The sequence below is a fragment of the Pseudomonas veronii genome (genome assembly GCF_001439695.1).
GTDB lineage: Bacteria > Pseudomonadota > Gammaproteobacteria > Pseudomonadales > Pseudomonadaceae > Aquipseudomonas > Aquipseudomonas veronii.
The window spans coordinates 1-106,081 of record NZ_JYLL01000019.1 but is presented as its reverse complement, the minus strand read 5'-3'; the positions used below and the strand labels follow the sequence as shown (position 1 = coordinate 106,081).

The 106,081-nt window shown below is 61.8% G+C and carries 101 protein-coding genes and 4 pseudogenes; 60 read left to right on the top strand and 45 right to left on the bottom strand.

Annotated features, from left to right (window positions below):
- The first annotated feature begins 199 nt into the window (after nt 1–199).
- The 6 genes from recC (at nt 200) to yfiB (ending at nt 11,863) form a co-directional block, all read left to right on the top strand.
- Nucleotides 200–3,652, top strand: a complete 3,453-nt coding sequence (gene recC, locus TU80_RS21145) for an exodeoxyribonuclease V subunit gamma (RefSeq protein WP_057005306.1) — start codon at nt 200–202, stop codon at nt 3,650–3,652.
- Complete coding sequence (gene recB / locus TU80_RS21140; RefSeq protein WP_057005305.1) at nt 3,649–7,323, top strand: exodeoxyribonuclease V subunit beta; 3,675 nt, start codon at nt 3,649–3,651, stop codon at nt 7,321–7,323. Before recC ends, recB begins: the two co-directional genes overlap by 4 nt.
- A complete protein-coding gene (recD, locus tag TU80_RS21135) occupies nt 7,320–9,389 on the top strand; it encodes an exodeoxyribonuclease V subunit alpha (RefSeq protein WP_046382062.1) in 2,070 nt (689 codons plus the stop codon). Before recB ends, recD begins: the two co-directional genes overlap by 4 nt.
- 143 nt (nt 9,390–9,532) lie before the next feature.
- Nucleotides 9,533–10,108 (top strand): regulatory sequestration protein YfiR, encoded by a 576-nt coding sequence (gene yfiR, locus TU80_RS21130; RefSeq protein WP_046382063.1) that lies wholly within the window; start codon nt 9,533–9,535, stop codon nt 10,106–10,108.
- Nucleotides 10,105–11,367: a diguanylate cyclase DgcN/YfiN gene (gene dgcN / locus TU80_RS21125; protein WP_057005304.1), complete on the top strand. Its 1,263-nt coding sequence runs from the start codon at nt 10,105–10,107 to the stop codon at nt 11,365–11,367. The genes yfiR and dgcN overlap by 4 nt, the downstream gene beginning before the upstream one ends.
- A 4-nt stretch (nt 11,368–11,371) precedes the next feature.
- Nucleotides 11,372–11,863, top strand: coding sequence for an outer membrane lipoprotein YfiB (yfiB, locus tag TU80_RS21120; RefSeq protein ID WP_046382065.1), 492 nt, complete (start codon nt 11,372–11,374; stop codon nt 11,861–11,863).
- Nucleotides 11,864–12,006: 143 nt separating this feature from the next.
- Here yfiB and TU80_RS21115 read toward each other — a convergent pair whose 3' ends face one another.
- Nucleotides 12,007–12,297, bottom strand: a complete 291-nt coding sequence (locus TU80_RS21115; RefSeq protein ID WP_017849488.1) for a DUF3077 domain-containing protein — start codon at nt 12,295–12,297, stop codon at nt 12,007–12,009.
- A 314-nt stretch (nt 12,298–12,611) separates the two neighbouring features.
- Nucleotides 12,612–13,559, bottom strand: a complete 948-nt coding sequence (locus TU80_RS21110; RefSeq protein WP_046382067.1) for a LysR family transcriptional regulator — start codon at nt 13,557–13,559, stop codon at nt 12,612–12,614.
- Between the two features lie 131 nt (nt 13,560–13,690).
- Here TU80_RS21110 and TU80_RS21105 point away from each other — a divergent pair, with 131 nt between their 5' ends.
- Both TU80_RS21105 and mmsB read left to right on the top strand, forming a co-directional pair.
- Nucleotides 13,691–15,208: a CoA-acylating methylmalonate-semialdehyde dehydrogenase gene (locus TU80_RS21105; protein ID WP_057005303.1), complete on the top strand. Its 1,518-nt coding sequence runs from the start codon at nt 13,691–13,693 to the stop codon at nt 15,206–15,208.
- Nucleotides 15,209–15,223: 15 nt separating this feature from the next.
- Nucleotides 15,224–16,111, top strand: a complete 888-nt coding sequence (gene mmsB, locus TU80_RS21100) for a 3-hydroxyisobutyrate dehydrogenase (protein ID WP_057005302.1) — start codon at nt 15,224–15,226, stop codon at nt 16,109–16,111.
- A 50-nt stretch (nt 16,112–16,161) separates the two neighbouring features.
- Here the strand turns inward: mmsB and TU80_RS21095 are convergent, their stop codons facing one another.
- Nucleotides 16,162–16,506: a cupin domain-containing protein gene (locus tag TU80_RS21095; protein WP_010566207.1), complete on the bottom strand. Its 345-nt coding sequence runs from the start codon at nt 16,504–16,506 to the stop codon at nt 16,162–16,164.
- A 385-nt stretch (nt 16,507–16,891) separates the two neighbouring features.
- Between TU80_RS21095 and kynB the strand changes: the two genes are divergently transcribed.
- Nucleotides 16,892–17,542, top strand: a complete 651-nt coding sequence (gene kynB / locus TU80_RS21090) for an arylformamidase (protein WP_057005301.1) — start codon at nt 16,892–16,894, stop codon at nt 17,540–17,542.
- The gene (gene kynA, locus TU80_RS21085; protein WP_046488227.1) at nt 17,539–18,396 is read left to right on the top strand and encodes a tryptophan 2,3-dioxygenase; all 858 of its coding nucleotides are present in this window, start codon (nt 17,539–17,541) and stop codon (nt 18,394–18,396) included. The genes kynB and kynA overlap by 4 nt, the downstream gene beginning before the upstream one ends.
- 82 nt (nt 18,397–18,478) lie before the next feature.
- On the opposite strand, the gene TU80_RS21080 is transcribed toward kynA, so the two are convergent.
- The 4 genes from TU80_RS21080 to antA form a co-directional block, all read right to left on the bottom strand.
- Nucleotides 18,479–19,882, bottom strand: a complete 1,404-nt coding sequence (locus tag TU80_RS21080) for an amino acid permease (protein WP_057005300.1) — start codon at nt 19,880–19,882, stop codon at nt 18,479–18,481.
- A gap of 73 nt (nt 19,883–19,955) precedes the next feature.
- Complete coding sequence (gene antC / locus TU80_RS21075) at nt 19,956–20,963, bottom strand: anthranilate 1,2-dioxygenase electron transfer component AntC (protein ID WP_046488223.1); 1,008 nt, start codon at nt 20,961–20,963, stop codon at nt 19,956–19,958.
- Nucleotides 20,964–21,113: 150 nt separating this feature from the next.
- Nucleotides 21,114–21,605: an anthranilate 1,2-dioxygenase small subunit gene (gene antB, locus TU80_RS21070; protein ID WP_017849473.1), complete on the bottom strand. Its 492-nt coding sequence runs from the start codon at nt 21,603–21,605 to the stop codon at nt 21,114–21,116.
- A complete protein-coding gene (antA, locus tag TU80_RS21065) occupies nt 21,605–22,996 on the bottom strand; it encodes an anthranilate 1,2-dioxygenase large subunit (RefSeq protein WP_046382073.1) in 1,392 nt (463 codons plus the stop codon). The genes antB and antA overlap by 1 nt, the downstream gene beginning before the upstream one ends.
- A 312-nt stretch (nt 22,997–23,308) precedes the next feature.
- Between antA and TU80_RS21060 the strand changes: the two genes are divergently transcribed.
- Entirely contained in the window at nt 23,309–24,301 is a 993-nt protein-coding gene (locus TU80_RS21060; protein ID WP_046382074.1) for an AraC family transcriptional regulator, read from the top strand.
- Nucleotides 24,302–24,434: 133 nt separating this feature from the next.
- Here the strand turns inward: TU80_RS21060 and TU80_RS21055 are convergent, their stop codons facing one another.
- Complete coding sequence (locus TU80_RS21055) at nt 24,435–25,310, bottom strand: LysR family transcriptional regulator (protein WP_017849470.1); 876 nt, start codon at nt 25,308–25,310, stop codon at nt 24,435–24,437.
- Nucleotides 25,311–25,424: 114 nt separating this feature from the next.
- On the opposite strand from TU80_RS21055, the gene TU80_RS21050 reads away from it, so the two are divergent.
- The 3 genes from TU80_RS21050 to catA are packed head-to-tail and all read left to right on the top strand — an operon-like array spanning nt 25,425 to nt 27,826.
- The gene (locus tag TU80_RS21050) at nt 25,425–26,552 is read left to right on the top strand and encodes a muconate cycloisomerase family protein (RefSeq protein ID WP_057005299.1); all 1,128 of its coding nucleotides are present in this window, start codon (nt 25,425–25,427) and stop codon (nt 26,550–26,552) included.
- Between the two features lie 12 nt (nt 26,553–26,564).
- On the top strand, nt 26,565–26,855 hold the full coding sequence (catC, locus tag TU80_RS21045) for a muconolactone Delta-isomerase (protein ID WP_017849468.1): 291 nt from the start codon (nt 26,565–26,567) through the stop codon (nt 26,853–26,855).
- 41 nt (nt 26,856–26,896) lie between these two features.
- Entirely contained in the window at nt 26,897–27,826 is a 930-nt protein-coding gene (catA, locus tag TU80_RS21040) for a catechol 1,2-dioxygenase (RefSeq protein WP_057005298.1), read from the top strand.
- A 127-nt stretch (nt 27,827–27,953) separates the two neighbouring features.
- On the opposite strand, the gene TU80_RS21035 is transcribed toward catA, so the two are convergent.
- Nucleotides 27,954–28,427, bottom strand: a complete 474-nt coding sequence (locus tag TU80_RS21035; protein WP_017849466.1) for an Lrp/AsnC family transcriptional regulator — start codon at nt 28,425–28,427, stop codon at nt 27,954–27,956.
- Nucleotides 28,428–28,571: 144 nt separating this feature from the next.
- Between TU80_RS21035 and kynU the strand changes: the two genes are divergently transcribed.
- Nucleotides 28,572–29,822: a kynureninase gene (gene kynU / locus TU80_RS21030; RefSeq protein ID WP_057005297.1), complete on the top strand. Its 1,251-nt coding sequence runs from the start codon at nt 28,572–28,574 to the stop codon at nt 29,820–29,822.
- Nucleotides 29,823–30,458: 636 nt separating this feature from the next.
- A complete protein-coding gene (locus TU80_RS21025) occupies nt 30,459–31,865 on the top strand; it encodes an amino acid permease (RefSeq protein WP_057005296.1) in 1,407 nt (468 codons plus the stop codon).
- Here TU80_RS21025 and TU80_RS21020 read toward each other — a convergent pair.
- Nucleotides 31,811–32,707 carry a LysR substrate-binding domain-containing protein gene (locus tag TU80_RS21020; protein ID WP_057005295.1) on the bottom strand — a complete coding sequence of 299 codons (897 nt, stop codon included), beginning with the start codon at nt 32,705–32,707 and terminating at the stop codon, nt 31,811–31,813. The two genes, TU80_RS21025 and TU80_RS21020, sit on opposite strands and share 55 nt — an antisense overlap.
- Before the next feature lie 184 nt (nt 32,708–32,891).
- Between TU80_RS21020 and TU80_RS21015 the strand changes: the two genes are divergently transcribed.
- From TU80_RS21015 to TU80_RS20995, 5 genes are all read left to right on the top strand, one after another.
- Nucleotides 32,892–33,656 (top strand): sulfite exporter TauE/SafE family protein, encoded by a 765-nt coding sequence (locus tag TU80_RS21015; RefSeq protein WP_057005294.1) that lies wholly within the window; start codon nt 32,892–32,894, stop codon nt 33,654–33,656.
- A gap of 124 nt (nt 33,657–33,780) precedes the next feature.
- Complete coding sequence (gene mdaB, locus TU80_RS21010; RefSeq protein WP_046382082.1) at nt 33,781–34,371, top strand: NADPH:quinone oxidoreductase MdaB; 591 nt, start codon at nt 33,781–33,783, stop codon at nt 34,369–34,371.
- Nucleotides 34,372–34,401: 30 nt separating this feature from the next.
- Complete coding sequence (locus tag TU80_RS21005) at nt 34,402–35,298, top strand: LysR family transcriptional regulator (RefSeq protein WP_017847736.1); 897 nt, start codon at nt 34,402–34,404, stop codon at nt 35,296–35,298.
- A 103-nt stretch (nt 35,299–35,401) separates the two neighbouring features.
- Nucleotides 35,402–36,295 carry an NAD-dependent epimerase/dehydratase family protein gene (locus TU80_RS21000; protein WP_057005293.1) on the top strand — a complete coding sequence of 298 codons (894 nt, stop codon included), beginning with the start codon at nt 35,402–35,404 and terminating at the stop codon, nt 36,293–36,295.
- A 215-nt stretch (nt 36,296–36,510) separates the two neighbouring features.
- Nucleotides 36,511–37,956, top strand: coding sequence for a SulP family inorganic anion transporter (locus TU80_RS20995; RefSeq protein ID WP_046382084.1), 1,446 nt, complete (start codon nt 36,511–36,513; stop codon nt 37,954–37,956).
- A 132-nt stretch (nt 37,957–38,088) separates the two neighbouring features.
- Here the strand turns inward: TU80_RS20995 and TU80_RS20990 are convergent, their stop codons facing one another.
- Nucleotides 38,089–38,469: a lysozyme inhibitor LprI family protein gene (locus TU80_RS20990; protein WP_017847739.1), complete on the bottom strand. Its 381-nt coding sequence runs from the start codon at nt 38,467–38,469 to the stop codon at nt 38,089–38,091.
- Nucleotides 38,470–38,717: 248 nt separating this feature from the next.
- Here TU80_RS20990 and TU80_RS20985 point away from each other — a divergent pair, with 248 nt between their 5' ends.
- The 4 genes from TU80_RS20985 to TU80_RS20970 are packed head-to-tail and all read left to right on the top strand — an operon-like array spanning nt 38,718 to nt 42,803.
- Entirely contained in the window at nt 38,718–40,067 is a 1,350-nt protein-coding gene (locus tag TU80_RS20985; protein ID WP_234427189.1) for a GntT/GntP/DsdX family permease, read from the top strand.
- A gap of 12 nt (nt 40,068–40,079) precedes the next feature.
- Nucleotides 40,080–40,940: a MurR/RpiR family transcriptional regulator gene (locus TU80_RS20980; RefSeq protein WP_057005291.1), complete on the top strand. Its 861-nt coding sequence runs from the start codon at nt 40,080–40,082 to the stop codon at nt 40,938–40,940.
- Between the two features lies 1 nt (nt 40,941).
- Nucleotides 40,942–42,405, top strand: coding sequence for an N-acyl-D-amino-acid deacylase family protein (locus TU80_RS20975; RefSeq protein WP_057005290.1), 1,464 nt, complete (start codon nt 40,942–40,944; stop codon nt 42,403–42,405).
- Nucleotides 42,406–42,434: 29 nt separating this feature from the next.
- Nucleotides 42,435–42,803, top strand: coding sequence for a glyoxalase superfamily protein (locus TU80_RS20970; protein ID WP_017847743.1), 369 nt, complete (start codon nt 42,435–42,437; stop codon nt 42,801–42,803).
- Between the two features lie 605 nt (nt 42,804–43,408).
- Here TU80_RS20970 and TU80_RS34045 read toward each other — a convergent pair.
- Both TU80_RS34045 and TU80_RS34040 read right to left on the bottom strand, forming a co-directional pair.
- A pseudogene (locus tag TU80_RS34045) lies at nt 43,409–44,005 on the bottom strand (methyl-accepting chemotaxis protein); the annotation flags it as partial.
- A 258-nt stretch (nt 44,006–44,263) separates the two neighbouring features.
- A pseudogene (locus TU80_RS34040) lies at nt 44,264–45,328 on the bottom strand (methyl-accepting chemotaxis protein); the annotation flags it as partial.
- 279 nt (nt 45,329–45,607) lie between these two features.
- Between TU80_RS34040 and bamJ the strand changes: the two are divergent.
- Complete coding sequence (gene bamJ, locus TU80_RS20960; protein WP_017847745.1) at nt 45,608–46,225, top strand: BamJ family beta-barrel-assembly machinery protein; 618 nt, start codon at nt 45,608–45,610, stop codon at nt 46,223–46,225.
- A gap of 135 nt (nt 46,226–46,360) precedes the next feature.
- Here the strand turns inward: bamJ and TU80_RS20955 are convergent, their stop codons facing one another.
- The 3 genes from TU80_RS20955 to TU80_RS20945 form a co-directional block, all read right to left on the bottom strand.
- Entirely contained in the window at nt 46,361–46,618 is a 258-nt protein-coding gene (locus TU80_RS20955; RefSeq protein ID WP_003194088.1) for a PA4570 family protein, read from the bottom strand.
- Nucleotides 46,619–46,776: 158 nt separating this feature from the next.
- The gene (locus TU80_RS20950; protein ID WP_017847746.1) at nt 46,777–47,118 is read right to left on the bottom strand and encodes a zinc ribbon domain-containing protein YjdM; all 342 of its coding nucleotides are present in this window, start codon (nt 47,116–47,118) and stop codon (nt 46,777–46,779) included.
- A 196-nt stretch (nt 47,119–47,314) separates the two neighbouring features.
- A complete protein-coding gene (locus TU80_RS20945; protein WP_017847747.1) occupies nt 47,315–48,283 on the bottom strand; it encodes a polyprenyl synthetase family protein in 969 nt (322 codons plus the stop codon).
- A 239-nt stretch (nt 48,284–48,522) separates the two neighbouring features.
- On the opposite strand from TU80_RS20945, the gene rplU reads away from it, so the two are divergent.
- The 7 genes from rplU (at nt 48,523) to TU80_RS20910 (ending at nt 54,210) form a co-directional block, all read left to right on the top strand.
- Nucleotides 48,523–48,837 carry a 50S ribosomal protein L21 gene (rplU, locus tag TU80_RS20940; protein WP_017847748.1) on the top strand — a complete coding sequence of 105 codons (315 nt, stop codon included), beginning with the start codon at nt 48,523–48,525 and terminating at the stop codon, nt 48,835–48,837.
- 34 nt (nt 48,838–48,871) lie between these two features.
- Nucleotides 48,872–49,147, top strand: coding sequence for a 50S ribosomal protein L27 (gene rpmA / locus TU80_RS20935; protein ID WP_007901871.1), 276 nt, complete (start codon nt 48,872–48,874; stop codon nt 49,145–49,147).
- Nucleotides 49,148–49,340: 193 nt separating this feature from the next.
- On the top strand, nt 49,341–50,564 hold the full coding sequence (gene cgtA / locus TU80_RS20930) for an Obg family GTPase CgtA (protein ID WP_017847749.1): 1,224 nt from the start codon (nt 49,341–49,343) through the stop codon (nt 50,562–50,564).
- A gap of 139 nt (nt 50,565–50,703) precedes the next feature.
- Complete coding sequence (proB, locus tag TU80_RS20925; protein ID WP_057005288.1) at nt 50,704–51,822, top strand: glutamate 5-kinase; 1,119 nt, start codon at nt 50,704–50,706, stop codon at nt 51,820–51,822.
- A 16-nt stretch (nt 51,823–51,838) separates the two neighbouring features.
- On the top strand, nt 51,839–52,303 hold the full coding sequence (locus tag TU80_RS20920; RefSeq protein ID WP_017847751.1) for a CreA family protein: 465 nt from the start codon (nt 51,839–51,841) through the stop codon (nt 52,301–52,303).
- 101 nt (nt 52,304–52,404) lie between these two features.
- Nucleotides 52,405–52,887 (top strand): glutathione peroxidase, encoded by a 483-nt coding sequence (locus TU80_RS20915; RefSeq protein ID WP_017847752.1) that lies wholly within the window; start codon nt 52,405–52,407, stop codon nt 52,885–52,887.
- Nucleotides 52,888–53,106: 219 nt separating this feature from the next.
- Entirely contained in the window at nt 53,107–54,210 is a 1,104-nt protein-coding gene (locus tag TU80_RS20910) for an NADH:flavin oxidoreductase (RefSeq protein ID WP_057005287.1), read from the top strand.
- 49 nt (nt 54,211–54,259) lie between these two features.
- Here TU80_RS20910 and TU80_RS20905 read toward each other — a convergent pair whose 3' ends face one another.
- From TU80_RS20905 to cysZ, 4 genes are all read right to left on the bottom strand, one after another.
- On the bottom strand, nt 54,260–54,439 hold the full coding sequence (locus tag TU80_RS20905) for a hypothetical protein (protein WP_032804636.1): 180 nt from the start codon (nt 54,437–54,439) through the stop codon (nt 54,260–54,262).
- A gap of 241 nt (nt 54,440–54,680) precedes the next feature.
- A complete protein-coding gene (locus TU80_RS20900) occupies nt 54,681–55,202 on the bottom strand; it encodes a chromosomal replication initiator protein DnaA (protein ID WP_057005286.1) in 522 nt (173 codons plus the stop codon).
- Nucleotides 55,203–55,466: 264 nt separating this feature from the next.
- The gene (locus TU80_RS20895; RefSeq protein ID WP_017847755.1) at nt 55,467–56,645 is read right to left on the bottom strand and encodes a glycosyltransferase family 4 protein; all 1,179 of its coding nucleotides are present in this window, start codon (nt 56,643–56,645) and stop codon (nt 55,467–55,469) included.
- Nucleotides 56,646–57,326: 681 nt separating this feature from the next.
- On the bottom strand, nt 57,327–58,082 hold the full coding sequence (cysZ, locus tag TU80_RS20885) for a sulfate transporter CysZ (protein WP_017847757.1): 756 nt from the start codon (nt 58,080–58,082) through the stop codon (nt 57,327–57,329).
- Between the two features lie 292 nt (nt 58,083–58,374).
- On the opposite strand from cysZ, the gene trxB reads away from it, so the two are divergent.
- Nucleotides 58,375–59,331, top strand: a complete 957-nt coding sequence (trxB, locus tag TU80_RS20880) for a thioredoxin-disulfide reductase (RefSeq protein WP_017847758.1) — start codon at nt 58,375–58,377, stop codon at nt 59,329–59,331.
- Nucleotides 59,332–59,539: 208 nt separating this feature from the next.
- On the opposite strand, the gene TU80_RS20875 is transcribed toward trxB, so the two are convergent.
- The 6 genes from TU80_RS20875 to TU80_RS20850 are packed head-to-tail and all read right to left on the bottom strand — an operon-like array spanning nt 59,540 to nt 62,472.
- Nucleotides 59,540–59,878: a HopJ type III effector protein gene (locus tag TU80_RS20875; protein ID WP_017847759.1), complete on the bottom strand. Its 339-nt coding sequence runs from the start codon at nt 59,876–59,878 to the stop codon at nt 59,540–59,542.
- A complete protein-coding gene (locus TU80_RS20870; protein ID WP_017847760.1) occupies nt 59,871–60,167 on the bottom strand; it encodes a DUF1244 domain-containing protein in 297 nt (98 codons plus the stop codon). The genes TU80_RS20875 and TU80_RS20870 overlap by 8 nt, the downstream gene beginning before the upstream one ends.
- Before the next feature lie 22 nt (nt 60,168–60,189).
- Nucleotides 60,190–60,561: a dihydroneopterin triphosphate 2'-epimerase gene (folX, locus tag TU80_RS20865; protein WP_026140129.1), complete on the bottom strand. Its 372-nt coding sequence runs from the start codon at nt 60,559–60,561 to the stop codon at nt 60,190–60,192.
- A gap of 2 nt (nt 60,562–60,563) precedes the next feature.
- Entirely contained in the window at nt 60,564–61,124 is a 561-nt protein-coding gene (gene folE / locus TU80_RS20860; RefSeq protein WP_017847762.1) for a GTP cyclohydrolase I FolE, read from the bottom strand.
- A 20-nt stretch (nt 61,125–61,144) separates the two neighbouring features.
- Nucleotides 61,145–61,855, bottom strand: a complete 711-nt coding sequence (folM, locus tag TU80_RS20855; protein ID WP_017847763.1) for a dihydromonapterin reductase — start codon at nt 61,853–61,855, stop codon at nt 61,145–61,147.
- Nucleotides 61,856–61,911: 56 nt separating this feature from the next.
- The gene (locus tag TU80_RS20850; RefSeq protein ID WP_046382095.1) at nt 61,912–62,472 is read right to left on the bottom strand and encodes a putative antibiotic biosynthesis monooxygenase; all 561 of its coding nucleotides are present in this window, start codon (nt 62,470–62,472) and stop codon (nt 61,912–61,914) included.
- Nucleotides 62,473–62,689: 217 nt separating this feature from the next.
- Between TU80_RS20850 and TU80_RS20845 the strand changes: the two genes are divergently transcribed.
- Nucleotides 62,690–63,649: a MerR family transcriptional regulator gene (locus TU80_RS20845; RefSeq protein WP_057005284.1), complete on the top strand. Its 960-nt coding sequence runs from the start codon at nt 62,690–62,692 to the stop codon at nt 63,647–63,649.
- A 3-nt stretch (nt 63,650–63,652) separates the two neighbouring features.
- Here the strand turns inward: TU80_RS20845 and TU80_RS20840 are convergent, their stop codons facing one another.
- Both TU80_RS20840 and TU80_RS20835 read right to left on the bottom strand, forming a co-directional pair.
- Nucleotides 63,653–64,258, bottom strand: a complete 606-nt coding sequence (locus TU80_RS20840; RefSeq protein WP_017847766.1) for a hypothetical protein — start codon at nt 64,256–64,258, stop codon at nt 63,653–63,655.
- 60 nt (nt 64,259–64,318) lie between these two features.
- Nucleotides 64,319–64,786, bottom strand: a complete 468-nt coding sequence (locus TU80_RS20835; protein WP_017847767.1) for a PAS domain S-box protein — start codon at nt 64,784–64,786, stop codon at nt 64,319–64,321.
- A 129-nt stretch (nt 64,787–64,915) separates the two neighbouring features.
- On the opposite strand from TU80_RS20835, the gene TU80_RS20830 reads away from it, so the two are divergent.
- The gene (locus tag TU80_RS20830) at nt 64,916–65,371 is read left to right on the top strand and encodes a flavodoxin (protein ID WP_017847768.1); all 456 of its coding nucleotides are present in this window, start codon (nt 64,916–64,918) and stop codon (nt 65,369–65,371) included.
- Here the strand turns inward: TU80_RS20830 and TU80_RS20825 are convergent.
- Nucleotides 65,352–66,248 (bottom strand): LysR family transcriptional regulator, encoded by an 897-nt coding sequence (locus TU80_RS20825; RefSeq protein ID WP_046382098.1) that lies wholly within the window; start codon nt 66,246–66,248, stop codon nt 65,352–65,354. The genes TU80_RS20830 and TU80_RS20825 overlap by 20 nt on opposite strands.
- Before the next feature lie 98 nt (nt 66,249–66,346).
- Here TU80_RS20825 and TU80_RS20820 point away from each other — a divergent pair, with 98 nt between their 5' ends.
- The 8 genes from TU80_RS20820 (at nt 66,347) to TU80_RS20785 (ending at nt 76,606) form a co-directional block, all read left to right on the top strand.
- A complete protein-coding gene (locus tag TU80_RS20820) occupies nt 66,347–66,733 on the top strand; it encodes a CidA/LrgA family protein (protein ID WP_046488242.1) in 387 nt (128 codons plus the stop codon).
- Nucleotides 66,723–67,409, top strand: a complete 687-nt coding sequence (locus TU80_RS20815; protein ID WP_017847771.1) for an LrgB family protein — start codon at nt 66,723–66,725, stop codon at nt 67,407–67,409. The genes TU80_RS20820 and TU80_RS20815 overlap by 11 nt, the downstream gene beginning before the upstream one ends.
- A gap of 149 nt (nt 67,410–67,558) precedes the next feature.
- Nucleotides 67,559–68,341 (top strand): class II aldolase/adducin family protein, encoded by a 783-nt coding sequence (locus TU80_RS20810; protein WP_057005283.1) that lies wholly within the window; start codon nt 67,559–67,561, stop codon nt 68,339–68,341.
- Nucleotides 68,341–69,243 (top strand): alpha/beta fold hydrolase, encoded by a 903-nt coding sequence (locus TU80_RS20805; protein WP_057005282.1) that lies wholly within the window; start codon nt 68,341–68,343, stop codon nt 69,241–69,243. Before TU80_RS20810 ends, TU80_RS20805 begins: the two co-directional genes overlap by 1 nt.
- Nucleotides 69,244–69,361: 118 nt before the next feature.
- On the top strand, nt 69,362–70,273 hold the full coding sequence (locus TU80_RS20800) for an SDR family oxidoreductase (RefSeq protein WP_017847774.1): 912 nt from the start codon (nt 69,362–69,364) through the stop codon (nt 70,271–70,273).
- Between the two features lie 483 nt (nt 70,274–70,756).
- Nucleotides 70,757–72,547 carry a DUF1302 domain-containing protein gene (locus TU80_RS20795; RefSeq protein ID WP_046382100.1) on the top strand — a complete coding sequence of 597 codons (1,791 nt, stop codon included), beginning with the start codon at nt 70,757–70,759 and terminating at the stop codon, nt 72,545–72,547.
- A gap of 26 nt (nt 72,548–72,573) precedes the next feature.
- The gene (locus tag TU80_RS20790) at nt 72,574–73,932 is read left to right on the top strand and encodes a DUF1329 domain-containing protein (RefSeq protein ID WP_046382101.1); all 1,359 of its coding nucleotides are present in this window, start codon (nt 72,574–72,576) and stop codon (nt 73,930–73,932) included.
- Between the two features lie 166 nt (nt 73,933–74,098).
- Complete coding sequence (locus TU80_RS20785) at nt 74,099–76,606, top strand: LuxR C-terminal-related transcriptional regulator (RefSeq protein WP_057005281.1); 2,508 nt, start codon at nt 74,099–74,101, stop codon at nt 76,604–76,606.
- Here TU80_RS20785 and TU80_RS20780 read toward each other — a convergent pair.
- Nucleotides 76,603–77,478: an AraC family transcriptional regulator gene (locus tag TU80_RS20780; RefSeq protein WP_057005280.1), complete on the bottom strand. Its 876-nt coding sequence runs from the start codon at nt 77,476–77,478 to the stop codon at nt 76,603–76,605. The genes TU80_RS20785 and TU80_RS20780 overlap by 4 nt on opposite strands.
- Nucleotides 77,479–77,616: 138 nt before the next feature.
- On the opposite strand from TU80_RS20780, the gene TU80_RS20775 reads away from it, so the two are divergent.
- Entirely contained in the window at nt 77,617–78,528 is a 912-nt protein-coding gene (locus TU80_RS20775; RefSeq protein ID WP_057005279.1) for a DMT family transporter, read from the top strand.
- A gap of 218 nt (nt 78,529–78,746) precedes the next feature.
- Here the strand turns inward: TU80_RS20775 and norR are convergent, their stop codons facing one another.
- On the bottom strand, nt 78,747–80,291 hold the full coding sequence (gene norR, locus TU80_RS20770) for a nitric oxide reductase transcriptional regulator NorR (protein WP_057005278.1): 1,545 nt from the start codon (nt 80,289–80,291) through the stop codon (nt 78,747–78,749).
- A 146-nt stretch (nt 80,292–80,437) separates the two neighbouring features.
- Here norR and hmpA point away from each other — a divergent pair, with 146 nt between their 5' ends.
- The 3 genes from hmpA (at nt 80,438) to TU80_RS20755 (ending at nt 82,556) form a co-directional block, all read left to right on the top strand.
- Nucleotides 80,438–81,619 (top strand): NO-inducible flavohemoprotein, encoded by a 1,182-nt coding sequence (gene hmpA / locus TU80_RS20765; protein ID WP_017846720.1) that lies wholly within the window; start codon nt 80,438–80,440, stop codon nt 81,617–81,619.
- A 42-nt stretch (nt 81,620–81,661) separates the two neighbouring features.
- Nucleotides 81,662–81,976 carry a hypothetical protein gene (locus TU80_RS20760; protein WP_057005277.1) on the top strand — a complete coding sequence of 105 codons (315 nt, stop codon included), beginning with the start codon at nt 81,662–81,664 and terminating at the stop codon, nt 81,974–81,976.
- A 73-nt stretch (nt 81,977–82,049) separates the two neighbouring features.
- Nucleotides 82,050–82,556, top strand: coding sequence for a disulfide bond formation protein B (locus TU80_RS20755; protein ID WP_017846721.1), 507 nt, complete (start codon nt 82,050–82,052; stop codon nt 82,554–82,556).
- Between the two features lie 473 nt (nt 82,557–83,029).
- On the opposite strand, the pseudogene TU80_RS33810 reads toward TU80_RS20755, so the two are convergent.
- Nucleotides 83,030–83,319, bottom strand: a pseudogene (locus TU80_RS33810) (hypothetical protein).
- A gap of 27 nt (nt 83,320–83,346) precedes the next feature.
- Between TU80_RS33810 and cyoA the strand changes: the two are divergent.
- From cyoA to ptaA, 6 genes are all read left to right on the top strand, one after another.
- Nucleotides 83,347–84,288, top strand: coding sequence for a ubiquinol oxidase subunit II (cyoA, locus tag TU80_RS20750; protein ID WP_026139992.1), 942 nt, complete (start codon nt 83,347–83,349; stop codon nt 84,286–84,288).
- Between the two features lie 3 nt (nt 84,289–84,291).
- Complete coding sequence (cyoB, locus tag TU80_RS20745) at nt 84,292–86,310, top strand: cytochrome o ubiquinol oxidase subunit I (protein WP_057005276.1); 2,019 nt, start codon at nt 84,292–84,294, stop codon at nt 86,308–86,310.
- A 3-nt stretch (nt 86,311–86,313) separates the two neighbouring features.
- A complete protein-coding gene (locus TU80_RS20740) occupies nt 86,314–86,940 on the top strand; it encodes a cytochrome o ubiquinol oxidase subunit III (RefSeq protein WP_017846724.1) in 627 nt (208 codons plus the stop codon).
- Nucleotides 86,940–87,275: a cytochrome o ubiquinol oxidase subunit IV gene (gene cyoD / locus TU80_RS20735; RefSeq protein WP_017846725.1), complete on the top strand. Its 336-nt coding sequence runs from the start codon at nt 86,940–86,942 to the stop codon at nt 87,273–87,275. Before TU80_RS20740 ends, cyoD begins: the two co-directional genes overlap by 1 nt.
- Nucleotides 87,276–87,286: 11 nt before the next feature.
- Entirely contained in the window at nt 87,287–88,174 is an 888-nt protein-coding gene (gene cyoE / locus TU80_RS20730) for a heme o synthase (protein ID WP_017846726.1), read from the top strand.
- A 148-nt stretch (nt 88,175–88,322) separates the two neighbouring features.
- Nucleotides 88,323–89,417 (top strand): pyoverdine biosynthesis transaminase PtaA, encoded by a 1,095-nt coding sequence (gene ptaA, locus TU80_RS20725; protein WP_057005275.1) that lies wholly within the window; start codon nt 88,323–88,325, stop codon nt 89,415–89,417.
- Nucleotides 89,418–89,476: 59 nt separating this feature from the next.
- Here ptaA and TU80_RS20720 read toward each other — a convergent pair whose 3' ends face one another.
- The 3 genes from TU80_RS20720 to TU80_RS20715 all read right to left on the bottom strand — a co-directional run bounded on the left by TU80_RS20720 (nt 89,477) and on the right by TU80_RS20715 (nt 90,763).
- Nucleotides 89,477–90,193: a hypothetical protein gene (locus TU80_RS20720; protein ID WP_057005274.1), complete on the bottom strand. Its 717-nt coding sequence runs from the start codon at nt 90,191–90,193 to the stop codon at nt 89,477–89,479.
- Between the two features lie 292 nt (nt 90,194–90,485).
- Nucleotides 90,486–90,563: a type II toxin-antitoxin system YoeB family toxin gene (locus TU80_RS33490; protein ID WP_141123716.1), complete on the bottom strand. Its 78-nt coding sequence runs from the start codon at nt 90,561–90,563 to the stop codon at nt 90,486–90,488.
- Nucleotides 90,530–90,763, bottom strand: a complete 234-nt coding sequence (locus tag TU80_RS20715; RefSeq protein WP_227778728.1) for a type II toxin-antitoxin system Phd/YefM family antitoxin — start codon at nt 90,761–90,763, stop codon at nt 90,530–90,532. Before TU80_RS20715 ends, TU80_RS33490 begins: the two co-directional genes overlap by 34 nt.
- A 229-nt stretch (nt 90,764–90,992) precedes the next feature.
- Between TU80_RS20715 and TU80_RS20710 the strand changes: the two genes are divergently transcribed.
- The gene (locus TU80_RS20710) at nt 90,993–93,017 is read left to right on the top strand and encodes a c-type cytochrome (RefSeq protein WP_057005273.1); all 2,025 of its coding nucleotides are present in this window, start codon (nt 90,993–90,995) and stop codon (nt 93,015–93,017) included.
- Here TU80_RS20710 and TU80_RS20705 read toward each other — a convergent pair.
- The 5 genes from TU80_RS20705 to TU80_RS20685 form a co-directional block, all read right to left on the bottom strand.
- Nucleotides 93,014–94,264, bottom strand: coding sequence for a 2-aminoadipate transaminase (locus TU80_RS20705; protein WP_057005272.1), 1,251 nt, complete (start codon nt 94,262–94,264; stop codon nt 93,014–93,016). The genes TU80_RS20710 and TU80_RS20705 overlap by 4 nt on opposite strands.
- Nucleotides 94,265–94,407: 143 nt before the next feature.
- Nucleotides 94,408–95,409, bottom strand: coding sequence for a sensor domain-containing diguanylate cyclase (locus TU80_RS20700; RefSeq protein WP_046382112.1), 1,002 nt, complete (start codon nt 95,407–95,409; stop codon nt 94,408–94,410).
- A gap of 134 nt (nt 95,410–95,543) precedes the next feature.
- Nucleotides 95,544–97,439, bottom strand: a complete 1,896-nt coding sequence (locus TU80_RS20695) for an alkaline phosphatase D family protein (protein WP_057005271.1) — start codon at nt 97,437–97,439, stop codon at nt 95,544–95,546.
- 123 nt (nt 97,440–97,562) lie between these two features.
- Nucleotides 97,563–97,757, bottom strand: coding sequence for a hypothetical protein (locus TU80_RS20690; protein ID WP_046382114.1), 195 nt, complete (start codon nt 97,755–97,757; stop codon nt 97,563–97,565).
- 204 nt (nt 97,758–97,961) lie between these two features.
- Nucleotides 97,962–98,342 carry a response regulator gene (locus TU80_RS20685; RefSeq protein ID WP_017846735.1) on the bottom strand — a complete coding sequence of 127 codons (381 nt, stop codon included), beginning with the start codon at nt 98,340–98,342 and terminating at the stop codon, nt 97,962–97,964.
- A gap of 245 nt (nt 98,343–98,587) precedes the next feature.
- Here TU80_RS20685 and TU80_RS20680 point away from each other — a divergent pair, with 245 nt between their 5' ends.
- Both TU80_RS20680 and TU80_RS20675 read left to right on the top strand, forming a co-directional pair.
- Nucleotides 98,588–99,082, top strand: coding sequence for a demethoxyubiquinone hydroxylase family protein (locus TU80_RS20680; RefSeq protein ID WP_057005270.1), 495 nt, complete (start codon nt 98,588–98,590; stop codon nt 99,080–99,082).
- Between the two features lie 42 nt (nt 99,083–99,124).
- Nucleotides 99,125–99,502: a c-type cytochrome gene (locus tag TU80_RS20675; protein WP_057005269.1), complete on the top strand. Its 378-nt coding sequence runs from the start codon at nt 99,125–99,127 to the stop codon at nt 99,500–99,502.
- 411 nt (nt 99,503–99,913) lie between these two features.
- Here the strand turns inward: TU80_RS20675 and TU80_RS31895 are convergent.
- Both TU80_RS31895 and TU80_RS20665 read right to left on the bottom strand, forming a co-directional pair.
- Nucleotides 99,914–100,078: pseudogene (locus TU80_RS31895) on the bottom strand (T6SS effector amidase Tae4 family protein); the annotation flags it as partial.
- Between the two features lie 33 nt (nt 100,079–100,111).
- The gene (locus TU80_RS20665) at nt 100,112–100,483 is read right to left on the bottom strand and encodes a PH domain-containing protein (RefSeq protein ID WP_017846739.1); all 372 of its coding nucleotides are present in this window, start codon (nt 100,481–100,483) and stop codon (nt 100,112–100,114) included.
- Between the two features lie 166 nt (nt 100,484–100,649).
- Between TU80_RS20665 and TU80_RS20660 the strand changes: the two genes are divergently transcribed.
- The gene (locus TU80_RS20660) at nt 100,650–101,285 is read left to right on the top strand and encodes a LysE family translocator (RefSeq protein WP_046382117.1); all 636 of its coding nucleotides are present in this window, start codon (nt 100,650–100,652) and stop codon (nt 101,283–101,285) included.
- Nucleotides 101,286–101,329: 44 nt separating this feature from the next.
- On the opposite strand, the gene TU80_RS20655 is transcribed toward TU80_RS20660, so the two are convergent.
- Entirely contained in the window at nt 101,330–101,659 is a 330-nt protein-coding gene (locus TU80_RS20655; RefSeq protein ID WP_017846741.1) for a hypothetical protein, read from the bottom strand.
- 370 nt (nt 101,660–102,029) lie between these two features.
- Entirely contained in the window at nt 102,030–102,539 is a 510-nt protein-coding gene (locus tag TU80_RS20650; protein WP_057005307.1) for a hypothetical protein, read from the bottom strand.
- Between the two features lie 126 nt (nt 102,540–102,665).
- On the opposite strand from TU80_RS20650, the gene TU80_RS20645 reads away from it, so the two are divergent.
- Entirely contained in the window at nt 102,666–103,553 is an 888-nt protein-coding gene (locus tag TU80_RS20645; protein WP_057005268.1) for a LysR substrate-binding domain-containing protein, read from the top strand.
- Between the two features lie 448 nt (nt 103,554–104,001).
- Here TU80_RS20645 and TU80_RS20640 read toward each other — a convergent pair whose 3' ends face one another.
- Nucleotides 104,002–104,655: an NBR1-Ig-like domain-containing protein gene (locus tag TU80_RS20640; protein ID WP_232565975.1), complete on the bottom strand. Its 654-nt coding sequence runs from the start codon at nt 104,653–104,655 to the stop codon at nt 104,002–104,004.
- 545 nt (nt 104,656–105,200) lie between these two features.
- Here TU80_RS20640 and TU80_RS20635 point away from each other — a divergent pair.
- A complete protein-coding gene (locus tag TU80_RS20635; protein ID WP_057005266.1) occupies nt 105,201–105,851 on the top strand; it encodes a LysE/ArgO family amino acid transporter in 651 nt (216 codons plus the stop codon).
- Nucleotides 105,852–106,081: the final 230 nt, after the last annotated feature.

Sequence of the window (106,081 nt, the reverse complement as noted above, 5' to 3'; positions counted from 1 at the left end):
GAAACGATGCATCGCCGATGGTAGTGTGGGGTTTCCCCATGTGAGAGTAGGTCATCGTCAAGATTAAATTCCAGAACCCCTGTTTGCTTACGCAGACAGGGGTTTTGTTTTGGGCGGTCGGAAAGGGTCAAGTGGCTCATTGGACGGCCTTCAGTGCTAAAGTCCATGCCTCGATTTTGCTTTTGCCAAGGAAGCCGTTATGCCGGATGCGATGCCTCTCAGCGCAGGATTCATGGTGGTTCACGGTAACCGCCTGGACGAACTGCGCAGCTTGGTGGTCAGTTGGATGCGCCGTTATCCCCTGGCCCCTCTGGAAAATGAAATCGCCCTGGTCCAGAGCAACGGCATCGCTCAATGGCTCAAGCTGGCCCTGGCCGAAGATCCGGAAGATGACGACATGGGTGGCTGCGGCATTGCTGCGGCGATCGACGTGCAACTGCCCGGCAGCTTCATGTGGCAGCTCTATCGCATGGTCCTGGGGCGCGACGAGATCCCGCCCAAATCCCTGCTCGATAAAGCCCCGCTGACCTGGCGCCTGATGCGCCTGCTCCCCGAGTTGATCAATCAACCGCACTTCGAGCCGCTGCAGCGCTTCCTCACGGACGACTCCGACCTGCGCAAACGCTACCAACTCGCCGAGCGATTGGCCGACCTGTTCGACCAATACCAGGTCTACCGCGCCGACTGGCTGGAAGATTGGGCCGCCGGCCGCCATCAGTTGCGTAACGGCCGCGGCGAATCCAAACCCCTCGACCCCGCCAACTGCTGGCAAGCCGAGTTATGGCGCGCCCTACTGCTGGATGTGGGCGAAGCCGGCATGGCGCAAAGCCGTGCCGGTGTGCATCAGCGCTTTATCGAACGGATCAATAGCCTTGAGCAAGCACCGCCAGGGCTGCCTTCCCGAGTGATTGTTTTCGGCATTTCCTCATTGCCCGCCCAAGCACTCGAAGCGCTCGCCGGCCTGGCGCGCTTCAGTCAGGTCCTGCTCTGCGTCCACAACCCCTGTCGCCACCATTGGTCCGACATCGTGGCCGACAAGGACTTGCTGCGTAACGAATACAAACGCCAGGCACGCAAAGCCGGCATGCCGGTCACCATCGACCCGCAAACCCTGCACCAGCATGCTCACCCGTTGCTCGCCGCCTGGGGCAAGCAAGGTCGCGACTACATCAGCCTGCTCGACAGCTACGACGATCCCAACAGCTACCGCGCAGCCTTCCGCGACGGCCGCATCGACCTGTTCAGCGACGGCGAACCGACCACACTGCTCAACCAGCTCCAGGACGATATCCTCGAACTGCGCCCGCTCAACGAAACCCGCGACCTCTGGCCCGCCGTCGATCTGCAGCGCGATACCTCGATCCGCTTTCACATCGCCCACAGCGCCCAACGCGAAGTGGAAATCCTCCACGACCAATTGCTCCAACGCTTCAGCGCCGATCCTGCGTTGCGTCCCCGCGACATCATCGTCATGGTCCCCGACGTCGACAGTTACGCGCCGCACATTCGCGCGGTGTTCGGCCAGTTGGACCGCAATGATCCGCGCTTCATCCCCTTCACCCTCACCGACCAGGGCCAACGCGGGCGCGACCCGCTGTTGATCGCCGTCGAACACCTGCTCAAGCTCCCCGACAGCCGCTTCCCGGTCAGTGAAATCCTCGACCTGCTCGACGTCCCGGCCCTGCGCGAACGCTTCGCCATCAAGGAGCGCGACCTGCCGACGCTGCATCGCTGGATCGAAGGCGCCGGCATCCGCTGGGGCCTCAATGCCGAACAGCGCGCCGGTCTCGGTCTACCCCACGAGCTGGAGCAAAACAGCTGGCGATTTGGTTTGCGCCGTATGCTGCTCGGTTATGCCGTGGGCACGGGTGTCGCCTGTGACGGCATCGAGCCCTACGACGAAATCGGCGGCCTCGACGCCGCCTTGATCGGCCCGCTGGTCGCGTTGCTCGACGCACTCAGCGACGCCCACCAAGCCTTGTCGCAACCTGCGGCTCCACAAGAATGGGGCGAGCGCCTGCAACGCTTGATGCAGCTGTTTTTCCTGCCCAGCAGCGAACACGACGACTACCTGTTGGGCCAGCTCGAACAGCTCCGCGAAACCTGGCTGGAAACCTGCGAATCCGTCGGCCTGCAGGACGAGTTACCGCTCACTGTAGTCCGCGAGGCGTGGCTAGCCGGTCTGGACCAAGGGCGCCTGTCCCAGCGCTTCCTCGCCGGAGCTGTCAATTTCTGCACCCTGATGCCGATGCGCGCGATCCCGTTCAAGCTGGTCTGCCTGCTCGGCATGAATGACGGCGACTACCCACGCGCCCAACCACCGCTGGATTTCGACCTGATGGGCAGCGACTACCGCCCCGGCGACCGCTCACGCCGCGAAGACGACCGCTACCTGCTGCTCGAAGCCCTGTTGTCAGCCCGCGACCAGCTCTACATCAGCTGGGTCGGCCGCAGCATTCGCGACAACAGCGAGCGCCCGGCATCGGTATTGATCGGTCAACTGCGCGATCATCTCGCCAGCGGCTGGCAGTCAAGCCAAAGCGACGCACCGCTGCTTGACGCGATGACCCAGGAACACCCGCTCCAACCCTTCAGTGCGCGCTATTTCCACGCCGGTGACCCGCTGTTCAGCTACGCCCGCGAATGGCAGTTGCTGCACGAAGTCACGGATGCGCCGCCAGACAACACCGAACTGGCGGCCCATCGACAGGAAGAACCCCTGAGCCTCGGTCAGTTGCAGGACTTCCTGCGCAACCCGGTCAAACACTTCTTCAGCCAGCGTCTGAAAGTATTCTTCGAGGCTGCCGAAGTGCCGCTGGCCGATGAGGAACCCTTTGTCCTCGACGCCCTGCAACGCTACAGCCTGAGCGACAGCCTGCTGAACGCCGCGCTGAGCCAGCCCGATCATGTCGACCAGGCGCTCAGCGCCCAGGCCCGTCGCCTGCAAGGCAGCGGCCTGCTGCCGATGGTTGGTTTCGGCGAGTGCCTGCGCAACGAACTGATCGAGCCCTTGCCCGGGCTGCTGCAACGCTATCAACAACTGCTGGCCCTCTGGCCCACTCCGCACACCGGCGCGGAACCGATCAGTTTCGAGCATCAAGGCATTCAGCTCGAAGGCTGGATCAGCGGCCTGCATCGGCGCAGTGATGGCGGATTGTTGAGCGTCACCACCATCCCCAACAGCATCGGCTCGATCAAGACCCGCAAGTGGCATCGGCTGATTCGCCCGTGGGTCAACCACTTGGTGGCCTGCGCCTGCGGCCTGCCGTTGAGTACCGCGCTGGTGGCCAGCGACGACACCTTGTTGCTGGCCCCGTTGGAACCCTCCAGCGCCCAGGACATCCTCGGCGACCTGCTGCTGGCCTGGCACGTCGGCATGGCCAAACCGCTGCCCGTCGCGGTTAAAACCGCGTTCGCCTGGCTCGGTCAGACCGACCCGGCCAAAGCCGCGGCGGCCGCGAGCAAAGCCTACGAAGGTGATGGCATCAACACCGATGGCGAGCGCCGCGAAACCCCCGCGCTGACCCGGCAATTCCCCGACTATGCGGCCCTGGTGGCCAGCGAAGCATTCGAAGGTTGGTGCGAAACCTTGTACCGGCCCCTGATCAACGCCGCCTGGCGATCACTCACTGGCGAGGAGGCCGGCGCATGAGCAGCAAACCCTTGGCCCTGGCCTTCCCGCTCAAAGGCAGCCAGCTGATTGAAGCCAGCGCCGGCACCGGCAAGACCTTCACCATTTCCGCCCTGTACCTGCGCCTGGTGCTCGGCCACGGTGGCGATGACGCCGGCTTCGGCCGCGAACTGCTGCCGCCGCAGATCCTCGTGGTGACCTTCACCGACGCCGCCACCAAGGAACTGCGCGAACGCATCCGCATCCGCCTGGCCGAAGCCGCGCGGTTCTTTCGCGATGAGATCCAACAGCCCGACGCCCTGATCGCCGAACTGCGCGATCAATACCCGCCCGCGCAATGGCCGGCCTGCGCCAACCGTCTGGACATCGCCGCGCAATGGATGGACGAAGCCGCCGTTTCGACCATCCACAGTTGGTGCCAGCGCATGCTGCGCGAACACGCCTTCGACAGCGGCAGCCTGTTCACCCAGACCCTGGAAACCGACCACAGCGACCTGCTCGGCGAAGTGCTGCGCGACTACTGGCGGCTGTTTTGCTACCCGATGCACGACGATGCGCTCAACTGGGTGCGCAACAACTGGGGGGGGCCGGCCGCGCTGATGCCACGGGTGCGCGCGCTGTTCGGCAGCGAACGGCCCAGCGGCGAAAGTCGTGAGCCGGCCGAGTTGATCACTGCGTGCCTGCAAGAACGCCGCGCCGCCCTGGTCGCCCTCAAGGCGCCGTGGCCGCAATGGGCCGGCGAGTTGCGCGAGATCTGCCTGCAAGCCGTCGCCGCCAAAACCGTCGATGGGCGCAAGATGCAAGCGCGTTACTTCGAACCCTGGTTCGAAAAGATCAGCGCCTGGGCCGCGGACGAATCCCTCGAACAGCTGGACATCGGCACCGGCTTCACTCGCCTGACCCCGGACGGCATGGCCGAAGCCTGGAAGGGCGAGCCGCCGCACCACCCGGGCATCGACGCCATGGCCAGCCTCAAGGCCAGCCTGGATGCGCTGCCCACCCCCGACGCCGCCGTGTTGCAACACGCCGCCGCGTGGGTCGGCAAACGCTTCGAAGATGAAAAACGCCGGCGCGCCGAAATGGGCTTCGACGACATGCTGATCCGCCTCAACGCCGCCCTGCAAAGCGACGGCGGCGAGCGTCTGGCCAGCGTGATCCGCGAACAGTTCCCGGTCGCCCTGATCGACGAGTTCCAGGACACCGACCCGGTGCAATACAGCATCTTCGACAGCATCTACCGCATCGAAGAAAACCACCTCGACAGCGGCCTGTTCCTGATCGGCGACCCCAAGCAGGCGATCTACGCCTTCCGTGGCGCCGACATCTACACCTACCTGCGCGCGCGCCAATCCACCACCGGCCGGCATCACACCCTGGGCACCAACTTCCGCTCCAGCCACGCGATGGTCGAGGCGGTCAACCATGTGTTCCAGCGTGCGGAAACCGGGCGTGGCGCGTTTCTGTTCCGTAAGCCGAGTGGCGAAAACCCGGTGCCGTTCCAGCCGGTGCTGTCCCAAGGCCGCAAGGAGCAACTGCAGGTCGAGGGTCAGACGCTGCCCGCGCTGAACCTCTGGCACCTGCCCACCGATCAGCCGATTTCCAACGCGGTTTATCGCCAGCAACTGGCGGCTGCCTGCGCCACACAGATTGTCGAATTGCTCAACGGCGGGCAGCAAGGCCGCGCTGGTTTCCTACACGCCGACGGTAGCTTCGATGGCGTGTTGCCGTCGGACATCGCCATCCTCGTGCGCGACGGTAAGGAAGCCCAAGCCGTGCGCGGTGAGTTGGCCGCCCGTGGCGTGCGCAGCGTGTACCTGTCGGACAAGGACTCGGTGTTCGCCGCCCAAGAGGCGCACGACCTGCTGGCCTGGCTCAAGGCCTGTGCCGAACCGGACGTCGAACGCCCGCTGCGCGCCGCGCTGGCTTGCGTCACCTTGAACCTGTCACTGCCGGAACTTGAGCGTCTGAACCAGGACGAACTGGCGTGGGAAAGCCGCGTGATGCAGTTCCGTGGCTACCGCGCGATCTGGCGCAGCCAAGGCGTGCTGCCGATGCTGCGTCGCCTGCTTCACGACTTCAAACTGCCGCAAACCCTGATCGCCCGCAGCGATGGCGAGCGCGTGCTGACCAACCTGTTGCACCTCAGCGAACTGCTGCAACAGGCGGCCTCCGAACTGGACGGCGAACAGGCCTTGATCCGCCACCTGGCCGAACACCTCGCGCTGTCGGGGCAGGCCGGTGAAGAACAGATCCTGCGCCTGGAAAGCGACGAGCAACTGGTCAAGGTGGTGACCATCCACAAATCCAAGGGCCTGGAATACGACCTGGTGTTCCTGCCCTTCATCTGCTCGGCCAAACCGGTGGATGGCAGCCGCTTGCCGCTGCATTACCACGATGCCAACGGCAAGTCGCAGGTGAGCCTGCGCCCGACCACCGAGTTGATCGCCCAGGCCGATGACGAGCGCCTGGCGGAAGACCTGCGTCTGTTCTACGTCGCCCTGACCCGCGCCAAACATGCGTGCTGGCTGGGCATTGCCGACCTCAAGCGCGGCAACAACAGCAGCTCGGTGCTGCACCTGTCGGCGCTGGGCTATTTGCTCGGTGCCGGCGCCGCGTTGGCGGAGTCCGCCGGCCTGGCGCGCTGGTTGCTGGACCTGCAGGCAGGCTGTGCCGCCGTGCATTACGCGCCGATGCCCGAAGCCCACACCAGCGTCTTCCACCCGCCGCGTAACGAAGCCACGCTGCTCGCGCCCTTGCTGCCCAAACGCAAGGCCGCGGAAAACTGGTGGATCGCGTCCTACAGCGCCTTGCGCATCGGCGACAGTATGAGCGCCGCCAACCTTGAAGCGCCGGAAAGCCCGCAAGCCCAGAAGCTGTTCGACGACGAACGCCTCGACCCTGACGCACCGCGTGAAGCGGCTGCGTCTGGCAGCGATATTCACCGTTTCCCACGCGGCCCTAACCCCGGCACCTTCCTCCATGGCCTGCTGGAGTGGGCGGGCGAAGAGGGCTTCGACGTGACCCCGCAGGCTATCGAAAAGGCCGTGGGCGCGCGCTGCAACCGCCGCAACTGGGAAGGCTGGATCATCGCCCTCAGCGGTTGGCTCGGCCATCTGCTGCAAACACCGCTGCCGCTGGATAACGATCAGGTCACGCTCAGTGGCCTGCAGCACTACCAGATCGAAATGGAGTTCTGGTTCGCCAGCCATAAAGTCGACGTGCTCGCCCTCGACAAGCTGGTGTGCCAGTACACCCACAACGGCGTCTCCCGCGTCGCAGCGGAACCGGTGTTGCTCAACGGCATGTTCAAGGGCTTCATCGACCTGACCTTCGAGCACGACGGCCGTTATTACGTGGCCGACTACAAATCCAACTGGCTCGGCCCCGATGATTCGGCCTACACCCAGGACGCCATGGAACAGTCGATCCTTGAGCATCGGTACGACCTGCAATACGTGCTTTACCTGCTGGCCCTGCATCGCCAACTCAAGGCGCGCCTGCCGGATTACGACTACGACCGCCATGTCGGCGGCGCGCTCTATCTGTTCCTGCGCGGCACTCGGGCCGCCAGCCAGGGGGCGTACTTCACGCGGCCGCCACGGGCGCTGATCGAGAGCCTGGACCTGATGTTCCAAGGCCAATCGTTACCGCCCAAGGCTGAGCCCGCCTGGGAACAAGGAGTGTTGCTATGAGCCTGTCGCCGTTACCGCTGGAGGCACTGATGCCCCTCAGCCGCGCCGCCGATCTGGTGCAACTGTTCGAACGTTGGGTCGAGCGTGGCTGGCTGCGCGCGCTGGATAAGGCGTTCGTCGGCTTTCTGCACGAACTCGACCCGCAGGCCGACCCCTTGGTGTTGCTGGCCGCGGCCCTGACCAGCCATCAACTGGGCCACGGCCATGTGTGCCTGGACCTGTTCGAGACCCTCAAGGCACCGGATTTCGCCCTGTCCCTGCCGCCGGAAGGCGACCTGCAAACCGGCACCATGCTGCTGCCGTCGCAACTGCTCGCGGGCCTGGACGGCGCGCATTGGTGCCACGCCCTGGCCGCCAGCCCCTTGGTCGCGTTGGCCGTCGACGGCAGCGAGGCCGCGCAAAGTCGCCCGTTGGTGCTGTCCGGCAAACGCTTGTACTTGCGCCGCTATTGGACCTACGAACGACGCATCGACACGGCCTTGCGCCTGCGCCTGGCCACAGCAGAAAGCCTCGCCGCCGATCTGCCCCAGCGCCTGAACGGCCTGTTCGACCAAGCGCCGCCCGATGGCGTGATCGACTGGCAGAAACTCGCCTGCGCCCTGGCCACTCGCGGGGCGTTCAGTATCGTCACCGGCGGCCCCGGCACCGGCAAGACCACCACCGTGGTGCGCTTGCTCGCGCTGTTGCAGGCGCCGGCCGTGGAAGCCGGCAGCCCGTTGCGCATTCGTCTGGCGGCGCCCACCGGTAAAGCCGCCGCACGGCTTACCGAGTCCATCAGCCAGCAAGTGCTGTCGCTGAATGTGCCTGACAACGTGCGGGAAAAAATCCCGACCCAGGTCACCACCGTCCACCGCCTGCTCGGCAGCCGCCCGGGCACCCGCCACTTCCGTCATCACCTGGGCAATCCATTGCCGCTGGATGTGCTGGTGGTGGATGAAGCCTCGATGATCGACCTGGAAATGATGGCCAACCTGCTCGACGCCTTGCCGCCCCACGCACGCTTGGTGCTGCTGGGCGACAAGGACCAACTCGCCTCGGTCGAGGCCGGCGCCGTACTCGGCGACCTGTGCCGCGACGCCGAGGCCGGCTGGTACAGCGCCGACACCCGCCGATGGCTGCAAGCGGTCAGCGGTGAAGACCTGGGCAACAGCGGCCTGCAGGAGGACCTCGATGGCAGCCACCCGCTGGCCCAGCAAGTGGTGATGCTGCGCTACTCGCGGCGCTTCGGCGAAGGCAGCGGCATCGGCCAACTGGCGCGTTGGGTCAACCAGCAGAACGCCGAAGAAGCCCGACGGTTACTGGCCGCGGGCAGCCACCGCGACTTGTTCTGCGTCAGCCTCAAGGGCGAACACGACCACGCATTGGAACGCCTGGTGCTGGACGGGCCGGGCGATGGTGCCGAGGGCTACCGTGCCTACCTGAACCTGCTGCACGCCGCGCGCCCGTCTCTCGACACCCCGCGTGACGACCCCGCCTGGACCCATTGGGCGCAACAACTGCTGCACGCCTTCGACGCCTTCCAACTGCTCTGCGCCGTGCGCAAGGGACCTTGGGGCGTGGAAGGGCTGAACCTGCGCATCACCGCCGCCTTGCGCAAAGCGCGGCTGATCGACGGCGACGAGCAGTGGTACGAAGGCCGCCCGGTGCTGATGACCCGCAACGATTACGGCCTGGGCCTGATGAACGGCGACATCGGCATCGCCCTGAAATTGCCCGAAAGCGCCGGCGGCCCCCACGTGTTGCGCGTGGCCTTCCCGCGTAACGACGGCCAGGGCGGCGTGCGCTTTGTGCTGCCCAGCCGGCTCAACGATGTGGAAACCGTGTACGCCATGACCGTGCACAAATCCCAGGGCTCCGAGTTCACCCACACCGCGTTGATCCTGCCGGACGCGCTGAACCCGGTGCTCACCAAAGAACTGATCTACACCGGCATCACCCGCGCCAAGCGCTGGTTCAGCCTGATCGAGCCACGCGGCGGGGTGTTCGAAGAAGCCGTGCGGCGCAAGGTCAAGCGCTTGAGCGGGTTGATGCTGGAGTTGGGGCATGAGCCCGGGAAACCTGACTGATCGGTCATTTGGTATTTCGGATTTGAGTGTCATATTTTTCTGAAAAAATAGCGGGACCCTTCGAGGCGTAGCCTCGCGGGGCTTTCCGCCGCTGTGCTATCGTTGCGGCATCACCCCTCGTTGACACCTGAGAGAATCGCTGCATGAACGTGGCTGTCTCGTCCACAGAGCATCGCTTGAGCTGGAGACGCATGTTACTGGTGGCCGTGCTGTGCCTGCTCGCGCCGCGTGCTTTTGCCCAGACGGCCAGCCCCGTGGGCATGGCCGACTCCCGTGCCCAGGCGGTGACCCAGGTGGTGCTGGGTATCCTCAGTTATGCGCGCTGGCCGGTGGAACCGGCGCAATTGCGCCTGTGCGTCGTCGGGCCGACCCAATACACCGACGACCTGGTCAAAGGCACCACCCAAGCCACCGGTCGCCCGGTGGTGGTGCAGCGCCTGCTGGCCGACAACCCCGATATCGTCAATGCCTGCGACGCTGTGTACATCGGCGAACTCAATACCGATGAGCGCAGCCGCTTGTTTGCGTCATTGATGGGCCACCCGGTGCTGAGCATCAGCGAAGGCGGCGACCAATGCACCGTCGGCAGTCTGTTCTGCCTGCGGGTGGGCGATGAGCAGGTGTCGTTCGAGGTCAACCTCGACTCCGTGGCCCGCAGCGGCGTGCGTATTCACCCCAGCGTGTTGCAGCTGTCGCGCCGTCGAGCGCCTGCGTCATGAGATGGACGAAAGCGCAACCGACCCTGCGCTCGGTCATCGGCCGCGGGCACTTGATCCTGGCGTTGGTGGCGGTGACGCTGGCCAGTGTGTCCCTGACCTTGCTCGGGGTGCTGGCGCTGCGCGTGTATGCCGAGCACAACCTGCACCTGATCGCACGCTCCATCAATTACACCGTGGAAGCGGCGGTGGTGTTCAACGACCGTGCGGCGGCCACCGAAGCCCTCAGCCTGATCGCCTCCACCGAAGAAGTGGCCCAGGCCCAAGTCTTCGACGCCAACGGCCGGCTGCTGGCGCAGTGGCTGCGGCCGGACACCGGGATGTTGTCCCGGGTCGAGCTGCAACTGGCCCATTCTCTGCTCGAACAGCCGATCAGCCAGCCGATCGTTCACCAGGGGCGCACCATCGGCAGCATTCACCTGACCGGTCACGGCGCCAGCCTGTTGCGCTTTTTGCTCAGCGGCCTGGCCGGGATTCTGATCTGCACCGTCCTCAGCGCCTGGGTCGCCGTGCATTTGGCGCGGCGCCTGTTGCAGGGGATTACCGGGCCGTTGCACAGCCTCGCGGCGGTGGCCCACGCCGCGCGCATCGAGCGCGACTTCGACCGCCGCGTGCCACGGGCACAAATCGCCGAACTCGACAGCCTGGGCAACGACTTCAATGCCCTGCTGGAAGAAATGCAAGCCTGGCAAAACCACCTGCAAAGCGAAAACGAAAGCCTTGCCCACCAGGCCAATCACGACAGCCTGACCGGCCTGCCCAACCGCGCGTTCTTCGAAGGCCGCCTGATCCGTGCCCTGCGCAGCGCCGCCAAGGCCAACGAGCGGGTGGCGGTGCTGTTTCTCGACAGTGACCGCTTCAAAGACATCAACGACAACTTCGGTCACGCCGCCGGCGATGCGGTGCTGGTGGCGGTTGCCACGCGCGTGCGCGCGCAATTGCGCGAAGACGACCTGGTGGCACGCCTGGGCGGCGACGAGTTCGCCATCCTGCTCTCGCCGCTGCACAAGGTGGAAGATGCCCAGCGCATCGCCGACAAGATCATTGCCAGCATGGACATACCGATCCCGGTGCCGGGCGACACCCACGTGTTGACCTCCCTGAGTATCGGCATCGCCATCTACCCCGATCATGGCGTCACCCCCGGCGCCCTGCTCAACGCCGCCGATGCGGCGATGTACCAGGCCAAACGGTTGTCACTGGGCGGCCAGCAAACGGCGGAGGCGGAGCTCCCCGTCGTCAACGTTCACCACAGGAGTTGATCCCTTGTTCTCGACTGCACGCGTTGTGTTTATCACCTTATTCGTGGCCCTGCTGGCCCTGAGCGGCTGCCAGACACCCCCTCCCAAAGGCCTGAGCCCGGCGCAAGTCGCCGTCCTCAAGCAACAAGGCTTCGAACTGACCGACGACGGCTGGGCGTTCGGCCTGTCGGGCAAAGTGCTGTTCGGCAGCGACGTCGAAAGCCTCAACGCCCCCAGCACGGAAATCGTCGAGCGCATCGGCAAGGCGTTGCTGGGCGTGGGCATCGACCGCGTGCGGGTAGACGGCCACACCGACGCCTCGGGCAAAGAGAGCTATAACCAGCAACTGTCCCTGCGCCGCGCCAAAAGCGTGGCCACGGTGCTGACCCGCGTGGGCATGAAGGAGGAAAATATCCAACTGCGCGGCCTGGGCAGCAGCCAGCCGGTGGCCGCCAACGACACCGCCGCAGGGCGCACCGAGAATCGGCGGGTGTCGATTGTGGTAAGTACCGACTAAGCGACTTCGCCCATTCCAATGCGTGAAATGCAATCAAATGTGGGAGGGGGCTTGCCCCCGATAGCGGTCGGTCAGACAGATGCATGCTGACTGACACACCGCTATCGGGGGCAAGCCCCCTCCCACATTTGTACAGTGTTCGCTTAACTGCTCGGCGTCAGCGCCTGCGTCAAGTCATCCACCACCGCCTTGCCCATCTCACACAGATAATGCGCCGCCCAGGCGTATTGCTCGCCGCGCACATCCATGGCGGCTTCCATCGCGAGTTTCTTGGCGTAGTAAAGCAGGGTAGAGGCGTGTTCCAGCGCCTCGCCGAGCGGCATGCCCGCGTTGACGCGGAACAGTGGTTTTTCGTTTTCGCCGTAGTCGCCGAAGGTGACGACGCCGAGGGTGGTGAAGGCAGAAAGCGGTGGGTCGGGGACGATTTTGGTCATGATCTATACCTGGGAGTTTTAGGAACCACCCATTCATGTCGCTAAACATGAAAGGGTGGCAGCTGTACGCAGGTTAGCGAACCGGACCCAGGACCCGGCAGACCCGAAGATCTCCCACGCACAGCCGCCATAACACGAGAACGAAGAGCACAAAGCTCCTGCCGTTGGGGGCTGTGTCCGGGTTCGGGTCGCTAAACCCGTTCGCTGATTTCAGCGAAGTACGGAGGCTAGTGACTCGAACCCTAAGGCGCAATAGGGTGGAGATTCTCTAGGAATCGTCCTGCAATTTAAAGCGAATCCTCGTTGCTGGCCCTTTAATCCGCAAACCGCATCTCCCGCGTCTCCCCCATCAACAACCCCCGATTCTGCTCCGTCACCTCGCGTATGTAGTCCCACAACAACGTAATCCGCTTCAACTTCCGCAAATCCTCCCGGCAATACATCCAAAACTGCCGCGTAACCGCAATCTGCTCCCCGAGCACCGGCAATAGCCGTGGATCCTGCGCTGCCAAAAAGCACGGCAGAATCGCCATCGACCGTCCTTGCTGCGCTGCCACGTACTGCGCGATCACGCTGGTGCTGCGCAGGCTGGCGCTGGCGCCGGGGACTACGTTGGCCAGGTACAACAGCTCCGAGCTGAAGGCCAGGTCGTCGACGTAGCTGATGAACGGATGCTCGGCCAGATCCGTCGGGCGGTGGATGGGTGGGTGTTGGTCGAGGTAGTCCTGGGTCGCGTACAGCTGCAACTTGTAGTCGCACAGTTTGCAGCACACATACGGCCCGTGTTCCGGGCGTTCCAGGGCGATGACGATGTCGGCTTCGCGCTTGGACAGGCTGATGAAGTGGGGCAGGGGCAGGATGTCGACCGAGATCGCCGGGTAGGTGTCGACGAAGTGGCTCAACTGCGGGGTGACGAAGAAGCTGCCGAAGCCTTCGGTGCAGCCCATGCGGACATGCCCGGACAGCGCCACGCCGGAGCCGGAGACTTGTTCGCAGGCCATGTGCAAGGTGCTTTCGATGGATTCGGCGTAGCCGAGCAAGCGCTGGCCTTCGTTGGTGAGGACGAAACCGCTGGTCCGGGATTTTTCGAACAGCAGGGTGCCGAGTGATACTTCCAGTGAACTGATGCGCCGCGACACGGTGGTGTAGTCCACCGCCAGGCGCTTGGCAGCGACGCTGGCCTTGCGGGTGCGGGCCACTTCGAGGAAAAACTTCAGGTCGTCCCAGTTCAGGGAACCCAGTGATGTGATGTTTTTTTGCATATTGGACCGGCTTTTATGTGCGTTCTTATTAGAAGTTTGCACATCTATACTCCAAAAACAGTCCGAACGCCTCATCCTCAAGGCGATTCAACGCCTTGGTTCTCTGCCTATAAATACAAATTGGAGACCACATGAACGCATCTGCCGATATTTCCGTGCAACAGGTCAAGTTGTTGATCAACGGTGAATGGGTCGAGTCCAAGACCACCCACTGGCAAGACATCGTCAACCCGGCGACCCAGCAAGTGCTGGCCAAAGTCCCGTTTGCCACCGCTGAAGAAGTCAACGCTGCCATCGACGCCGCCCATCGTGCCTTCCAGACCTGGAAGCTGACTCCGATCGGCGCACGCATGCGTATCATGCTCAAGCTGCAAGCCTTGATCCGCGAGCACTCCAAGCGCATCGCCGTGGTCCTCAGCGCCGAGCAGGGCAAGACCATTGCCGATGCCGAGGGCGATATTTTCCGTGGCCTGGAAGTGGTGGAGCACGCCTGCTCCATCGGCACCCTGCAAATGGGCGAGTTTGCTGAAAACGTCGCCGGTGGTGTCGATACCTACACCCTGCGCCAACCCATCGGCGTGTGCGCCGGGATTACTCCGTTCAACTTCCCGGCGATGATTCCGCTGTGGATGTTCCCGATGGCGATTGCCTGCGGTAACACCTTCGTCCTCAAGCCTTCCGAGCAAGACCCGCTGTCCACGATGCTGCTGGTGGAGCTGGCGCTGGAAGCCGGTGTGCCGGCCGGCGTGCTCAACGTGGTACACGGCGGCAAGGACGTGGTGGATGCGCTCTGCACGCATAAAGACATCAAGGCAGTGTCGTTCGTCGGTTCGACCGCCGTGGGCACCCATGTGTACGACCTGGCCGGCAAACACGGCAAGCGCGTGCAATCGATGATGGGCGCCAAGAACCATGCGGTGGTGCTGCCGGATGCCAACCGCGAACACACCCTCAACGCCCTGGTCGGTGCCGGTTTCGGCGCGGCGGGCCAGCGTTGCATGGCCACTTCGGTGGTGGTGCTGGTGGGCGCTTCCAAGCAATGGCTGCCCGATCTGAAGGCGCTGGCGCAGAAGCTCAAGGTCAATGCCGGCAGCGAAGCCGGCACGGATGTCGGCCCGGTGATTTCCAAGCGTGCCAAGGCGCGCATTCTGGAACTGATCGAAAGCGGCGTGAAAGAAGGCGCCAAGCTGGAGCTGGACGGGCGTGACATCCAAGTGCCGGGCTTCGAGCAAGGCAACTTCGTCGGCCCAACGCTGTTCTCGGGCGTGACCACCGACATGCAGATCTACACCCAGGAAATCTTCGGCCCGGTGCTGGTGGTGCTGGAAGTCGACACCCTCGATGAAGCCATCGCGCTGGTCAACGCCAACCCATTCGGCAACGGCACCGGCCTGTTCACCCAGAGCGGGGCGGCGGCGCGTAAGTTCCAGAGCGAAATCGACGTCGGCCAGGTCGGCATCAACATCCCGATCCCGGTGCCGGTGCCGTTCTTCAGCTTCACCGGTTCGCGCGGTTCCAAGCTCGGCGACCTCGGCCCGTATGGCAAGCAAGTGGTGCAGTTCTACACTCAGACCAAAACCGTCACCAGCCGCTGGTTCGATGACGACACGGTCAACGATGGCGTCAACACCACCATCAACCTGCGCTGATTCCGGGAGACGAGCATGAAGATTGCATTTATCGGCTTGGGCCACATGGGCGCGCCCATGGCCCGCAACCTGATCAAGGCCGGCCACGCGCTGAACCTGTTCGACCTGAACCAGGCGGTACTCAAGGAACTGGCCGAACTGGGCGGCAGCATCAGCGGTTCACCGCGCGATGCGGCCACCGGCGCCGAGTTGGTGATTACCATGCTGCCGGCCGCTGCCCATGTGCGCAGTGTCTGGCTGGGTGAAGACGGCGTTTTGGCCGGTATCGGCCAAGGCGTGCCGGCGGTGGATTGCAGCACCATCGACCCGCAGACCATCCGCGATGTCGCGGCGGCGGCGGCCAAGCAAGGCGTGGCCGTCGCCGATGCGCCGGTCTCCGGTGGCACTGGCGGCGCGCAAGCCGGGACGCTGACCTTCATGGTCGGCGCCAGCGCGGACTTGTTCGCCACCCTGCAACCGGTGCTGGCGCAGATGGGCCGCAACATTGTGCGTTGCGGCGAGGTCGGCACCGGCCAGATCGCCAAGATCTGCAACAACCTGCTGCTGGGCATCAGCATGGTCGGCGTCAGCGAAGCGATGGCCCTGGGCGATGCGCTGGGCATCGACACTCAGGTGCTGGCTGGCATCATCAACAGCTCCACCGGGCGCTGCTGGAGTTCCGACACGTACAACCCGTGGCCGGGCGTGATCGAAACCGCGCCGTCATCGCGGGGTTATACCGGTGGTTTCGGTGCCGACCTGATGCTCAAGGACCTGGGGCTGGCCACCGAAGCTGCGCGCCAGGCGCACCAGCCGGTGATCCTCGGCGCTGTGGCCCAGCAGTTGTATCAATCGATGAGCCAGCGCGGGGAAGGGGGCAAGGACTTCTCGGCGATCATCAACAGCTACCGCAAGCCCAAATAGATACCGCCTGTGGCGAGGGCGCTTGCTCCCTCGCCACTATTTATTGCGGTTCAGGCAAACACAAAATACTTACGCACCGTCTCGACCACTTCCCACGTCCCCTTCATCCCCGGCTCCACCACAAAGATATCCCCCGCGCGCAAATGGATCGGCTCCAGGCCTTCCGGGGTGATCACGCAGTAGCCTTCCTGGAAATGGCAGTATTCCCACTTCACGTATTCCACGTACCACTTGCCCGGTGTGCAGATCCAGGTGCCCATGATCTTGCTGCCGTCTTCGCTGGTGTAGGCGTTGAGGTTGACGGTGTGCGGGTCGCCTTCGAGCTTTTCCCATTTGCAGGCATCCAGGACCGGCAAGGGGTGGGTGTCGCGCAGTACGGTGATGGGCTTGGACATGATGACTCCGAGGCAGGGAATGGAAAGATGCACCCTAAGGCCTTGGGCGTTGCGCCAGTGGTCTGAACTCGACATCGGGATGCCCAGAAGCGCAGGCGAGTACCACTGCTCAGGCCATGTGCAGTTAATGTGGGAGGGGGCTTGCCCCCGATGGCTGCGGATCAGCTAGCACATGTGTCAACTGACACACTGCCATCGGGGGCAAGCCCCCTCCCACATTGACCCTCGGTGGCAGCGTCACTGTGGCTAGGCGACACTTTTGAGCGTAGATAAGCCGTTTCCTCGCATTAAGTGCGAAAGATTTCCCGCTTGTCGCAGGAATTCGCAAGAAAATTCACGGCTGGCCCTCGTATCATTCACTTCAGTCACGACCGAGAGCCTTGATATGAACCCAATAAAAACGTGGTGGGACATCAGCCCGCCCTTGAGTACGGCGACCCCGACCTGGCCGGGGGATACGCCGTTCCAGGAAGAGCGCGTGTGGCAGTTCGGCCCGGAGTGCCCGGTGAATGTCGGGCGCGTTACCTTGTCGCCGCACACCGGCGCCCATGTCGATGCGCCGCTGCATTACAGCGCGGACGGCGCGCCGATCGGCGAGGTGTCGCTGGACGTGTACATGGGCCCGTGCCGTGTGTTGCATTGCCTGGACAGCGGCGCGCTGGTGCAGCCGCAGCAGTTGCAAGGGCGTGTGGATAACTTGCCGGAACGTGTGTTGCTGCGCACTTATCCACAGGCGCCGCTGACCGAATGGGATGTGAACTTCACCGCCATCGCCCCGCAGACCATCGAGCTGCTCGCCAGCCTGGGCGTGCGCCTGGTCGGTATCGACACGCCGTCCCTGGACCCGCAACAGTCCAAGACCATGGATGCCCACAACGCCGTGGCCCGCCATGGCATGGCGATACTCGAAGGCATCGTGCTCGATGACGTACCGGAGGGCGACTATGAACTGATCGCCCTGCCGCTGCGGTTTGCCCACCTCGACGCCAGCCCTGTCCGCGCAATCCTGCGCCCGCTTGTGGAGCCCGCACGATGAGCCAATGTCCCTTCTCAGAGGATTACCAGCCGCCGGAAGAATGGCATAACGCCGAGCTGAATTTTTCCGAGTCCATGAGCTACGGCGACTACCTGGACCTGGGCAAAGTCCTCAGCGCCCAGCACCCGCTGTCGCCGGACCACAACGAGATGCTCTTTATCATCCAGCACCAGACCTCCGAGCTGTGGATGAAACTGATGCTCCACGAACTCAAGGCCGCCCGCGAACACCTGCGCCTGGGCGAGTTGCCGCCGGCGTTCAAGATGCTGGCGCGGGTCTCGCGGATCTTCGATCAACTGGTACACGCCTGGGCGGTGCTGGCGACCATGACCCCGTCGGAGTACAAGGCGATTCGCCCGTTCCTCGGCCAATCGTCCGGGTTCCAGTCGTTCCAGTATCGTGAGATCGAATTCATCCTCGGCAACAAAAGCCCGGCGCTGTTGCGGCCCCACGCCCATCGCCCGCAATTGTTGCAAGAACTGCAAGTGGCGATCGCCACGCCGTCGCTGTACGACGAGGCGATCAACCTGATGGTCAAGGCCGGGCTGACGATCGACCCGCAACGCGCCGAACGCGACCCGACGGCGGCGACGGTTCACGATGCCTCCGTGGAAGCGGCGTGGCGCGAGGTCTACCGCGACCCGAGCCGTTATTGGGACCTGTACCAGTTGGCCGAAAAGTTTATCGACCTGGAAGACTCCTTCCGTCAATGGCGCTTTCGCCATGTGACCACGGTGGAACGGATCATCGGCTTCCAGCCCGGCACCGGCGGCACCGAGGGCGTGGGTTACCTGCGCAAGATGCTCGACACGGTGCTGTTCCCCGAGCTGTGGCGAGTACGTTCCACGCTCTAAACAAAAAGCCCCGGATCACCGGGGCTTTTCATTTGGAATGCAACCAAATGTGGGAGGGGGCTTGCTCCCTCCCACAGGAGTATTACTGCGCGGCGGCTACCGCTTTCGCGTTTTTGACGCGCAAGCGGTAGGCAATGTAGATCACCCCCACCCAAACCGGCATCGCATACACCGAATCGCGAACGCCCGGAATCGCCAGCATCACGCTGATGATCATCAGCATGAACGCCAGGCACAGGTAGTTGCTGAACGGGAACCAGAAGGTCTTGAACGACGGCACCACGCCTTGCTCGGCCATGGCCTTGCGGAACTTGATGTGGGTCAGGCTGATCAGCGCCCAGTTGATCATCAGCGAGGCGACCACCAGCGCGAACAGCAACTCCAGCGCGCTGTGCGGCGCGACGTAGTTGACCACCACGCACAGCAGCGTCACCAGCGCCGAAATCGCCAGGGCCCGCAGCGGCACGCCTTGTTTGTTGAGTTTCATCAGCGCTTTCGGCGCGTCGCCTTGCTCGGCCAGGCCGAACAGCATGCGGCTGTTGCAGTACACGCCGCTGTTGTACACCGACAGCGCCGCGGTCAGCACCACGAAGTTGAGGATGTGCGCGGCGGTGTCGTTACCGATCAGCGAGAAGATCTGCACAAACGGGCTGCCGCTGTAGGCATCGCCCGACGCGCCGAGGGTTTGCAGCAGTTGATCCCACGGGTACAGCGAGAGCAGCACGGTCAGCGCGCCGACGTAGAAAATCAGGATGCGGTACACCACCTGGTTGATCGCTTTCGGGATCACTTTACGCGGCTCGTTGGCCTCGGCGGCGGTGATGCCCACCAGCTCCAGGCCACCGAACGAGAACATGATGAACGCCATGGACATCAACAACCCCATGCCGCCATTGGGGAAGAAACCGCCGTGGCTCCACAGGTTGCTGATCGACGCTTGCGGGCCGCCGGTGCCGCTGAACAACAGGTAGCAGCCGAGCACGATCATGCCGACAATCGCCACCACCTTGATGATCGCGAACCAGAACTCGGTCTCACCGAAGAACTTCACGTTCAGGGTGTTGATCAGGTTCACCGCGACAAAGAACACCAGCGCGCTGACCCAGGTCGGAATCTCCGGCCACCAGAACTGGATGTACTTGCCCACGGCCGTCAGTTCGGCCATGCCCACCAGCACGTAGAGTACCCAGTAGTTCCAGCCCGCCAGGAAGCCCGCGTAACCGCCCCAGTACTTGTGGGCAAAGTGGCTGAACGAACCGGCCACCGGTTCCTCGACGATCATCTCGCCGAGCTGGCGCATGATCAGGAACGCGATAAAACCGGCAATCGCGTAGCCGAGGATCATCGACGGCCCCGCCGACTTGAGCACGCCGGCCGAGCCGAGGAACAGCCCCGTACCGATCGCGCCGCCCAAGGCAATCAGCTGAATATGCCGGTTCTTCAGGCCACGCTTGAGGCCTACCGGGTTAACCATGTCATCCGCCATTAACATTCCCTTCTACTTGTTTTTCTCGGGGTTGATTGCACGCCGCGCCCAACCCCTCAGAAGTGCTGAGGGGTCAGATATTACTCTGCGTGAACTTTTCGTAATACAACTGAACGCCATCAAGTGCCTGATCCACCAGCCATTGTTGGATGGATTCGACCATCGGAGGGGGCCCGCACACGTACATATCGGCCGAACTGTCCCGCCATTCGGCCAGGTCGAAATGCTCGGTGAGGTAGCCACGCTTGCCGGACCATGCGGGCGGCGGGTCGCTCAGTACTTCGGTGTAGCGAAAATCCGCGAGCGTGGACGCGTAACCCTCGATGCGCGCCGCTTCGCACAGGTCCTCGGCGCCGCGCACGCCGTAGTACAGGTGGACCGGCCGTTCGCAGGCGTTGGCCGCCAGTTCATCGAGCATGCCCAGCAACGCCGACAACCCGGTGCCGCCGGCGACCAGCACCAGCGGTCGGCTGACATGGCGCAGGTAGAACGCACCCAGCGGCGCCTCCATCAGCAGCGGATCGCCGACCTGGCAACGTTCGCGCAGGTAGTTGCTCATCACCCCGTCGGGCAGCAGGCGGATCAGAAACCGCAGCTGATTGCCCGGCCGGTTGGCGAAGGAATATGCGCGCCAGCTGTCGGTGCCCGGAACCGCCAGGCGGGCGTATTGGCCCGGCAGAAAGTCCAGCGCCTGGTCCAGCTGCACTTGCAGGATCGCCGTGCCGGTCGAGACCTGCCGCACCTCGCTCACCGTGCCGCGCACCTGCACCGGCCCCGGTGCGTTGCACAGGCTGGAATCGAAGTCGAAGTAGAACGTCGCATCCGACTTCACCCGGGTCTGGCAACTGAGCATCTTGCGCTGTTGCAGGTCGCGGCTGGAGAGGGCGTCCTCGTCCACATAGTCCTGGCTGTATTCGCCGCTCTCGCAGCGGCCCTGGCAGGTGCCGCACACGCCTTCGCGGCAATCCAGCGGAATCTTGATGCCATTGCGCAGGGCCGCATCCAGCAGGATTTCATGCGCGCCCACCGGGAAAAACAGCGTCTTGCCGTCGGCAAAACTGAAGGCCACTTTGTGATTCATCCCCAGTACTCCGTGGGTTCATGTGTGAACCCCTGTAGGAGCGAGCTTGCTCGCGAAAAACTCAAGGACGCCGCGTGCATTCAGGATGCCCGCGTCATCGTTGACGTCCTTCGCGAGCAAGCTCGCTCCTACAAGGGGCGTTAGCCAGCGTTACAGGTGATAGAAATCCAGCACCGAGTTGATGGTGTCGTTGAGCAACAACGCGTGCTTGCGGGTGATCAGCCAGCTGTCGCCATGGGGCTTGAGGCGATAGGTCGCGTGGCCGTAGAACTGCTCCGACGTGGCCAGGCGATAGAACAGCGTGTGCCAGTTCAAACGCACCTCCAGCGTGCCGTCCGCCTGCTCGGCGATACGCACGTTGTGGATCAGGTGCAAGGTGCGCGGCATGGGCGTGGCCGACGCCGCCTTGCCGGTGCGCAGGCGGAACACGCGGTCTTCCAGGCCCGAGCGGTTGGCGTAATAGATCAGCGACATTTCGCGCTTGGGGTCGCGGGTGTAGACGTGTTCGGAGTCCCATTGCGGCAGGTGGAATTCGCTCTGCGGGTCGAACAGCTGCACGTAGGCGTCCCAGTCCTGGGCGTCGCACAGCTCGGATTTGCGATAGAAAAATTGCTCGATCCGGTACTGCAATGGCGCATTCATCATTCCACCTCCCGCAGCTTCAGCGCGCGTTGGTCGAGGCCGTTGAGCAGGAACTGCTGCCAGTTGCGGTGCTGGTTGACGTACAAGCCTTCGTGGGTAAATTCGGTGCCGGTCATGGCGGGCTGGATGCCGAGGGCTTCGCTGTTCGGCGTTGGCCCGGTGGCCCAGCGGTGGCTGCCGCGTGAGATATCGCTCCAGCGCTCCAGGCGGCCCTGGAAACCGCGCTGGGCCTCGCGAAACTCCACCAGATCGTCCGGCGTGCCCATGCCCGAGACGTTGAAGAAGTCCTCGAACTGGCGGATGCGGTTTTCCCGGTCGGCGTCGGACTCGTGCTTCACCCCCAGGCACTGGCTGATGATCTCGGTCTTGTTCCACGCCAACGGGCGGATGATGCGCAACTGCGAGCTGATCTGGTCGAGGAAGAACAGGCTCGGGTAGATGTTCAGGTTGCGCAGGCGATGCATCATCCACTCGGCTTTTGGCTGGCCGTGTTCTGCCACCAGGCGCGGCATGATGGTGGCGTAGCCGGAGCGTACCGTGGGGTTGGGCATGTCGCTGAACAACAGGCTGTGGCCATTGTTGAAGGCGAACCAGCCGTCGTCGGTATTCGCGTCGCCGGCGCCGAGTTTGCTGTAGTCCAGCGTCGTGCCGGCCGCGGTGCCGTTCGCGGTATTGACCTGCTGGCGGTGCTGCACCGTGGCCACATAGTTGTAGTGGACGGTGCTGACGTGATAACCGTCCAGGCCGTTTTCGTTCTGCAGCTTCCAGTTGCCGTCGTAGGTGTAGGCGGACTTACCCGGCAGCACCTCCAGCTCACCGGTGGCGGACTGGGCGACCATCATGTCGAAAAACACTTTGGCGTCGCCGAGGAAGTCTTCCAGGCTGTCGGTGCCGTTCACGTCCAGGCTGATGAACACAAAGCCTTTGTAGCTGTCGATGCGCGCCTTTTTCAGGCCGCGCGTGGCCTTGTCGAAACCTTCCGGGTATTCCCCCGGCGCCTTGACCTTCACCAGCCGGCCGTCGCTCTTGTAGCACCAGGCGTGGAACGGGCAGGTGAAGGTCGACTGGTTGCCCTTGCCGACACGGGTGAGGGTGGTGCCGCGATGCTGGCAGGCGTTGACCAGCGCGTTGAGTTGGCCGTCGCCGTCGCGGGTGATGATCATCGGCTGGCGCCCGGCGCGCATCGTCACGAAATCGTGGTTATTCGCCAGTTCGCTTTCGTGGCAGGCGTAGATCCAGTTCTTCTCGAAGATCAGTTCCATCTCCAGGTCGAACAGTTGCGGCTCGGTGAACATGTCGCGGGCGATGCGGAACACTTCATCGGCGGGGCGGAAATCCAGGCAGCTGTCGATGAAGCTTTTCCATTGCTCGACGCTTCTTGCACCACTCATGGGACGCACCTTTTGATAATGGCTGAACGGGTCAGCCATTAAGCGACTGCGCCGAGGCGGCGGGCTATCCGCTTAATGGGCGAAGGCGGGCCGGATAGTTGGGCATGAAATACCCACGCCGGTGCAGGGCGGTGACGCGATGCGCTACTGTCATGCAGGGCGGTGCGCGCAGAAGTCGGTGGTTTATCCACATAGTCGAGCGTTGTTATCCACCCAGCAGTGAGACTGCCGCCGTGGCGCAGAACTTGCTGTCGATCTGTCACGACGCGCCGCCAGAGCGCGCAACCGCCTAACCGCCGTGGGTGCAGCCTGATGAGTAGCCATACACGCGATATCCGTATCGAACGCTTCGACCTGGAGGGCGCCCGCAGCTGGATGTCCGGCATCTGCGGGCCGCACCGCCTGGCGACGGCCACGCCCGAGCGCCTGCGTTTCCATCACAGCGCCAACGTGTTCAAGTCCCGCGCCACCACCCTGGGCGTGATCGAATACGGCACCGACGTGACCATCGACATCGAGGACGCCGAACACTTCAGCAGCTACAGCCTGAGCCTGCCTCTGGTAGGCGAGCAGGAGTTGAGCAAGAACGGCGAGCGCCTGAGTTCCAACCGCGATCAAGGCGTGATCATCTCGCCCAACGAGCACCAGGTGCTGGCGATTTCCGGCGATTGCCGCAAGTTGCAGGTGGTGATTACGCGGGCGGCGATGAGCGAGTCGCTGGAAGGGTTGCTGCAACGGCCGATCGAGGCGCCGCTGCGTTTCGAACCGGTGATGGATGCGGTGGACGGCGCCCCGGCCTCGTGGTGGCGCATGGCGCGTTATTTCATCGCAGAGCTTGCGCGCAGCAGCGAGTTGTACGAGCAGGCGGCGTTTACCCGCGACCTGGAAAGCTCGTTGATCAAGGGCCTGATCCTTGCCCAGCCGAATAATTATTCAGAGGAATTGCGCGACGTGCTTGGCGTGAAGCTGCCGCACTACTTGATCCGCGCCCGCCAGCACATTCACGACAACGCCCGCGAAGCGGTGCATCTGGAAGACCTGGAAGCCGCCGCCGGGGTCTCGCGGTTCAAGCTGTTCGATGCGTTTCGCAAATACTTCGCGCTGTCGCCGATGGCTTACCTGAAAAAGTATCGGCTGGGGGCGGTGCGCCAGGAGATCCTCGAACACGGCTCCACCCGCACCATCTCCGAGATTGCCCTGGGCTGGGGCTTCACCCACCTGGGGCGGTTCTCGGCGGAGTATCGCAAGCTGTTCGATGAGTCGCCGAGCCAAACTTTGCAGCGCAAGCGCCTGCGCACTGTCTAAAAAACACCGCAGATTAAATGTAGGAGGGGGCTTGCCCCCGATGGCGGTGTGTCAGTCAGTAGATGTGTGGGCTGTCACACCGCTATCGGGGGCAAGCCCCCTCCCACATTAGATTTGCAGTGCCTGGGAGATTTCAGATCAGTTCTTCAACCAACTGCAAACAATGATTCAGCCCCGGCGACTGATCATTCACCCGCCGGCTGAGAATAATCGGCGAGGTCGCGGTGGCTTCCACCACCGGCGTGTAGCCGATGTCCGCGCGATGCAGCACCTGCACCGACGCCGGCACCAGCGTCACGCCCATGCCCGCGCCGACCAGGCCGATGGCGGTCTGCAACTCGTTGGTCCACTGCGCCACCTTGAGGCTCAAACCATGGGCGTCGAACAGCGCGATCACATGGTCGGCATAACTGGGCCGCGGGTTGCCGGGGTACAGCACAAACGGCTCGGCGGCCAATTGGGCGAGGGTGGCGGGCGCGCCCAGCAAGGCGTGGCCGGCGGGCAACACCGCAACCAGGCGGTCCTCGACCAGCACCCGCTGGACGATGGCCGGGTCATCGATGCGAATCCGCCCGAAGCCCACGTCGATCCGCCCGGCCTTGAGCGCTTCGACCTGCTGCAAGGTGGTCATTTCCGACAGCCCCAGTTCCAGTTCCAGCGCGTCGTGGTTGCGCAGCCGCCGAATCAGCTCTGGCAGCACGCCATACAAGGTCGACGGCGCAAAGCCGATGCCCAGCCAGGTCTTCTCGCCCTGGCCGATACGCCGGGTGGTGTCGCAGACCTTGCCCAACTGCTCCAGCAGCACAGTGGCGTGTTCATAGAAAAACCGCCCGGCCTCGGTCAGCCGCAGCGGTCGGCCGCGCTCGAGCAGTATCACGCCCAATTCATCCTCCAATTGCTGGATCTGCCGGCTCAACGGCGGCTGGGCGATGTGCAGGCGTTCGGCGGCGCGGGTGAAGTTGAGGGTTTCGCCCAGCACCTGGAAATAGCGCAGATGTCGCAGTTCCATGACAGCTCCTTTGATACCTTGAAGGTATTGTGCGAGACCAATTCTATATTGGAAGCCACGAAAAATGCGGCACAGAATCGGCTCAAATCTATAAAGAACCCAACGGGTATAGCCATGCCGATTTGTGCCATCGAGTCGATCGAAACCATCATCGTCGACCTCCCCACTATCCGCCCGCACAAGCTGGCGATGCACACGATGCAGAACCAGACCCTGGTGATCGTCCGCCTGCGTTGCGCCGACGGCATCGAAGGCCTCGGCGAAGCCACCACCATCGGCGGCCTGAGCTACGGCAACGAAAGCCCCGACAGCATCAAGATCAACATCGACCGCCACTTCGCCCCGCTGCTGATCGGCCAGGACGCGAACAACATCAATGCCGCCATGTTGCGCCTGGCACGCAGCATTCGCGGCAACACCTTCGCCAAGTCCGCCATCGAAAGCGCCTTGCTCGATGCGCTGGGCAAACGCCTGCACCTGCCGGTCAGCGAACTGCTCGGCGGCCGCGTGCGCGATGCGTTGCCGGTGGCCTGGACCCTGGCCAGCGGCAACACCGAGCAGGACATTGCCGAAGCCGAGAAGATGCTCGACCTGCGCCGTCACCGCGTCTTCAAATTGAAGATCGGCGCCGGTGAGGTCAGTGCCGACCTGGCCCATGTGATCGCGATCAAAAAAGCCTTGGGCGAGCGCGCCAGCGTGCGCGTCGATGTCAACCAGGCCTGGGATGAAGCCGTTGCCCTGCGCGCCTGCAAGGTGCTCGGCGACAACGCTATCGACCTGATCGAACAGCCGATCTCGCGCAACAACCGCGCTGGCATGGCCCGGCTTCAGCTGTCGAGCCCGGTGCCGATCATGGCCGACGAATCCATCGAATGTGTCGAGGACGCCTTCAACCTGGCCCGCGAAGGCGCGGCTTCGGTGTTCGCCCTCAAGATCGCCAAGAACGGTGGCCCGCGCGCGGTGTTGCGCACGGCCGCGATTGCCGAAGCGGCCGGGATCGGCCTGTACGGCGGCACCATGCTCGAAGGCGGCCTCGGCACCCTGGCCTCGGCTCATGCGTTTCTCACTCTGGACACACTGGCGTGGGGCACCGAGCTGTTCGGCCCGCTGCTGCTCACCGAAGACATCCTCACCGAGCCGCTGGTGTACCGCGATTTCCAGCTGCATGTCAGCACCGCACCGGGCCTGGGCCTGGCCATCGATGAAGAGCGCCTGGCGTTCTTCCGTCGTGACAACCACTAAGAGGCGCCTGCCATGTTGTTCCACGTAAAAATGAGCGTACACCTGCCCGTCGACATGAATCCTGAACGTGCCGCCAGCCTCAAGGCCGACGAAAAAGCCCTGGCGCAGCGCCTGCAGCAAGAGGGCAAATGGCGCCATCTGTGGCGCATCGCCGGGCTTTACGCCAACTACAGCGTGTTCGATGTCGACAGCGTGCAGGAACTGCACGACCTGCTGATGCAACTGCCGCTTTATCCCTACATGGCCATCGAAGTGAATGCGCTGTGCCGGCACCCGTCGTCGATCCACGCGGACGACCGCTGAGCCTGTTTTATCCCCAATAATTACAAGATGAGGATTGCACCATGTCCATCCGACTGTCCCAGACTGCCCATGCCCAACAGTTTCTCGAAGAAGCCAGCGGCCACCGCAGCGAAAGCGGCAACCCGCGCACCAAGACGCTGATCTACCGGATCCTGCGGGACACGGTGAACATCATCGAAGACCTGGAAGTCACCCCCGAAGAGTTCTGGGCGGCGGTCAACTACCTCAACGAATTGGGTCAACACCAGGAAGCCGGTTTGCTCGCCGCCGGGCTTGGCCTGGAGCATTACCTGGACCTGTTGATGGACGCCGCCGACGAAGAAACCGGCAAAACCGGCGGCACCCCGCGCACCATCGAAGGCCCGCTGTATGTGGCGGGGGCGCCGCTGTCGAAATACGAAGCGCGCCTGGACGACGGCCAGGACCCGGGCGTGCCGCTGTTCATGCGCGGCCAGGTACGGGACACGCAGGGCAAGCCGTTGGCCGGGGCGATTGTCGATGTGTGGCAGGCCAATACCGGCGGCACTTACTCCTGGTTCGACACCGCGCAGTCGGAATTCAACCTGCGCCGCCGCATCGAGACCGATGCCCAGGGCAACTTCCGTTTTCGCAGCATCGTGCCGTCGGGTTATGGCTGCCCGCCGACCGGGCCGACCCAGCAGTTGCTCGATCAACTGGGACGCCACGGGCAGCGGCCGGCGCATATTCACTTCTTCATCTCGGCGCCGGGGCATCGGCACCTGACCACGCAGATCAACCTGTCGGACGACCCGTACCTGCACGATGATTTTGCCTACGCGACACGGGATGAATTGATTGCCGAAATTCGCTTCAGCGACGATCAGCACCTGGCGCGGGAACTGGGTGTGGAAGGGCGCTTTGCGCAGATCGATTTTGACTTTGAGGTGCAGCTTGCCGATGCGCCGCTGGAGCAAAAGCGCATGCAGCGCGTGCGTGCATTGGAAGATTGATCAGCACGGTCAAAAAATGTGGGAGGGAGCTTGCTCCCGATAGCGGCGGATCAGTAAACATTTAAGTGACTGACACACGGCTATCGGGGGCAAGCCACCCTCCCACATTGTTTTGTGGTGTGGCTGACTATTTGCGCAGCACCAGGTCCAACACTTCATCGCGATCCTTGATCTTCTGCAACACGATCTCCGAACGGATATCCATCACTCCCGCCGTGCGGTTCAGGTGGTTCACGATAAAGTCCGAAAAGTGCTTGAGGTTGCGCGCCTGCACCCGCAGCACGTAGTTGCTGGCGCCGGTGATCACGTAGGCGCTGGCCACTTCCGGCCAGCCTTGCACCTTCTGGATAAACGTCTCGTGCCAGTCCTCCACGTCCTGGCGCACCGACAGGTGGACGATGGCCTCGAGTTCGATCCCCAACCGCTCGGCATTCAACACCGCCCGATAGCCGCTGATGATGCCTTCGCTTTCCAGCAGGCGCAGACGGCGCAGGCAGGCGGAGGGCGACAGCGCGACTTTTTCCGCGAGTTCCTGGTTGCTGATACGGCCGTCCTGTTGCAGGAAATGCAGGAGGCGCAGGTCGGTGGCGTCGAGAATCATGCTTAGAATAAATCCGCGTGTTTTCGGTTGAACTTCGAATTTCCTACAGCTTAATTAGCCTGTTGCCCACAACTTTGCACGAAAATTCTCTAAAACTTCGCTCATTATTTACGGCATCTTCACTTATAAAAACCAGGACAGCCCATGATCACTCGAAGCCATTGCCAAGCCCTTGACGACCAGGACCGGTTGGCGCCGCTGCGTCACCAGTTCGCCTTGCCGCAGGGGGTGATCTACCTCGACGGTAACTCCCTCGGCGCACGTCCGGTGGCCGCGCTTGCGCGGGCGCAGCAGGTGATCGCCGAGGAGTGGGGCAATGGCTTGATTCGCAGCTGGAACAGCGCGGGTTGGGCGGACTTGTCCCAGCGCCTGGGTAATCGCCTGGCACCGTTGATCGGCGCGGGGGAGGGCGAAGTGGTGATCACCGATACCACTTCCATCAACCTGTTCAAGGTGCTCAGCGCCGCCTTGAGCGTGCAGCGCCAACGCGCGCCGCAGCGCAAGGTGATCGTCAGCGAAGCGAGCAACTTCCCCACCGACCTGTACATCGCCGAAGGCCTCGCCGAACTGCTGCAACAGGGCTATTCGCTGCGCCTGGTCAACAGCCCGGACGAACTGCCCCAGGCCATCGACCCGGACGTGGCGGTGGTGATGCTCACCCACGTCAACTACAAGACCGGCTACATGTACGACATGCACGCGCTCACCACGTTGAGCCACGAGTGCGGCGCGCTGAGCCTCTGGGACCTGGCGCATTCGGCAGGTGCGGTGCCCATCGACCTGCACCAGGCCGGCGCCGATTATGCGATCGGTTGCACCTACAAATACCTCAATGGCGGCCCTGGTTCCCAGGCGTTCGTGTGGGTCAACCCGGCGCTGGTGGACGTGGTGCGCCAGCCGTTGTCGGGCTGGTTCGGGCATACCCGGCAGTTCGCCATGGAGACGCGTTATGCACCGAGTGCCGGCATCGCCCGTTACCTGTGCGGCACCCAGTCGATCACCTCGCTGGCCATGGTGGAGTGCGGCCTGGAGATTTTCGAACAGACCGACATGGCCAGCCTGCGCAGTAAATCCCTGGCCTTGACCGACCTGTTTATCGCACTGGTCGAAGCCCGCTGCGCCGCCCATGGCCTGGTGTTGATCACCCCGCGCGAGCACGCCAGACGCGGCAGTCATGTGAGTTTCGAACACCCTGAAGGTTATGCGGTGATCCAGGCACTGATTGCCCGTGGAGTGATTGGCGACTACCGCGAGCCGCGCATCATGCGTTTTGGTTTTACGCCGCTGTACACCTGCTTTACCGAAGTGTGGGACGCCGTGGAAATCCTCGGTGAGATCCTCGACAACCGCACCTGGGACCAGGCGCAATTCAAGGTCCGTAACAGCGTCACTTGAATAAACACAGACAACAATGGGGGGAGGGAGCTTGCTCCCGATAGCGCTGTATCAGCGTGTGAATCCGGCGACCGACACACCGCCATCGGGGGCAAGCCCCCTCCCACATGGGGTCTGCGGTGTTCATCCATTGAGTGCCTGACGCAGGCTCAATGTGGGAGGGGGCTTGCCCCCGATGGCGGCGGATCAGTCACCGAGGTATCGACTGAAAGACTGCTATATGGGGTCTGCGGTGTTCATCCACTGAGTGCCTGACGCAGGCTCAATGTGGGAGGGGGCTTGCCCCCGATGGCGGCGGATCAGTCACCGAGGTATCGACTGAAAGACTGCTATATGGGGTCTGCGGTGTTCATCCACTGAGTGTCTGACGCAGGCTCAATGTGAGAGGGGGCTTGCCCCCGATGGCGGCGGATCAGTCACCTAGGTATCGACCGAAAGACTGCTATATGGGGCTGCGGTGTTCATCCATTGAGTGCCTGACGCAGGCTCAATGTGGGAGGGGGCTTGCCCCCGATGGCGGCGGGTCAGTCACCTAAGGTATCAACTGAACGACTGCTATCACCAGCAAGCCCCCTCCCACAGAGGATCTGCGGCAACAGACAAATCGTGCAATCACAACAATAAGGGGCACACCACGTGACCACGCCAAACGACGGCTTTGCAGAAATCACCCACCGCGAACTGGGCCTGAGGCGCCAGCTCTCTTCCGGCCAGATGAGCATGATCGCCATCGGTGGCGCCATCGGCACCGGGCTGTTCATGGGCAGCGCCTATGCCATCGGTTATGCCGGGCCCAGCGTGCTGCTGAGTTACGCTATCGGAGCGTTGATCACCTTGCTGCTGATGGGCTGCCTGGCGGAGATGACGGTGGCCCATTCCACCTCCGGCTCCTTCGGGGCCTACGCCGAGTTCTACATCAGCCCGCTGGCCGGGTTCCTGGTGCGCTACGCCTATTGGGCGGCGATTGTGCTGGCGGTGGGCGCCGAGGTCACGGCGGTGGCGATGTACATGAAGTACTGGTTCGCCAACGTGCCGGAGTGGGTGTGGATCGTGTCGTTCTCCAGCGTGCTGATCCTGCTCAATGCCATCAGCGTGAAAACCTTCGGCAACTTCGAATACTGGTTTTCGACGATCAAGATCAGCGCCATCGTCGGTTTCATCCTCCTCGCGGTGTACGTGGTGTTCGGCTCCGGCAACCCGCAGTACGGGGTGCAGAACTACACGGCCCACGACGGCTTTTTCCCGCATGGCTTGAGCGGTATGTGGATCGCAGTGATCGTCTCGATCTTCAGCTACTTGAGCGTAGAGATGATCGCCGTCGCCGCCGGTGAAGCGGCCGACCCGGAGCAGGCGGTGAAGAAAGCCTTTCGCGCGACCATCGTGCGCCTGGTGGTGTTTTACCTGCTGACCCTGGCGCTGATGCTGGCCATCGTGCCGTGGAACCAGGCCGGGCAGACGCAGAGCCCGTTCGTCACGGTGATGCAGACCCTCGGCATTCCCGGCGCCACCGGGGTGATGAATTTCGTGATCCTGATCGCGGCGCTGTCGGCGATGAACAGCCAGCTCTACATCACCACGCGCATGATGTTCAGCCTGTCCCGCGCCGGCTTTGCGCCCAAGTCCATGGGCGCGTTGAGCAAGAGCGGCATCCCGCTGAACGCCTTGTTGCTGTCCAGCTCGGGCATCGGCCTAGCGACCTTGCTTAACGTGGTCTACCCGGAAAGCTCGTTCACGCTGATGATGGCGATCTCGATGTTCGGCGCGATCTTCACCTGGTTCATGATCTTCCTGACGCACCTGTTCTTCCGCCGTTATCGCAAGCGTCATGGCGGGGCGAAGTTGTCGTTCCAGCTGCGCCTGTTTCCCTACAGCACGCTGCTGGGCCTGGTGCTGATGGGCGCGGTGATGATCACCACGTATTTCACCGACGCGTTCAAGATGACCTTGGTGTTCGGCGTGCCGTTCCTGCTGATTCTGTCGGCGGTGTATTACGGATTTTTCCGCAAGGGCAGGGCCAAGGTGTCGAGCAAGGCCCTGGCATAACCCGGCAGGTGTTCGAACGAGCGCGCGCATAACAGCAGCGTTCGACAGGCCCAAGCTTCTCGCAACGGCTGGGCCTTGACGCGCTGCACCCACGGCCAGCGCGCCAGCGCCGCCTGGGGCACGATCCCCAGGCCCGCGCCGCGTGCGACCATGCGCAGCACGCCGTCAAAACCCTCGGCGCGGATCCGCGTGTGCAAGCGAAACCCCGCGTGCAACGCCTGTTCTTCCAGGTACACCGCCAGCGCGCTGTGGGCGGCCAGGCCCACATAGTCGTAATGCAGGCTGTCGATAAAACTCACCGTACTTGCCGCCAACGGATGTTCCAGCGGCATGACCAGCACCAGCGGATCGTCGCGAAACGCCAGGGTCTGCAAGCCGTGGGTGTCCACCGCGTCGGAGATGATCCCGAGGTCTGCGGTGCCCTGGCGCAAGGCCTGGGTGATGCGCAGGCTGGGCAGTTCCTGCAGGTCGATGTCCAGGTTGGGGTGGTCGCGCAGGAAATCCGCCAGCAGTTCCGGCAGGTATTCGCTGAGGGCGGTGGTGTTGCACAGCAGGCGCACCTGGCCTTTGACGCCGTTGGCGTATTCCGCCAGGTCCTGTTGCAGGTGCTCGGCCTGTTGCAGCAACAGCCGGGCATGACGCGCCAAGGCCTGGCCCGCGGCCGTCGGCGTGACGCCACGGCGGCCGCGTTCAAGGCATTCAACCCCGAGCGCAGCTTCCATCGCGCGGATGCGCGCGCTGGCGGCGGCCAGGGACAAGTGGCTGCGGCTGGCGCCGGCGGTGATGTTGCCGGCATCTAGGACGTGCAGGTAGAGGCGCAGGTCGATCAGGTCAAAGTGCATGGCTGGAAGATTTCCTTTCGCTGGACTGGCGCTATCGCGAGCAAGCCCGCTCCCACACTTGGAATGCATTTCAACAGTGGGAGGGGGCTTGCCCGCGATGGCGGCATCAGCCTCATGCAAAACAAGAGGCTGCCTCAGTATATGGTGAATTTTCGCGCCCAGCGAAAAGCCCCACACTCGGCCGATGACAACCTTCCTCGCGTTCTACCAAAACCTCGGCCCCGCCCTGACCCTGCTGGTGATCGGCACCTTCCTGCTGGCCGGCACCGTCAAAGGTGTGATCGGCCTGGGCCTGCCCACCGTCGCCATGGGCTTGCTCGGCCTGGCTATGTTGCCGGCGCAGGCTGCGGCGTTGCTGATCATCCCTTCGACGGTGACCAACCTCTGGCAACTGGCTTTCGGCGGCCACTTGAGCGTGTTGCTCAAGCGCTTGTGGCCGCTGTTGCTGTTGATTGTCCTCGGCACCGGGTTGGGCACGCTGTGGCTGGGAATGGGCAGTGGCGCCGGGGTGGTGCGCGCATTGGGCGCGGCCTTGCTGGTGTATGCGTTGAGTGGGCTGTTCCTGCCCGCATTCAAGGTGACGCCCGCGACCGAGCGTTGGTTGGCGCCGGTGTGTGGGCTGGTCACCGGCCTGATCACCTCGGCCACCGGCGTCTTCGTGATTCCGGCGGTGCCGTATCTGCAAGCGCTGGGGTTGAATCGCGATCAGTTGGTGCAGGCGTTGGGGCTGTCGTTCAGCGTGTCGACACTGGCGCTGGCGGCCGGGTTGGCCTGGCGCGGCAGCCTCGGCGGCGGTGAGATCAATGCCTCGTTGTTGGCGCTGGCGCCGGCCTTGTTGGGCATGTGGCTGGGGCAGGCGTTGCGCCAACGGATCAGTGCCGTGTTGTTCAAGCGGGTGTTTTTTATCGGCATGGCGCTGTTGGGCGCGCATCTGTTGATCAGTGGATAAAGGCAATAATAGAGTTTTATTCGTGATTTTCAGTCAAATGTATTTTGCCGCGCCAAGGCTTATTCCACGCAAGGCACATCGATACCCTGCCTTCAGACATTTTTAATCTCAAGGCGCTCCCCCCATGAAAAAAGTCCTGCTGCTCAACGGCGGTAAAAAATTCGCCCACTCCGACGGTCGCTACAACAGCACCCTGCATGACGCAGCCGTGGCTGTGCTCGACCGTGGCGGTATCGACGTCAAGGTCACGCATATCGATGAAGGCTACGACGTCGCCGAAGAGGTCGCCAAATTCCTCTGGGCCGACGTGATCATCTACCAGATGCCCGGCTGGTGGATGGGCGCGCCATGGATCGTGAAGAAGTACATCGACGAAGTCTTCACCGAAGGCCACGGCAGCCTCTACGCCAGCGATGGCCGTACCCGTTCCGACGCCTCGCAGAAATACGGCAGCGGCGGCCTGATCCACGGCAAGCAATACATGTTGTCGCTGACCTGGAACGCCCCGCAGCAAGCCTTCGACGACCCGAGCGATTTCTTTGAGGGTAAAGGCGTGGACGCGGTGTACTTCGCGTTTCACAAGGCCAATGAGTTCCTCGGCATGACGGCCTTGCCGACGTTCCTCTGCGTGGACGTCATGAAGCGCCCGGCCATCGACGCCGATGTGGCGCGCTACGAGCAGCATCTGGCGCAGGTGTTCGACCTCTCGGTGTAAGCTGCGCTGAACCGAGAAAGAGGACAGCCTGTGAAAGCCCGATCCGATGAGCTACAGATCTTCGTCAACGTGATTGAGTGCGGCTCGATTTCGGCGGCGGCGGAGCAGGTCGGGCAGACGCCGTCGGCGGTCAGCCGCACCTTGTCGCGCCTGGAAGCCAAGCTCGACACCACGCTGATCAACCGCACCACGCGGCGCATGGACCTGACCGAGGAGGGCAAGTACTTCTTCGAACAGGCCAAGGTGATCCTGGCGCAGATGGATGATCTGGAGGAACGCTTGTCGTCGCGCCAGAAAAAACCGGCGGGGCGCTTGCGCATCAACGCCGCCGTGCCGTTCATGCTGCATGGGATCGTGCCGTACATCGCCGAATTTCGCGGGCTGTACCCAGAGATCCAGCTGGAGTTGAACAGTGATGACTTGATCATCGACCTGTTGGAGCAGAGCACCGACATTGCGATTCGCATCGGCGCGCTGGCCGATTCCACCCTGCATGCGCGGTCCCTGGGCTGCACCCCGCTGCATATCCTCGCCAGCCCCGCTTACCTCAAGCAGTACGGCACGCCGACCACGGTCGCCGAGTTGGCCGAGCACACCTTGCTCGGCTTCACCCAGACCGAGACGCTCAACCACTGGCCGTTGCGCCACGTGGCGGGTGACCGCTGGCTGATCGAGCCCGGCATTGCCGCGTCCAGCGGTGAAACCGTGCGCCAGCTGGCGCTCGAAGGGCAGGGCATTGGCTGCCTGTCGAACTTCATGACCAGCGACGACATCGACGCCGGGCGCCTGGTGCCGCTGCTGGAAGCCTTCAACAGCGGTTATCGCCAGCCGATCCACGCGGTGTTTTACCGCAACTCGCAACTGGCCTTGCGCATCCAATGCTTCCTGGACTTCATCCAGGCCAAGCTGGCGCGGTACGCCTGCTGATTCGTGACCTGCGCGCAAGATTGAATTGGGCAACACGGTCTTATTCGCCAGGGATGGGGGCTTGATACTGGGCCCATCACTTACTCAGTCAGGAGAGACCTCCATGAACGTATTCGTTACCGGCGCCGCCGGATTTATCGGCGGCTCCATCGCCACCGGCCTGGTCAAGGCCGGCCACCATGTGACGGGCCTGGTGCGCAGCGCCGATCAAGCCGCCGAGATGACGGCCCTGGGCATCACCCCGGTCATCGGCACCCTGGACGACCGTGCGGTGTTGACCGAACAGGCCAGGCAGGCCGACGCGGTGATCAACGCCGCCAGCAGCGACCATCGCGCGGCGGTGGAAACGCTGTTGGCCGCCTTGAAAGGTTCGAACAAACCGTTCCTGCACACCAGCGGTTCGAGCATCGTCGGCGATGCATCGGGCGGCAAGGCCAGCGATGTCATCTACTTCGAAGACCACCTGCCGGAACCGACCGTCGACAAGGCCGCACGTGTCGCCATCGACAACCTGATCCTGGCGGCCGCCCAAGACGGGGTGAACTCGGCGGTGATCTGCAACACCCTGATCTACGGCCACAGCCTGGGCGTGAAGCGCGACAGCGTGCAACTGCCGCGCTTGCTCAAGCAGGCGCGCAAGAGCGGGGTGGTGCGCCATGTCGGCACGGGGCAGAACATCTGGTCCAATGTGCATATCGAGGATGTGGTCGCGCTCTATCTGCTGGCGCTGGAGAAGAATGTGCCGGGCACGTTCTACTTCGTGGAAAGCGGTGAAGCGGCGTTCATCGACATGACCACCGCCATCGCCGAAGCCCTGAACCTGGGCAAGCCGCAGGACTGGCCGTTGGCCGACGCAGAAGCCGAATGGGGCTATGAAATGGCCAACTACGGCCTGGGTTCCAACAGCCGGGTGCGCGGCAAGCATGCCCGTGAATTGTTGGGGTGGGCGCCCAAGCGCACGTCGGTGGTGGAGTGGATTCGCCGCGAAATGGTCTGATGTCGGCGTGAGACCGTGGTGCACCCTTCGCGGGCAAGCCCACTCCCACATTTGACGGTGTTCACACCTCGATAACGGGTGCACCGATCAAACCATGGGAGTGGGCTTGCCCGCGAACGGGGCATCCCGGTCAATCTGCCCTGACGCTTCACTGGCCCCACCGCCCGCATTTCCGTACCATTCCCTGCCTTATTCCCCGCAATGCCCGGTACCTCATGAACCTCACCCGTCTTCGCGCCGACGCCCTGGCCGGCCTCACCACGTCTTTTGCCTTGCTGCCCGAGTGCATCGCCTTTGCCCTGGTGGCGCATCTCAACCCGCTGATGGGGCTCTACGGCGCGTTCATCATCTGCACCCTCACGGCATTGTTCGGCGGGCGGCCGGGGATGGTCTCTGGCGCCGCAGGGTCGATGGCGGTGGTGATCGTCGCGCTGGTGGTGCAACACGGGGTGGAGTATTTGCTCGCGACGGTGCTGCTGGGCGGGCTGATCATGCTGGTCTTCGGCCTGCTGCGCCTGGGCAAGCTGGTGCGGATGGTGCCGCACCCGGTGATGCTGGGGTTCGTCAACGGCCTGGCGATCATCATTGCCTTGGCGCAGTTGGAGCATTTCAAGAGCGGTGATACCTGGCTCAGCGGCACGCCGCTGTATGTGATGAGCGGCCTGGTGCTGGTGACCATGGCCATTGTCTACCTGTTGCCGCGCCTGACCCGTGCCGTGCCGCCCGCCCTGGTGGCGATCCTCGGCGTGGGCCTGGCGGTGTACCTGCTGGGCTTGCCGACGCGCACGCTGGGCGACATGGCCCACATCGCCGGTGGCCTGCCGAGCTTCGCACTGCCGCAGATCCCCTGGAGCCTGGATACCCTCGGCATCATCGCGCCCTACGCGTTTCTGATGGCAATGGTCGGCCTGCTGGAAACCCTGTTGACCCTCAACCTCACCGACGAAATCACCGAGAGCCGCGGCTACCCCGACCGCGAAAGCATGGCCCTGGGCGCGGCGAATATGGTCTCGGGCCTGTTCGGCGGCATGGGCGGTTGCGCGATGATCGGGCAAACCGTGATCAACCTCAGCTCCGGCGGGCGCGGGCGTTTGTCCGGGGTCTTGGCTGGGGTGATGATCCTGTTGTTCATTCTGTTTCTGTCACCGCTGATCGAGCGCATTCCGCTGGCGGCGCTGGTCGGGGTGATGTTCGTGGTGTCGCAGCAGACCTTCGCCTGGGCGTCGCTGCGGGTGATCAACAAGGTGCCGCTCAATGACGTGCTGGTGATCATTGCGGTGACCGTGATCACCGTGTTCACCGACCTGGCCACGGCGGTGCTCTGCGGGATCGTGATCGCGGCGCTGAACTTCGCCTGGCAACAGGCGCGTGAACTGTACGCCGATGAATATCTGGAAGCGGACGGCAGCAAACTCTACCGCGTGCATGGCACGTTGTTCTTTGCCTCGACCACGCCGTTTTTGAATCAATTCGACCCGGCCAACGACCCGGCCGCGGTGACGCTGGATTGCCGCCACCTGAGCGTTGTCGACTACTCCGCGATTGCCGCGCTGATGACCTTGCGCGAGCGTTACAGCAAGGCCGGCAAGCATCTGCGCGTGCTGCATTTGTCCGAGCGCTGCAAGAAGCTGCTCAAGCGCGCCAAGGTCCATCACGACTGACCGCAACCCCTGTAGGAGCGAGCTTGCTCGCGAAAAACCCGAGAGCGCCGCGTCTATCCAGACAACACGCGTCATCGTTGACGATTTTCGCGAGCAAGTTCGCTCCTACGGGAGGGCGAGGGTTTTCATTCATTACGGCCCGACCAGGTCTTCCAGTTCCTGGGCGCGGGTCTGGGTCATGTCCAGCACACAGGCGGAGCCGTTGACCTGATCGATGCTGCCGCCGGTGGCACTGCCGGCAAAGGCGCAATTGGCGTCGCGGTATTTGATCCACAGGCGCTGCACGTCCTGCAATTGCTGCTTGCGCGCGCCTTCCTGGGCGGCGAGGGCGGTCTGGTAGGCGGTGTTCAGGCGTTTGTCCTGCACCTTGGCCTGCTGGGTGTTGCACTTGACCATGTCCACGGTCGTGTTGGCGCTGTCCATGCATTTCTTCAGTGCGGCGTTGTCGGCGGCCGACGCGCTGCCGCACAGGGCGAGCAGCAGGGCGCAGGCGGTGAGAGAGGTGCGGGTCATGATCGAGTGTCCTGGATGTTCGTGGGGGCGCATTTTAAGACTCAAGCGTGCGCGTTGAGTTTCCGGTCTTTTCTGATTTTGATGTAAGAACACCCCCCGAATTTTCATGCGCGGCCGTTGGGCATGTCCCAACGCGACAGCGCTTATCTGTGGGCGAAAATTACTTTCATAAAAATTGAAAATGCTCCTCGGTAATGATTTATGAGTTTCACAACCAATTCGACGTGACCCTTTCCGAGGAGTACCGCATGGCCGCATCACCGGGCTTCGGGCTATTGGCATACGCCGCCATCGCCATCATTGCTTTGATCGTGCTGATTGCACGTTACCGACTCAACCCGTTTATCGTCATCACCCTGGTGTCCATCGGCCTGGCGCTGATGGCCGGGATGCCGGCGGACACCATCATGGGCTCCTACGAAGCGGGCGTCGGCAAAACCCTGGGGCATATCGCCCTGGTGGTCGCGCTGGGCACCATGCTCGGCAAGATGATGGCTGAATCCGGCGGCGCCGAGCAGGTGGCACGCACGCTGATCAACCGGTTCGGCGAGCGCAACGCCCATTGGGCGATGGTGTGCATTGCCTTTCTGGTGGGGCTGCCGCTGTTTTTCGAGGTCGGTTTTGTGTTGCTGGTGCCGATCGCCTTTACCGTGGCGCGGCGTGTGGGGGTGTCGATCCTGATGGTCGGCTTGCCGATGGTCGCCGGCCTGTCGGTGGTGCATGCGCTGGTGCCGCCGCACCCGGCGGCGATGATGGCGGTGCTGGCGTATAACGCCTCGGTCGGGCAGACCGTGCTCTATGCGATTTTGATCGGCATTCCCACGGCGATCATCGCCGGCCCGCTGTACGCCAAGTTCATCGTGCCGCACATTCACCTGCCAGCGGAAAACCCGCTGGAGCGCCAGTTCATCGAGCGCGAGCCACGCAGCCGTTTGCCGAGTTTCGCCCTGACCATGGGCACCATTCTGTTGCCGGTGGTGCTGATGATGATCGGCGGCTGGGCCAATCTGATTTCCACGCCCGGCAGCGGTTTCAACCAGTTCCTGTTGTTTATCGGCAACTCGGTGATCGCGCTGCTGGTGGCGACCCTGGTGAGTTTCTGGACCCTCGGCCTGGCGCAGGGTTTCAACCGCGAGTCGATCCTCAAGTTCACCAACGAATGCCTGGCGCCGACCGCGAGTATCACCTTGCTGGTGGGCGCGGGCGGCGGGTTGAACCGGATTCTGGTGGACGCCGGCGTGACCAACGAAATCCTCGGCCTGGCCCATGCGTTCAACCTGTCGCCGCTGGTGATGGGCTGGTTGTTCGCCGCGTTGATGCGTATCGCCACCGGCTCGGCCACCGTGGCCATGACCACCGCTTCCGGGGTGGTTGCGCCGGTTGCGCTGGGCCTGGGTTATCCACACCCTGAATTGCTGGTGCTGGCGACCGGGGCGGGTTCGGTGATCTTTTCCCACGTCAACGACGGCGGCTTCTGGCTGATCAAGGAATACTTCAATATGACTGTGATCCAGACCTTCAAGACCTGGACCGTATTGGAGACCCTGATTTCGCTGGTCGCCTTCGGTCTGACGTATGGTCTGTCCTGCGTCCTGTAACCCGGAGCCTCCATGGACATCCTCTACCAGATCCGCGCCCGCCAGGCGTCTTTCAGTGCCGGCGAAGGGCGTATCGCCAAGCTGATGCTCGATGACGTGGGCTTTGCCGCGTCGGCTAGCCTGGAGGCGTTGTCCCAACGCGCCGAGGTCAGCACCGCCACGTTGTCGCGGTTTGCGCGCAGCGTCGGGTGCCGGGATTTGCGTGACTTGCGCCTGCAACTGGCCCAGGCCAGTGGCGTGGGCAGCCGCTTCCTCGACCCGGCGGGCAAGCCTGAGCAGTCGGGGTTTCATCGGCAGATTCTCGGCGATATCGAAGCGACGTTGCGCCAGCACTTGTCGGGGTTCGATCAGGCCGGCTTCGTCGATGCGGTCAGCCTGCTGGGCAAGGCGCGCATGATCCACGCGTTCGGCATGGGCGGCCCGTCGAGCCTGTGCAGCGATGAGTTGCAAGTGCGTCTGGTGCGCCTGGGCTATCCGATTGCCGCCTGCCATGACCCGGTGATGATGCGCGTCACGGCGGCGACGCTGGGGCCCGAGCAGGCGCTGATCGTTTGTTCGCTCAGCGGCCTCACCCCGGAGTTGCTGGACGTGGTGGCCCTGGCGCGCAACTACGACACGCCCATCGTCGCCATCACCCTGGCCGCTTCACCCCTGGCCGGGCTGGCGGATGTGGTGCTGGCGCTGCAACCGGCCGAAACCAGCTTCATCTACAAACCCACGGCGGCGCGCTACGGCATGCTGCTGGCCATCGACCTGCTCGCCACCGAGCTGGCGCTGGCCATGCCGGACGACAACCAGGAACGCCTGCGCCGCATCAAGCTGGCCCTCGACGACTATCGCGGCGGGCCCGACAGCCTGCCGCTGGGAGACTGATATGCAGTACGACACGCTGATCCGCCAGGCGCTGATCATGGATGGCCGCAACACGCCTGGGTATGTCGCCGATGTGGGGCTGCGCGACGGGCGTATCGAGGCGATCGGCGACTTGTCGGCCGCGCTGGCCACGCACGTGATCGACGCCCGCGGCCGGGTGTTGGCGCCGGGGTTTATCGATGTACACACCCACGATGACACGGTGGTGATCCGTCAGCCGCAGATGCTGCCCAAGCTCAGCCAGGGGGTGACCACGGTGATTGTCGGCAACTGCGGTATCAGCGCCTCGCCGGTGAGTTTGCGCGCTGAGCCGCCGGACCCGATGAACCTGTTGGGCCCGCGTGAAGCGTTCACCTATCCGCGTTTTGCCGATTACCGCGCCGCCGTGGAACGCGCCCAGCCGGCGGTCAACGTCGCGGCGCTGATCGGCCACACGGCGCTGCGCAGCAACCATATGGACGACCTGCATCGCAGCGCCACTTTCGATGAAATCGCCGCGATGCGCGTGCAGTTGCGCGAAAGCCTGGAGGATGGCGCCCTTGGCTTATCCACCGGCCTGGCCTACGCCAGCGCGTTCAATGCCGAGACCGATGAAGTGCTGCAACTGAGCGAAGAACTGACGGCGTTTGGCGCGGTGTACACCACCCATCTGCGCAGTGAGTTCGAGCCGGTGCTGGCGGCCATGGACGAGGCGTTTCTGATCGGTCGGCATGCTCAGGTGCCGGTGATCATTTCCCACCTCAAATGTGCCGGCGCGGGTAACTGGGGGCGTAGTCCGCAGCTGTTGGCGGCGCTGGAGCAGGCGGCGAAAACCCATCCGGTGGGGTGTGATTGTTATCCCTATGCGGCGAGTTCTTCGACCCTGGATCTCAAGCAAGTCACCGATGCGTTCCGCATCACCATCACCTGGTCGACAGCGCACCCGGAAATGGGCGGGCGCGACTTGCAGGCGATCGCCGCCGAGTGGGATGTTTCGCTGATGGACGCGGCCCGTCGCCTGCAACCGGCGGGGGCGGTGTATTACGGCATGGACGAAGCGGATGTGCGCCGTATCCTCGCGCATCCGCTGTCGATGGTCGGGTCGGATGGGTTGCCCGAAGATCCGTTCCCGCATCCGCGCTTGTGGGGCGCGTTTCCACGGGTGTTGGGTCACTTCAGTCGGGACGTCGGGCTGTTCCCGCTGCACACGGCGGTGCATAAGATGACCGGCTTGTCGGCGGCGCGGTTCGGCTTGTCGGAGCGGGGCGAAATCCGTGTAGGGCACTGGGCCGACTTGGTGCTGTTCGATCCGCTGCGCGTGCGCGATGTGGCGGATTTCAAGGCGCCGCAGCAGGCGGCAGAAGGGATTGATGGCGTGTGGGTCAACGGCGTGTTGAGCTACAGCGACGGGCAGTCGAATGGTCAGCGGCCGGGGCGGTTCCTGGCGCGCAGTGGGGATTTGCGGGCTGGGTTTTCGACTCTATAGTGGGCGCTCTTACACACGGAGCGGTTGCCATGCACTTAGGAAAAGTCACCCCCATCCTGCGGATTTTCGACGAGGCCAAGGCGTTGGAGTTTTATGTCGACTTCCTTGGGTTCAAGGTCGATTGGCAGCATCGCTTCGAGGCGAATTTTCCGTTGTACCTGCAGGTGTCGTTGGGTGAGTGCGTGCTGCATTTGTCCGAGCACCATGGCGATGCATCGCCGGGTGCGGCGGTGCGGATTCAGGCGCAGGGTGTAGACGCCTATCAGCAGCAATTGCAGGGCAAGGACTATCGTTTTGCCAAGCCAGGCGTTGAAGAAATGCCCTGGGGTTCGCGGGAGATGAGCATCCACGATCCGTTTGGCAATCGGCTGGTGTTTGTCGAGGAAGGCGAGGGCTGAGGGGTAAATCGCAGGCAATAAAAAACCGCCTTAGTAGGGCGGTTTTTTTGTGCAAACCCGGTTTGCGGCTGGGGTTGCGATCTCACAGGAAGCACTGACGTGTTGGCGATATTACTGCCGCTTCGGGGCTTTATGCAAGGCCTGACGATAGGTGGTCTTTCACTTGAGCCCCGCAAAAAACAGCAACAACTTTTAAGGGGAATTGGCCGTTGCTTGTCACACCTTGGCGTAGGGGACTGAGCTAGTATCGCCCTCGTTCTGCGTTCATCGTGAGGTAGGTTGGCTGGGTTCGCGCGCTAATTTTGGACCGACTGCCACGGGCTAGTAATCCGTGCCGGATTCATGCAAGAGGACCATAAACCCAGCCGCCTCACAGGAGCACTGACGTGCGTCCAAAGGCTCACATGTTCCGGTAAGTGCGCTGGAGGTAAGGCCCAACTCATGGAGGGCCGAGTATGTCTAAGTTTGCACGACGTGCGTGGAACCTCGTCATGAATGCCTTGCGTGTTTATCACGTATGGACATTCCTGCGAGACAGCTTCGATGACCGCTAAGGTCTGAGAAGTGGAGCCGCCCCGGTGCAGACCGAGGCGGCTTTTTGGTTTTTACACCCGGAAGTGGCTGACCATCTGCTGCAACTGGCTGCCCAAGCGCGCCAGTTCCACACTCGACTTGGCCGTCTCGTCACTCGCGGTGGCGGTCTGTTCCGACACGTCACGCACGTTGATGATGCTGCGGCTGATTTCTTCGGCCACGGCGCTTTGCTCTTCGGCTGCCGCTGCGATCTGCTGGTTCATCGACTGGATGTTCGACACCGTGCGGGTGATGTTTTCCAGGGATACGCCGGCCTTGCGCGTCAGTTCGACGCTGCTGTCGGTGAGGCTGCGGCTGTTGTTCATCACCGCGGCCACCTGCTGGGTGCCGTTCTGCAAGCCGGCCACCAGGCCTTCGATTTCTTCGGTGGATTTCTGCGTGCGCTGGGCCAGGCCACGCACTTCGTCGGCGACGACGGCAAAGCCGCGACCGGCTTCACCGGCACGCGCTGCTTCAATCGCGGCGTTGAGCGCGAGCAGGTTGGTCTGCTCGGCCACGGCCTTGATCACGTCCATCACGCTGCCGATTTTGTTGCTCTCTTGTTGCAGATGGCTCATGGCGTCGGTGGAACGCGCCACTTCGGCGGCCAGGCGTTCGATCTGGGCGATGGCTTCGGCCACCACCTTGTCGCCTGCGCGGGCTTGGCCATCGGCATCGGCAGCGGCCCGGGAGGCTTGCTCGGCGTTGCGTGCGACTTCCTGCACGGTGGCGGTCATTTCGTGCATGGCGGTGGCGACTTGATCGGTCTCGATCTTCTGGCTGTTCACCCCGGCACTGGTCTGTTCGGTCACGGCCGACAACTCTTCGGCGGCGCTGGCGATCTGGGTTACGCCGTCGCGAATACCGCTGATCAACTCGCGCAGGGTCGTGCCCATGCGCTGGATGCCTTGTTGCAGTACGCCCAGTTCATCGCGGCGGGTGACCTGGATATTGTGGCTCAGGTCGCCGGAGGCAATGCGCTCGACCACGGCCAGGGTTTCCTGGATCGGGCGTGTGATCTGGCGGGTGATCACCAGTGCCGCGACGATGCCGACCAGTAACGCGAGCAGCGTGCTGATCAATTGCAGGCTGCGGGCTTGGGCGCTTTCGGCGTCGCGGCGGGCGAGCTGGATGTCGTAGAGCTTATCGCTGATGGTGACGATATCCGCCCCTTGGGTGGTCATTTCGGCGCGCGCGGCGACGATATTGGCGTTAGCCGCCTTGTAGTTCTGCACCGCACTGCGATAGGCGCCGAGCGCGCTTTCCAGGGCGCTGAGCGCGACCTGTTGGCTGCCGCCGAACGCCGCGCCGAGGCCTTTCAAGCCGTTGATGGCTTTTTCGATCTGGGCGGCGGCGCGGGCTTCGGTGTCGGCGTTGACGTTGCCGGTGTAGCCGCGCACTTCGTAGCGGGCCAACTGGAACTCTTGTTTGGCATGAGTCACGGCCTGGTACTGGGTGAAGCGCTCGGGGTTGTCGGGCGTCTGCTGCACACTGCTGTCCAGTGCGTCGATCTGGGCGTTGGCGATGTCGGCCTTATCGCCCATGACCTGGCGCGCAGCATTGCCGGTACGGTAGGCCTCACGCATTTTGTTCAGCGATTGCTGATACGCCGTGATGACGGCTTTCTGCTCGTTGAGCAGTTTGACGTTGTCCGGGCTCTTGAAGCTGTCCAGGAGTGTTTGCTGCTGGGCGGCGAAGGCATCCAGGCTGGTTTGTACGTTCTGCGCCACGCTTTCATCGCCGTTGGCCAGCATGTATTGCAGGCGCACGATGCGCAGCTTGGTCAGGGAGGCGTTGAGCTGGGTGATGTCGCTCATCCAGTTGCTACGGTCGATCAGGCCGCCGAGGCTGGTCCAGCCGGTCAGCGCCAGGATCGAGGTGAGGACAAGCACCAGGCCGAAGCCCAGGCCCAGTTTGAGGTTGACGCTGATGTTACCGAACCAGCTGTTCATCGAGTGCTCCGCAAAAATGATGTTTGTCTGCTGGACGGTGTTGTTGTTTGAGCCAGCCAAGGTGTTTAGGCCATATCGGCGGGCACAGGGGAAACTGAAACGATTAATTCGTCCGCGCGATGTACGGGACCCTGCATCACCGAGCATCGGCGCCAGGTAGGCATGACGTGGGCGGGGCTCATTCCGCACGCGCATTCTGTGCTAGTCTGCTGGCCCTTTTAGTTCTGGGCGGTGCGGGAAAACCGTGTTTTCAGCGCTGCCCTACAGCGGAGCCTCTTCATGTCCGAAGTTAATCTGTCCACCGACGAAACCCGCGTCAGCTACGGTATCGGCCGTCAGTTGGGCGACCAACTGCGCGACAACCCGCCACCGGGCGTGAGCCTGGACGCAATCCTGGCCGGCCTGACCGACGCGTTCGCCGGCAAGCCAAGCCGTGTTGATCAAGAGCAAATGGCCGCGAGCTTCAAGGTCATCCGCGAAATCATGCAAGCCGAAGCGGCTGCCAAGGCGGAAGCGGCTGCAGGCGAGGGCCTGGCGTTCCTGGCGGAAAACGCCAAGCGTGACGGCATCACCACTCTGGCTTCCGGCCTGCAATTCGAAGTGCTGACTGCCGGTGAAGGCGCCAAGCCGACCCGTGAAGACCAAGTGCGTACTCACTACCACGGCACCCTGATCGACGGCACGGTGTTCGACAGTTCCTACGAGCGCGGCCAGCCTGCAGAATTCCCGGTTGGCGGCGTGATCGCCGGCTGGACCGAAGCCCTGCAACTGATGAATGCCGGCAGCAAATGGCGCCTGTTCGTGCCGAGCGAACTGGCTTACGGCGCTCAAGGCGTTGGCAGCATTCCGCCGCACAGCGTTCTGGTATTCGACGTCGAGCTGCTCGACGTTCTGTAAGACCTGCTTTTGATTACCTGTAGGAACGAGCTTGCTTGCGACAAACGTCAACGATGACGCGAGCATCCTGGATGAACGCGTTGCTTGTGCGTTCTTCGCGAGCAAGCTCGCTCCTACAGGGTTTTGCGCGGTCGCTCATGGGTGAAACTTGCCATTGAGTTCCGTCGCCGGGCGCAATGCTCGGGCATAGCAGAACAGAAACAGGTTGCGCACCACTTCCTTCAGTACACCGGGTTCACTGGAACTCAGGCCATTCACGTCCAGGTCGCCCTGGTCCTGCAGTTCGTTCAGCGCTTCTTCCTCCAGCACCGCACAGACTTCCCCGGTTTCCCGATGGAGGATGCGCAGGTAAGGGTGTGGGCGGTCCAGCCAGGCATCTATCAAATAAGTCATGTCGTTCTCCTTGATGGGTTTCAATGAGAATAATTCTTATTCGTAGAATAGCAAGTGCCTATTGGCGGTTTGCGGATTTTTCTGCGTGGGTCGTGCGAGGGATCAACAGCCAGGGCGAAACGCCATCCCGCGGCGGGCGCGGGATGGAAGCAGCAGGATCAGACCTTGCGGACGAACTCGGACTTGAGTTTCATCGGGCCGATACCGTCGATCTTGCAGTCGATATCGTGGTCGCCGTCGCACAGGCGGATGTTCTTGACCTTGGTGCCGACCTTGACCACCAGGGAGGTGCCCTTGACCTTGAGGTCTTTGATCACGGTGATGGTGTCGCCGTCCTGCAGGACGTTGCCTACAGAGTCTTTCTTCACGGTTTCATCGCTGGCCACTTCGGCCTCGCCAGTGGCGGACCACTCATGGGCGCATTCCGGGCAGATCAGTTGGGCGCCGTCTTCGTAGGTGAATTCGGAATTGCATTTCGGGCAGGGTGGCAACGTGCTCACTAAAGCTCCTTAAAGGTCAGGATGGCTAAAGTCGCACATTATATAGGGAATTGTAGGAAGACAGGGCGCGGTCTTGGATTGGTAATACAAACTAAATGTGGGAGGGGGCTTGCCCCCGATGGCGGTATTTCAGTCTAAGCATAAGTTGACTGATCCACCGCTATCGGGGGCAAGCCCCCTCCCACATTTGGTATTTCTAGTGCGTGCGCGCGACCGCGAACTCGCTCAGCTCGACCAGGGCGTCCCGGTATTCGCTGGCGGGGAGGGCGTCCAGGCACTTGATCGCACGGGCCACGTAGTCACGCGCCAGGTGGGCGGTGTAGTCCAGGGCGCCGGAGGCTTCCACGGCGGCGCGGATGCTTTCCAGGTCTTCGATCCCGCCTTTCTGGATCGCCTTGCGTACCAGGGCCGCCTGTTCCGGCGTGCCTTCGCGCATGGTGTAGATCAGCGGCAAGGTCGGCTTGCCCTCGGCCAGGTCGTCGCCGACGTTCTTGCCCAGGGTCTCGGCGTCGCCACGGTAGTCGAGCAGGTCGTCCACCAGTTGGAACGCCACGCCCAGGTGGTCGCCGAAGGTGCGCAGGGCTTCGGCCTGCTCGGCCGTGGCTTGGCACAGGGCGGCGGCGCTGTGGGTCGAGGCTTCGAAGAGCATCGCGGTTTTGCCGCGAATCACTTCCATGTAGGTTTCTTCGGTGGTGCTGGCGTCACGCACCTTTGACAACTGCAACACTTCGCCTTCGGCAATGATGCGCGTGGCCTGTGAAAGAATCTTCATCACCGGCATCGAGCCCAGTTCGACCATCATTTCGAACGAGCGCGAGTACAGGAAGTCGCCGACCAGCACGCTCGGGGCGTTGCCCCACATCGCGTTGGCGGTCTCGCGACCACGGCGCATGCCGGACATGTCAACCACGTCGTCGTGCAGCAGGGTTGCGGTGTGCAGGAACTCGATGGTGGCAGCCAGCAGGCGCAGGTCATCGCCTTCGCGGCCCAGGGCCTTGCCGCACAGCAACACTAATAAAGGACGCAGGCGTTTGCCGCCCGCCGACGTAATGTAGTCGCCAATTTTGGAGACCAGCGGCACTTTAGACGTCAGCTGCTGCTTGATGATGCCGTCGACGGCGCTAAAATCGTCCGCGACCGCGCGGTAGAAAGCTTGGGGTTGCATCAGCGACAGTCGCTCCAGAAGGGTTGCGCGGCATGCTAGGACCCTGACCCCGCAGTGTCAAGGCGCGATAGACGGCCTCTTGCAACGTATCCGCGCCTTGCGTACAATCGCGCACCCTGAACTTCCTGGGCAGCACCTGCCTTACGCAATTGCATTCGGGACGTCCATCCCATGCAGCCATGCCAGCCAATACCTCTTCTTATAAAGCGCTGGGTGAGCAGGATTATCGGAGAAATACCATGTCGTACGCAGTAATTGTTACTGGTGGCAAGCAATACAAGGTCGCCCCAGGTGAATACCTGAAGATCGAAAAACTGGAACTCGCTACCGGCGACTCCGTGACTTTTGATCGCGTTCTGTTGGTCGCCAATGGCGATGACGTGAACATTGGCGCTCCAGTTGTTGCTGGCGCTACCGTTGTGGCTGAAGTGATCTCCCAAGGTCGTCACGATAAAGTCCGCATCATCAAGTTCCGTCGTCGTAAGCACCACATGAAGCGTATGGGCCACCGCCAGTGGTACACCGAGATCAAAATCACCGGTATTCAGGCTTAATTTCAGCCTAATTCCTCACTAGGAGAATTGACTCATGGCACACAAAAAAGCTGGTGGTAGTACCCGTAACGGTCGCGACTCAGAAGCCAAACGCCTTGGCGTGAAGATGTATGGCGGCCAGGTTATCATTCCGGGCAACATCATCGTGCGTCAGCGCGGCACCCAATTCCACGCCGGTTACGGTGTTGGCATGGGTAAAGATCACACTCTGTTCGCTAAAATCGACGGCGTGATCAAGTTCGAAGTAAAAGGCGCCTTCGGTCGCCGTTACGTGAGCATCGTCCCGAAGACTGACGTCGTCGCGGCATAATTACGTAGTTGCTGGAAAAGCCCTGTCTCGCGACGGGGCTTTTTCGTTTGTGGAGTGAGTCTCTTGCAAAGCTGTTTGTAATGAGCTCAAGCGCTGGATTCGCGGTCGTTGATTGAGGTCGCTGCGCTCATTTTTGCAAGAGTCTTATGTCTTGGTTTCTTAAGCTCGTCCGTGCGGCGAGAGGCGTTTTGTTATGAAGTTCGTTGATGAAGTTTCCATCCGAGTAAAAGCAGGCGACGGCGGTAACGGTTGCATGAGTTTCCGTCGCGAAAAATTCATCGAAAACGGTGGCCCCAACGGCGGTGACGGCGGTGACGGCGGTTCCATCTACATGATGGCCGACGAAAACCTCAACACCCTGGTGGACTACCGTTACACCCGGCACTTCGATGCCGAGCGTGGTTCCAACGGCGGCAGCACCGATTGCACCGGTAAAAAAGGTGAAGACATGGTGCTGCGCGTACCGGTCGGCACCACGATCATCGACTCCGCGACCCAGGAAGTGATCGGCGACCTGACCAAGGCCGGCCAGAAGCTGATGGTTGTGCAGGGCGGCTGGCACGGTCTGGGTAACACCCGTTTCAAGTCCAGTACCAACCGTGCGCCACGCCAGACCACGCCAGGCAAGCCGGGCGAGCAGCGTGACCTCAAACTGGAAATGAAAGTACTGGCCGACGTGGGCCTGTTGGGCCTGCCGAACGCCGGCAAAAGTACCTTCATCCGCTCGGTCTCGGCCGCCAAGCCGAAAGTCGCCGACTACCCGTTCACCACCCTGGTGCCAAACCTGGGCGTGGTCAGCGTCGACCGTTGGAAAAGCTTCGTGATCGCCGACATTCCCGGCCTGATCGAAGGGGCTTCCGAAGGTGCGGGCCTGGGTATCCGTTTCCTCAAGCACTTGTCGCGTACCCGTTTGCTGCTGCACCTCGTCGACATGGCGCCGCTGGATGACACCAGCGCACCGGACGCCGCCGAAGTGATCGTCAACGAACTGACCAAGTTCAGCCCGTCCCTGGCTGAGCGTGATCGCTGGCTGGTGCTGAACAAGTGCGACCAGATCCTCGAGGAAGAGCACGAGGAGCGCGTCAAGGAAATCGTCGATCGCCTGGAGTGGACCGGTCCGGTCTACGTGATCTCGGCCATCGCCAAAGAAGGCACCGAACGCCTGACCCGCGACATCATGCGTTACCTGGAAGACCGCGCCGACCGCCTGGCGGCCGACCCGGTGTTCAAGGCCGAACTCGCCGAGCTCGACCAGCGCATCGAAGACGAAGCCCGCGCCCAGCTGCAAGCCCTGGACGACCAGCGTGCCTTGCGCCGCAGCGGCGTGAAGTCGGTCCATGACATCGGCGACGATGATTGGGACGAAGAAGACGTGGATGATGAAGACGGTCCGGAAATCATTTACGTGCGCGACTGATTCGTTGCAGTAAACTTAAGCGCCGCTCACTCGAGCGGCGTTTTGGTATCTGGGGATACCTGCAGTCACGAATGTAGTCACGAATAACGTTATGGGCGGCGCTGGGTCGCGTCCCGCCCTCTAACTAAGGTTGAAGATGATGCGGAGCAAAGTGACAGGTGCGCAGCGCTGGGTCGTAAAGATCGGAAGTGCGTTGCTGACGGCGGATGGCAAAGGGCTGGATCGCGCAGCCATGAGCGTGTGGGTCGAGCAGATGGTGGCCTTGCATGAGGCCGGCGTCGAGTTGGTGCTGGTCTCGTCCGGAGCGGTTGCCGCCGGGATGAGCCGCCTCGGCTGGACCGCGCGACCCAGCGCGATGCACGAACTGCAAGCCGCTGCCGCCATTGGTCAGATGGGCCTGGTGCAAGCCTGGGAATCCAGCTTCGCCGAGCACGGCCTTCACACCGCGCAGATCCTGCTGACCCACGACGACCTGTCCGACCGCAAGCGCTACCTCAACGCCCGCAGTACGTTGCGCGCGCTGGTGGAGCTCAAGGCGATCCCGGTGATCAACGAAAACGACACGGTGGTCACCGACGAAATCCGTTTCGGCGACAACGACACCCTGGCCGCCCTGGTGGCCAACCTGGTGGAAGCCGACCTGTTGGTGATCCTCACCGACCGTGACGGTATGTTCGACGCCGACCCGCGCACCAACCCCGACGCCAAATTGATCTACGAAGCCCGCGCCGATGACCCGGCGCTGGACGCCGTGGCCGGCAGCGTCGGCGGCGCGCTGGGCCGTGGCGGCATGCAGACCAAGCTGCGTGCGGCGCGCCTGGCGGCGCGTTCGGGTGCCCACACGATCATCGTCGGCGGGCGCCTGGAGCGCGTGCTCGACCGCCTCAAGGCCGGTGAGCGCATCGGTACGCTGCTGTCGCCGGAACGCGGCATGCTGGCCGCGCGCAAGCAGTGGCTGGCCGGGCATTTACAGACCCGCGGCACCCTGGTACTCGACGATGGTGCCGTGGCGGCGTTGTCCCTGGGTCACAAGAGCCTGCTGCCGGTGGGCGTCAAGTTGGTGCAGGGCAGCTTCCGCCGTGGCGAGATGGTGGTGTGCGTGGCGCCGGACGGTCGTGAGATCGCCCGCGGCCTGGCCAACTATAGCGCGCTGGAAGCGCAGAAAATCATCGGGCAGTCGTCTGAGGCGATTGTCGGTCTGTTGGGTTACATGGCGGAACCGGAACTGGTCCACCGCGACAACCTGATTCTGGTTTAAACGAAAGGAATACACGATGCGTGTGATGAAGGGATTGCTCGGCCTGCTGTTGGCCATGCCGTTGCTGGCGTCGGCCGAAGAGATCGGCCAGGTGTCGACGGTGTTCAAGTTTGTCGGCCCCAACGACCGGATCGTGGTCGAAGCCTTCGATGACCCCAAGGTCGATGGCGTGACCTGCTACCTGTCCCGCGCCAAGACCGGCGGCGTCAAAGGCGGCCTGGGCCTGGCCGAAGACCGCTCCGAGGCGTCGATTGCCTGCCGCCAGGTCGGGCCGATCCGCTTCAAGGGAGAACTCAAGGATGGCGACGAAGTGTTCAAGGAACGCACGTCGCTGGTGTTCAAGACCATGCAGGTGGTGCGCTTCCTCGACAAGAAGCGCAATACCCTGGTGTACCTGGTCTACAGCGACCGCCTGATCGAAGGCAGCCCGCAGAACGCCGTTACCGCGATTCCGATTTTGCCGTGGCCGACCGCGCAGTGATCCGCAGGCGAGTTTTGTAATCGGCGTCTATGATTGCAGGCTTGCGGGTTGTAATCTCGAAGAGCCGCAATGCAAAGAACATGGGATATCTGGAGTTCGTCATGAGTGCTTTCCACGACCTGAAACTCAAAGCGTTGGACGGACAAGAGCTGCCACTGGCGCCCTTCAAGGGCAAAGTTGTGCTGGTGGTCAACGTGGCCTCCAAATGTGGCTTGACCCCGCAATACGCGGCGTTGGAAAACCTCTATCAGCAGTACAAGGACCAGGGGTTTACCGTACTCGGCCTGCCCTGCAACCAGTTTGCGGGCCAGGAACCGGGGACCGAGAAAGACATCCAGGAATTCTGCAGCCTCAATTACGGGGTGAGCTTTCCGCTGGGCAGCAAACTCGATGTGAACGGCCCTGAGCGTCACCAGTTGTACCGCTTATTGGCGGGCGAGGGCGCCGAGTTTCCCGGGGACATCACCTGGAACTTCGAGAAATTCCTGCTGGGCAAAGACGGGCGGGTGCTTGCGCGTTTCTCGCCGCGAACGGCACCGGATGATCCGGCCGTCGTCCAGGCCATCGAAAAAGCCCTGAGCTGATCCCCTGAACTGTAGGCGTGAGCGTGCTCGCGAAAAATCCAGGCGCACCGCGTTGATCCAGTATGAACGCGTTATCGTTGACGATTTTCGCGAGCCAGCTCGCTCCTACAGGTGTCCGGCATTTCTAAGCCTTAATCACCCTGATCAATAGTGCTACTCAGCACGCTGCACGCGCCATATTATCGGCATCATAAAAACCGTCTTTCGTGGAGTGTTGCCATGCCTGTCCAAGCCTTGTTCAAACCGTTCCACCTCGGAACGCTGCAACTGTCGAGTCGTGTGGTAATGGCGCCGATGACCCGTTCGTTTTCCCCGGGCGGCGTCCCCAATTCCAAGGTCATCGAGTACTACCGCCGCCGTGCCGCGGCGGGTGTGGGCCTGATCATCACCGAAGGCACCGTGGTCGATCACCCGGCGTCCAACGGCTATCCCAATGTCCCGCACTTCTATGGTGAAGCGGCGCTGGCGGGCTGGAAGAAAGTGGTCGATGCCGTGCATGCCGAAGGCGGCAAGATCGTCCCGCAGTTGTGGCATGTGGGCAGCGTGCGCCGCATCGGTACCGAGCCGGATGCCAGCGTACCGGCCTACGGACCGATGGAAAAACTCAAGGATGGCAACGTGGTTGTCCACGGCATGACCCATCAGGACATCAAGGACGTGATTGCCGCCTTCGCCCAGGCAGCCAGGGACGCCCAGCGCATCGGCATGGACGGTGTGGAGATCCATGGCGCCCATGGTTACCTGGTGGACCAGTTCTTCTGGGAAGGCAGCAACCAGCGCAGCGACGAATACGGCGGCAGCCTGGCCAACCGTTCGCGTTTTGCCATCGAACTGATCCAGGCCATTCGTGCCGCCGTCGGCTCGGATTTTCCGATCATCCTGCGTTTTTCCCAGTGGAAGCAGCAGGACTACACCGCGCGCCTGGTGCAAACCCCCGAGGCTTTGGGCGAGTTTCTCAAGCCGCTGTCCGACGCCGGCGTGGATATTTTCCACTGCTCTACCCGGCGCTTCTGGGAGCCGGAGTTCGAAGGTTCCAACCTCAACCTGGCCGGCTGGACCCGCCAGCTCACCGGCAAGCCGACCATCACTGTCGGCAGCGTCGGCCTGGATGGCGAGTTCCTGCAGTTTATGGTCAACACTGACAAGGTTGCGCAACCGGCCAGCCTGGAGAAGCTGCTGGAGCGTTTGAACAACGATGAGTTTGACCTGGTCGCCGTCGGCCGTGCCCTGCTGGTGGACCCGGATTGGGCGGTGAAGGTCCGCGAACACCGCGAGGGCGACATCCTGCCGTTCAGTCGAGAGGCGTTGACGACCCTGGTGTAACGGGCCGGGCTCCCGGTGGTTGCCACCGGGAGCTGTTCAGTTGGAGCGGTCAATACTCTACTGACTTGCGCAGCTCCTGGCGGTGATCGGTCTTGTGCCCGTCTTGGCGCGCAGCCTGGTCATAAGTGGGCGGTGCTGCTCGAGACTGATCCAGCCATTGTTGCTGACGCGTCCACTCTGCGGTTGGCATGTTGATGCCATTGCGCACTCCCATTCCGTAAATTGCCATATCTCAGGGTCTCCATTGATCTAAGGGACCTGCGTTAGCAGCAGGTATCAATGATTGGTCATCCACCGTTCGCCGTTCCAGGGGGAAATATCGAGTAAACCTTGCGCAACCTATGGCAATCGGTGTGCAACACGGTCCGCTAGCTCGGGCGGGAGGCCGGGTAGACAGCGCCCGGCCTCCCGCCGGTTTTCAGCGCGTTGGGTTTTTCAAGGCCTATTGTCTTGTTGTTGGCCTATCCGGATTAACCGTAGTAGGCATCTTCCGCCCGTTCGGAATGGACCGCTGCATATTGCGTGGTGGCGTAGGATGCTTGACCGTCATGCGTTGACGGGCGGTCAGTGAACTGTGGGCGATAGCCGCCGCCGTTGTGCGGACGTTCCCATTGATTCTGCGGCGGCTGCCAGTTGTTTTCCGGGCGTGTGGGTTGCGGGCGATAGCCATCGTTGTGTGGCGGACGCTGCCAGTCATTCTGCGGCGGCTGCCAGTTGTTTCCAGGGTGTGTGGGTTGCGGGCGATAGCCGCCGTTCTGTGGCGGGCGCTGCCAGTCGTTCTGCGGCGGCTGCCAATCGTTTCCAGGGCGCGACGGTTGCGGGCGTTGCCACTGGTTGCCCGGACGTGCCGGCTGCGGGCGGTTCCAGCCGTGGTTCGCGTTATAGGGTTGTGGGTGTGACGGTCGTCCGTGATCGTACTGGGCGCTGTTGGATGGGCAGGTGTCTGTCGGCCCTTGAGTGGGCGTGTTGAACGGTTGGAATCGCAGCGCCATTGATCCATTTATCAGTGTCGACATAGTGCTCTCTAATTAATGTTTCATCATGAATGACCTGCCTTTTTTGAGTGCGTCCAGAGACAGACACCTCTTCCTTGGCAGGTGTCATGTAGGTGGCGATAAATCGCGCGACGTTCCGGAAATATCCTGTTGTGGCGTGCCGACTCCGATGGCTTCAGGTAAAAAATCCTAATGTTGAAGCCGTTATTCAGGGGGAAGGCTGGAGGGAAGGCGAACTAACTGACGTTATTCGCAGATCGTTCAACGAACATAAGGCTGCGTTGGAGCGGCCAACGGTTCTGCGCACACATCGCGTAACTGGTTCTCGAACTGCTCGATGATCGCCGGCCAGCCCTGGTGACTGGCATGATGGCGCGCATTGAGGCGGGCCCTGCGCAAATGCTCGCGATCTTCCAGCAGCCAATTGGCCGCGTCGCAGAACGCTTCCTCATCGCCGGGCATCGCCAGCACGCCGTTGTAACCGTGGCGGATATGCTGGGTCGCGGCCGCCTGGTCATATGCCACCACCGCGAGCCCGGAGGCCATGGCTTCCAACACCACGTTGCCGAAGGTTTCGGTCAGGCTGGGAAACAGGAACAGGTCTCCCGAGGCGTAGTGTCGCGCCAGTTCTTCGCCGCGCTGGGTGCCGCAGAATATGGCGTGCGGCAGGTCGTGCTCGAGCAACGCGCGTTGCGGTCCGTCGCCGACCACGATCAGTTGCAGGCGACGCTGTGGATAAGTACTGCGCAAGGCATCGAAGCAGCGCTTGAGCATGCCCAGGTTCTTTTCCTGCGCCAGGCGCCCGACGTGCAGCACTGCAATATCGTCATTGCCCAGGCCCCAGCTTTCGCGCAAGGCGTTATCGCGCTTGGCCGGGTGGAACAACTGGCTGTCGACCCCGCGCGACAACATCCCCAGGCGTTCGAAGTGGCGGCGCTCCAGCTCCAGGCGTTGGCTGGCGCTGGGTACTAGGGTCAAGGTCGAGCGGTTGTGAAACCAGCGCAGGTAGTGCGTGACCACGCGGCTCAACATGCTCAGGCCGTACTGGTTCGAGTACTGCTGGAAATTGGTGTGAAAACCGCTGACCACGCTGATCCCCAAGCGACGCGCTGCACGTAGTGCCGACAACCCGAGCGGTCCTTCTGTGGCGATGTACAGCACATCCGGGCGTTGGCGTGTCCAGCGGCGCAGCAGCTTGTGCATCGACGACTGGCCCCATTGCAGGCCTGGATAGCCGGGCAACGGCCAACCGCGGCACAGCAGCAATTCGTTGTCGCTGGGGCGGCTTTGGTCAATGCCTTGGCGCGGGCGCACCAGTTCGACCTGATGGCCGCGCGCGCGCAAACCCTCGCACAGGCGACCCAATGTATTGGCCACCCCGTTGATCTCTGGCGGGAAGGTTTCGGTAATCAGAGTGATGTGAAGCGAAGCTGTCGTCATGACCCACAGTGTCGCTGTGGGCTGTGTCGCCGATGTGTCATACAGATGATGGATTTATGACGGGCATTGGCGGCAGGCGGCAATGCGCCAATCCTTTAAGCACAGAGCCCTTCGGCTCTGTGCAGATCGCTGGCCTGGGGGGCTCAGAAGGTGATTTTAGACGGCGTGACATAGCTCGTATCTTGCACACCGAGCACTTTATTTTGCGGGCCGAATTCACGGTCGCCAGGGTTCAGAGTCCCGTTCGCGTTTGGGGGCACGCTGATCGAGCTACTGTCTGTTGGTTTTGTATTCTGGTCCCTGGATGGATAGTCGGGAAGCAGTGGCCCGGACCAGGGTCCTGGTTTTGATGGCGGGACGCTGGGTGGGGTGCGGGGTGGCCCGCTGGGAGGCGCGTCGGGCCTGGGTGCTGGGTTTCTTGACGGGGGGCGGGATGGCTGCCATTTGTGACGCTGGCCGGGCCTGGGTGCTGGGTTTGTTGGCGGGGTGGGGGATGGCCCGATGGGAGGCGGGTCGATCCTGAGTCCTATGTTTGTTGGCAGGTTGGAAAGCGTGCTGATCATTGTGAGGCTCCTGTTGTCACGGGTTTGGTTGCCGACCTCGGTTGCCCCAAGGTCGGCTCAGGTTGTGTGGCCTCAAAAAACAATCAGTTCCGGCACCGGTCGACCGGCCAGCGTACCGTTATCGCGGTGTGTTCAACGCCGTCTCGGCACCTTGCTCGCGCACCCAGAACAACGTCGCCCCGGCCACCGCCGCCGGCATCATCAACAGGTTGACCACCGGCACCAGCAGCACCAGGTAGACGCTGCCGCCGAAGCTCATGCTCTGCCAGCGTTTCTGGCGCAGCCAGGCGAGCATTTCGTTCCAACCCAGCTTGTGGTTGTCGGCCGGGTAGTCGATGTATTGGATCGCCATCATCCACACGCCGAACAGCAGCCACAACGGCGCGGCGATCAGGTTGACCACCGGAATGAACGACAGGATAAACAGGCCGATGGCCCGCGGCAGGAAGTAGCCCAGCTTGCGCATCTCCCGCGCCAGGGTGCGCGGGACCATCGCCACCAGCTCGGCCCAACTGAACGGCGGGAAATCGTCGGTGCCACGCACCACCACTTCAACTTTCTCCGCGAGAAAACCGTTGAACGGCGCAGCGATGACATTGGCGAGCATGGTGAAGGTGAAAAACACCATCAACACCACCAGCACCACGAACAGCGGCCACAGGATATAGCTGAGGAAACTCAGCCAGCCGGGCAGCGTCGGCATCAACGCGTCGACCCACAGGCTGAACTGATGGCCGGCGAAATAGATCAGGCCGACGAACAGCACCAGGTTGATCGCCAGCGGCAGCAGCACAAACAGGCGCAGGCCGGGGCTCAACACCAGTTTGAGGCCTTCACGCAGGTATTGCGGACCGGAAAGAACAGGGGCGGGCATGGAGAACTCCGAGCAGAATGACGAACGCGCCGACCTTACCGGCTTTGCCTTCAGGACGAAAGCACGCGCAATGCCAGGACATCAGCAGAAACAAACGCGTCGATCAGCTGGGCCTGCTGCATAGATACTGCCTATGAGCTGGATTGTTATTCCGTATTTCCTTAATCTTGCCCCCCTCTATACGCTGCACCCATTATTTTCAGGATCTGCGAGTTCAAGCCTTCCCCAAGTGCTTCGCGGTCCTTTTTTATTCCAGCCGCCTTGTTGTCCGGGCGGTCGACAGGAGCGAGTCATGTCTGATACCCGTCATTCGCGAGTGATTATTCTCGGTTCCGGCCCTGCCGGTTACAGCGCTGCCGTCTACGCTGCCCGAGCCAACCTCAAGCCACTGCTGATCACCGGCATGCAGGCGGGCGGTCAGTTGACCACCACCACTGAAGTCGACAACTGGCCGGGCGACGTCCACGGTCTGACCGGCCCGGTGCTGATGGAGCGTATGAAAGAGCACGCCGAGCGCTTCGAAACCGAGATCGTGTTTGACCACATCAACCAGGTCGACTTCTCGAAAAAGCCTTACAGCCTGACCGGCGACAGCGGCGTCTACACCTGTGACGCGCTGATCATCGCGACCGGCGCCAGCGCCCGTTACCTGGGCCTGCCGTCGGAAGAAGCGTTCATGGGCAAGGGCGTGTCCGCCTGCGCGACGTGCGACGGTTTCTTCTACCGCAACAAGCCGGTCGCCGTGGTCGGCGGTGGCAACACGGCCGTGGAAGAGGCGCTGTACCTGGCCAACATCGCCAGCACCGTGACCCTGATTCACCGTCGCGAAACCTTCCGCGCCGAGAAGATCCTGATCGACAAGCTGCACGCGCGTGTGGCTGAAGGCAAGATCATCCTCAAGCTCAACGCCACCCTGGATGAAGTCCTCGGCGACAACATGGGCGTGACCGGTGCGCGCCTGAAAAACAACGACGGCAGCTTCGACGAGCTGACAGTCGACGGCGTGTTCATCGCCATCGGCCACACGCCGAACACTTCGCTGTTCGAAGGTGTGCTGGACGCCAAAGACGGTTACCTAGTGGTGCAGGGCGGTCGCGAAGGCAATGCCACGGCGACCAACATCGAAGGCATCTTCGCCGCCGGTGACGTGGCTGACCACGTGTACCGCCAGGCCATCACCTCGGCCGGCGCCGGTTGCATGGCGGCCCTGGATGCCGAGCGTTACCTCGACGGTTTGCAGAACGCTTAGGTCTGAACCCGCTGAAATGAAAAACCGGCGAAAGCCGGTTTTTTTTGCGCGGGATTTGATGATCCATCGCTATCTCAATTTGGTAATCCAATCACTGTGGGAGCTGGCTTGCCTGCGATAGCGGTGTGTCAGCCAACGTCTATGCAGGATTTACCGCCGCCATCGCAGGTAAGCCAGCTCCCACATTAAATCGGGTTTGCACGTTGGATCAGCGGCGAGTCAGAGGTTGCTGGTCAAACTTCACACCCGCCAACCCGTGCGCGATCAACGCCCGAATATTGCCATGGTCACTGCCCTCAGGCGTGGCGACCACCGAACGGTAATGCTCGCCAAACGCCAACAAGGCGTGCTGGTCGCTCAACCCTTCCAGCAAGGCCAGGCCCAGGGTCTTGCACGAACCTTCGTTCTGCCCGGCGGCGTTTTCCACGGTGCCGTTGGTGAAGGCTTGCGGCTGGTAGTCGTAACCGGCGGCAACGAAGGCCAAGGTGTCGGCGAAGAGATGTTCGCCGCTGTCGAGGCTGGCGCGCAGGGTGTTCAGGTCAGTCATGGGGTTTTCCTTTGGCGAACGCCGCCTGTTGTTCGGCGCTGGCTTCTTGCTGGTATTGGGCTTTCCACTCGGCATACGGCATGCCGTACACCACTTCACGGGCGTCATCGAGGCTCAGCGCGATCTGGCGCTCGTCGGCCTCGGCCTTGTACCACTTGGACAGGCAGTTGCGGCAGAAGCCGGCGAGGTTCATCAGGTCGATATTCTGCACATCCTTGCGGCTGTCCAGGTGTGCGACCAGCCGCCGAAAGGCGGCGGCTTCGAGTTCGAGGCGTTGTTGATCGGTCATAGGGCTCACGTAAATCCAGGGGTTAGCGGCTGGCCGCCAGGGTAATCGAAACCGATTCGGCAAAGCGCAGCGCGTGGGGCTTGTCCACTTCGACTTCGGCGTACAGCACCGACTCGTTGCTCATCACCAGGTCCAGCAGTTCCTGGGTCAGGCGCTCCAGCAGGGCGAAGCGGTTGCCTTCGACGTGGGCGATGATCGCCTTGGTGATGGTGCGGTAATTCAACGCGTGGTCGATATCGTTGTCGCGCACGGCGTCCTGGGCGGCATACAGGATGGTCAGGTTGATCAGCACATCCTGCTTGTTGAGGATTTCATCCTCGTTGATGCCGATATAGGTGCGCAGGCACAGGTCCTTGACCCGGATGCGCGCCATGCCTGGTTGAAGTTGTGGCATTGCTACTTGCTCCGTCCAATCAGTTGCAGGAACTCCATGCGCGTGGTGTTCGACTCGCGGAACGCGCCGAGCATCACCGAGGTGTTCATGGTTGAATTCTGTTTTTCCACGCCGCGCATCATCATGCACATGTGCTTGGCTTCGATCACCACCGCCACGCCGGAGGCCTGGGTCACGTCCTGGATGGCGTCGGCGATTTGCCGCGTGAGGTTTTCCTGGATCTGCAGGCGCCGCGCGAACATGTCGACGATGCGCGCCAGCTTCGACAGGCCCAGCACTCTGCCGGTCGGAATATAGGCCACATGGGCCTTGCCGATAAAGGGTAGCAGGTGGTGCTCGCACAGCGAGTACAGTTCGATGTCCTTGAGGATCACCATCTCGTCATTGTCGGAGGCGAACAGCGCGCCGTTGACGATCTCTTCGAGGTTTTGCTCATAGCCATGACACAGGTATTGCATGGCTTTGGCGGCACGCTTGGGGGTGTCGAGCAGGCCTTCGCGTTCCGGGTCTTCACCCAGGCCTTTAAGGATCTCGCGATAGTGGTGGGGCAGGGATAAGGTCATACAACATCCTCACAAACGGCTTACTTGATATGCCGCCCACCGTTGACGGTCAGGGTGGTACCGGTGACGTAGGGGTTGTCCAGCAGGTAACGCACGCTCTGGTAAATCACCTCGGGCCCGGGCTCGATGCCCAGTGCCGACTTGGCCAGTACCTGGGCACGGTAGGCCGCGTCGTCGCCTTCGTTGAACATCACCATCGCCGGGGCGATGCCGTTGACTTTGATCAGCGGCGCAAACTGCGCGGCAAACGACAGCGTGAGGCTGTCGAGCCCGGCCTTGGTGGCGCAGTAGGCGATGTGCTGGCGGCTGCCCTTGCGCACCACATCATCGCTGATATGCACGATGTCGGCGGGTGAAGAGCGATGCAGCAAGGGTGAACAATGCAGGTTGATCAGGTACGGCGCAAGCATGTGTACGCTGAACATGTCGGTAAAGGCACGGCTTTCGTCGCCTGGGGTTTCCGCGATCCAGGCCGAAGCGTTGTGGATGATCGCGCGCAGGCTTTGGGTATGACGCTTCAACTCGGCGATAAACGCAAGAATCCCGGCTTCGCTGGAGAAGTCGGCAAACACGCCGATCGCGCCACGCTCGCGTAGCGCCTGCACGCCGGGGCGTTCGCTGCGGTAGCTGAAAAGCACCGAGTGGCCCTCGTCGAGCAGGCGTTCGGCACAATGCAGGCCGACGCGCTGGCCGGCGCCGGTGATCAGGATCGGGGCGTTCGTTGCAGTCATGGGAGGCTCAAGTCGCTGGCAGGGTCAAATCATACCAGTGACGAGCCCCCCTGTACTCACGCCGCGGCTTCGCTGGCCTTGGCGCGTGGCGGCGAAGGGTGCAACCAGTTGGCCAGCAGGTGGGTCGAGAGTGGAATGAACAAGTAGACCATCAGCGGAGTGAGCGCCAAGGTGCTGACCAGCACGCGGCTGAACAGGTCCAGCCCGCCGAGCAATGGCCCCAGGCCGAAGTTGAACAGCAACGACACCGGGAAAAACGCCAGCCAGATCGCCACCGCCTGTTTCCAGCGCGGCGGCCGTGTACCCGCAGCCCCGAACCAGCCATCGATGCCACGCACGCGATGCTCGGACGGGTCGGCAAACAGCTCGCTGCCCCGGCTCAGCCACGCGCTGCGTGAGGCGGAAAATTCCCAGGCATGCAGGGTTTTTTCGTCGGCGAAGCGGAAAATAATCTGAAATTCATCATCAAGGGGCGGTGGTGCGAGGACGCCGGAGCCCAGGTAGCCGGGGAAGTCAGTGGCCAGTCGCTCGCCTTCGCGCAGCCAGGCCATCAACTCTTCGTAGCGGCCCTTGGCCACGCGGCGCGCAACCATCAGGGTGACGGGTGAGGTAGACATTGTGTATCTCCAAATAGAACGGGTGCGCTGAACCGGGTAGGTGGCACACAGACGACGCTGCGGGGGTGTTGCAGCGACGCTTTATCGGTAAGCAAGGATTATTCCTGTTTTGCAGAAATACACCAGCAGCATTGGTCCGATAGGTACACACCTTGATATACATCGCGGTAAAGGCGTTAAATGGGACTCACTTTCAAACGGACGTTCATGACCTCTGATGCCCGAAATCATTGCTCCTATTCGCGAATCCATCGCCCCCAGCCCTGCCGATTCCGATGAGTTGTTTCCGATTCGTGACGTGTCGAGATTGACGGGCATCAACCCGGTCACCCTGCGTGCCTGGGAGCGGCGTTACGGCCTGATTCAACCCACGCGCACCGAAAGCGGGCATCGTCTGTACTCCAGGGCCGATATTCAAACGGTTCATCGCATTGTCGATTGGATCGAGCGTGGCGTGACCGTGAGCAAAGTGGGCAAGATCCTTGCGCGTGACGATCAGCAGGCCGCCGCCGTGCGTGTCGAGCACGACACGGTCGAGCTAGGCGAATGGCCGCAATGGCAGGCGCGCCTGGTGCTGGCCGTGGGCGCGTTCGATGATCGTCAACTGGAGCAACTGTACAACCAGGTGATCGCCACCTACCCGCTCAACGTCGCGTTCCAAGACATCCTGATGCCTCTTTGGAACGACCTGTTGCGTCATCAGGGGCGCTTCGGCCAAGCCAGTGAATGGCTGTTCTTCGACAACTTCCTGCGGGTGCGGGTGTTGCAGCGTTTGCAACTGGCGTGTGCGTCAGCGGCGCCACGGGTGTTGCTCGCGGCCATTCCCGGCGAGTGCCGTAAATTGGAATTGCTGGTGGCGGGGCTGTTGATCGGTCGAGACGATCTGGCCGTGAAGGTGCTGGGGATGGGGCAGCCTTTCGATGAATTGACGCTGGTGTGTGAAAAGACGCAACCCGAGGCGCTGGTCCTCTTCTCCAATTACTCACACACCCAAGCGTTGGCCGGGCGTTTGAACCGCCTGGCGTTGACCCTCGATTGCCCGCTGTTTCTTGCCGGTGCCGCGTCGGACTTGGCCCAGGCCGATCTGACGGGCTCCGCCGTTGGCTGCCTGGGCAATGAAGGACGCTTGATGCAACGGCGCTTGCAGCAATTTCTCAGCGGTAACCTGGATACCTGAAGATCAGGCGTGCATCTGCGGATGTACCAGGCGGTGCTGGTGCAGGATGAATTGGCGCAGGCGCTCGGTCTCATCCGGGTTGTTCTGGCCCAGGCGATAGGCAAACAGTCCCCGTGCGGTTTCTCGCTCCAGCGTGCCGCGCAGTGCAATGCGTTCATAGCCGGAAGGGCTGAACCACAGGGCAAAGGTCTTCGGCGTCTTGATCCGGCCACGGATCTCCACCAGCACACCCTTGAACGAAACCTCATGCACCCACAGCGCACTCGGGTTGCCCCTGACATTTTCCAGCGCCACCGGCGTTTCAAGAGCCAGGCGCCACGGACGAATCATCGGCCCGTCTTCAAAAATGCTCGGTACGCCCAGACGTAAATGCACAGCATGAAACTCGTCTTCCACCAACTGCAGCGGGAAGGTGAGTTGCTGGTTGTCGAATTGCGCCTGGAGGGTGACGTGATCGTGGGCGGCCAGCCGAGTGAGCAAATCGCGAAGTTGCGCAGCGCCGTTGACGGTCAGGCTCGACGATGCATCCCGCAGGTTGAGTTGGGGGTTGTGCTGCATGTCCTGAATGAAATCCAACTCGTCCTGAGTCAGAAGCGCGTCGCGTTGCATTGATCTTGCTCAAGGGGGAGAGTGTTAAAACGCCATTATCCGCTCTAAAGACATCATTTTCTAAGTTTTGTTAGATCCGCTCGTCGCCTTGATCGCTGCCAGCTCGGCCTTGACCTGCGCCAACTCCGCCTCCAATTGCGCGACGCGCTGCTGGGCCTTGACCTGCAAGGTCACGTCCTTTTGCACGCCGACGAAATAGGTCTGCTTGTCGGCATGGTTGTACACCGTTGAAAGCGACAGCTCGTTCCAGAAGTGGCTGCCGTCCTTGCGATAGTTGCGCAGGATTTCCCGGCAGGCGCCGCCGCTGTCCAGTGCTTCGCGAATGGCCATCAGCGCCGGTTGGTCACGGTCGCCAGACTGCAGGAAGCGGCAGTCCTGATACAGGACGTCGTCCAGGGTGTAACCGGTCAGGCGCTCGAATGCCGGGTTGACGTAGATCAGCGGTTTGTCCCGGCCTTCCCGCTCGGCCACGACAATCCCGTCGTTGGAAGCGTTGACGACCATTTGCAGCAGCTTGGCGTTAATCATTGCGCGGTCCCTGGCGTGTGCTTGAACTGCCAGTTTATGGCAAGTCTTGAATGTTGCACGGCACGCGCCGAAATATTTGCCCCAGCTGGTAATATCCCAGGCTTTCGCTCAATGACAGGATCAGTATTGATGAGAGTCGCCATTCTTTCCGGCTCGGTGTACGGCACGGCTGAAGAAGTCGCCCGCCACGCTGCCGGCATCCTTACATCGGCCGGCTTCGAGGCCTGGCACAACCCGCGCGCGACCCTGGCGGACGTGTTGGCCTTTGCCCCGCAGGCGTTGCTGGCGGTGACGTCCACCACCGGCATGGGCGAACTGCCGGACAACCTGCAACCGCTGTATTCGAGCATTCGCGACCAGTTGCCCGCGGCCTGGCGCGGTTTGCCGGGCGCGGTCATCGGCCTGGGCGACGCCAGCTATGGCGATACCTTCTGCGCCGGCGGCGAGCATATGCGTGAGCTGTTCAGTGAGTTGGGCGTGCGCGAAGTGCAGCCGATGCTGCGCCTGGACGCCAGCGAAAGCGTCACCCCGGAAACCGACGCCGAGCCCTGGCTGGCCGAGTTGATCACTGCCCTGCGCGGCTGACCGGAAACTCCCGCAACAACGCCAGCCAGGCCTGGGCGGCTTTCGACAGATAGGCGCCCTCACGCCAGACAAACGCGATGTCCCAGCGCAGGAAGTCGGGCGCCTTCAGCGTGAGGCGCACCACCCCGGGCCGCACCAGCCCGCGAGCGACCACGCTGGGCAACAGCACCACGCCTTGACCGGCCGCGACCAGGGCGGCGAGAAAATCCGCCTGGCCGCTGCGGCCTCCTTCCTTCGGCGTAAAGCCCACTCGCTGACACGCCTGCGTCAAGCGGTCGTTCAAGACAAAGCTGCGCTGATACATCAGGAACGGTGTGTCTGCCAATTCTTCCAGGCGCACCTGGGCGTTCTGTGCCAAGGGGTGGTTCATCGGCAGCAAGGCATCCAGCGGCTCATCGCAGAAGTCTTGCCAGGCGAATGCTGGGTCGCTGGGTTTCAAGCTGCCGCCCACTTCCAGCTCGCCGCTCAAAATCGCCTGCTCGATACTGCGGCTGCCGCCCTCCAGCAACTGGATGGTGACGTTCGGATAGCGCCGGCGGTACTCGGCGAACAAGTCGGCAAACAGCGTATCGCCGCCCAACTGCGGCAAGCCCAGGCGCAACTCGCCACGGGTCAGGTGCTGCATGTCGTCCAGTTCGCTGAGCAACTCATTCTGCAGGCGCAGCATGGCTTCGGCGCGTTGCAGCACAACCTGGCCGGCGGCAGTCAGGCGGATCTGCGAGCCGATGCGGTCGAGCAACGGCGTGCCCAGGCTGTGTTCCAGCTGTGCGACCTGTTTGCTCACGGCGGACTGGCTGATGTGCAGGGTTTTCCCGGCCTGGGTAAAACCGCCGCGGTGGATGACTTCGACAAAACTGCGCAGCTGTTTGAATTCCATCGGTGCGATTCCAGTTTGGAATAGTTGGCAGTCTAACAATTCGCTGTGGGGATGGAAGCGCTCTCTCTAAAATGGAGGCCTACGAGGACCCAAAGCCCATGAAACGTTTAAGCTTCAAACACGTCGGCCGTCTGCTGACTGAATTGGTCGTGCTGCTGGCCATCTACCTGCTCGGTACGCAACTGGTGGCCTGGTTGGCGTGGCCCATCCCCGGTGGGGTGATGGGCCTGGGCCTGTTGCTGGCGGCTTTCGCCACCGGTCTGGTCAAGCCGGCGGCCCTGCAACTGGGGGCGGGCGTGTTGATGGCGGAAATGTTGTTGTTCTTTATTCCGGCCTTGATGAGCCTGCTGGACTACGGCGGCCTGGTGCGCAATGACGGTTGGCGGATTCTGCTGGTGATCGGCTTCAGCACCCTGGCGGTCATGCTGGTGACGGCCTTCACCGTGGAACTGGTGTGTCGCTGGAAGCTGCGCCATGAAGCTTGAACTGATGCCAGTGTTCTGGCTTGCCCTGACCCTGGGCGCGTATTTCTTCAGTCGCTGGATCTACCGTCGGACCGGGCGCTACCTGTTGTCGCCGCTGATCCTGGTGCCCGCGCTGCTGCTCGCGGTGGCCGTGCCGATGCACACCGCCTATGCCGAATACGCCAGCGACACCCATTGGCTGATGCTGGTGCTGGGCCCGGTGACGGTGGCGTTCGCGGTGCCGATCTGGCAGCAGCGACGTTTGCTGGCGCGGTATTGGTCGGCCTTGCTGCTGGGGATGCTGGCCGGCAGCGCGGCGTCCATCGGCACCTCGTTCGGCCTGGCCAAGGCGCTGGCGCTGGACAGTGCGGTGACGATGTCGCTGGTGCCGCGTTCGATCACCACACCGTTTGCCATGCCGATGTCTTCTGACCTCGGCGGCGTGCCGGAACTGACGGCGGTGTTCGTGATGTTCACCGGCGTGTTCGGCGCCATGCTCGGGGGTGTGCTGCTCAAGTGGCTGCCGCTGCGCACGCCTTTGGCACGCGGGGCATTGTTTGGGGTGGGCGCGCACGGCGCGGGCGTGAGCCGGGCCCATGAAGTGGGGGGCGAAGAGGGCTCTGTCGCAGGCCTGATGATGGTGTTGACGGGGCTGCTCAACCTGTTTGCCGCGCCTTTGTTGGCGGCACTTCTCTGACGCGACTTGGACAGATTTAAACTATTCTCATGGCTGACTCGTGCGGCCATCAAGCTGGCTGCGAAGGCAACTACCTGCGCCACGACGTCTGACTACACTGACCCTTCACTTAAAAAATAATAAGAAAGTGCGTCAAGGAGGTCGTTGCCGTGAGCCTAGCCCCCGTTGTATCGCCACAGAGTGTCAAAGATCAGGTCAGCGCCGCCGAATGGCAGACGCGCGTCGATCTGGCTGCGTGCTATCGCCTGGTCGCCCTGCACGGCTGGGATGATCTGATTTTCACGCATATCTCGGCCAAGGTGCCGGGCACCGATGATTTCCTGATCAACCCCTATGGGATGATGTTTCACGAGATCACGGCGTCGAGCCTGATCAAGGTCGACCAGGCCGGCAACAAACGGATGGACAGCCCCTACGACATCAACCCGGCCGGCTACACCATCCACAGCGCGATCCACGAAGTGCGCCACGACGTGGAGTGCGTGTTGCATACCCATACGGCGGCGGGGGTTGCGGTGTCTGCGCAGAAGCAGGGCGTACTGCCGATCAGCCAGCAGTCCTTGTTTGTGTTGTCCAGCCTGGCCTATCACGCATACGAAGGCGTGGCGCTGAACCACGAGGAAAAAGCCCGTTTGCAGGCCGACCTCGGCGACAACAATTTCCTGATGCTGCACAACCATGGCCTGCTGACCTGCGGCGCGACCATCGCCGACACCTTCTTGATGATGTTCACCTTTCAGCGCGCCTGTGATATCCAAGTGCTTGCGCGCAACGGCGGGGCTGAATTGATCGCCATCGACCCGCAGATTCTCGCCGGGGCCAGGGCGATGGTGGCGGCTGTCACAAAGAGCGCCCAAGGTATGGGGGGCGCGCTGGCCTGGCCGGCGCTGCTGCGTAAATTGGACCTGCAAGATCCAGGGTATAAAAGTTGATGCCTCTCGCCGAAATTCCGCTCAGAGCCTGGCGCAAGTGCGGCCAGAGTTTTGTTTTTCGTGGCCACACCATTCGCTATTGGGTGGCCGGGCAGGGTGAGCCGCTGCTGCTGATCCATGGCTTCCCGACCGCCAGTTGGGACTGGCATTACCTGTGGCAGCCCCTGGCCCAGCGCAACCTGGTGATCGCCTGCGACATGCTCGGGTTTGGCGATTCGGCCAAGCCGCTGGATCACGACTATTGCCTGTTGGAACAGGCGGATCTGCAACAGGCGCTGCTCGACCACCTGCATGTGCGACAACCGGTGCATGTGCTGGCCCATGATTACGGGGACAGCGTCGCCCAGGAGTTATTGGCGCGGCATCACGAAGGCCGCTTCCAGATGGCCAGTTGCGTGTTCCTCAATGGCGGGTTGTTCCCCGAAACCCATCGCCTGGCCCTGGTGCAGAAACTGCTGCTCAGCCCCTTGGGCTGGATGATCGGTCGCACGTTTGGGCGCAATGCCCTGTCCGACAGCTTCAGCCAGATCTTCGGCGCACAGACCCGCCCCAGTGAGAGCGCCCTCGATGATTTCTGGAGCTTGATCGACTGTAATGACGGGCCGCGCATCCTGCATAAACTGATCAACTACATTCCCCAGCGCCGTCGCCTGCGTGAGCGTTGGGTGGGCGCCCTGCAACGTGGCGACGTGCCGCTGCGGGTGATCGACGGCGAGTTCGACCCGATTTCCGGCGCGCACATGGTCGAGCGTTACCGCCAGTTGGTGCCCCACGCCGACACGGTATTGCTGGCCAATATCGGCCACTACCCGCAGATCGAAGCGCCGGTGCAGGTGCTCAAGCATTACCTGGAGTTTCGACAGCAGATCGCGCACGCGCCGCCGCGCATGGCCTATTCCTGAAACAGGCGATCATCCTGCTGCCTTATCGCGCACCATTCAGCCGTGGCCGTATTTATTGTGACCGCAGGCGCCGTGCCTGACACTCGAGCCATTCCCATCGTCGCCATTGGAGTTCGGTATGAGTGAGTCAGTGCAGTTCCAGGATAAGGTCGTGATCGTCACCGGTGCCGGCGGCGGGTTGGGCCGGGCCCATGCGCTGCTGTTCGCCAGGCACGGGGCCAAAGTGCTGGTCAACGATCTCGGCGGTTCCACCCAGGGCGAGGGCGCCAATGCGTCGGCGGCCGACCGTGTGGTCGCACAAATCCGCGAAGCCGGCGGTATCGCCGAAGCCAACCATGATTCCGTCACCGACGGCGAGAAAATCGTACAGAACGCCCTGGATGCGTTCGGCCGTATCGACGTGGTGGTGAACAACGCCGGTATCCTGCGCGACAAGACCTTCCACAAAATGGACGACAGCGACTGGGACCTGGTTTACCGGGTGCATGTCGAAGGTGCCTACAAAGTTACCCGCGCCGCCTGGCCGCATCTGCGTGAACAAAGCTATGGGCGGGTGATTTTTACTGCGTCCACGTCGGGCATCTACGGCAATTTCGGGCAGTCCAACTACGGCATGGCCAAGCTCGGCCTGTATGGCTTGACCCGCACCCTGGCGCTGGAAGGGCGCAAGAACAACATTCTGGTCAACGCCATCGCCCCCACCGGCGGCACGCGCATGACCGAAGGCCTGATCCCGCCGCAGGTGTTCGAGCGCCTCAAGCCGGAACTGGTCAGCCCGCTGGTGGTGTACCTGGGCAGCGAGGCGTGCCAGGAAACCTCAGGCTTGTTCGAAGTGGGCGGCGGCTGGATCGGCAAGACCCGCTGGGAACGCAGCCTGGGTGTGGGCTTCGACCCGGAAGCCGGGTTCTCGCCGGACGACGTGGCCGCGCACTGGCAACAGATCTGTGACTTCGAAGGCGCGGTGCATCCCAAGGACACAATCGAGGCTTTGAAGGAGATGATGGCCAATTTGCAGAAGTTCAGCCTCTGATCATTGCCGGATACACCATCAATACTGCGGGGCGCTGACGGCGCCCCGCTTTTTTTCAGGCATAAAAAAGGCCGCTGCAAAGCAGCGGCCGAAGTAAGACGTTGGATCAAGGAGCGACAGACTCAACGTCAGTGAACACCGGTAACAGATTGAATACAGTAGCCAATCCGTCGAATTTCAGCTGTTCTCCCGAAGGTGGGAGCGGGCCGTTTGCCCTGAAAGCCAGGCAAGAATAGAGGGTTGTAACAAAATGAGTAATAGCGCTTCAGGACAAGGACTGTTACGGATATGACAACAGTCACCCCCTGGCGCCATCCACCGGCCTGATAACCCGCCATCCATGGGGCGCATGCCCCCGCGCAGAGCCGCGCCAGAGCGGCGTTAATCCTTTCGGGCGACAACACGAATACCTCCTTGGTGCGCTTATCGCTCCCGAAGGGCGGCAGTAGGGTGGGGCCTTCTGTCACTCACCGGGGAAGACGCATGACAAAAACAACAATGCGCGCCATCTTCACGCCGCAGGCGCTGGCCGCCGCGGTTGCGTTGGGATGCTGTGCCCAGGCACAGGCTGTTTCGTTCAACATCGGCGAGATCGAAGGGCAATTCGATTCCTCGCTGTCGGTCGGCGCCAGCTGGGGCATGCGCGATGCCGACAAGAAACTGGTGGGCGTGTCCAATGGCGGCACGGGGCAGGCTTCCACCGGGGATGACGGGCGACTGAACTTCAAGAAGGGCGAGACCTTCTCCAAGATCTTCAAAGGCATCCACGACCTGGAACTCAAATACGGCGACAGCGGCGTGTTCGTGCGCGGCAAGTACTGGTACGACTTCGAACTGCAGGACGAAGACCGCGAGTTCAAGCAGATCAGCAATCACCATCGCGACGAAGGTGCGCGCTCCTCCGGCTACGAGTTGCTCGATGCGTTCGTCTATCACAACTATTCCATCGCCGACCTGCCGGGCAACGTGCGCGTCGGCAAGCAGGTGGTGAGTTGGGGCGAGAGTACGTTTATCGGTAACTCCATCAACAGCATCAACCCCATCGACGTATCGGCCTTCCGCCGCCCCGGCGCCGAGATCAAGGAAGGGCTGATACCGGTCAATATGCTGTTCGCCTCCCAGAGCCTGACCAACCAACTGACGGTAGAAGGCTTCTACCAGTTGAACTGGGAAAACACCGTGCTGGATAACTGCGGCACGTTCTTTGGTGGCGATGTGGCGGCCCACGGTTGCAACGGTAACTACACGGTCGGCAGCCCGGCGATTGCGCCGTTGCAACCGGTGGCCGCAGCGTTCGGCCAGGGCTTTGAGGTCACGCGTGAAGGCGTCGTGGTGCAGCGCGCCAAGGACCGTGATGCCCGCGATGGCGGCCAATTCGGCGCGGCCTTGCGCTGGCTGGGCGACGACACCGAGTACGGCCTGTACTTCATGAACTACCACAGCCGCACGCCGACCGTCGGCACCCTCACCGCCAACACCAACCTGGCCACCATCGGGCGCATCGTCAACACCGCCAACGCCATTGCGCCAGGCACCGGCTCGGCCCTGGCCCAGAGCACCATGCTCGGCCGTGGCCAGTACTATCTCGATTACCCGGAAGACATTCGCCTGTACGGCGCCAGCTTCTCCACCACCCTGCCCACCGGCACGGCCTGGACCGGGGAAATCAGCTACCGCCCGAATGCGCCGGTGCAACTCAACACCACCGACCTGACCCTGGCCCTGATCAACCCGATTGCCGGCAACACCGCCTCGCCGATCCACAGCTCGTTCGGCGCCGACAACGCCGGTTACCGGCGCAAGGAAATCACCCAGATCCAGAGCACCATGACTCAGTTCTTCGACCAGGTACTGGGGGCCGAACGCCTGACCCTGGTGGGAGAGGCCGCCTTCGTCCACGTCGGCGGGCTGGAAGCGAAAAGCAAACTGCGCTACGGCCGCGACTCGGTATACGGCGCCTATGGTTACGGTGGCGACACCGACGGTTTCGTCACGGCCAATTCCTGGGGTTATCGTGCCCGCGCCATCCTCGACTACAACAACGTGTTTGCCGGGGTGAACCTCAAGCCCAACCTGTCCTGGTCCCACGACGTCAACGGCTACGGCCCCAACGGCCTGTTCAACCAGGGCGCCAAGGCGATCAGCGTCGGCGTCGATGCGGACTACCGCAACACCTACACCGCCAGCCTGAGTTACACCGACTTTTTTGGTGGCGACTACAACACCCTGACCGACCGCGACTTCCTCGCCCTCAGCTTCGGCGTGAACTTCTGATTTGGCTTAAAGAAGGACAAGACTCTATGCGTAAGTTAATTGCTGTGATGGCCCTGAGTGTGTTGGCCGCCAACGTCATGGCGGCCGTGTCGCCCGAAGAAGCCGCCAAGCTCGGCACCAGCCTGACCCCGGTCGGCGCCGAAAAGGCCGGCAACGCCGATGGCTCGATCCCGGCCTGGACCGGCGGCATTCCAAAAAATGCCGGTGCGGTGGACAGCAAGGGCTTCCTCGCCGACCCGTTCGCCAATGAAAAACCGCTGTTCGTGATCACCGCCGCGACCGTCGACAAATACAAGGACAAACTCTCCGACGGCCAGGTGGCGATGTTCAAGCGTTACCCCGAGACCTACAAGATCCCGGTGTACCCGAGCCACCGCACGGTCAACCTGCCGCCGGATATCTACGAGTCGATCAAGCGCAGCGCGCTGAACGTGCATGCGATCAACGACGGCAACGGCCTGGAGAACTTCACCGGCAACCGCTACTACGCGTTCCCGATCCCCAAGAATGGCGTGGAGGTGCTGTGGAACCACATCACCCGTTACCACGGCGGCAACCTGCGGCGCATCATCACCCAGGCCACCCCGCAGACGAACGGCAGCTACACGCCGATCCGCTTTGAAGAAGAAGTCGCGGTGCCGCAGGCGATCCCGGATATCGACGCCGCCAAGGCCGCCAACGTGCTGAGTTTCTTCAAGCAATCGGTAACGGCCCCGGCGCGGCTGGCGGGCAACGTGCTGCTGGTCCACGAGACCCTCGACCAGGTCAAGGAACCGCGCCTGGCCTGGATCTACAACGCTGGCCAGCGCCGTGTGCGCCGGGCGCCGCAAGTGTCCTACGACGGCCCGGGCACCGCGTCCGACGGCCTGCGTACCACGGATAACTTCGACATGTTCTCCGGCGCCCCCGATCGCTATGACTGGAAGCTGGTGGGCAAGAAAGAGATGTACATCCCCTACAACAGCTACAAGCTCGATTCGCCGAACCTCAAGTACGACGACATCATCAAGGCCGGGCATATCAACCAGGACCTGACCCGCTATGAGCTGCACCGCGTGTGGGAAGTGGTCGGCACCGTCAAGCCGAGCGAACGGCACATCTATGCCAAGCGCCACATGTACATCGACGAAGACAGCTGGCAGGTCGCGCTGGTGGATCACTATGACGGCCGCGGCCAACTGTGGCGTGTCGCCGAAGGTCATGCACAGTTCTACTACGACCATCAGGTGCCGGCCTACACCGTGGAAACCCTGTACGACCTCATCGCCGGACGCTACATCGCCCTGGGCATGAAGAATGAGGAGAAGAGCAGTTTTGTGTTCGGGTTTGCGGCCAAGGCGGCGGACTACACGCCGGCGGCGTTGAGGGCTTCGGGCGTGCGTTGATGCCTGTTTGAAATGCAATCTTAATGTGGGAGGGGGCTTGCCCCCTCCCACATTGGGTTTTGTGCATGGCTATTAATCACTGCGTTGAATACTTCTTCAATATTCGCTGAGCACGGGGCTAGGGTAGGTGTCAGGTTGCATAACAATAAAAACGCAGGATGCAGCAATGACCGCCATGACACGCTGCCTGGACCGTCCTGGATTCATGCCACGGCTGTCCGCCCATCATCTGTTGCGCCCGCGTCTGGCCGAGCCGTTGTTGGCGGCGCAGGCGCGGGTCAAGTTGCTCTGTGCCCCGGGCGGCAGTGGCAAGAGCGCGTTGCTCGCCGAGTGCGCCTTGCAGGCGCCGGCGGGTTGTCAGGTGTACTGGCTACCGCTCAATGGCGTGCCGCTAAGCCCGCTGGATTTGTGCCGGCGCCTGGCGCACAACCTGGGCCTGGCGTTTACCGATGAAGCCACGCTGTTGCAGGATCTCAGCCGCTGGCAGACGTCGGCGTGGTTGTTTCTCGATGATTTCAGCCGTCTGCCCGCGCCCGAGCTGGACGCCTTGCTCGACCGCCTGCTCAGCGCCAGCCACCCGGCGCTGACCTGGTGGCTGGGTGCGCGGCGGCGCCCTGGGTGCAACTGGCCGCGGCTGCTGCTCGACGATGAGCTGCTGGAATGCAGCGCGGCCGAGTTGATCTTCAGCGCCGAGGAAGTCCAGGCCCTGCTCGGCGAGGCGCCGGGTCACAGCGTCGAGCGCGTGATGCGGTTCAGCGCCGGTTGGTGCGCCGGGGTTCGCATTGCCTTGCTCGGCGACGGCCATCCCGACAAGACCTTGCTCGACTACCTGCAACACGAGCTGTTCAGCACCTTGCCGGCGGAACTGGAGGAAGCCTGGCGGGTGCTGGCGCATTTGCCGCGTTTCAATGCGGGCTTGTGCGAGCACCTGTTCGGCTTTGGCGATGGCGCTCAGTACCTGCGGGACTTGCAGGCGCTCGGCGCATTTATCCAGCCCTGGGACGATGCCGCCGACTGGCTGCAAGTCTTCGCGCCGCTTGCGCAGTTGATACGGGATGAACCCTGGCCGGCCAAACGCTCCTGGCACCGACGGGCCTGCCAATGGTTCAGTGCCGAGGGCGACTGGCAAGCCGCGTTCGAGCAGGCGCTGCTGGCCGAAGAATACGAAGTGGCCGTCAGCCTGTTGCAGCACTTCAGCTTCGAAGACCTGTTCCGCCAGCAGAATGCCGTGCTGTTGTTGCGCCTGCATGAACAACACGGTGACGAGCTGATGCTGTGTTCCGCGCAGTTGGTGGGGCTGGTCACGGCCGCGTTGCTGTTCGCCGGGCGCTTCGAGCAGGCCGCGTTGTGCATCGGCCAACTGACGCGCTTCGCCCCGCAACCGTCGGCGCCGCAGCAACGCCTGTTGTTGGCGCGCTGGCAGGCGCAGTGGGGGTGGTTGCTGCATCTGGCGGGTGATGCGCAACGTTCTCGCGAGCATTTCCTCGAGGCCTTGCAGGCGTTGCCCGACAGTGCGTGGACATCACGTCTGATGTGCCTGTCGGGGTTGACCCAGCAAGCCTTGCTGCGCGGTGAGCTGGAGGCGGCCCAGACCCTGAACCGCGAAGCGCTGTGCCTGGCGCGGGCCCATGGTTCGCTGTTGCTCGAAGCCCTGCTGGAGCTGGATCATGCGCAATTGCTCGAACAGCGCGGCGCGCCGTACCGCGCGCAAAACCTGTTGGAGCAGGTGCAGGCGATGTTGCTCAAGCAGCGGCTGAAGGCTGGGCCGCTGGTCGGACGTATCGCCTTGCGGCGTGGGCATCTGGCCCTGCGCCAGGGGCAGGACGCGTTGGCTGCCGAGTGCTTCGAGACGGGTTTGAACATGTGCCTGCACAGCCAGGACAAGCGCGTGTTGTATGGCTATCTGGGCCTTGCGCTGTTGGCGGCCAATCACGGTGATTACGCCCAGGCCTTTATCCAGTTGCGCGAGGCCGAGCGCCTGATGCAGCAGCGCCAGGTGCCGGACACGGTGTACCGCGCGGTGTTGCTGCTGGTCAGCGGGCACTTCTGGTTGCAACAGGGCCGCGCCGAATTGACGGTGGCAGCGCTGCGCCGGGTGCTCCGCCATTTCCGAGGGCCCGACGCCAAGCAGGCGCCGCCGGCCACGCTGGAATTGATCCCGCGTCTTGAATACCTGCTGGTGTTGGCCGAGGTCAAACTGGGCGTCGCCGATCAACCGCTGGCGCGGCTCAACGCGTTGCTGGACGCTTCCCGCCAACGCGGCATGCTGTGCCTGGAGGCCGAATTGCACCTGGTGCTGGGTGAAGTGGCCTGGCAACTGGGCGAACCGGCGATGGCGCGTCGTTCACTGCAACACGGCCTGGAACTGGCAGGGCGTTGCCAGGTGCAGCAAGCGATCCGCGAGCTGCGTTTACGCTCGCCCGGGCTGTTGAGTGAGCTGGGCCTGGAACCGCAGGCCTCGCCGACCGGCACGGCGGACAACCCGCTGAGCCAACGCGAGCTGGAAGTGCTGCAACTGATCGCCCTGGGCAACTCCAACCTGGAAATCGCCGACCGCTTGTTTATCTCGCTGCACACCGTCAAGACCCACGCGCGGCGCATCCACAGCAAGCTCGGCGTGGAGCGACGCACCCAGGCGGTGGCCAAGGCCAAGACGTTGGGCTTGATGGTTTAAGCGCAGAACGCCTGACGGTATTCGCCGGGCGTCGCGCCCATGGCCTGGCGAAAGCGATGGGTGAAGTGGCTGGCGCTGGAGAAGCCGCACATCAACGCGATGTCACCCACGGGCAGGCTGCCGCTGCGCAGCAGGTTCTGCGCGCGGGCCAGGCGCCGGGCCAGCAGGTATTGATGGGGCGGCAGGCCGAAGCTTTGGCGGAACATCCGCGCAAAATGGTATTCCGACAGCGCACACATCCCGGCCAATTGCCCGAGGCTGATGGGGTCGTCCAGGTGCTGGTCGATGTAGTCCACCAACAACCGCCGCTGATGCGCCGCCAGCCCGCCTTTCAAACGCAGCCCGTCGCGCGCGCCGACTTGGCAGAGCAAGGTGTGGCTGAGCATTTCATGGGCCAGGCTGCTGGTCAGCAGGCGTTCGGCGGGCTCGTGCCAGTTGAGGGCGATCAACTGGTGAAAGCGTTGCGCCTGGCTGGGGTCTTCGAGGAAGGTGCTTTCCTGCAGTTGCAGCGCGCGCGGTTCGCGGTCGAGCAGGGTGATGCAGCCCAGGGCGAATTGCGCCTGGCTGAAATACACGTGGGCCAGGCGGATGTCGCCGTTGATCACCCAGGCCGACTGATGCTCGGCCGGCAGGATGCACAACTTGTCGGGCCCGCCCTTGGTGCCCGGCTGGTCGCGACGAAACGTGCCGGTGCCGCCGCCGATGTAGCAGGACAAGGTGTGATGGCCGGGCGCCTGGTAGTCCTGGGAATCGTGGTGGTTGCTCCACAACGCCGCAGACAAGCCGTCACCGAGCTCGGCGCAGGCTTCGAGGCGAGCGTGGGGCGAGCGGTTGAGGGCTTGAAAGACTTGCAGGGATTCCAGCGTTGACATGGTGTGTACTCTCCGACGCCTTGCATCCTACTCCGAGCCGCTGGCGCTGTGAGCCTGCCGTGCGACAAAAGCGCAAGAATCTGCAAGCGCCGGCCAGGGCTTGAAGGCGACACTGTGGCTCAACCAGCGGAGCCTGTTATGAACCTTTTCCTGTATTTACTCACCGTGCTGATCTGGGGCACCACCTGGATCGCCCTCAAGTGGCAACTGGGTGTGGTGGCGATTCCCGTGTCGATTGTCTATCGCTTCGCCCTGGCGGCGTTGGTGTTGTTTGTGCTGTTGCTGCTCAGCCGCAAGTTGCAGGTGATGAACCGGCGCGGGCATCTGATCTGCCTGGCCCAGGGGTTGTGCCTGTTCTGTGTGAACTTCATGTGTTTTCTCACGGCCAGCCAGTGGATTCCCAGCGGGCTGGTGGCGGTGGTGTTTTCTACGGCGACGCTGTGGAATGCCCTGAATGCGCGGGTGTTTTTTGGCCAGCGGGTCGCGCGCAATGTGTTGATGGGCGGCGGCCTTGGCTTGCTGGGCTTGGGCCTGTTGTTCTGGCCGGAGCTGGCGGGGCACACCGCGAGCCCGCAGACCTTGCTCGGGCTGGGTTTGGCGCTGTTGGGGACGATGTGTTTTTCGGCTGGCAATATGCTTTCGAGCCTGCAGCAGAAGGCGGGGTTGCGGCCGTTGACTACCAATGCCTGGGGCATGGCATATGGTGCGGTGATGTTGGCGACCTATTGCGTGGTGCGCGGTATTCCGTTCGAGATGGACTGGAGTGCGCGGTATGTCGGGGCGTTGGGGTATTTGGTGATTCCGGGGTCGGTGATTGGGTTTACGGCGTATCTGACGCTGGTCGGGCGTATGGGGCCTGAGCGGGCGGCGTATTGCACGGTGTTGTTTCCGGTGGTGGCGCTGAATGTGTCGGCGTTTGCCGAGGGGTATCAGTGGACTGCGCCGGCGTTGGTGGGGTTGGTGTTGGTGATGGTGGGGAATGTGTTGGTGTTTCGTAGGGTTAGGGTGGTTCAGGCGGGGGAGGCGGTGTTCAGGGCGAAGCAAGTCTGAGGTGGGAAGGGGGGTTAAGGTGGGAGGGGATTGCTTTAGGTGGGAGGGTGTTGCTTTAGGTGGGAGGGGGCTTGCCCCCGATAGCAGTGGGTCAGCTACAAATAAGTGACTGACCCACCGCTATCGGGGGCAAGCCCCCTCCCACATTTTCAGCATTTCAGCATTTTCAGTATTTTCAGTATTTTCAGTATTTATTGGGTTTGGTTGGGGGATCTGGGTTATTTGAGGCCTAGGCGTTTGGCCATGCGGCCTAGGTTGGCGCGGTCCAGGCCTAGTTCGCGGGCGGTGCTGGCCCAGTTGTGTTGGTGGCGTTCCAGGCAGGCGTTGATGACTTGGCGCTGGTAGTGTTCGGTGGCCTGGCGCAGGTCGCCGCCGGCGATGGCGGTGACTTCGGGTGGGGGGGCGATCGGCGCTGCGCTGACGTCGGGCAGGTCCAGGTCTTGGGCGCTCAGGCTGAGAATCTTCGGACGTTCGCGACAGTTTCCCAGGGCTTTCAGTGCGCTGCGTCCGATCAAATGTTCCAGCTCGCGCACATTGCCCGGCCAGTTGTAGGCCAGCAACGCGGCTTGGGCGTCGCTGGTCAGGCGCAGGCTGCCCAGGCCCATGCGCGAACGGTTCTGTTCGAGAAAGAACCCGGCCAGCAGCAACACATCGCGCCCGCGTTCGCGCAGTGCCGGCACTTGCAGCGGGTAGACGCTGAGGCGGTGGTAGAAGTCGGCACGGTAGCGGCCGTTGCGCACTTCTTCGGCCAGGTCGCGGTTGGTGGCGGCGATCAGGCGCACGTCCACTTGATGTTCCTTGTCCGAGCCCAGGCGCTGCAGTTGACCGCTTTGCAGGACGCGCAGCAGCTTGGCCTGCACCGTCAACGACAGCTCGCCGACTTCGTCCAGAAACAACGTGCCGCCGTTGGCCAGTTCGAATTTGCCCCGGCGCTCGTTCAGCGCGCCGGTGAAGGCACCGCGCACGTGGCCGAACAGCTCGCTTTCCACCAGGGTTTCCGGCAGGGCGGCGCAGTTGAGGCTGATCAGCGGCTTGTCCGCACGGGACGATGCGGCGTGGATCGCCTGGGCTACCAGTTCCTTGCCGACCCCGGTTTCGCCGGTGATCAACACGGTGAGGTCGCTGCCGCCCACCAGGTTGATCTCTTCGACCAGGCGCTTGTGGGGCTTGCTCTGGCCGATCATCTCTTTGTGCTGCTGGCCGCTGGCCTGGCGGTAGATCTCGGCACGCTGGCGTTCGTCTTCGGCGCGCAATGCCAGATGTTCAATGCGTTCGGCGACGTTGACCGTGGCGGCGGCGAGGCTGGCGAAGGCTTGCAGGGCGTCCAACTCGACCCGTTCGAAGCGCTCGGTGTCGAGGGCGTCCAGGGTCAGCAGGCCCCATGGTTTGTCATCGACATACAGCGGGCAGCCCATGCAGTCGTGAATTTCGAGGTGCCCGTGCAGGCCGTCCACCAGGCCGTCGTAGGGGTCGGGCAATTCACTGTCGCTGTCGAAACGCGTCGGGCCGGGGCTGCCGAGCAGCACGGCGAAACGCGGGTGTTCGCTGACCTTGAAGCGTCGGCCCAGGGTATCGGCGCTCAAGCCGTCCACTGCCAGCGGCACCAGCGACTCACCGTCCAGGCGCAACAGCGCGGCGGCGTCGCACGGCAGCAGGGCGCGCATGGCTTGCAACAGGCGGCGGTAACGCTCGCCTTCGGGCAGTTCGCGGGACAGGTCGGCGACCAGGGGGAGCAGGGTGGTGAGCAGCGATTGCGCAGTCATAATGACTCCTTGTAGTCCTTATGACTATAAGGCGTAGGAGGTCATACTGACTACTGGTAATTTAACTTATTGAAATTAAACGATTTATTAGTTGGCATGAATACTGAGTACTCCAAGGCAATCAGTAAAGAAGCCCAGGAGGCTCCATGCTTAGTGCCCAAGACCGTGCCATCATCAAATCCACCGTGCCCCTGCTGGAAAGCGGCGGCGAAGCGCTGATCACCCATTTCTACCGCATGATGCTCTCCGAGTACCCGGAGGTGCGCCCGCTGTTCAACCAGGCGCACCAGGTCAGCGGCGACCAGCCCCGTGCCCTGGCCAATGGTGTGTTGATGTATGCACGACATATCGACCAGTTGGATCAACTGGGTGATCTGGTGGCGAAGATCATCAACAAACACGTGGCCTTGCAGATCCTGCCGGAACATTACCCGATCGTGGGAGCCTGCCTGCTGCGTGCGATTTCCGAAGTGTTGGGCAGCGAGATTGCCACTCCCGAGGTGATGAGCGCCTGGGGCGCGGCCTACGGTCAGTTGGCGGACATCCTGATCGGCGCCGAAGCTGCGATCTATGATGAGAAAGCCCAGGCGCCGGGCGGCTGGCGGGGTGCGCGGCCGTTCAAGCTGGTCAAGCGCGTGGAGGAAAGTGCCGAAATCACGTCCTTCTATTTCGCCCCGCTGGACAACGGCCCGATCCTCGCCGCCGAGCCCGGTCAGTACATTGGTATGACGCTGCTGCTCGATGGCGAAGAAGTGCGCCGCAACTATTCCTTGTCGGCCCTCAGCGATGCCGGCCAATACCGCATCAGCGTCAAGCGTGAAGCCGGTGGGCGGGTGTCCAACTACCTGCATGATCAATTGCAGGTCGGCGCGACGATCGACCTGTTCCCGCCAGCGGGCGAGTTCACCCTGGCCGCCAGCGATAAACCGCTGGTGCTGATCAGCGGCGGGGTGGGCATCACGCCAACACTGCCGATGCTCGAAGCGGCCCTGGCCACCCAGCGTCCGGTGCATTTTATCCACTGCGCGCGTAACGGCGGGGTGCATGCGTTTCGGGAATGGGTCGACGCCCTGGCGGCCAAGCATCCGCAGCTCAAGCGCTTCTACTGCTATGACGAGGACGATGGCGTGAGCCCGGCAGGCGACACCGTGGGCCTGCTGAGCCAGGAACAACTGGCGGCGTGGTTGCCTGAGCAGCGCGACCTGGATGCGTACTTCCTCGGCCCTAAAGGCTTCATGGCCGCAGTCAAGCGCCACCTCAAGGCCTTGGGCGTACCCGAAAAACAAAGCCGCTACGAATTCTTCGGCCCAGCCGCCGCCCTCGAATAACCCCCCACACACCCACACACCCACACACCTGTAGGAGCGAGCTTGCTCGCGAAGAACGTCAACGATAACGCCTGCATCCTGGATGACCGCAGCGTCTTTGAGTTTTTCGCGAGCAAGCTCGCTCCTACAAGTGGCATATTAAACGCCACCTCAAGGCCATGGGCGTACCCGAAAAACAAAGCCGCTACGACTTCTTCGGTCCCCCCCCACACCCACACCCACACCCATACACCTGTAGGAGCGAGCTTGCTCGCGAAGAACGTCAACGATAACGCCCGCATCCTGGATGACCGCAGCGTCTTTGAGTTTTTCGCGAGCAAGCTCGCTCCTACAAGTGGCGTATTAATCCGCCGTTAACCCCCTTCTGTTTAAACCACTCTCTGTGTGTAAACTTGCCGCCACAGGCACAACCAAACAAAGGGATACGGAGATGAGTGACGAATTGCGTTTAGGCAGGGAGCGGCGCTTTCTGGTGTTGCTGGGCATCATCTGCCTGGCGCTGATCGGCGGTGCGCTGTACATGCAGGTGGTGTTGGGCGAAGCGCCGTGCCCGCTGTGTATCCTGCAGCGCTATGCCTTGCTGTTGATTGCCGTTTTTGCGTTTATTGGTGCGGCTATGCGCAACAAAGGGGCGATCACGCTGTTTGAAGGGTTGGTGGTGCTCAGTGCCTTGGGCGGTGTGGCGGCTGCCGGTCACCATGTGTACACCCAGTTCTTCCCTGAGGTCAGTTGCGGCGTGGATGTGCTGCAACCGATCGTTGACGGCCTGCCCCTGGCCAAGGTGTTTCCGCTGGTCTTCCAGGTCGACGGCTTCTGCAGCACGCCGTACCCGCCGGTGCTCGGCCTGTCGCTGGCGCAATGGGCGCTGGTGGCGTTCGTGCTGACGGTGATCCTGGTGCCCCTGGGTATCTATCGCAATCGCCAACGCAAAGCCTGAGCCATTCATTGAAACGCCCCGGCCTTTCTTAAAGGAAAACCGGGGCGTTTTTGTTTGTAGGGATTTTTGAAGGGACAGTGACGCGGGACAATTTTGACGGCGCGCAGTGTGCGACATGTTGTCACACAGGCGCTGTCGCAGGGCGTTTCCGAGCCCTCGCAACGCCGCGTGAATTTGCCCATGGCCGTTAATGTGTGCTGTCAGTTCATCGTTTGAGCAACACCGCGAATAGCGCGCCGTTCGCGGCTTTCGGTGGTCAGCGAGTGCCCTGTTTTATGGGGGCTTGGAGCGCTTTTTCAGGCCCTTACGGCGGGTAAGGGGTGTGGCAGTTTGCCCTATAACACGGCATTTTTTGTGGTTTTTGTTGAGAATCCAACGCGATAAGATCGCGAACCTTTGCAAAATAGGTGAAGGATTATTGCTGGAATCGATAAAAATTATTTCTTTATAAGACATGGTTTATACATCGCTAGCTAACTACAATCGCCCGCACTGAATGTCCGGTGCTGTTCAATATTTGAGCATTGGAGCGGTCGAGGGGCAGATGGATGGCTCTGTGCGACCCCAGGTTCCGGCAGCCTTTCAACTATCCGCACCAAATGGAATTGGTCTGTAACAAGGCCTTTAACCACGAAATCGAATAAGAACTCACCGCAGGTCCGCGAACCGTCCAATTAGGGCGCACGGGCAGGCTCTTATTCAATCGAAGAGAAATGCCAACCCTTGGCAGGGTGAAGTGTTGGCGATCAAAACCCAACTGCATTGCGCAAGCTGCTTTAGAGGTCGTGAGATGAGTAAAAACAGGTACCCCCGATTACTAGGCTTTTTGCCGCTGCTTGGCATGATGTTAATGCTGGGAGGCTGCAAGTGGTCCTTGCTCGACCCAAAAGGACAGGTCGGTCTGGATGAACGCAACCTGATCATCACTGCCACCCTGCTGATGTTGCTGGTCGTGGTCCCTGTGATCATCATGACCTTCGCCTTCGCCTGGAAATACCGCGCGTCGAACACCAAGGCGACTTACGCGCCGAAGTGGTCGCACTCCACCAAGATTGAAATCGCGGTGTGGCTGGTTCCGATCCTCATCATCATTGCCCTGGGTTATGTGACCTACAAGTCCACCCACGCGCTGGACCCGTACCGTCCGCTGGACTCCGAGGTCAAGCCGATCAATATCGAAGTGGTCGCGCTGGACTGGAAGTGGCTGTTCATCTACCCGGACCTGGGTATCGCCACCGTCAACAAGATCGTGTTCCCGGAACATACCCCGGTTAACTTCAAGATCACCTCCGACACTGTGATGAACTCGTTCTTCATCCCAGGCCTGGGTGGCCAGATCTACGCGATGGCCGGCATGCAGACCAAGCTGCACCTGATCGCCAACCAGAAAGCTGAAATGGACGGCATCTCCGCCAACTATAGCGGCGCAGGTTTCACCGGCATGAAATTCAAAGCGATCTCGACGAGCCAGGAAGAATTCGACGCCTGGGTAGCCGAAGTCAAGGCCGCACCTAAACAGCTTGATCAAGCTGAATACGAAGCCCTTGCCAAACCAAGCCAGAACAACCCAGTCGCGCTGTACTCCACTTACACGCCTGACCTGTTTCAGAAAGTCGTCGACAAGTACGAAGGCATGAAACCAGGCAAGCCGGTCAAGCACGAGAAGAAAGAAGTGGCTGCGGTTGAAGGTTCTGACACGGGCTCGCATTCAACTGCTGGGGCAGAGGAGTAAACGATGTTTGGTAAATTAAGTTGGGATGCGGTCCCGTTCCACGAGCCGATTGTGATGATTACCATCGCCATGATCGCGCTGGGTGGTCTGGCACTGGTTGGGGGTATCACTTACTTCAAGAAGTGGACCTACTTGTGGACTGAGTGGCTGACTTCGGTCGACCACAAGAAAATCGGTGTGATGTACATCGTCGTTGCCATGGTCATGCTGCTGCGTGGTTTTGCCGACGCCATCATGATGCGTACCCAGTTGGCCATGGCCACTGAGGGCGCGCCAGGCTACCTGCCGCCTGAACACTATGACCAGATCTTCACCGCTCACGGTGTGATCATGATCATCTTCATGGCGATGCCTTTCTTCACCGGCCTGATGAACCTTGCAGTGCCGCTGCAGATCGGTGCCCGCGACGTTGCCTACCCGTTCCTGAACTCCCTGAGCTTCTGGCTGCTGGTGTCTGGCGTGGTGCTGATCAACGTGTCCCTGGGCGTCGGCGAATTCGCCAAGACCGGTTGGGTTGCGTATCCGCCATTGTCGGGCCTGAAATACAGTCCGGGCGTGGGTGTGGACTACTACATCTGGGCGCTACAGTTATCAGGGCTCGGGACGACGCTGACGGGGGTCAACTTCCTGGCCACCGTGCTGAAAATGCGCGCCCCTGGCATGAAGATGATGGACATGCCGATCTTCACCTGGACCTGCACCTGGGCCAACGTGCTGATCGTGGCTTCGTTCCCGATCCTCACCGCTACGCTGGTACTGCTGTCGCTTGACCGTTACCTGGATTTCCACATTTTCACCAACGAACTTGGTGGCAATCCAATGATGTACGTGAACCTGTTCTGGGCATGGGGGCACCCTGAGGTGTACATCCTGATCCTGCCAGCGTTCGGTATCTTCTCCGAAGTGATCTCGACCTTTACCGGCAAGCGCCTGTTCGGTCACCACTCGATGGTCTACGCCTCCGGTGCGATCTCGGTACTGGGCTTCATGGTGTGGCTGCACCACTTCTTCACCATGGGTTCGGGGGCCAGCGTCAACGCCTTCTTCGGCCTGGCGACGATGCTGATTTCGATCCCGACGGGGGTGAAGCTATTCAACTGGCTGTTCACCATCTACCACGGCCGTCTGCGTATGACCAGCCAGGTCGTGTGGACACTGGGCTTCATGGTGACCTTCGCCATCGGCGGTATGACCGGCGTACTGCTGGCCATCCCGGGTGCTGACTTCGTGCTGCACAACAGCTTGTTCGTGATCGCTCACTTCCACAACGTGATCATCGGCGGTGCGGTATTCGGTTACATCGCTGGTTTCAGCTTCTTCTTCCCGAAAGCGTTCGGCTTCAAGCTGCACGAGGGTTGGGGCAAGGCTGCATTCTGGTTCTGGATCTCGGGCTTCTTCGTCGCGTTCATGCCGCTCTATGCACTGGGCTTCATGGGCATGACCCGTCGTCTGAACGCCACCACCAACCCTGAGTGGGTGCCGTACCTGTACGTCGCCATGATCGGTGCGGTGCTGATTGCGGTGGGTATCGCCTGCCAACTGATCCAGCTGTATGTCAGCGTGCGTGATCGCAAGCAGAACATGTGCGAGTCGGGCGACCCATGGAACGGCCACACCCTGGAATGGTCGACTTCGTCGCCACCTCCGTTCTACAACTTCGCCGTGATTCCTACCGCGAACACCATCGATGCGTTCACCGAAGCCAAGGAAAACGGTACTGCGTACCAGCGGCCTAAGCACTACGAACCGATCCACATGCCAAACAACACCGCCACTGGCGTGGTGATGGGTGCGCTGTTGACCGTGTTCGGTTTCTCGATGATCTGGCACATCTGGTGGCTGGCAATCGTGAGCCTGGTGGGCACCATCGGCTACTTCATTGTCCACGCTGCACGTGATGATCAAGGCTACATGGTGCCGGTCGAAACGATCGAGCGCATCGAAGCCGAGCAGCACGCTCGCCTGGTGGCCGAGAAGAAGATCCCGGCCAACCGTGTAGAAACCTCGTTGGAACAGGCTTAAACCATGTCGAACTTAGTGACCAATGCTGGACACGCCCATGTCGATGACCATGGGCACGATGACCATCACCACGACTCGGGCCCGGTAACCGTCTACGGTTTCTGGCTCTACCTGATGACCGACTGCATCTTGTTTGCGTCGATCTTCGCGGTGTACGCGGTACTGGTAAACAACGTAGCGGGTGGCCCGGCGGGCCACGACATCTTCGAACTGCCTTACGTGCTCGGCGAAACCGCCTTGCTGTTGTTCAGTTCGATCACCTACGGCTTCGCCATGTTGTCCTTCTACAAGGGCAACAAGCAGGGCGTACTGACCTGGTTGGGCCTGACCTTCCTGTTCGGCCTGGGCTTCATCGGCATGGAGATCAACGAGTTCCACCTGCTGATCTCCGAAGGCTACGGCCCTAGCCGCAGCGGCTTCCTGTCGGCGTTCTTCACGCTGGTGGGGACCCACGGTCTGCACGTGACATCTGGCCTGATCTGGATGGCGATGATGATGTATCAGGTCAATAAACACGGCCTGACCAACACCAACAAGACTCGCCTGAACTGCCTGAGCCTGTTCTGGCACTTCCTGGATGTGGTCTGGATCTGCGTATTCACCGTCGTCTACTTGATGGGGACCCTGTAATGGCTAATGCACACTCCCATGACAGCCATGATGCGAGTCACGGCAGCGTAAAGACTTACGCTATCGGCTTCATCCTGTCGGTCATCCTGACCCTGATCCCGTTCGGCCTGGTGATGTACCCAACCTTGCCGAAGTCGATCACCTTGATGATCGTCCTGGCGTTCGCGGTGATTCAGGTCCTGGTTCACCTGGTGTACTTCCTGCACCTGGACCGCTCCGAGGCCCAGCGCGAGAACGTGATTGCGTTCGTGTTCGCAGGCCTGGTGATCGTTCTGCTGGTTGGTCTGTCGCTGTGGATCATGTTCAGCATCCACACCTACATGATGGCGAAGTGAGGTAAGACCCGATGTCGCTTAAGCACTTTATCCAAATCACCAAACCGGGGATCATTTTCGGTAACGTGCTTTCTGTGGCAGGCGGCTTCTTCCTGGCCTCCAAGGGACATGTCGATCTGGCCATCTTCCTGGCCGCCATGATCGGCACGTCCCTGGTGGTAGCTTCCGGTTGTGTGTTCAACAACTGCATCGACCGCGACATCGATATCAAGATGGAACGCACCAAGAATCGCGTGCTGGTCCAGGGCCTTATCTCCCTGAAACTGGCACTGCTGTTCGCGACCGTCCTGGGTGTTGCCGGCGTGGTGTTGTTGTACAAGGTGGCCAACCCGTTGGCGGCGCTGTTTGCCGTGATCGGCTTTGTCATCTACGTCGGCCTCTACAGCCTGTACCTCAAGCGCAAGTCGGTTCACGGCACGCTGGTGGGCAGTCTGTCGGGGGCGATGCCGCCGGTGATTGGTTATGTGGCTGTGACCAATAGCTTCGACATGGCCGCGCTGGTGCTGCTGGTGATGTTCAGCCTGTGGCAGATGCCGCATTCCTATGCCATCGCGATCTTCCGTTTCAACGACTACCTGGCTGCGTCGATTCCGGTTCTGCCGGTCAAGCGCGGCATCCAGGTGGCCAAGAAACACATCCTGCTGTACATCCTGGCCTTCCTCGTGGCGACCTTGATGTTGACCTTCAGTGGCTACGCCGGCATGAGCTACCTTGCCGTCGCCGCCGCCATGGGCATGTACTGGTTGTACATGGCCTGGACCGGCTACAAGGCGGTGGACGACACCGTCTGGGCACGCAAGCTGTTCGTGTTCTCGATCTTCACCATCACCGCGCTCAGCGTGATGATGTCCCTGGATTTCCAGGTGCCGAGAGAGCTGTTGCTGACCTACGCGCCCTGAGTGGTTCCAAGCAGTGAACAAGCCCCGCCTTCGTGAGAAGCGCGGGGCTTTTTCTTGGGCGCGGGATTAAATCGGCCGGCGCCTTTCTCGTCATACCTCACTGTACGAGCTGTGCGAATCCATTACCCGCGTACAAGGAGTTGTCACCATGATCAGCGTTAGTCGTCGGTCCCTTCTCGCCTTGGGCGCGGCCTTGCCCTTGCTCGGGCGCCTGGACTGGGCAGTCGCCAGCCCACCGCCGGCAAAGGCTGAGAAGGTGCGGCTCAACTATAACGAAAGCCCCTACGGCCCCTCGGGCGCCGCCCGCGAGGCGATGCAGGACGCGCTTGCCACGGCCGGGCGTTATCCCTACGGCCACATGTACGCCCTGGCCGCGTTGTTTGCCCGGCAGCAGGGGATTGCCGAAGCACAGGTGGCAGTGTTTTCCGGCTCCATGGCTGCGCTGCGCTACGCGGTGTTGGCGTTTACCGGCGAAAGCCGCGGCCTGGTGATGGCCACGCCGTCCTACGAGGTGCCGCGCCAGGCGGCCGAGGCGAGCGGGGCGCCGGTGCAGGAAGTGAGCCTCACGGCCGAGCACGCCCACGACATCCCCGCGATGCTCGCCGCCGATCCCCAGGCGGGCATGCTCTACCTGTGCAACCCGAATAACCCCACCGGTACCCTGACGTCCACCGAGGCCATCCGGCACGCGCTGGCGAACAAACCCCAAGGCAGCGTGCTGGTGGTGGACGAGGCGTACATCGACTTCGCCGACGCTCCCAGCTGTGTCAGTTGGGTCAAGGAACACGACGACCTGCTGGTGTTGCGCACCTTCTCGAAAATCTACGGCATGGCCGGCGCGCGCGTGGGCCTGGCGATCGGCGCCCCGGCGTTGCTGGCGCGCCTCGCGGTGTTCGGGGGCGACAACGTCCCTGCCGGCAGCGGCTTGCTCGGCGCGCAGGCCAGCCTCGAAGACGTCAACCTGTTGCCGCAACGCAAGGCCCTGAACGCGCAACTGCGCGAGGAGACCGTCGCCTGGCTCAAGGCCCGTGGGTTCACCTGCACGCTGTCGCAGAGCAACTGCTTCATGATCGACGTGAAGCAACCGGCGGAGCAGGTGATCGAGAAACTGGCCGCGCAAGGTGTGATGATCGGCCGCGTATGGAAGAGTTGGCCGCAGTGGGTGCGGGTGACGGTGGGGAACAAGCACGAGATGGAGCTGTTTCGCGAGGTGTTTGCGGCGCAGGTCCAGCGCAGCGTTTAACCCAACACAAAACCAATGTGGGAGGGAGCAATCCCCCTCCCACATTGGGTTCTGCGGTACTACTGCTGCGCGATGCTGTACCCATCGAACGCGGTCTGCTGCTGCAACGCCGTGATCACGCTCTTGCGGCTCAATGGCTGTTCGGCGCCGGCGTTATCCACAAAGCTTTCGACTTCCAGCTCGGCGTCATCGCCTTCACCCACGAAGCTGAAACCCAGGAACTCGAACGCTTCACGGTCGACATTGAGCTTCGAGCGCGGCGTGCGCAGCGGCAGGGTGACGCTGATGCCATCCTTGCTGATCACAAACACTTCGGCTTCTTTCTTCGGCCGCGCGGCCTTGCCCTTGCCGGCGCTCGGGTTGCTGATGGCCTGGTGGGACTGGTTCAACACCTTGAGGGCCAGGCCGTAGACCAGCTCCTGAAACGCCGGGTCGTCCTTGAAGCTGGACAGGATGCGGCTGATCGAGAACTTGCTGCTCAGGTCTTCCAGGGCGATGTTGTCGGCGGCTTCGGCGTCCTTGAGCTGCTTGAGTTGGCCCATCAGGTCGTAGGCCTTGTCGTCGTCGAAGGCATCGTGGGCCTGGCGGATGGCCACGCGCAACTCGCGGATCTGGTCGCTTTCCTTGGAGGTGTGGAACGCGTCCAGCACCATCTCGCTGATGATCTTGGCCGCAGGCACATGCTGTGAAAGATTGATGGCGTTTTCGTATTCAGCTTTGGATTGCAAGGCGACTACGGATTCTTCGGCGGATTCAGCGGTGTAGGAATCGGGCATTGAAATTTCACTACTTCAGTAAACAGGGACAAAAAAGCGTCGGGCATTTTCGGCGGGGAGGGGGGGCAGGTCAAGGCAGCACAATGCCCTTATTGCGACGCAAGGCGGCCAGCGCCCGCAAAACAGACCTACGGTCAACCCGCATGCCCAACAGGCTGCCGATCACCATGCCGCCCGCCCAGGCACCGCTCGACAGTATCGATGGTGCCAGCGCCAGTGTGCTTCCCTGCAGAAAAGCGTCGGATGTTTTCAGGCGCGGACCAGGGCAGTCGGCTTCAACAGGTAATCCCCGTTAATAGTGATAACGACACATCAAGACCTGAGTCTCATCATCCTCTATGCCATAGACCAAGCGATGTTCGGCGGTGATTCGCCGAGACCAGAAGCCACTGAGGTTGTATTTGAGTGGTTCGGGGCCGTCTCTTCAAGGGCATTGAATTCCGATAGCGAGATCATCACCACGGGCTCACCTTTTTGCCGGGTGAGCAGCAACGGGATGTGATCGTCATTGACCCGATCCATTGTCTCGGAGAGATGGGCACGGGCATTGGTGTAGTTGATTGTTTCCATGGGTATGTCCTCGCTTGATGGTACGAAACGTCCAGAAATACGTACATGTGTTCAAGGGTTTCCTTATCAACGGTCAATGGGTGGCACCCTTACGGTTTGAGCCTGACCCACATCAAAACCCCGCAGCGCTAAACCCGTTACAACACAAAGGTCTGATGAACCCATAAAAACGACAACGGACCTGCGCCGAGGGGGCTTCCCCACGCGAGGTCATTAAAGGACTAATGCAATGGCGCTTTCTCTGTCACGCCTGGCCTTGCTGGGAGCGACGTTTGGTCTGACGCTACCCCTGCACGCCAATTCCGCCGATACCGCACTGATCGAACACGGCAAATATGTCGCGCAATTGGGCGACTGCATTGCCTGCCACACTGCCAAGCCAGGCAACGCGATGGCCGGCGGGCTGGAGCTGAGCACGCCGATGGGCACGATCTATTCGAGCAACATCACGCCGGACCGCGAGACCGGCATTGGTGCCTACAGCTTCGAACAGTTCGACCGGGTCATGCGTGAAGGTGTCACACCTGCGGGTATGAACCTGTACCCGGCGATGCCGTATCCGTCCTACGCCAAGATGAACGAGGAGGACATGCGCGCCTTGTACGCCTACCTGATGCAAGGCGTGGAACCCGTGCGGCAGGCCAACCTCGAGGCGGACATGGGCTTCCCGTTCAACCAGCGCTGGGGCCTGGCCTTGTGGAACTTCGCCTTTCTCGACAAGCAAGCGTTCCAGCCCGACCCCGGCCGTGACGCGCAGCTCAACCGTGGCGCGTATCTGGTCCAGGGCCTGGGCCACTGCGGCTCCTGTCATACCCCGCGGGGCATCGCCTTCCAGGAAAAGGCCATGAGCGATGACGGGCGCGGCGGCCAGCATTACCTGGCCGGCGAAACCGTCGAGCATTGGCGCGCCCTGAGCCTGCGCAACCTGTGGACCGTGGAAGACACCGTGCAACTGCTCAAGACCGGACAGAACCGTTTTGCCACCGTCGCCGGCAACATGGCCGATGTGATTCACCACAGTACCCAGCATTTCAGCGACGACGACCTGACCGCGATTGCCCGCTATCTGAAATCCCTGCCACCCGGCCCGGACGATCTGCCGATGCCGTCGGTGGCCCGCGCACCGGCCGCGCCACCCGCCGACCTGTTCACCAGCCGTGGCGGCCTGGGTTATATGCAGTTCTGCAGCGACTGCCACCGCAGTGATGGCGCGGGGGGGAAAGGCTTGTTCCCGCCATTGGCCGGCAACCCGAGCATCGTCTCGAACGACCCGACATCCCTGCTGCACATCACCCTCACCGGTTGGGAGACCGCACAAACGGCCACTCACCCACGGGTCTACACCATGCCCGGGTTTGCCCGGCTGGCGGACCAGGAGGTCGCCGAAATCCTCAGTTTCGTTCGCACGCGCTGGGGCAACCAGGGCACGTCGATCAGCGCCGCGCAGGTCAAGACATTGCGCGATCAGCTCAACCCGGCCACGACCGACTCCTCCACTTTCGAAACCCCGCGCCTGGCCGACCTGCTCGCGGCGCCGAACGCCGACCAGGTGGTGCGCGGCATGCGCCTGCACCTGCAAACCAAGGCATTGCTGCCCGACAACGTCGGCAACGCGCTCAATTGCACCAGTTGCCACCTCAACGCCGGCACCGTGGCGGACGGTTCGCCCTTCGTCGGCGTGTCGGCCTTCTTCCCCAGCTATGCACCGCGCGCGGGCAAGGTGGTGAGTCTGGAAGAACGCATCAACGGCTGCTTCCGGCGCTCGATGAACGGCAAACCGTTGCCGCCGCAGTCGGCGGATATGCAGGCGATGGTTGCGTACTTCGACTGGATGAAGAACAACACCCGCCCCGAAGACAAGGTGGCCGGGCGCGGTGTAGGCAAGGTCGACCCGGCGATCAAACCGGACCTGGCCAATGGCAAGGCGGTCTACGCCAAGCAATGCGCGGTGTGCCATGGCGACAACGGTGAGGGCCTGGCGCGTGCCGACGGCGAGCGGGTGTACCCGCCGCTGTGGGGCGATCAGTCGTTCAATATCGGCGCCGGCATGGCACGCACCTACACGGCGGCGGCGTTCGTCAAACGCAACATGCCGATCGGCTTCCACGAGCAGTTCCCGTTGGGCCAGGGCGGTTTGTCCGACCAGGAAGCGGTGGACGTCGCGGCGTATTTCTCGGGGCAACCTCGCCCGGACTTCCCGGACAAGGTCAAAGACTGGCCCAACGGCGGTAAGCCGGTGGATGCGCGTTACTAGTCCAGTTGCTTGAGGCACGCCTGGAGGATGTCCAGGCCTTCCTCCAACACCGCCGGCTCAATGGTCAGCGGTGCCAGTAAGCGGACGATGTGCCGCGACTTGCCGCTGGGCATCAGCAGCAAGCCGGCGTCCCGCGCCAGGCTCAGCAACTGGCTCAGTTGCTGGGGCGCGGGCGTGCCGTCGGCGTGGGCCAACTCGATGCCACGCATGGCGCCGACGCCGGTCAATCGGCCCAGGTAAGGCGACAGGCGTTGCGCGCGCCAGGTTTCGTAGCGGCGCAGGATGGCCTCTTCCTGTCGCGTGCCCCAGGCCTGCAACTGTGCATCCGTCATCACCTCCAGGGTGGCCAACGCCGCCGCGCAGGCGATGGGATTGCCCGAATATGTGCCGCCCAGCCCGCCTTTGGGCAGGTTGTCGAGTAATGCCTTGCGCCCCACCACAGCACCCAACGGCACACCGCCGGCGATGCTTTTGCCGAGCAGGATCAAGTCCGGCGTTATGTCCAGGCGCGAGAAGGCAAAACGTTGCCCGGTGCGGCCGAAACCGGACTGGATTTCATCGACGATCAGCAGGATGTTTTTCTCATCGCAGAAGCGGCGGAGGGCCTGGGCGAACGCGATATCCAGCGCGAGGAAGCCGCCTTCACCCTGCACCGGCTCAATGATGAAGCAGGCTACATCGTCGACGTCGATTTCCACGCTGAACAAGCGGTCCATAGCCTTCAGCGCTTCGGCGCAGGTCACGCCGTTATCGGCGCTGGGGTAGGGCAGGTGATACACCGGGCCCGGCAGGACACCGACTTTTTGCTTGTAGGGCGCGACCTTGCCATTCAGGTTGAGGGTGGCGAGGGTGCGGCCGTGGAAGGCGCCGTCGAAGGCGATCACCGCGGAGCGGCCGGTGGCGCCGCGCACGATCTTCAGGGCGTTTTCCGCGGCTTCCGCACCGCTGTTGGTGAGCATCCCGCTGACCGGGTAGTCCACCGGGATAAATGCACTCAGACGATCCATCAGCTCGATGTAAGGCCTGTGCGGAGCGGCGTTGAAGGCGTAGTGGGTCAGTTGGGTCGCCTGCTGGCGAATCGCCTCGACCACCGCCGGGTGGCAGTGCCCGAGGTTGAGCACGCCGATGCCGCCGACAAAATCGATGTAGCGCTTGCCCGCGGTGTCCCAGACTTCGGCGTTCTTGCCGTGGCTGAGGCTGATGGGGTGGACGATGGAAATCGACTGGCTGATGGTTTCGCGGCTCATGAATCTCGGACTCGGCAGTGGCGGGCGTCTTTTTATCTAAGCCGTGAGCCGGGCCGGGCCGCAAACGAAATAAAGTCACCGGGTCATTCCAAATCGGAAGGAGCGCTTGCCAAACAGCCGTTCGGGGCCACAAACCCGCGCGTTCATTCCGAGACGATGTCCTTCCCCGCCGCCTTGGAGCGATACAACGCCTGATCGGCCCGCGCCATCAGGGCGTCGGGGCCTTCACCCGCATGACGCTCCACCACCCCCAGGCTCAGGGTGATTTTGAAGTCGCCCACGGTGGGGACTTCGCTCATGCTTTGGCGAATGCGCTCGGCCAGGTTTTTTGCGCTCTCCAGGGTGCTTTTGGGCAGCACCACCACGAACTCATCGCCACCCCAGCGCGCAAGCAAGTCACCGGGGCGCACGCAGGCCTCCAGGCTCTCCACGACGCTCATCAGGGTCTGGTCGCCGACGCCGTGGCCGTGTCGATCATTGATCGGCTTGAAGTCATCGATATCCATGGCGACCAGGGCCAACGGCAGGCGAAAGCGTTGGGCGCGCTCGCATTCTTCCAGCAGCACTTTCTCCAGGCGATAACGGTTGGCCACGCGGGTCAGAGCGTCACGCTCGGCCAGGGAGCGGTTCTCGTCCAGTTGCAACTGCAGTTGCTGGTTGACCCGCGACAACTCGCGTGTGCGTTCGGCAACCAAGGCTTCAAGGGATTGGTTGCGCCGTTCGAGCTGTTCGATCGCGCACTTGCGCGTATTGATGTCGCGATGGGCGCCGACCATGCGCGCTACCGAGCCGTCGAGATTACGCGCAACCACATAGCCGCGGTCTTCGATCCACAGGTAGCTGCCGTCTTTTTTGCGGCAACGGTATTCGATTTGGTAATAGGGCGAGCGACGGTTGATATAGTCATCGAACACCGTCATCACGCGGGAGTAGTCGTCGGGGTGAATGATGTTCTCCCAGGTGAACACGCTGTTCTCCAGGGAGTGGCGGGGGTAACCGAGCATTTCGTACCAGCCCGGGTTGCGGTAAACGAACCCCGTATTCGCGTTCCAGTCCCAGACCCCGTCGCTGACCAGTTCCATGACGGCATGCAACATGTCGGCATTGAGGTCAGTTGATGGTTTGTTGCCGGCTGTATCGTCCATGTGCGCGCTCCCTGCGTGGGCCTCAAGGCCGGTCAAATTGACGCCGATACTCCGTGGCTGGCGCTACTGTACAATGGGGCTTGCACGCTTTGAATAGAGCGACTGTGCGGTTGTCGAGGTGTGGCGATGGGCCATTATTTCGGCGCCCGCATCCTCGTCGGTGCCTTCCCGTTGGCGTTGTGCTGGTAAATGGCCTCGGGCTGGCCTTGCTCGTTGAAAAATACCTGGCCGATCCCCGCCGAGTTCCACAAGCGTTCACCGGCTTCGGCGTGTTCCGGGATATGCGGTACCACCTGCATGGTGCGGCGGCGGGTGAACCAGTTGAGTGGGGAGCGCGGCGAGTAGAGCCAGCGGTTGAGGCGGTCGAACCATTCCAGCAGGCGCGGCGGGAATTCGTTCTTGATGCCGCTGCTGGTGATCTGCCAGAGCTTGGGGCCAGCGTTGCGATGGCGGATCAGCACTTCGTAGACGAACGAGTAATGCACGTCGCCCGAGAGGATGACGTAGTTACCCGGTGTGCGGGAGTGGCGGAAGATATTCAGGATCACCTGGGCGGCGCCGCGATGCGCCATCCAGTTTTCGGCGTCGACCAGCAGCGGGTAGCCGCACCAACTGAACACTTTTTGCACGGTCTCGATCAGCTTGACGCCAAAGATCGGCGCGGGGGAGACGATGATTGCCGACGGGTGGTCCAGCAGCGCTTGTTGCAGTTCGCTCAAGGCTTCCCAGTCCAGCAGGCCGGACGGTTGCTTGAGGTTGAATTCGCTGCGCCAGCGGCGGGTGCGGGTGTCGAGCACCACCAGCGCAGGGGTGGTCGGCAGCACGTAATGCCACTGTTGGAAGGCCAGCAGCGTGTCGAGCAGTTGATCCTGCGCACTCGCGTTCAGGTGGTTGTGCTGTGCCTGGGCGACAAGTGTCTGGGTCTGGTTGATCAGCGGGCCAAATACCTGCGGCTGGTTGCCCCAGCCTTGGCACAGCAGGTAAGCCAGCAGCGCGTTACCGATGATGCGTTTGGAGAACGGATGGCCGTAGGCGGTTTCTTCCCACTGCGCGCTGAGGTTCCAGTCGTCGGTGATGTCGTGATCGTCGAAGATCATCAGCGTGGACAGATGGGCAAACACCCGCGCGACGCCGGGCAGGCCGTTGCGGAAGCGATCGATCTGCACCTGTTCACGGGCATAACGCTGTTGCGCGTCGGCGCTCAGTTGCGGCGGCTGTGGCGCGATCAGCGTCCAGGGAGTGGGGGACCAGACCAACAAATACATGGCCATCACTTCGGCAAAGGTCACCAGGTGATTGTCGGCGGTGCTGCTGGTGAAAATCGGCTTCTTCACGCCGCCGAAAAAACGCTCGCGCAAGGTCTCGTTGCTGTCCAGCGCGGGGAGCAGTTCGGCCCGCTGGTAATAACTGGCGTGATGCCCGTAGAGGCTGGCGCTGTCGTCCACCACGGCGCCTTCCAGGTATTCGTCGAACAGCCCCAGGCGCGCGATCAGCCCATGAATCGCCCGCAGCATCGGCCCGGCGACATCGTCGGCGTACACCTGGTCGCCGCTCATCATCAACAATGCCGGGCGTTGGGCTGGGGTCTGGGCGTCGGCCAGCAGGCGATCGACGCACAGCAAGCCTTCGTCCGCCGGGTGATGGGGCTTGCGGCAGGAGCCGTGGACCAGTTGATGAATACGGCTATGCCGCACGAAACTCGGCGATTGCGCGTCGCAATAGAGCAGGTGCGCTGCCCAGTGGGCGATGCCGCGCCCGTCGATCAGCAAGTCGTAGCCGATCAGCGCGTCCTGGGGCAGGGCCTCATCCAACGGGATGTCGATCAAGTGGATAAAGGCCTGGCGCCCCACCGGCACGATTTGGCACTGGCCTTGGTCCAGCACGATGTCGCGGCTCTGTTCGGCGACGTGCAGCCTGAGGGTCAAAGGCAGTTGCCGCGTCCCCACCAGCCACATTACCAGGCGCTGGGGTTCAAGGCGCCGCAGCAGCGGGCCGGCGAGGACGTCGGGCAGGGTGCCGGCGTGAGGCATAGGGTTGAAAGCTCCGCGCAGGATGATCACGAAGGTTAACCCGGCGGATGTCAGTATTGTGTTAAGGCCGGGCGGATCGAAAGGAGGAAGAGGCTGCAGGTCGGCAGCCTCTGGTTGGGCGCCTCAGATGATGTTTCCCCGACCCAGGCTGTCCAGCCCGCTCACGGCGCGGTCTTTTTTAGGCGACTGCTCGCCATTGACGTCAATGGCCGCTCCCTGAGGAGGCGTTTTTGAGGGGGAGTGGTGGTCTACCTGTGTGTTCAAGTAGGTCGGCAGAAACGAATTTTCGAAGTTCAGATGGCTGTAGAAAATATTCATCACGGTTTCCTCTGTAAGTTCGGTTTGCGGCGAACACTGTCGACGCGAACCGAACTTACAGCGGGTAAGAAGGCAGTCGCTATAAACCTATTGAGTCAAAACGAGACTACTCAGGAGTGGGAATCTTCATTCACCGTGGGCACCGTAAATCGGAGCCCACTGCCAGCCCGTCGTGACGTTGAGCAAAGCGATATCGCGAAGCTATCAATGCATCGACGCGCCCTGCCGGGTCAGTGCGGTTTGTACGCATTCGAGCAGATGTTCGGTGCTCCACGGCTTGGGCAGGAAGCGTACCGATCCCCCCAGCTGCGCCGCCAGCCCGGTGTTGCCGGACGTCAGCAGCACCGGCACCGACGGCCAGCGATGGGCCACCACTCGACTCAGGTCATAGCCGTTGAGTAAACCAGGCATCTGGATATCACTCACAATCAGGTCCACCGGGTCATCGGCCCGCTCCAGGTAGATCATGCCTTCATCCGCCGAAGGAAACGAGGTGACATGTGCGCCGAAATCCTCCAACACGTCCACCATTAACGCGCGAATGATTTCGTCGTCTTCCAGCACTAAAATCGATGGCTGAGCCATGATCCTTACTCCACCATCAGGGTTCAGTAGGGTGGAGTGGGGCGGAGCGGATTAGGTTCGATCCGATATGCGCTGAGCGATGGATGGTCGTTTTGCGCGTCTAGGTTGCGCATTTGCCGGGTGCTGCTGCACGATACGGGCGCTTTTCCACCCACTCCCGGTCCGCTTGCTTGAGGCCGTGACACAAGGCCGTCAACCGTGACCACTCGCGCGACCCCACTGATCGACAACGACCTTGCAACCGCATGATCAAAGTCGACCATGCCGGCGAGCATGGGGCGATCTGTATCTACAGCGGCCAGTTGTTCATGGCGCGTGTGTTTGCCCGCGACAAGGTCGATGAACTCAAGGAGTTCCTCTCCCACGAGCGCCGCCACCGCGCCGTGTTCCAGGCCGAATTGCGACGACGGGGTTACCGCCGCTGCCGCAGTTACTGGCTATGCGGTCTCGGCGGCCTGGTACTGGGGCTGATCACCGGTCTGTGCGGCCGCAAAGCGATTGTTGCCACCACGGTTGCGGTCGAGAGTGTGGTCCTCAGGCACCTGGCCCATCAACTCCACACATTGCGTGACATCGACCCGCTGGCCGTGGCCGCGATTGCCACGATCGTCGAGGAGGAACAGCACCACCATGATCACTCTGCCGCGCAGATCGAGCGGGACGACCCGTGGTTCAGGGCGCTGGCGCCGGTGGTGACGGCGTGGACCGAAGCGGTGATCTGGATGGGCATGCGTTCCTGACAAACCGGCATAATTACCCGTATCACCCGATGTGGAGCCCTTATGAAGTACCGCGCGTTACTGACCTTCGTCCTGATCCTCAACACCGGCGCAGCCTGCGCCGCCGGCGATGCCGACGCGGGTGGCAAGCTCTTCGCCAAAACCTGCGGCGGCTGCCATAGCATCGGCGAGGGCGCGCGCGGCGGCTTTGGCCCCGAACTCAATGGCATCATCGGCAGGCCAGCCGGCACCACTCCCGACTATCAGTATTCAGATGCGATGAAAAACTCCGGGGTGGTCTGGACCCGGGAAAAACTCGCGGCCTATATCGAGGCGCCGAAGAAGGTGGTGAGCGGCACGCGCATGATCTTCTGGGGCATCAGCGATCAGGAAAAGATCGACAACATCCTGGCCTACCTGGCGACGTTTCAACCTGAGTGATCGCCTGACCCCATGTGGGAGTTGTCGAGCCCCGGCGAGGCTGCGATGGGATCACCGCGTGACACCTGCCAGACCGCAGCGCCTGCATCGCAGCCTCGCTGGGGCTCGACAACTCCCACATAAAACCTGCGTCGTTCTGAAGCCCTTACACCGATAAGGACATCCCCTCAAATGTGGGCGCGGTGCATCAGCCCCGCCCCAAATACCTGCAATACCAAACCACCCCACCCACAACCGCCCCCACAACAGTGACCCCGTTCCCCACCAACCAAATCCCAAAGTTCCGAGTCTGCTCCGCATCCCCCTCATAAAACGGCCCAAAGTACGCCGCCACCGCCATCACCACACCGTTAAACACCCCAACAGCGACGGCAACCACCAAAAACACGAACACGACCGCCTTACATACCTTCATATAACCCTCCAAAACCATATTTCCCTGGAGTCGTGATAATCCGAGAACGTCCCTTCGATCGAGAACCCCAACTGAATTCGCGGGTAGCTCAGCCAATCCGTCAATCGCCGTCCATTCCATAAATCAATGTGGTCACCACTGCGATTGCCAAACGTCTCATTCCTCCTGCGCCAAGGTCTTTTTCTGCCCGCTGATCACGCCAGCAGGTGCTTGGAAATGATCCGCGAGATTTCAACAATCGAAGTCTTCCCCGTGAACTCGAATTTCACTTTCCCCAGCGACGAGAAGTAAATCTCCAACTCCGAATCCAGATCGAACGTCCCGGAGGTTTCCACCGAATACGCCACGATGTTTTTGTACGGCAGCGAGGTGAAGTCCTTCTTGCTGCCGGTAATCCCCTGCACGTTCACCGCGATGATGCGCTTGGTGGTGAAGACCACGCCGTCGCGCATGGCTTTGTAGGCATCGATCACTTCTTCGCCGTCCAGCAGCAGGGCGGCAACGCGTTCGGCGTATTCGTTGTTTTGCTTGAGTTTGAAGAAGCCTTTGTTGTTGAAGTCGATCATGTGCCTGTCCTGGGTGAGTGAGCCGGTAATCGCCAGCCGGTGTATGACGTTTTGCTCGTGGATCTGTATCTAACGCCCTGCTTTTCAACGCCCTACCATGGCGCCTGACACTGCAACGTCGGCGAAGGATTTCACGCCGGCAGAATAAAAATCCAGGAGCTAAACAATGCCCGATATGTCCAGCTTGCTTGCCTACGCGCTGATCTCACTCGGCATGGTGCTGACGCCCGGGCCGAACATGATTTACCTCATTTCCCGCTCGATTTGCCAGGGACGCATGGCCGGGATGATCTCCCTGGGCGGGGTGGCGTTGGGGTTTATCGTTTACATGCTGTGCGCGGCATTGGGTATCACCGCGTTGGTGATGGCGGTTCCCTTGGCGTATGACGCGCTGCGGCTCGGCGGTGCGTTGTACCTGGTCTACCTGGCCTGGCAGGCGGTCAAGCCGGGTGGTCGTTCGCCTTTTCAGGTGCGGGACCTGCCCCTGGATAGCCCGCGCAAGCTGTTCATGATGGGCTTTGTGACCAACCTGCTGAATCCTAAAGTCGCGGTGATGTACCTGTCGTTGCTGCCTCAGTTCATCGACCCGAACGGCCACGGCAGTGTGCTGACGCAATCCCTGGTGCTGGGCTTCACGCAGATTTTCATCAGCGTGAGCGTCAACGCAATGATTGCCATGATGGCGGGCTCCATCGCGGTGTTTTTCGTCACCCGGCCCGGTTGGCAGGTGGTGCAGCGCTGGCTGATGGGCTCGGTGCTGATGGGCTTGGCCGTGCGGATGGCGGTTGAAGGGCGGCGCTAACCGGGCATGCGCTTTTGGCCGCGGCCGGCACGCTGATCAGCGATTCACAGGATGTCTTTCAAATAGTCCTTGAGGGTGGTTAGCGGCGTGGGCAGTGCGTCGAGTTGATGGACGTTTTGCACGTCAGTCGCCAACCGCCGCAACTCCCGCCCCAGCACCGTGTGGGCGCCGCCCAATGCCTCCAGCGCCTGCACCACGCATTCCTCGATCTTGCGTTGAATCGCAGCCAAATCCCGCTGCCGCACCAGTAACCCAAACACTTCCCGCTCGTACCCGTCCATCACCAGATCGTCACGCAAGACCGGGCTGCCGCCGTCGGTCTCGTACACCAGTTTCAGTGCGAAGAGCGCAACCGCTTCCAGCGTCAATTCCATGGTCTCGCTTCCTCGGGGTTTGGTGGGGAGGGCGATGATCACTGTTCTGCGCCGGAAAAAAAAGACCCACGCGTCAGCGCTCCAGGATCAGCTCCACGCGGCGGGCGCGTGCAAAACCTAGATCAAGCGATAGGTGGGATACCGACCCGAAGTGGCCGCCCGAGAGGTGCTGCTTTCGATTGTGCAGAACGGACACATTTCTATGGTTCCCCAAACCGGGAGAAATCGGCTAAAAGCAGTCCGTCAGATTCGACCAGTAAATCAGGGGCGATTCAGACCACAGTTAGAACGATTATGCTTCGGGCGCTTAAATATGGATTTCCAATCCTGTGCCGGCCGGCAAGCCTCCAGTGATTTATGTCCGCGTGGCTCATGACACTAACTGCATGGTCATTGCGCTATATACCTTCAGCCCCTGCAGATCGCTGCCCCTTGCCTGAGTGCAACCCAGTTTGGCCAGCCAACGGTGTGCAGGGTTCTTGTCCAACGCAACCGCGTGCAGCGCTACAGGTGTAAGGCCCAATCCAATCAGTACTTGAGGGCCTTGTTCACTGACCAACAGGAATTCGTCGGCGCCCACGCCAACTGCCCGGTCCAGCCCGGCATAGAGGTTGCGCTTCCAATCAGTGATGTGCGACTGCCAACGGGCAAAATTGCCTCCCCCTTTTTGGCGGTACTCGTCGCTCTGCAATACGGCAAGCGTGTCGACTGAATGCAGGGCCAGGTAGGCCGGGCAATCGCCGCTCAAGGCTTTGAAACGCTGCGAGGAGCTGAATCCGCTCACCGAGATCAGCGCTGGCAGTTTTTCCAGGCTGTAAAACGCATTCCACTCAGCTTCGCTCGCGGGGTCAGCGTAGTTGCATTCGACTGTATAAATCATCATGTCACTTCGTTGGTTGATGTTTAATCATGCTAGTGACACGGTAATGATCCATAAAACGACTTTTCGGCACTCTTCAGTGATTAAACATCAAGGTGGAGGCCTTGACTTGAACCAGGAATGCCCATGCGTCGAAAGCTCCCGAGTAACGCTGCCCTGATGGCCTTTGAAGCCGCAGCCCGGCATGGCAGTTTCGCCCGTGCCGCAGACGAGTTGGCCCTGACTGAAGGCGCCATCAGCCGGCAGATAGGCCGTCTGGAGGCGTTTCTGGGGGTCACGTTATTCGAGCGTGTTGGCAACCGTGTGCGGCTCTTGCCCAACGGTGAGCGCTACGCGGCCCAAGTGCGCGAACTACTCGACCGGCTCGACAGGGACAGCCAGTATTTGATGGGCCAGCCCAGCGACGGCGCCAGCCTGGATATCGCCGTCAGCCCAACCTTTGCCCTGCGCTGGCTAATTCCGCGGTTGGCCGGCTTTGGCCAGCAACACCCGAATATCTGCGTGCACCTCTCGGAACGTATGGAACCGTTCGTGCTCGCCGGCAGCGGTTTCGATGCCGCCATCCATTTTGAGCACCCGGCATGGACGGGCATGCAGACGCACCGCCTGTTGAACGAAGTGTTAATTCCGGTTTGTCACCCTGGCCTGCTGAAGCCGGGCAAGCAGGCAACGGCTCTGGATTCATTGCCGCGATTACACCGACGACAGAACCCGGATGCCTGGCAGCGTTACGCCCAGCAAACCGGGATTGTCCTGAGCAACGCCGCGATGGGCGCGCGTTACGATTTGCATGCGATGCTGATCGAAGCCGCGCTGGCGGGGCTCGGCGTGGCACTCGTACCGCGCCTGTACGTGGAAGCCGAACTGGCGCAAGGCCGGCTGGTCGCGCCATGGCCACAAGAGAAGAATGTCGCCAAGGCCTTTTGCCTCGTGCTACCCGAACCGCTTGAACTGAGCCGCGCGCCCATCCAGGTATTTGCGCGTTGGCTGTTGGAGGAAGCGCAGGTGACGTAGGGGACGCGGTGGGGCCTGTACCGGATTGGTTCAGACGCTGAGCGACTCAGAACTTCACATTGAAACCGGCATGCATCAGCGTGGTCGATGGCCACGCTGGGCATCAGGTCGAAATTCACGGTATCGCGGAACGCTTCATTGATCCGCGCGCCATTGAGATAAACCGCCAGCCCCTTTGGAGTTCCTTATTCCTGGCGGGATAAATGCGTCAACGTCTGTTTGCAAAACCACGACCTATTAGTAGGGAGTTAAGACTTTTGGATGAGTTGAAGGGGCGTGCAATGTGTTTTTTTGATTTTGTGTAATAAGGAAGAGGGGGTTAGTTGGTTTAATACAGTAGTCGAGGTTTTATTTTTATGGAGGTGTAAATGCCGTTGCGGTCTACATTGATAGACGCCCGTCATCAGGCACAGAGTTTTGGACAGATTTGTGGGGCTCCCGTCGGACCTTAACGTGCCATGACGTTGACGATTACATGCAGGATGAAGGCGGGTCCATAACAAGGCTGGCCCTGTTCATCTTCGATACGCCAGATCGACGTGAGTGTGCAGGTCTCCCTTGGGGCGCCGAACTCCACGCTGATACGTACCGGCTGGCCGGGCAGGGTGTCGGCGATGGGGATTTCGTTGTTCAGGCTGCGCAGGTGGGTGTCCATCACCACTTCCAAGGGAACGCCGGACGCGCTGCGGCGAGCGATTACGTATTCGCCGTCGACCCGTACCAATTTCCGACCGCGCCACGGGCGGGCGCCAAGGTTCTGGATCTCCCAGGTTTTCTGAAACGTCTCACCGGGCAGCACCACGGTCTGGTCTGGGGTGGTGACATCCGCGTTGAAGACAGCTATGTCGCTGGGGTCACGCAGGCCGGTGGCGCGATTAGTGGTTGCCATTGAACAGGCATCGCCCGGTGCGCCAGCCAGGTCGGCGAAGTAGCGGAATAACAGCAGCGGCGAAACCTGCAACGCCTTGGCCAGTTTGATCAGGGTGCGTACTGAGGGATCTTGTGAGGCTCCGCCGGTCAATCCGTAGAGGTAGGTTCGGGAAATGCCGGCTTCTTTGGCCAGGGCTGTCAGGGGCTTTCCCAGTTCTCGGCTGCGTCGCATAACCAAGGCTCGAAGCGTATCGCGTGTTCTGATGTTCATATTCGAGTGTTGATCTCCGGTCCTTGGTGATAGTCGTCACGTTGTTCGCCAAAAAGGACAACCTGCTCGCCGCTACGTATATCGAGCGATGCACACTTGCGACCTGCTAGCGACGTGGTGAAGGACATGGATAGGTCCCTTTTGGGTTGGCTACATCCAGTGTCGTGGTTTCTCGCATGCTTGCGAACCTTGTGTGTGTTGCATTCCTTTACAATCATCTTTGGATATAGCGATGACTCAAATAAAAACGTGCTGTGAATCCATTGTTCGATCAGGCTTCGGCATCCTGCAAATGTCTGATGCCATGTTGCAGGACTACAAAAAAATTGTTGATGGATATTCAGCAATCTCTCAGGCCACTAAAGATTCATTTTCCTTTGTTCAAACGCTGCTAAATTTTTCCCGCTCGCAACCATCAATTTAAATAGTGCCATAAACGTCCGCACACCAAGTTCGGTAATCAACCGATTCAACTTCTCTAATATTCTAGCGGGTTCGAACATCCCATGCTTCTAAACTTCAACGCTCTTTACCTCGAAGGCTTGCTTTTGGGCATGGGGCTGTTCGCCGCGCCTGGTCCGAAAGACACCTTGGTCATCCGCCAAGGTGTGGGCCGGGGTCCGATCTGGGCCGTGGTTGCTATCTGCGTACTCGCCGATGTCCTACTGATCGCTGTTGGCGTCGCAGGGTTGGGTTCATTGCTGGGAAGTCGGCCGGGTGTGGTGGCGCTGTTGCTGCTGTCCGGTGCGGCGTATTTGCTTTGGTTTGGCGGTCAACGCTTGCTGGCCTGCCTACGTAACCAGTCCATGCCCAACACGCAAGGCGGTCACTCGCAACGAGGCTTGCTGCGCACCGCACTGGTGCTCGGGTTTGCCAATCCCTACGCCTGGCTTGATACCGTCGTGCTGATCGGCTCGATCGGCGCAGCCAAACCCACCGGCCAACAAGCACTGTTCGCGAGTGGCGCGATGACGGCATCGTTGGTGTGGTTTGTGATACTGGCGCTGGGATGTCAGCGTTTGACGCGGCTGTTCCAGGCGCCAGTGGTGTGGCGCTGGTTGGATGCGGGTGTGGCGGTGTTGATGGTGTACCTGGCCGGGATGTTGATCACTGATTCAGTGGGTGTCTTTCAGCAGGTAATCGGGGTCAGACTCTGAAGAGTCCAAAGGGCTGCGAACGCCTCAATGTCGTCTTTCACCAAGTCGGCTTGGACGTATCGCGCTGGAGAAAGAGTAATCTGCCGGTTGCGATAGGCCGAAGTCGGCCCAGAGTGTGTAAAAACGCATTTGTACACTGTCGGCGCGAAGCGCCGACGGCTGTTAGCTGAGTAATTGCTCACAACAAGTCCTGCGGATCATCACTTGGGTCTGGGAGCCCCCTGCGTCGC

What these genes read in the sequence shown, in the direction of transcription:
- kynB (WP_057005301.1), top strand. Translation starts at nt 16,892, where the DNA reads ATGAACCCAATAAAAACGTGGTGGGACATCAGCCCGCCCTTGAGTACG.
- TU80_RS21000 (WP_057005293.1), top strand. Translation starts at nt 35,402, where the DNA reads ATGAACGTATTCGTTACCGGCGCCGCCGGATTTATCGGCGGCTCCATC.
- TU80_RS20695 (WP_057005271.1), bottom strand. Translation starts at nt 97,439, where the DNA reads ATGCCTCACGCCGGCACCCTGCCCGACGTCCTCGCCGGCCCGCTGCTG.
- TU80_RS21015 (WP_057005294.1), top strand. Translation starts at nt 32,892, where the DNA reads ATGACAACCTTCCTCGCGTTCTACCAAAACCTCGGCCCCGCCCTGACC.
- cyoD (WP_017846725.1), top strand. Translation starts at nt 86,940, where the DNA reads ATGGCTAATGCACACTCCCATGACAGCCATGATGCGAGTCACGGCAGC.
- trxB (WP_017847758.1), top strand. Translation starts at nt 58,375, where the DNA reads ATGTCTGATACCCGTCATTCGCGAGTGATTATTCTCGGTTCCGGCCCT.
- TU80_RS20685 (WP_017846735.1), bottom strand. Translation starts at nt 98,342, where the DNA reads ATGGCTCAGCCATCGATTTTAGTGCTGGAAGACGACGAAATCATTCGC.
- TU80_RS20655 (WP_017846741.1), bottom strand. Translation starts at nt 101,659, where the DNA reads ATGGAATTGACGCTGGAAGCGGTTGCGCTCTTCGCACTGAAACTGGTG.
- TU80_RS20895 (WP_017847755.1), bottom strand. Translation starts at nt 56,645, where the DNA reads ATGACGACAGCTTCGCTTCACATCACTCTGATTACCGAAACCTTCCCG.
- TU80_RS20915 (WP_017847752.1), top strand. Translation starts at nt 52,405, where the DNA reads ATGAGTGCTTTCCACGACCTGAAACTCAAAGCGTTGGACGGACAAGAG.
- TU80_RS20985 (WP_234427189.1), top strand. Translation starts at nt 38,718, where the DNA reads ATGGCCGCATCACCGGGCTTCGGGCTATTGGCATACGCCGCCATCGCC.
- TU80_RS20845 (WP_057005284.1), top strand. Translation starts at nt 62,690, where the DNA reads ATGCCCGAAATCATTGCTCCTATTCGCGAATCCATCGCCCCCAGCCCT.
- dgcN (WP_057005304.1), top strand. Translation starts at nt 10,105, where the DNA reads ATGAGATGGACGAAAGCGCAACCGACCCTGCGCTCGGTCATCGGCCGC.
- antA (WP_046382073.1), bottom strand. Translation starts at nt 22,996, where the DNA reads ATGAGTGGTGCAAGAAGCGTCGAGCAATGGAAAAGCTTCATCGACAGC.
- TU80_RS20970 (WP_017847743.1), top strand. Translation starts at nt 42,435, where the DNA reads ATGCACTTAGGAAAAGTCACCCCCATCCTGCGGATTTTCGACGAGGCC.
- TU80_RS20850 (WP_046382095.1), bottom strand. Translation starts at nt 62,472, where the DNA reads ATGTCTACCTCACCCGTCACCCTGATGGTTGCGCGCCGCGTGGCCAAG.
- TU80_RS20710 (WP_057005273.1), top strand. Translation starts at nt 90,993, where the DNA reads ATGGCGCTTTCTCTGTCACGCCTGGCCTTGCTGGGAGCGACGTTTGGT.
- TU80_RS20795 (WP_046382100.1), top strand. Translation starts at nt 70,757, where the DNA reads ATGACAAAAACAACAATGCGCGCCATCTTCACGCCGCAGGCGCTGGCC.
- folE (WP_017847762.1), bottom strand. Translation starts at nt 61,124, where the DNA reads ATGACCTTATCCCTGCCCCACCACTATCGCGAGATCCTTAAAGGCCTG.
- TU80_RS20755 (WP_017846721.1), top strand. Translation starts at nt 82,050, where the DNA reads ATGAGTGACGAATTGCGTTTAGGCAGGGAGCGGCGCTTTCTGGTGTTG.
- hmpA (WP_017846720.1), top strand. Translation starts at nt 80,438, where the DNA reads ATGCTTAGTGCCCAAGACCGTGCCATCATCAAATCCACCGTGCCCCTG.
- catC (WP_017849468.1), top strand. Translation starts at nt 26,565, where the DNA reads ATGTTGTTCCACGTAAAAATGAGCGTACACCTGCCCGTCGACATGAAT.
- TU80_RS20905 (WP_032804636.1), bottom strand. Translation starts at nt 54,439, where the DNA reads ATGGCAATTTACGGAATGGGAGTGCGCAATGGCATCAACATGCCAACC.
- TU80_RS20975 (WP_057005290.1), top strand. Translation starts at nt 40,942, where the DNA reads ATGCAGTACGACACGCTGATCCGCCAGGCGCTGATCATGGATGGCCGC.
- TU80_RS20945 (WP_017847747.1), bottom strand. Translation starts at nt 48,283, where the DNA reads ATGCAACCCCAAGCTTTCTACCGCGCGGTCGCGGACGATTTTAGCGCC.
- TU80_RS21020 (WP_057005295.1), bottom strand. Translation starts at nt 32,707, where the DNA reads ATGCACTTTGACCTGATCGACCTGCGCCTCTACCTGCACGTCCTAGAT.
- TU80_RS21080 (WP_057005300.1), bottom strand. Translation starts at nt 19,882, where the DNA reads ATGGCGGATGACATGGTTAACCCGGTAGGCCTCAAGCGTGGCCTGAAG.
- TU80_RS20660 (WP_046382117.1), top strand. Translation starts at nt 100,650, where the DNA reads ATGCCCGATATGTCCAGCTTGCTTGCCTACGCGCTGATCTCACTCGGC.
- TU80_RS20705 (WP_057005272.1), bottom strand. Translation starts at nt 94,264, where the DNA reads ATGAGCCGCGAAACCATCAGCCAGTCGATTTCCATCGTCCACCCCATC.
- TU80_RS20910 (WP_057005287.1), top strand. Translation starts at nt 53,107, where the DNA reads ATGCCTGTCCAAGCCTTGTTCAAACCGTTCCACCTCGGAACGCTGCAA.
- TU80_RS20785 (WP_057005281.1), top strand. Translation starts at nt 74,099, where the DNA reads ATGACCGCCATGACACGCTGCCTGGACCGTCCTGGATTCATGCCACGG.
- TU80_RS21035 (WP_017849466.1), bottom strand. Translation starts at nt 28,427, where the DNA reads ATGATTCTCGACGCCACCGACCTGCGCCTCCTGCATTTCCTGCAACAG.
- recD (WP_046382062.1), top strand. Translation starts at nt 7,320, where the DNA reads ATGAGCCTGTCGCCGTTACCGCTGGAGGCACTGATGCCCCTCAGCCGC.
- TU80_RS20715 (WP_227778728.1), bottom strand. Translation starts at nt 90,763, where the DNA reads ATGGAAACAATCAACTACACCAATGCCCGTGCCCATCTCTCCGAGACA.
- TU80_RS21110 (WP_046382067.1), bottom strand. Translation starts at nt 13,559, where the DNA reads ATGCAAAAAAACATCACATCACTGGGTTCCCTGAACTGGGACGACCTG.
- TU80_RS20995 (WP_046382084.1), top strand. Translation starts at nt 36,511, where the DNA reads ATGAACCTCACCCGTCTTCGCGCCGACGCCCTGGCCGGCCTCACCACG.
- TU80_RS20870 (WP_017847760.1), bottom strand. Translation starts at nt 60,167, where the DNA reads ATGACCGATCAACAACGCCTCGAACTCGAAGCCGCCGCCTTTCGGCGG.
- TU80_RS21055 (WP_017849470.1), bottom strand. Translation starts at nt 25,310, where the DNA reads ATGGAACTGCGACATCTGCGCTATTTCCAGGTGCTGGGCGAAACCCTC.
- TU80_RS21105 (WP_057005303.1), top strand. Translation starts at nt 13,691, where the DNA reads ATGAACGCATCTGCCGATATTTCCGTGCAACAGGTCAAGTTGTTGATC.
- cysZ (WP_017847757.1), bottom strand. Translation starts at nt 58,082, where the DNA reads ATGCCCGCCCCTGTTCTTTCCGGTCCGCAATACCTGCGTGAAGGCCTC.
- kynA (WP_046488227.1), top strand. Translation starts at nt 17,539, where the DNA reads ATGAGCCAATGTCCCTTCTCAGAGGATTACCAGCCGCCGGAAGAATGG.
- TU80_RS20830 (WP_017847768.1), top strand. Translation starts at nt 64,916, where the DNA reads ATGAGAGTCGCCATTCTTTCCGGCTCGGTGTACGGCACGGCTGAAGAA.
- antB (WP_017849473.1), bottom strand. Translation starts at nt 21,605, where the DNA reads ATGAATGCGCCATTGCAGTACCGGATCGAGCAATTTTTCTATCGCAAA.
- TU80_RS20665 (WP_017846739.1), bottom strand. Translation starts at nt 100,483, where the DNA reads ATGATCGACTTCAACAACAAAGGCTTCTTCAAACTCAAGCAAAACAAC.
- TU80_RS20700 (WP_046382112.1), bottom strand. Translation starts at nt 95,409, where the DNA reads ATGGACGATACAGCCGGCAACAAACCATCAACTGACCTCAATGCCGAC.
- TU80_RS20720 (WP_057005274.1), bottom strand. Translation starts at nt 90,193, where the DNA reads ATGCCCGATTCCTACACCGCTGAATCCGCCGAAGAATCCGTAGTCGCC.
- TU80_RS20805 (WP_057005282.1), top strand. Translation starts at nt 68,341, where the DNA reads ATGCCTCTCGCCGAAATTCCGCTCAGAGCCTGGCGCAAGTGCGGCCAG.
- mdaB (WP_046382082.1), top strand. Translation starts at nt 33,781, where the DNA reads ATGAAAAAAGTCCTGCTGCTCAACGGCGGTAAAAAATTCGCCCACTCC.
- TU80_RS20990 (WP_017847739.1), bottom strand. Translation starts at nt 38,469, where the DNA reads ATGACCCGCACCTCTCTCACCGCCTGCGCCCTGCTGCTCGCCCTGTGC.
- TU80_RS20675 (WP_057005269.1), top strand. Translation starts at nt 99,125, where the DNA reads ATGAAGTACCGCGCGTTACTGACCTTCGTCCTGATCCTCAACACCGGC.
- bamJ (WP_017847745.1), top strand. Translation starts at nt 45,608, where the DNA reads ATGTCCGAAGTTAATCTGTCCACCGACGAAACCCGCGTCAGCTACGGT.
- TU80_RS20740 (WP_017846724.1), top strand. Translation starts at nt 86,314, where the DNA reads ATGTCGAACTTAGTGACCAATGCTGGACACGCCCATGTCGATGACCAT.
- kynU (WP_057005297.1), top strand. Translation starts at nt 28,572, where the DNA reads ATGATCACTCGAAGCCATTGCCAAGCCCTTGACGACCAGGACCGGTTG.
- cyoB (WP_057005276.1), top strand. Translation starts at nt 84,292, where the DNA reads ATGTTTGGTAAATTAAGTTGGGATGCGGTCCCGTTCCACGAGCCGATT.
- TU80_RS20635 (WP_057005266.1), top strand. Translation starts at nt 105,201, where the DNA reads ATGCTTCTAAACTTCAACGCTCTTTACCTCGAAGGCTTGCTTTTGGGC.
- TU80_RS21115 (WP_017849488.1), bottom strand. Translation starts at nt 12,297, where the DNA reads ATGACCAAAATCGTCCCCGACCCACCGCTTTCTGCCTTCACCACCCTC.
- TU80_RS20780 (WP_057005280.1), bottom strand. Translation starts at nt 77,478, where the DNA reads ATGTCAACGCTGGAATCCCTGCAAGTCTTTCAAGCCCTCAACCGCTCG.
- rplU (WP_017847748.1), top strand. Translation starts at nt 48,523, where the DNA reads ATGTCGTACGCAGTAATTGTTACTGGTGGCAAGCAATACAAGGTCGCC.
- TU80_RS21095 (WP_010566207.1), bottom strand. Translation starts at nt 16,506, where the DNA reads ATGTCCAAGCCCATCACCGTACTGCGCGACACCCACCCCTTGCCGGTC.
- cyoE (WP_017846726.1), top strand. Translation starts at nt 87,287, where the DNA reads ATGTCGCTTAAGCACTTTATCCAAATCACCAAACCGGGGATCATTTTC.
- TU80_RS20815 (WP_017847771.1), top strand. Translation starts at nt 66,723, where the DNA reads ATGAAGCTTGAACTGATGCCAGTGTTCTGGCTTGCCCTGACCCTGGGC.
- TU80_RS20800 (WP_017847774.1), top strand. Translation starts at nt 69,362, where the DNA reads ATGAGTGAGTCAGTGCAGTTCCAGGATAAGGTCGTGATCGTCACCGGT.
- TU80_RS20690 (WP_046382114.1), bottom strand. Translation starts at nt 97,757, where the DNA reads ATGAATATTTTCTACAGCCATCTGAACTTCGAAAATTCGTTTCTGCCG.
- TU80_RS20775 (WP_057005279.1), top strand. Translation starts at nt 77,617, where the DNA reads ATGAACCTTTTCCTGTATTTACTCACCGTGCTGATCTGGGGCACCACC.
- TU80_RS20640 (WP_232565975.1), bottom strand. Translation starts at nt 104,655, where the DNA reads ATGCGACGCAGCCGAGAACTGGGAAAGCCCCTGACAGCCCTGGCCAAA.
- cgtA (WP_017847749.1), top strand. Translation starts at nt 49,341, where the DNA reads ATGAAGTTCGTTGATGAAGTTTCCATCCGAGTAAAAGCAGGCGACGGC.
- TU80_RS20840 (WP_017847766.1), bottom strand. Translation starts at nt 64,258, where the DNA reads ATGCAACGCGACGCGCTTCTGACTCAGGACGAGTTGGATTTCATTCAG.
- TU80_RS20825 (WP_046382098.1), bottom strand. Translation starts at nt 66,248, where the DNA reads ATGGAATTCAAACAGCTGCGCAGTTTTGTCGAAGTCATCCACCGCGGC.
- TU80_RS20650 (WP_057005307.1), bottom strand. Translation starts at nt 102,539, where the DNA reads ATGATTTATACAGTCGAATGCAACTACGCTGACCCCGCGAGCGAAGCT.
- TU80_RS20920 (WP_017847751.1), top strand. Translation starts at nt 51,839, where the DNA reads ATGCGTGTGATGAAGGGATTGCTCGGCCTGCTGTTGGCCATGCCGTTG.
- folX (WP_026140129.1), bottom strand. Translation starts at nt 60,561, where the DNA reads ATGCCACAACTTCAACCAGGCATGGCGCGCATCCGGGTCAAGGACCTG.
- folM (WP_017847763.1), bottom strand. Translation starts at nt 61,855, where the DNA reads ATGACTGCAACGAACGCCCCGATCCTGATCACCGGCGCCGGCCAGCGC.
- mmsB (WP_057005302.1), top strand. Translation starts at nt 15,224, where the DNA reads ATGAAGATTGCATTTATCGGCTTGGGCCACATGGGCGCGCCCATGGCC.
- TU80_RS20955 (WP_003194088.1), bottom strand. Translation starts at nt 46,618, where the DNA reads ATGACTTATTTGATAGATGCCTGGCTGGACCGCCCACACCCTTACCTG.
- TU80_RS21060 (WP_046382074.1), top strand. Translation starts at nt 23,309, where the DNA reads ATGAGTAGCCATACACGCGATATCCGTATCGAACGCTTCGACCTGGAG.
- TU80_RS20645 (WP_057005268.1), top strand. Translation starts at nt 102,666, where the DNA reads ATGCGTCGAAAGCTCCCGAGTAACGCTGCCCTGATGGCCTTTGAAGCC.
- TU80_RS20820 (WP_046488242.1), top strand. Translation starts at nt 66,347, where the DNA reads ATGAAACGTTTAAGCTTCAAACACGTCGGCCGTCTGCTGACTGAATTG.
- cyoA (WP_026139992.1), top strand. Translation starts at nt 83,347, where the DNA reads ATGAGTAAAAACAGGTACCCCCGATTACTAGGCTTTTTGCCGCTGCTT.
- TU80_RS20875 (WP_017847759.1), bottom strand. Translation starts at nt 59,878, where the DNA reads ATGACTGACCTGAACACCCTGCGCGCCAGCCTCGACAGCGGCGAACAT.
- TU80_RS20980 (WP_057005291.1), top strand. Translation starts at nt 40,080, where the DNA reads ATGGACATCCTCTACCAGATCCGCGCCCGCCAGGCGTCTTTCAGTGCC.
- rpmA (WP_007901871.1), top strand. Translation starts at nt 48,872, where the DNA reads ATGGCACACAAAAAAGCTGGTGGTAGTACCCGTAACGGTCGCGACTCA.
- yfiR (WP_046382063.1), top strand. Translation starts at nt 9,533, where the DNA reads ATGAACGTGGCTGTCTCGTCCACAGAGCATCGCTTGAGCTGGAGACGC.
- catA (WP_057005298.1), top strand. Translation starts at nt 26,897, where the DNA reads ATGTCCATCCGACTGTCCCAGACTGCCCATGCCCAACAGTTTCTCGAA.
- TU80_RS20680 (WP_057005270.1), top strand. Translation starts at nt 98,588, where the DNA reads ATGATCAAAGTCGACCATGCCGGCGAGCATGGGGCGATCTGTATCTAC.
- TU80_RS21050 (WP_057005299.1), top strand. Translation starts at nt 25,425, where the DNA reads ATGCCGATTTGTGCCATCGAGTCGATCGAAACCATCATCGTCGACCTC.
- ptaA (WP_057005275.1), top strand. Translation starts at nt 88,323, where the DNA reads ATGATCAGCGTTAGTCGTCGGTCCCTTCTCGCCTTGGGCGCGGCCTTG.
- norR (WP_057005278.1), bottom strand. Translation starts at nt 80,291, where the DNA reads ATGACTGCGCAATCGCTGCTCACCACCCTGCTCCCCCTGGTCGCCGAC.
- TU80_RS20900 (WP_057005286.1), bottom strand. Translation starts at nt 55,202, where the DNA reads ATGGCGCTGCGATTCCAACCGTTCAACACGCCCACTCAAGGGCCGACA.
- TU80_RS20790 (WP_046382101.1), top strand. Translation starts at nt 72,574, where the DNA reads ATGCGTAAGTTAATTGCTGTGATGGCCCTGAGTGTGTTGGCCGCCAAC.
- recC (WP_057005306.1), top strand. Translation starts at nt 200, where the DNA reads ATGCCGGATGCGATGCCTCTCAGCGCAGGATTCATGGTGGTTCACGGT.
- antC (WP_046488223.1), bottom strand. Translation starts at nt 20,963, where the DNA reads ATGAATCACAAAGTGGCCTTCAGTTTTGCCGACGGCAAGACGCTGTTT.
- proB (WP_057005288.1), top strand. Translation starts at nt 50,704, where the DNA reads ATGCGGAGCAAAGTGACAGGTGCGCAGCGCTGGGTCGTAAAGATCGGA.
- TU80_RS20835 (WP_017847767.1), bottom strand. Translation starts at nt 64,786, where the DNA reads ATGATTAACGCCAAGCTGCTGCAAATGGTCGTCAACGCTTCCAACGAC.
- recB (WP_057005305.1), top strand. Translation starts at nt 3,649, where the DNA reads ATGAGCAGCAAACCCTTGGCCCTGGCCTTCCCGCTCAAAGGCAGCCAG.